Below are 91,812 nucleotides of genomic sequence, written 5' to 3' on the forward strand. Positions count from 1 at the left end.
GGGGGGGCTGAAAAGGTTTTGAACCCACCCTTATGGGGGCCAAGACCCCCAATGGGCCCCCCCCCTCCGAAGGCCACAACAAACCCAGTGACCGGGCCCCCGGGGGGGGACCCCGCCCCGGCGCGTGAGTGCCCTCGTGCCCTTACTTCTTGCGGGCGGTCGCCTTCTTGGCGGTGGTCTTGCGCGCCGTCGACTTCTTGGCGGGCGCGGTCTTCTTGGCGGTGGCCTTCTTGGTGGCCGGCGCGGTCTTCTTGGCGGTGGCCTTCTTGGCGGGAGCGGCCTTCTTGGCCGTCGCCTTCTTGGCCGTGGCCGCCTTCTTCGCCGTCGCCGTCGCCTTCTTGGCCGTCGCCTTCTTGGCCGTGGCCGCCTTCTTCGCCGTCGCCGTCGTCTTCTTGGCGGTGGCCTTCTTGGCGGGAGTGGCCTTCTTCGCCGCCGCCTTCTTGGCCGTGGCCTTCTTGGCCGCCGCCTTCTTGACGGTCGCCGAAGCGCTGCCGCCCGAAAGGCTGCCCTTGGGCGCCTTCTTGACCGCGACGTCGTTCTTCGGGAGCTTCTTCGAGCCGCTCACCAGGTCCTTGAAGCCCTGTCCTGCGCGGAAGCGCGGAACCGAGGTCTTCTTGACCCGAACGCGCTCCCCGGTCTGCGGGTTGCGGGCGTAACGGGCCGGACGGTCAACCTTCTCGAACGATCCGAAACCGGTGACCGAAACGCGGTCTCCGCTGACCACGGCACGGACGACTGCGTCCAGAACCGCGTCCACGGCGTCGGCGGCCTGCTGACGGCCACCCACCTTGTCGGCAATCGCTTCTACGAGCTGCGCCTTGTTCACGTCTTCCCCTTCGGAGACCTCGCCCGAGCGTATTCGCCAGGCTTTTTCGCACGTTAGGCAGATATATACCGCAAATCAAACACGAAACGGGCTAATCACCCTTGTGCCGCAACGAACTCAGCTGTCCATGAGTTCCTCGAAGGCCCGTTTGAGCCTTGTGGCTCAGGTGTCTTCGGGGAATCGACCCTCTTCAGCTTGCTCGAGGGACGCCATCAATAGCTCCAGACGCCTTGCCGCATCGGCGAGATCGTGTTTGGCCGCAGCCGTAATGACCAGCAGCTTCCGGGTCAGCGCCATCCGTACGCCCTCCGGGACTTGCAGTGCACGCACTCTTGAGTGCGCTTCCTTCAGTTGGTCCGCAACAAGCCCGTAGAGCTCGAGTTGGCTGTCACGTTCCATGCACCGATTGTGCCATCTGGGGCGAGTTGTCGCCTCCGCAGGGGGTAACTACCCACATCCGGCGCCCTCCTGAGGGTACCCGGTCGGAGCGAGTGCAAGGGGATTTCAAGCCTCTTATGCCGTCTGAATCAAGGGAGTTGAGACCACCCGTTCAGGCCATCGCGCAGCCGGAATGGGGCAGACACAGATGTACCCCCAACCGTCCACGATTGGGGGTACACCAGGGTGTTGCGGGGGTGTCAGACCTGCACCGTCCGCGGCTTGTACGAGGGGCGCGTCGACTCGTAGGCGGCGATGTCCGGCTCGTTCTGGAGCGTGATGCTGATGTCGTCCAGACCGTTCAGGAGACGCCAGCGGGCGTTCTCGTCGAGCTCGAAGTCGGCGGTGACGCCCTCGGCCCGAACCTGGCGATCCTGCAGGTCAACGGTGATTTCGGCCTGCGGGTCGGCCTCCGTGAGCGCCCAGAGCGCGTCCACGACCTTCTGGTCGAGCACGACGGTCAGCAGACCGTTCTTCAGCGAGTTGCCGCGGAAGATGTCGGCGAAGCGCGAGGAGATGACGGTCTTGAAGCCGAAGTTCTGCAGCGCCCAGACGGCGTGCTCGCGCGAGGAGCCCGTACCGAAGTCGGGTCCCGCGACCAGAACCGTGGCGCCCTGGCGCTCGGGTTTGTTCAGAACGAACTCGCCGTCCTTGCGCCAGGCCTCGAAGAGCCCGTCCTCAAATCCGTCCCGGGTGACCTTCTTCAGCCAGTGGGCGGGGATGATCTGGTCGGTGTCGACGTTGCTGCGGCGCAGCGGGACGGCCCGGCCGGTGTGCGTGGTGAATGCTTCCATGGCTCTCAGACTCCGGCGGTGACGGGGGCGTCAGGGGCATCGGTCAGGTCGGCGGGCGAGGCCAGATGGCCCGTCACCGCGGTGGCGGCGGCGACCTGGGGCGACACCAGATGGGTGCGGCCGCCCTTGCCCTGCCTGCCCTCGAAGTTGCGGTTGGACGTCGACGCGCAGCGCTCGCCGGGCGCCAGTTGGTCGGGGTTCATGCCCAGACACATCGAGCAGCCCGCGTGCCGCCATTCGGCGCCCGCGGCGGTGAAGACCTTGTCCAGGCCCTCCTCGATGGCCCGCAGGGCGACCCGGACCGAACCGGGAACGACCAGCATCCGTACGCCGTCGGCGACTTTGCGGCCCTCGACGATGGCGGCGGCCGCGCGCAGGTCCTCGATACGGCCGTTGGTGCAGGAGCCTACGAAGACGGTGTCGACCTTGATGTCGCGCAGCGCCTGTCCTGCGGTCAACCCCATGTATTCCAGGGCCTTTTCGGCGGCGTACCGCTCCGAGGCGTCTTCGTACGAAGCAGGGTCGGGGACCCGCTCCGAGAGCGGCGCGCCCTGGCCCGGGTTGGTGCCCCAGGTGACGAACGGCGCGAGCTTGGTGGCGTCGATGTAGACCTCGGCGTCGAAGACCGCGTCCTCGTCCGTCTTCAGGGTCTTCCAGTACGCGACCGCCGCGTCCCACTCCTCGCCCTTCGGGGCGTGGTCGCGGCCCTCGATGTAGTCGAAGGTGGTCGCGTCGGGGGCGATCATGCCCGCGCGGGCACCGGCCTCGATCGACATGTTGCAGATGGTCATGCGGGCTTCCATCGAGAGCTTCTCGATGGCGGAGCCGCGGTACTCCAGGACATAGCCCTGGCCGCCGCCGGTGCCGATCTTGGCGATGATGGCGAGGATCAGGTCCTTGGCCGTGACGGTGTCGGGCAGTTCGCCGTCGACCGTGATGGCCATGGTCTTCGGGGGTGCCATCGGCAGCGTCTGCGTGGCCAGGACGTGCTCGACCTGGGAGGTGCCGATGCCGAACGCCAGCGCGCCGAAGGCGCCGTGCGTGGAGGTGTGGGAGTCGCCGCAGACCACGGTCGTGCCGGGCTGGGTCAGTCCCAGCTGGGGCCCCACCACGTGGACGACGCCCTGCTCGACGTCGCCGAGCGAGTGCAGCCGCACGCCGAACTCGGCGCAGTTCTTGCGCAGCGTCTCCAACTGCGCCCGCGAGACCGGGTCGGCGATGGGCTTGTCGATGTCGAGGGTCGGGGTGTTGTGATCCTCGGTGGCGATGGTGAGGTCGAGGCGCCGCACAGGCCGGCCGGCCTGCCTGAGGCCGTCGAAGGCCTGCGGGCTGGTCACCTCGTGCAGCAGGTGCAGATCGATGAAGAGAAGGTCGGGCTCGCCTTCGGCGCGCCGGACGACGTGGTCGTCCCAGACCTTCTCCGCGAGTGTCCTACCCATCGCTTTCCCTCCGACCGGCTGTGTTGGCGCCGGCCCAACTAGAGAATTTTTCGTCCACGCCCGTACCCCTCGTACCGTGCGTGGACCGCTATCCGTTGGTCCGCGGATCGCACGTACAGGGTGACGTGTTCCATGGGAAATTGAACTTGCGTTTCACAGAGTGAGACGCGAGTATCGACGCATGGACAACTCTAGCGGCGTCGGCGTTCTCGACAAGGCGGCTCTCGTCTTGAGCGCCCTGGAGTCCGGCCCGGCCACCCTCGCGGGTCTGGTCGCGGCCACCGGACTCGCACGACCCACGGCACACCGTCTCGCCGTGGCACTGGAACACCACCGGATGGTGGCGCGCGACATGCAGGGCCGTTTCATTCTCGGCCCCCGGCTCTCGGAACTCGCGGCGGCGGCCGGCGAGGACCGTCTGCTCGCCACGGCGGGCCCGGTCCTCACGCACGTGCGTGACGTGACGGGCGAGAGCGCGCAGCTCTACCGCCGCCAGGGCGACATGCGCATCTGCGTCGCCGCGGCCGAGCGCCTCTCGGGCCTGCGGGACACGGTCCCCGTCGGCTCGACGCTGACGATGAAAGCGGGCTCGTCCGCGCAGATCCTGATGGCCTGGGAGGAGCCGGAGCGCCTGCACCGCGGCCTCCAGGGCGCCCGCTTCACGGCCACGGCCCTTTCGGGCGTACGCCGCCGGGGCTGGGCCCAGTCGATCGGCGAGCGGGAGCCCGGCGTCGCGTCCGTCTCCGCCCCCGTGCGCGGCCCCTCGAACCGCGTGGTCGCCGCCGTCTCCGTCTCCGGACCGATCGAGCGTCTGACCCGCCACCCGGGCCGCATGCACGCCCAGGCGGTCATCGACGCCGCCGGACGCCTGTCCGAGGCCCTGCGCCGCACGGGCTGAACAGGCCGGACCCGCACCACTCGCAGTCAGCACACAGAACGCCCGAGGGGCCGCCTCAACGCCGCGGCGCCCCCTCGGGCGTTCTCGTTTCTCGGATGCGCCTCTCCTGTACGCCTCTCGGATGCGCTTCTCGCGTGCGCCCTCAGGCCACCTTGAGACGGTCCGCGGCCCGCTCGCCCCGCCGCCCGACGGGCACCACACCGACGGCCTTCCCCAGGCCGAACTCCGGCATGTTCACGTACACCTGCTCATGGGCACCGGCCGGTACGACGTACGTCTCGTGCCAGAAACCGACCTTCCCCTTGCCCTCCCGCATCCGCCGGTTGAAGGCGGCCCAGGCGGACCGGTGCTCCTTGTCCTGTGCGGACGCGTAGGCGGTCAGCTTCTCCGACGACTCCCAGTACTGAACGATGTACAGCAGCCGCGTGCCGCCGCGCAGCAGCTGATAGCCCAGCATGCCGCTCTCCCGGTCCTTGGACAGCTCCTTGAGCATGGGCGGCATCGCCCGGAAGACGGGCCACCAGCTGCGCACGGCCCGGAAGTTGTTGATGTGCATCCCGATGGTGAAGACGGTCACGCCGCCCTGCGCGTCGGCGGTCATCCGCCCTTCGATCGGCTTGCTGCTCACGATGGTTCCCCCTCCAGGAGAGCGTTGGATAGTGTTGCTATCCATGATTGGATAGTGCCACTCCCCAAGCGGATGCGCAAGAGGGAACCAGCAAGAGAGAGCAAGAGGGAGAGCGAGCCGATGAGACTGGCGGAGCTCAGCACGCGCAGCGGGGTCTCGACGGCCACGATCAAGTACTACCTGCGCGAGGGCCTGCTCCCGCCGGGCCGCCGCGTGAGCGCGACCCAGGCCGAGTACGACGAGAAGCACCTGCGGCGACTGCGCCTCGTCCGCGCGCTCATCCAGGTGGGCCGGGTGCCGATCGCCTCCGCGAGGGAGGTGCTCACCGCCCTGGAGGACGACTCCCTGGACCACAGCTCCCGCCTGGGCACGGCCGTCTGGGCACTCCCCCACGGCCCCGAGCCCGTCGAGGACGACCCGGCGACGGTGACGGCACGGCACACGGTCGACGCCCTGCTCGAACGGCTCGACTGGCGGTACGGACAGGGCTACGGGCCCGAGTCACCGGCGTACGGAATGCTCGTGACCGCGGTCGCGACGCTCGCCCGGCTCGGATACCCCTGCGGCGTAGACGACTTGACGCCCTACGCGCGCTCGGCGGGTCAACTGGCCGTAGCCGACCTGGACTTGGTGGAGCGCTTCGATTCGCCCGACGAACAGCTCGAAGCGGCGGTCGCGCTCACCGTCCTCTACGAGCCGGTCCTGCTGAGCCTGCGCAGGCTCGCCCAGGCCGAGGAATCCAACAGCCGCTACAGGCAGCAGGATTGACCGGAGAGCGGCACGGGCGAGGGAACGACGAAGGGGCCCTCCCTTACGGGAAGGCCCCTTCTCGATCGCGTACCCCCGACCGGATTCGAACCGGCGCTACCGCCTTGAGAGGGCGGCGTGCTAGGCCGCTACACAACGGGGGCTAGCTGTCCTGCTGTACTGCGCTGGGCTACCAGGACTCGAACCTAGAACAACGGAACCAGAAACCGTCGTGTTGCCAATTACACCATAGCCCACTGTGGTCTAGACCAGCTAGACCCTGCGTACCCCCGACCGGATTCGAACCGGCGCTACCGCCTTGAGAGGGCGGCGTGCTAGGCCGCTACACAACGGGGGCCCTAGCGATCCTGCATCGGTAGCAGTGGGTGCGACCCTGACTGCTTCCATGGGAAGGATCTGTACCCCCGACCGGATTCGAACCGGCGCTACCGCCTTGAGAGGGCGGCGTGCTAGGCCGCTACACAACGGGGGCGTTGCAGATAAGCTCTGCGAGCTGGCCTACCAGGACTCGAACCTAGACTAACGGAACCAGAAACCGTCGTGCTGCCAATTACACCATAGGCCATCGATACGCAACCCCGTGCAGGAGTTTTGCTTCGACTTACGTCTCCCTGTCCGGACCTTTCGGCCTTCTCGGGCGGCGCAGGAAGAACATTACCCGAAGGTGGACGGCGCTCCAAAACGGGTATCGGCGCGGAGCAGCGCCGGCAGCTCCGCGAGACGCGTGATGCGGTGCACGCCCGACGGGCCTTCCTGGGACGCGCTGTTGCGGTCGAGCCAGATCCCGAGAAGACCCGCGTCCCGGGCGCCTCGCGCGTCGATCTCCGGCTGGTCCCCCACGTAGGCGACTTCCTCGGGAGCCAGGTCCATCGCCGTGCACACCGCGAGGAAGGCCTCCGCCGCGGGCTTGGAGACGCCGAGTTCGGCGGCGCACAGGACGGACTCGAAGCGGTCGCGCACACCGAGGACGCGCAGTTTGTGGTCCTGGACGATCAGGGCGGAGTTGGACAGGACCGCGTGACGGTAATCACCGGCGAGGGAGTCCAGGACGGGGATGGTGTCGGGGAAGAGCTTCCACGCGGATTCGTAGTGGACGAGATAACGCTCGAACCAGGCGTCCGCCTCCTGATCGGTCAGGACGGCGTCCAGAAACTCGCGTACCCGGTCACGGCGCTGCGCCTCGAACGCGATCCCTCCGGCGCTGAAGCGCGCCCAGTGGCGCTCGGTGACCTCTTTCCACAGCACGAGGGCACGCTCGGCGGTCTCGTACCGCTCGATGAGGCCTTCGGCGGTGAGGTGGGCGTGCATACCGGCGGTGTCGGCGTGCGCGTAATCGAAGATCGTGTCGTCTACGTCCCAGACCACGGCTTTGATCGGCATGGCTTCGACGGTAGTCGCAGCCGCCGCTCCCGGCTGGGGGTTCCGGGTTGTCCCCGAAGAACGCAGCGCGAAGGGCCCGGGAGCCGTCGTGGCTTCCGGGCCCTTCGTTCTCTTTTGTACGTGCGCGCCTACGCGGCCAGCTTCGCCAGGGTCGCGTCGATGCGGGCCAGCGACTTCTCCTTGCCCAGGATCTCCAGGGACTCGAAGAGGGGCAGGCCGACCGTGCGGCCCGTGACGGCCACGCGGACCGGGGCCTGGGCCTTGCCGAGCTTCAGGCCGTGCTCCTCGCCGGCGGCCAGGACGGCCTCCTTGAGGGACTCGGGGGACGTCCAGTCGGCGGCGTCGAGCTTGGCGCGGGCCGTCGTCAGGAGCGCGGCCGGGTCGCCCTTGCCCATGGCCTTCGCCCAGGACGCCTCGTCCTCGACGGGCTCGTCCAGGAAGAGGAAGTCCACGTTCTCCGTGATCTCGGAGAGGACCTTGATGCGGGTCTGCGCGTGGGGGGCGATGGCCTCCCAGGCCGCCTGGTCGAAGGCCTCGGGGGCCCAGTTGGCGTGCGGGGCCTTCAGCCAGGGCTCGCAGGCCGCCGCGAACGCCTTCACGTCCAGCATGCGGATGTGGTCGGCGTTGATCGCCTCGGCCTTCTTCAGGTCGAAGCGGGCCGGGTTGGCGTTCACGTCCGCGAGGTCGAACTTGGCGACCATGTCGGGCATCGAGAAGACGTCCTGGTCCGCGGAGAACGACCAGCCCAGGAGGGACAGGTAGTTGAGGAGGCCCTCGGGGAGGAAGCCGCGCTCGCGGTAGAGGTTCAGGGACGCCTGCGGGTCGCGCTTGGAGAGCTTCTTGTTGCCCTCGCCCATGACGTACGGGAGGTGGCCGAAGGCCGGGGTCTCCTTGGCGATGCCCAGGTCCGTCAGCGCCTTGTAGAGCGCGATCTGGCGCGGGGTCGAGGAGAGCAGGTCCTCGCCGCGCAGGACGTGGGTGATCTCCATCAGGGCGTCGTCGACCGGGTTCACCAGGGTGTAGAGCGGTGCTCCGTTGGCGCGGACGATGCCGTAGTCCGGGAGGTTCTCCGGCTGGACGGTGATCTCGCCGCGGACCAGGTCCGTGAACGTGATCGCCTCGTCGGGCATGCGGAAACGGACGATGGGCTTGCGGCCCTCCGTCTCGTACGCGGCACGCTGCTCGGTGGTCAGGTCGCGGCAGTGGCCGTCGTAGCCGGACGCCTTGCCCGCGGCGCGGGCGGCCTCGCGGCGGGCGTCCAGCTCCTCCGTGGAGCAGTAGCAGTAGTACGCGCGGCCGGCGTCCAGGAGCTTGGCGGCGACATCCTGGTAGATGTCCATGCGCTGCGACTGGCGGTACGGCGCGTGCGGGCCGCCGACCTCGGGGCCCTCGTCCCAGTCGAAGCCCAGCCAGCGCATCGCTTCGAGCAGCTGCTCGTAGGACTCCTCCGAGTCGCGAGCCGCGTCGGTGTCCTCGATGCGGAAGACCAGGGAGCCCTCGTTGTGCCGGGCGTAGGCCCAGTTGAAGAGCGCGGTGCGGACCAGACCCACGTGGGGGTTGCCGGTCGGCGAGGGACAGAAACGTACGCGTACGGGAGTCGCGTTAGCCACGCTTGATCACCTTGTTGGTGAGAGTGCCGATGCCTTCGATGGTGACGGCGACCTCGTCGCCGACGTTGAGGGGGCCGACCCCTGCCGGGGTGCCCGTGAGGATGACGTCGCCCGGGAGCAGCGTCATGGCCTCGGAGATGTGCACGATCAGGTCCTCGATGGAGCGGACCATGTCGGTCGTACGCCCCAGCTGGCGCTGTTCGCCGTTGACCGTGCACTGGATGGTGAGGTCGGAGGGGTCGAGGTCGGTCTCCACCCAGGGGCCGAGCGGGCAGGAGCTGTCGAAGCCCTTGGCCCTGGCCCACTGCTTCTCGCGCTGCTGCACGTCACGCGCGGTGACGTCGTTGGCGCAGGTGTAGCCGAGGATGACGTCACGGGCGCGCTCGCGCGGGACCTCGCGGCACATACGGCCGATGACCACGGCGAGCTCGGCCTCGTAGTGCACCTCCTGCGAGAAGGAGGGGTACGCGATGGAGTCGCCGGGGCCGATCACCGAGGTGGACGGCTTGAAGAAGGCGACGGGGATGTCGGGGACCTCGTTGCCGAGTTCCTTCGCGTGATCCGCGTAGTTGCGGCCGATGCCCACGACCTTGTTGGGGAGCACCGGAGGCAGCAGCCTGACCTTGCTCAGCGGGACCTTCGTGCCGGAGAGCTCGAAGTCCGCGAACGGGATGCCCTTGATGATGTCGAGGACGAGCCCGTCGGTCGTTCCGGGGGGACTTTCGCCCTCGACCGCGCCGAAGGCGACGTTGCCGTCGATGGAGAACCTGGCGATGCGCACGTGAGCGTTGGCCCCTTGCTGGTGTGGGGTGGAGTCTGACGCTCCAGGCTAACGCGGCAAGGGGGTCCGGCCTCTCGTATTAGCCCGCGAGCGGGAGCTGCGGCTCCGGCGCGTCCATCAGGACCGTGCGCTTGGGGTTGGCCGTCTGCGTCGGCAGTTCGGTGGAGTGCTCCGGCTGCTCGGCGGCCGGGGCGACCTCCTGCGCGTCCGTGAGGTGGGCGAGGGTGGTGCGGCGGGGGTTGGCTATGTTGCGGAACATCGCCGACTTCACAGTCTTCATCTGCTGTTCGAGCCTTGTCAGTTGTGGCGTCGTGTGGCGGACGCGGGTTGTCGGATGTGCCATCCCTGTAAAGCGTCAGGCTAAACATCCAATTCCCGCCCAAAGCCAGGATGAGACCTTGATCTTGATGTGAGTTTCCTCACGAGCGAGCGGGCAAATGGGTCAATTCAGGCTCGTGAAGGGCTTGTTGGAATCGGACATTGCGCCACTGAAGCAATCATTCCGCTCCCGATCATGAACACTGGGACACCCCTGGTCCACGGGTTTCCTGGGCCCAATCGACCATTTTGCCCCGTTCACTTTCTACGTCTCGTGACACGCCCCTCACGCCGGGTCACGGAAGTCCCGGCGCGACACACGGGCCTTGTTGGAGATCCTGCACTGTGCTGGAATTCCCGGGACCGCCGCGGGATCGAACCGGCGCGCAGGGGCGCAACGCAGCGCCGAGTGGCGGCGGGGAAGGGGAGCAGCGCCGGTCACTCACGACCACCATGGGGCGTTACGCGCCCCACGACGCCGACACCGTCCCGCCGTTTGTGCGGAGGGACGCCTGGTCCAGAGGTTGCGACGCTAGTGCAGGGACGTTTCAAGAGGGATGGCAGCGGCGCTGCGGCGGAGCCGGAGCGCGGCGGGACCGATCGCGGCTCCTCGGCCCAGCACGCCCAGAACCCCGGGCAGGCACCGTCCGGCGACAGCGGACTCGGCGCCGCGCGCGGCACGAGCGGCGGCACGAGCCTGCCCACGGCCGCTCCGACACCGGGCGGCTCGACGGGCACGGTCAAGTCGCCCACCGGCCCCGGCTCGCGAATAGCCCTGCGCAACTGGCGCATCTCCACCCGCCTCGTCTCGCTGCTCGCGCTCCCCGTGATCACCGCGACCTCTCTCGGCGCTCTTCGTATCAATGAGTCGATGGACGAGATCCAGCAGCTCAACAACATGAAGATGCTGACCGACATGACCAAGCGGGCCACCGAGCTGGCCTCCGCGCTCCAGGAGGAGCGCGACCGCTCGGCAGGTCCCCTCGCGCACGGCGCGAAGTCGTCGGACTACGTGGTCAAGGGCTCCCGGCAGAAGACCGACCGCGCGTACAACCGTTTCCTCCAGGAGACGCAGGAGCTCGACAACACCGACAGCAACAAGGGTCTCCTCGGCGTCCGGGCGAACACGGTCGAGATCACCCAGCAGCTCCAGAAGATCAACGACGTACGCAAGAACGCCTACAGCGACGCGAACTCGACGTCGCAGACGGTCGACGCCTACAGCCAGCTCATCGAGCAGCTGCTGAGCCTGTCCTCGGACATGGCGCAGGCGACGAGCAACCCGGACATGATCCAGCGCACCCGCGCCCTGACGGCCTTCTCCTCCGCCAAGGAGTACGCCTCGGTGCAGCGCGCCGTGATCGCCGCCTCGCTTCCCGCGGGCGACAGCACGTTCGGCAAGATCTCCGAGACCGACCGGCGCTACGGCTGGGCCGCGCTCGACAAGGAGAACTCCGAACTGGATGCCTTCAAGGGCATCTACGCGGGCAACCCCGACGAGCTGACCAAGCCCATCGACGGCGGCAACTCCTCCATCAAGGGCGCCGACTCCTACGCCAAGCGTGTGCTTGAGCAGGAGGGCGGCATCAAGCTCCAGGACAAGCGCTCGTACAAGGACTGGGTCGACAACGACACCACCAAGATCGACGCGATGTCCAAGATCGAGCTCACGCTGCTCAACGAGATGGAGCAGAAGGCCCGCGAGCTGCGCAACGAGTCCGAGCAGGCCGCCATCCTCAACGGTGCGCTGATCCTGCTCGTCCTCGGTGTCTCGCTCGTCGGCGCCTTCGTCGTGGCCCGGTCCATGATCCGCTCGCTGCGGCGCCTCCAGGACACCGCGACCAAGGTCGCCCAGGACCGGCTGCCCGAGCTCGTCAAGCAGCTCTCCGAGGCCGACCCGCAGGACGTCGACACCTCCGTCGAGTCCGTCGGTGTGCACTCCAGGGACGAGATCGGCCAGGTGGCCGCGGCCTTCGACGACGTGCACCGCGAGGCCGTCCGCCTCGCCGCCGAGCAGGCGCTCCTGCGAGGCAACGTCAACGCGATGTTCACCAACCTCTCGCGCCGTTCGCAGGGCCTCATCCAGCGCCAGCTCTCGCTCATCTCCGAGCTGGAGTCGCGCGAGGCCGACCCGGACCAGCTCTCCTCGCTCTTCAAGCTCGACCACCTCGCGACCCGCATGCGCCGTAACGGCGAGAACCTCCTCGTGCTCGCCGGTGAGGAGCCCGGCCGCCGCTGGACCCGGCCCGTCCCGCTCGTCGACGTGCTGCGTGCCGCCGCGTCCGAGGTGGAGCAGTACGAGCGCATCGAGCTCTCCGCGGTCCCCACGACCGAGGTCGCCGGACGCGTGGTCAACGACCTCGTGCACCTGCTCGCCGAGCTCCTGGAGAACGCGACCTCGTTCTCCTCGCCGCAGACCAAGGTCAAGGTCACCGGTCACGCGCTGCCCGACGGGCGAGTGCTGATCGAGATCCACGACACGGGCATCGGCCTCTCCCCCGAGGACCTCGCCGCGATCAACGAGCGGCTCGCGTCGCCGCCCACCGTGGACGTCTCGGTCTCGCGCCGCATGGGTCTGTTCGTGGTCGGCCGTCTGTCGCAGCGCCACGGCATCCGCATCCAGCTCCGTCCGTCGGACTCCGGCGGCACGACCGCGCTGGTCATGCTGCCCGTCGATGTCGCCCAGGGCGGCAAGAACGCGCCGAACAAGCCCGGTGCGCCCCTCCCCGGCCAGAGCGGTGGCCCCGTCGCCGCGCAGGCCTCCGCCGGTGCCGCCGCCGCGCGTCGTGGAGTCGGCGCAGGAAGCGGTGCGCCCGGCTCGGCTCCCGCGGGTGCCGCGGGCCGGCTCGGTGCGGGTCCGCCGCGTGGTCAGGTCGCGGGAACGGGGCCGCGGGCCGCGCTGCCCTCGCGTGACGCGGGGCCGCGGGCCGGTTCGCCGTCCGCTCCGGCGAATCCTTCCGGCCAGCTGCCTCCCCGGCAGGGGGCGCCCGGTCTCGGCTCCGGCACCACGGGCTCTTCCGGCGGGAGCCTCTTCGAGGGCGGGCAGGGCAGTGGCCGCGGTCAGGGTTCCGCGCCGCAGCCTCCCGTACCCCAGCAGCGTACGAATCCGGTGAACCCCGCCGGGCCCATGAACCCCGCCGCGCCCATGAACTCCTCCGCGAACGACGGCGGGGACCAGGGGCGCAGGCCGCAGCTGCCGCCGCGCGGTGGCCCGCGTGCCGAGCTTCCCGGGGGCAACCCGCAGCCGCGCGTGCCCAGTTGGAGCGACGAGAACGCGCAGCCGCAGATCTCGCGCGAGCCGTTCGACACCCCGCGCGGGCACGAGGAGCCGGAGTCCACCGGACAGTTCCCGCACCCCGTGGCGGGCGCGGGCGCGCAGGGCCCCGGCTCGACCGCCGAGTTCCCGCGGCCGGACTTCAACGGGCCTCCGCCCGGTACGGGTTCGCCGCAGAACGCCGATCACGGTCAGCAGGGCGGTCAGGGACAGAGCCAGAGTCAGGGCCAGAACCAGGATCAGGGGCAGAACCAGGGCCAGGGTCGAGGTCACGGCCAGCAGGGCACCGGGCAGTACGTCCGCCCGGACGTCTTCGGTGGTCAGAGCGGCTCCTCCGGCTCGGGCACCGGGCAGTTCCAGCGTCCCGGCACCAGCGCCCCCGGCTACAACGGCGAGGCACCTCGGCGCGGTCAGGGCCCCGGTCAGGGCCAGGGCCAGGGTCAGGGCCCCGGTGTTCAGCAGGGGCAGGGCGGCCCGCTCGGCATCCCGCCGGTGCCGCAACAGCCCTCGCAGCAGCAGCCGCACCAACCCCAGCAGCCCTCGCAGTCGGAGGGCCTGCCGCCCGCCGGTCCCGGCGACGGCAGCACCCCGCTGTTCGACACGCTGGAGACCAACTGGTTCCAGCAGCAGCAACAGCAGCAGCCCCAGCAAGGGCACCAGGGCTCGCAGGGCGACGACCGCTCCCCCGAGCAGCAGCAGCCGCAGCAACCCCTGCGTCCGCAGCGCCCGCAGCCCTCGTCGCCCCTCCCGTCACGGCCGCAGGGACAGCAGCCCCAGAACCCGGGCATGCCCCAGCGCCCGGTCTCAGCACCCGCCCCCGCGTCCAACGGCAACGGCGGCGGCAACATCAACAACGTCACGAACGGCAGCGCCGCCTCGTGGCGCACCTCGCCCAACGACGAGCTGGGCCGCCAGGCCGAGCGCGTCCGGCAGCCGTCCGCCGGTGGTGTCACCACGTCCGGCCTGCCGCGCCGCGTCCCACGAGCCAACCTCGTCGCGGGCACCGCGCAGCAGCAGCAGGAAAGCACAGGTCCGCAGGTCTCGCGTGCGCCCGATGACGTGCGCGGCCGGCTGACGAATCTCCGTCGGGGCATCCAGCAGGGTCGCCAGGCCGGTACGGGCCAGACCGGCAGCTTCCCCACTCACCAGCAGGAGCGTTAGTTGAGTCCGAGTCAGGCGGCACAGAATCTGAACTGGCTGATCACGAACTTCGTGGACAACACCCCTGGGGTGTCCCACACGGTCGTGGTCTCCGCCGACGGCCTCCTTCTGGCGATGTCCGAGGGATTCCCGCGTGACCGCGCCGATCAGCTGGCGGCGGTCGCGTCGGGTCTGACCTCGCTCACCGCCGGGGCCTCCCGGATCTTCGAGGGCGGCGCCGTCACCCAGACCGTCGTGGAGATGGAGCGGGGGTTCCTCTTCCTCATGTCTGTCTCCGACGGTTCCTCCCTGGCCGTGCTCGCGCACCCGGAGTGCGACATCGGCCTCGTCGGATACGAGATGGCGTTGCTCGTCGACCGCGCGGGCGCCGTCCTCACCCCGGACCTCCGCGCCGAACTGCAGGGCAGCCTGTTGCACTGAATTTCTTCATCGGCCGCCCCACCGACCGAACGTACTGACCACCGTCCGGCCAACCTGGTGCCCCCCACCGGCTCTATCAGACGGCACGCAGATCACCTGCTGTCCCGCCCGGAGGATCCATGACCCCGCCCAACGCCTCTCACGATCCGTACGGCTCTCACGCGTCGTACGGGATTGAAGGCGACCAGCCGCTGGTGCGTCCTTACGCGATGACCGGCGGCCGGACAAGGCCCCGCTACCAGCTCGCGATAGAGGCGCTGGTGAGCACGACGGCCGACCCGGCGCAGCTGATGGGGCTGCTCCCCGAGCACCAGCGCATCTGCCACCTGTGCCGTGAGGTCAAGTCGGTGGCCGAGGTGTCGGCCCTGCTCTCCATGCCGCTCGGCGTGGCCCGGATTCTCGTGGCCGACCTGGCAGAGGCCGGGCTCGTCGCCATTCACCAGCCCGGCGGCGACGAGAACGCCGGCGGTCAGCCTGACGTGACACTGCTCGAAAGGGTGCTCAGTGGACTTCGCAAGCTCTAGCAGCGGAGCGCCGGCTCGCTCCACCACCTCCGCGAAAATCGTGGTGGCGGGCGGCTTCGGCGTGGGCAAGACCACGTTCGTGGGCGCGGTCTCCGAGATCAACCCGCTGCGCACCGAGGCCGTCATGACGTCCGCGTCCGCGGGCATCGACGACCTCACCCACACCGGGGACAAGACCACCACCACGGTGGCCATGGACTTCGGCCGCATCACCCTGGACCAGGACCTGATCCTGTACCTCTTCGGTACGCCCGGTCAGGACCGCTTCTGGTTCATGTGGGACGACCTCGTACGCGGCGCGATCGGCGCCGTCGTGCTCGTGGACACCCGCCGTCTCGCCGACTGCTTCCCGGCCGTCGACTACTTCGAGAACAGCGGCCTGCCTTTCGTCATCGCCCTCAACGGCTTCGACGGCCACCAGCCGTACACCCCCGATGAGGTCCGCGAGGCGCTGCAGATCGGCCCCAACACCCCGATCATCACCACCGATGCCCGACACCGTGCGGACGCAAAGAGCGGCCTGATCACGCTGGTCGAGCACGCACTTATGGCACGACTCAAGTAGACGAGGGCGTACGGAAGTTGCCGTAGATTCAACAGAGCGGCCTGTGTCCTTGGACACGGGTGGCCGCTCTGTTCATAACGTTTCGACAGAGAATTCACCGGGCGCCACCACGCGTCGCGGTCATTCAGTGTCGCTACGCGCACGAGAGCCCCGCCTTTTGGCGGGGCTCGCTCTATTTGACCGTTTTATCTGAGGCTTACACCACTCTTCACTTGCGCTTCCCACTGTTTGGTAGAGGACCGCCTGACGTGCTGGAATGCGTCGAACTGCCCAGTAGCACGGGCCTTGGAGACGACAGCGGGACCGGTGCAGGTTCCCGCCGCCGAGAGGTTGTTGGTCGAGTGAGGCGAAGCAAGACGAGCCCCGCACCGCCGCATACGCGGGACACGCGGGGCAACTTCACCCCGCCGCCGCGCACAGCGGCGTCCCCCGCCGATGTGCAGGGCATGGAGACGCCGGCTCCCACCGGCGGAAGACTGTCCCCGCGCAACTGGCGCGTGCCGACCCGCCTGAACGCGATCCTCCTCATACCCGTGCTCGTCGGTCTCGTCATGGGCGGCTTCCAGGTCAAGGGCTCGATCGACACCTGGAGCGAGGCCCAGGACGCCGAGGCCACGGCCCGCCTCGTACAGGCCTCTCTGAACTACGGCAACCGCCTCATCGAGGAGCGCGACCTCTCCGCCGCCCCGCTGCTGCGCGGCAAGAAGAACGACCCCGTCGTCGTGAAGGCCCGCAAGGCCACCGACGAGGCCGGGGACAAGTTCGACGCCGCCGCCAAGAACATGCCCAAGAAGGAAGGCCTCGAGCGCCGCCTCAAGGGCTTCCACAAGGTGGAGCCGGGGTTGCAGTCCCTGCGCCAGGCCGCCTACACCTCCAAGCTCTCCGGCGCGCAGACCGAAGAGGGCTACGTCGCCATCCAGCACCCCCTGATGGAGTTCGCCAACGAACTCGGTCTCGGCACCGGCAACATCACCAGCTACGGCCGCACCGTCTACGCGATCTCGCTGACCAAGGCCGCGCTCTCCCTCCAGCGCTCCCTCGGTACGCACCTCCTGGTCGAGCCCGGTCCCACCTCCACGAGCCTCGCCAAGCAGCGCGTGGCGCTCTCCTCGTACGCCTACCTCGAAGGCATCGCCATCGAGGAGTACACGGGCGGCGGCACCCCCGCGGACGTCGCCAAGCTGGAGGCCGCGAAGAAGCAGCTGACGGCCGACGGCGAGAAGCAGGCCAAGCAGGCCGCTGCCGCCGCGAAGGCCAAGGGCGAGACGTTCGTCCCGCCGCCGTCGTCCGAGGCGATGGTCGCGGCCATGACCCAGCTGGAGTCCACGCAGCCCAGCGCCCGGGTCGCCCTCGCCGGCAAGGGCATCACCCCCGAGGCCTGGTGGGCCACCACCAGCGCCAGGTTCGACGCGTACCGCACCATCGAGTCCGACCTGGCCGACAAGGCCGTGGCAGAGGCCTCGGACATCGCGGCCGACGCCCAGCGCACCGCCTACATCAACGGCGCCATCGTCGTGATCGCACTGCTCGCCGCCTTCATCCTGGCCGGGCTCATGGCCCGCCAGATGAGCCGCTCGATGCGCCAGCTGCGTACGGCCGCCTTCAGCATCGCCGAGCAGCGTCTGCCGATGCTGGTCGACCAGCTCTCGCGCACCGACCCCGGCCGCGTCGACACTCGCGTACAGCCCATCCCGATCAACTCCACGGACGAGATCGGCGAGGTCGCCCGCGCCTTCGACCAGGTGCACCGCGAGGCCGTCAGGCTCGCCGCCGAGCAGGCCCTGCTCCGCGGCAACATCAACGCGATCTTCACCAACCTCTCGCAGCGCAACCAGTCCCTGATCGAGGGCCAGCTGACCCTCATCACCGACCTGGAGAACAACGAGGCCGACCCGGACCAGCTGGAGAGCCTCTTCCGCCTGGACCACCTGGCGACCCGTATGCGACGCAACGGCGAGAACCTCCTGGTCCTCTCCGGCGAGGAGCCGGGACGCCGCTGGGACCAGCCGGTCCCGCTGGTCGACGTGCTGCGCGCCGCGTCGTCCGAGGTGGAGCAGTACGAGCGCATCGAGCTTTCGGGCGTCCCGGAGGCCGAGATCCACGGCCTGGCCGTGACCGACCTCGTGCACCTGCTCGCCGAGCTCCTGGAGAACGCCACCACGTTCTCCTCGCCGCAGACCAAGGTCCGCGTCACCGCGACCCGTCTTCCCGACGGCCGCATCATGGTCGAGATCCACGACAAGGGCATCGGCCTCACCGCCGAGGACTTCGCGGACATCAACCACAAGCTGGCCAACCCGCCGACGGTGGACGCCGCGATCTCCCAGCGCATGGGCCTGTTCGTGGTCGGCCGCCTCTCCGACCGGCACGGCATCCGCGTCCAGCTGCGCCCCTCGGGCGAGCAGGCCGGTACGACCTCGCTCGTCATGCTCCCCGACGGGATCACGCACGGCGGCAGCGGCGAGAACCACCTGTCCGACTCCGATTTCACCGTCTCCTCGATCATGCTGGAGCAGCAGACCCCGGATCAGGCGGCGTTCAACCACCCGCCGATACGTACGGCGGCCGAGCTGGGCTTCGACGACAGCCGCTACAACGGCGACGCGGTCGACTCCCAGGATCTCGACCCGGTGGGCCGCTCGCTGATGCGCGAGGAGCGGCGTGCCGCTCTGGAGGCGCAGGCGCAGGGCTTCGAACAGCAGGGCTTCGAGCAGCAGCAGGGTGGCTACGACCCCTCGTACGGGCAGCAGGTCCCGGTGTACGACGAGTACAACCAGGGTCAGCCCGTACAGCAGGCGTACGACGACCCGTACTACCCGGGGCGGGACAGCTACCAGGACGCGCCCTATGCGGAAGCGGGTCAGGACGACAACACCGCTCGTACGGGTGCTGTATCCGAGCCGTTCGTGGCCTATCCGGACCGCTCTCACCAGGACGACTGGCCGACGCGTGGCGGATTCGACGACAGCTCGGGTGCGTATCAGGCCGAGTACTCTCCGGAATCGGAACCTGACTCGGCGGCCCCCGCGAACGGTGCCGAACGCGTAGGCTTCGAGCGTCCCGGACCGGCCCCGTCCGCGGTCCACGACACCACCGCTGCGGGTCTTCCGCGCCGCGGCGCCACCGGTGCGATCAGCAACGGCAGCGTCCCGGCACCGGCCGACACCGCGGACGGCGACAACGACAGCAGCTGGCGTACGTCGTCCAACGACGACCGCTGGCAGCGCGCCGAGTCGCTGAAGGAGCCCAAGGCGGGTGGGATCACCCCGTCCGGTCTCCCGAAGCGGGTACCCAAGGCCAATCTGGTCGAGGGCACGGCGGAGCAGACCCCACAGGGCGGCCCTCAGGTCTCCCGCGACCCCGAGGACGTTCGGGGTCGGCTGAGCAACCTGCGCCGCGGCGTCCAGCGGGGACGCAGCGCAGGCAGTGACACCACGAATGGCCAGGACACCGGTAATCACCGCGGTGGGCCTGACAGCACCTACAACCAGGAGCGTTAGTGTGAGCCCGATGAGCCAGGCGGCGCAGAATCTGAACTGGTTGATCACTAACTTCGTGGACAACACCCCTGGGGTGTCCCACACGGTGGTGGTCTCCGCCGACGGACTCCTTCTGGCGATGTCCGAAGGCTTCCCCCGCGACAGGGCCGACCAGCTCGCGGCTGTCGCGTCCGGTCTGACCTCCCTCACCGCCGGGGCCTCCCGGATCTTCGAGGGCGGTTCCGTGACCCAGACCGTTGTGGAGATGGAGCGAGGATTTCTCTTCCTCATGTCCATTTCTGACGGCTCCTCGCTCGCCGTCCTCGCACACCCGGATGCGGACATCGGTCTCATTGGGTACGAGATGGCACTTCTTGTCGACCGCGCCGGCACCGTACTCACGCCCGACCTGCGTGCGGAGCTGCAGGGGAGCCTTCTCAACTAGTAGACCTACGGTGCGTTTTCGCGCTCCGTGGCCGTAAGGTTTCGGAACGCGGCTCCAGGATGATGGTGCCCGGCACAGTCGGAGGAGGAGTACGTGGCAGGTTCAGGAACACCCCCGGACGGTTCGTCATCGGCCAGCTGGTCGCCTGGTCACGGCCAGGGTCAGGGGCCGCACGACGGGGCGCCGAACCGTTACAACTTCCCCTCCACACCCAGCCAGCACCGCAGGCCTTACCAGCAACCGCAGCAGCCGGGCCCCCGCCAGAGCCCGTACGAGCAGCCTCACACCCCCAGGATCCAGCCAGTGCAACCACAGCGACGCGCCCCTGAACCGGCGCCCGCGGGAGCTGCGAGCAATCCCCTGGTGCGTCCGTACGCCATGACGGGTGGCCGCACCAGGCCCCGCTACCAGCTCGCCATCGAGGCGCTGGTGCACACCACAGCACAACCGCATCAGTTGCAGGGCCAGTTGCCCGAGCATCAGCGGATCTGCAATCTGTGCCGAGAGATCAAGTCAGTCGCTGAGATCTCGGCACTTCTCTCCATTCCCCTCGGCGTCGCCCGAATCCTCGTAGCCGACCTGGCGGAGGCCGGACTTGTCGCCATTCACCAGCCCGGCGGCGACGAGACCGCCGGCGGCCAGCCAGACGTGACACTGCTCGAAAGGGTGCTCAGTGGACTTCGCAAGCTCTAGCGGCGGAGCAACAGCCCGCTCCACCACATCCGCGAAAATCGTGGTGGCGGGCGGCTTCGGCGTGGGCAAGACCACGTTCGTCGGGGCGGTCTCTGAGATCAACCCGCTGCGCACCGAGGCCGTCATGACGTCCGCGTCCGCGGGCATCGACGACCTCACCCACACCGGGGACAAGACCACCACCACGGTGGCCATGGACTTCGGCCGCATCACCCTGGACCAGGACCTGATCCTGTACCTCTTCGGTACGCCGGGACAGGACCGCTTCTGGTTCATGTGGGACGACCTCGTACGCGGCGCGATCGGCGCGGTGGTCCTGGTCGACACGAGGAGGCTCGCCGACTGCTTCCCCGCCGTCGACTACTTCGAGAACTCGGGCCTGCCCTTCGTCATCGCCCTCAACGGCTTCGACGGCCACCAGCCGTACACGCCGGACGAGGTCCGCGAGGCGCTGCAGATCGGCCCGGACACTCCGATCATCACGACGGACGCCCGACACCGTGCGGACGCAAAGAGCGGGTTGATCACGCTCGTGGAGCATGCGCTCATGGCGCGACTTCGGTAACAGACCCGTACACGTCCTACAGTTCGCCCCCGCCGGCATGAGCCGGCGGGGGCGAACTGCTGTGGAGAAATCTCCGGGCGGCCGTCGCCCTGCGTTGCCGGTCGTCGCCTTGTGTTGCACCTTTGGCCAAAACACATACCTGCCGCTGTGATGTTTTCGATGGCACCCTCGCTGGAGGGAGAGGCAGGTTCGCCACCACTCCTGCCTTTCTTCTGTCCTCTGCCGGATCGAGCAGGAAGCGGAGCCCTCACATGAGCCTGTCCCACTCAGGCCGGAGCGCCTACTTGACCGGCGCCCTGACCGCACGGCGGGCGCGGGCGGCACTGGCCGGGCAGGAGAGCCGCTCCGGCGCCCTCCCGGTGGACGACCACCTGGGAGCCACGGTAGCGGCGGCACAGCAGGGGGACGAGGACGCCTTCCGGATGCTCTACCGGTCCTTGCACCCTCAACTGCTCATGTACGCCCAGGGATTGGTGGGTTCGGCGCTCGCGGCAGGCGTCGAGAGCCGGGGGTGGGAGTACATCGCCCGAAATCTGGCCAAGTTCCAGGGGGACGGCGCCGACTTCCGCGGCTGGTGCGCTCTGGTGGTCCGCACCGGAGCCCTGGAACATCCGTGCCGCCAGGACCGGCGACGGCCCGACGACGACGAGGCCGCGCGGCCCGCGGAGCGGACCCTCTCACTCATCGCGCGGCTGCCGCGGGAGCAGGCCGAGGCACTGCTCCTTCTCGTCGTGGTGAGACTCGACCTCCGGCAGGCGGCCGCCGTACTCGGCAGACGGGCGAGAACCGTCCGGACCGCCGCGCACCGGGGCCTGCGCGGACTGGCGATGCTGCTCGGGGGCCCCGCCGTCCCTGAGGTCGCTATCCGGTCAACCGGACCGCAGAGCACCTCCTCCGCAGCGGTACGACAGACACAGACGCGAGAACGGCCAGCAGGAACCAGGAGAGACCACAGAAGAGAGGAAGGTCATGCCGGTATACAGACGAAGACGCCGGCCGACGCATCGCGTCCGGCCGACGTCTGCCCCCCCACCACCGGCCTCGTCAGCCGAACCCGGGCACCTTGAGCTCCGCCCAGACCATCTTGCCGCCGACCGTCGGCTCGACCCCGACGTCGGCCGACAGAGCCGCGACGAGGAACAGCCCACGCCCACTGACCTCGAACAGGTCCGGGACGTCGGTAGGCACCACCGGAAACTCGGTGGAGGTGTCCGTCACCTCCAGGCGCACACCCTCAGCGCCCGTACGACGGATGGCGAACTGGAACGACGAGCACGTGCAGTGCCGCACATTGCTGCACAGCTCGGTGGCCACGAAGGCGCAGTCGTCGACCAGCACCTCCAGGCCCCAATTGCGCAGGCAGGCGCCGACGATCCGACGTATCTGCTCCAGGCAGTGCGGGTCGTACTCCATGCGGACCTCGCAGGATCTGCTGATCACTACGAGTTCTTCCGCGGACATGTTCGGCATTGCCCCTCCGGCACCGCTATAGGTGTCAACTCAACCGAGAAAAAAGGACGTTGGGCACGCATCATGTCGAGGCATCTATCACCTAGGCAAGTATTACGTACCAGCCACATCCTTCAAGACGGGTGCGGCAGATGACAGTTGTCTGGCCGGAAGGCGCGGGACATCATGTGCCCATGCCGCAAAGTGACATGCCCACCATGCGCAGCCGCCGCCTCGGCGCCGAGCTGCGACGACTCCGGTCGGACGCCGGCCTGAAGGTCCAGGACGCGGCCGACGCACTGGAGTGTGGGCAGCCAAAGATCAGCCAGATCGAGACAGGCAAACGAGGCATCCGGCAACTCGACCTCACCACCCTGCTCAGCCTGTACGGGGTGAAGGACGATCAGCAGCGGTCGAACCTGAAGCGGCTCGCCAGGGACATCCACAAGGTCGACTGGTGGTCCGGTCAAGGTCCCCTGCTCAGCGGCGACCTGCGCGACTACCTCACGCTGGAAGCCGACTCCTCACTCATCCGCTCCTACGAGCCGATGGTGCTGCCGGGCCTGCTGCAAACAGAGGCTTACATGCGGGAGATATTCGCCGCGGGGGCCGAAGCGGATCGCATCGAAACCCTTGTGAAGACGCGTATGAGACGCAAGGATCTGCTCCACGGGAACAGTGATTTCCGGCTGCGCGTCATCATCGATGCCCCGGCACTTCACCGCATTCCTGGTCCCACTGAATTGATCCATCAACAATTTCAGCACCTGATCGAAGTGGGAAATCAGGCCAATGTCACTGTTCAGATCCTCCCTCTGAACATCACATTGCCGCTCGCGCAGTACGCTCCGTACACAGTCTTCACCCTGCACGGAGAACTCCCCATAGAGGTGACCTGGCTGGAACACATGACCGGGGGAACATTGCTGGAGCAGCGTCCTGACGTCCAGGTTTACACCAAAGCCTGGGACGATCTGACGGCCGCCGCCCTCTCTCCCGCCGAGTCTCGCCAGTACATCCTTGACCACATGAAAGGAGAAAGCGGGTCGTGATGTCTCGTACATCTACGGCCAGTCCCGCGTTCACAGATACAGAAGAAGAATCAGTGATAGCGAACTGGCACAAGAGCACCTACAGTGGCGCCTCGAACGGCTGCATCGAGCATACGAAGCTTTCGGCCGATCAGCGGGCGATTCGTGACACGAAGAATCGGGAGTTCGGAACACTCGTCTTCGACTCCACCGCGTGGCACGCATTCATCACTGGAATCAACTCCGGGATGCTGCAGATATGAGCACGAACACCGCAAGCGGCACACGCGCCACACAGCGGGAAAAGGCGCTGCTCTACACGCTCGACATCTCTCGCGCCCAGTGGACCAGCACTCCGGGGAGCCCCGTCGAGGGCCCTGTGGAGATCGCCGAGCTGGGGAACGGCGCGGTGGCCCTGCGCAACCCCGCGGACCCCCGCGGCCTCGTCCTGCGCTTCACCGCGGAGGAGTGGTACGCGTTCAAACTCGGGGTGCTTGACGGAGAGTTCGACTGACCTGGCGGGCAGACGCCGAAGGACCCCGCACCAGGGCGGGGTCCTTCGGGATGCCGTTCGGCCTTGCCGGCTGCCTCAGGGCGCCGGTCAGCCCTGCCAGCTGTGCGGGGCACGGAAGCCGGGCGAGCGCTCAAGGCGGCGCCAGCCGGCCTTGTCGCGGCCCCGGCGGGGCGTGGGTGCCTGGGCGGTGGCGGCGGCGCGGGCCAGCAGGATCGCGGTGATGGCGGCGACCTCTTCGGGCTCGGCGTGGCCCTTCTCGACGCGAATGTCGGGGGTAGTCATGTGCAGCGTTCTCCTTGTGGGCTACTGCAGGAATTAACTGCGTGGTTACTGCGCAATTACTGCGGAGGGTTGCCGTGCTTGCGCGACGGCAGATCTGCGTGCTTGTTGCGGAGCATCGCGAGGGAGCTGATCAGCACCTCACGCGTGGCGGCGGGGTCGATCACGTCGTCGACCAGGCCTCGCTCGGCGGCGTAGTAGGGGTGCATCAGCTCGGCCTTGTACTCCTTGACCATCTTCTGACGCATGGCCTCGGGGTCCTCGGCGGCCGCGATCTGGCGCCGGAAGATGACGTTGGCGGCACCCTCGGCGCCCATCACCGCGATCTCGTTCGTGGGCCAGGCATAGGTGAGGTCGGCGCCGATGGACTGGCTGTCCATGACGATGTACGCACCTCCGTACGCCTTGCGCAGGATCAGCGAGATGCGCGGCACCGTGGCGTTGCAGTAGGCGTAGAGCAGTTTGGCGCCGTGCCTGATGATCCCGCCGTGCTCCTGGTCCACGCCCGGCAGGAAGCCGGGCACGTCGAGCAGCGTCACGATCGGGATATTGAAAGCGTCGCACATCTGGACAAAGCGGGCAGCCTTCTCGGAGGCCTCGATGTCCAGGACCCCGGCAAGGGACTGCGGCTGGTTGGCGACGATGCCCACCACCTTGCCGTCCAGACGGGCCAGGGCGCAGATGATGTTGCGGGCCCAGCGCTCGTGGACCTCGAGGTAGTCGCCGTCGTCGACGAGCTCCTCGATGACCTTGGTCATGTCGTACGGACGGTTGCCGTCCGCGGGGACCAAGTCGAGCAGGACGTCCGAGCGGCGGTCCGCCGGGTCGTCCGACTCGTGGGTGGGCGGGTTCTCGCGGTTGTTCGAGGGGAGCATCGCGATGAGGTAGCGGACCTCGGCGAGGCAGGTCTCCTCGTCGTCGTACGCGAAGTGGCAGACGCCCGACGTCTCGGCGTGCACGTCGGCGCCGCCCAGACCGTTCTGGGTGATCTCCTCGCCGGTCACCGCACGCACCACGTCGGGTCCGGTGATGAACATCTGCGAGGTCTCGCGGACCATGAACACGAAGTCCGTCAGGGCGGGCGAGTAGGCGGCGCCGCCCGCGCACGGGCCCAGCATGACGCTGATCTGCGGGATGACGCCGGAAGCCTTGGTATTGCGCTGGAAGATGCCGCCGTACCCGGCGAGCGCGGAGACGCCCTCCTGGATACGGGCGCCGGCGCCGTCGTTCAGCGACACCAGCGGCGCACCGGCCGCGATGGCCATGTCCATGATCTTGTGGATCTTCGTGGCGTGCGCCTCGCCGAGCGCGCCGCCGAAGATGCGGAAGTCGTGGGCGTAGACGAAGACCGTGCGCCCCTCGACCGTGCCCCAGCCGGTGATGACACCGTCGGTGTAGGGCTTCTTGGCCTCAAGGCCGAACCCGGTCGCCCGGTGCCGGCGCAGCTGCTCGACCTCCTGGAACGAACCCGCGTCCAGGAGCAGCTCGATCCGCTCGCGGGCGGTCAGCTTGCCCTTGGCGTGCTGGGCCTTCGTCGCCTTCTCGCTCGGGCCGCGCAGGGCCTCGGCACGAATCGCGTGCAGCTCGGCCACGCGCCCACGCGCGTCGGTGGGCTCGCCCTCGGGAGAAGCGGTGTCGTCCAAAACGGTCATGTAGTGACCATACGAAGTGGGCCTACAGAAACGGACCGTCGACTATGAACAGTCTCCGGCCCGTTTTCCTGGCACCCCTGAACAGAAGGTCACGTCAGTGCGCCCGAAGTGACTGCTCAGAGCCCTGTTCGCCTGTAGGGATTCCACAAAAGCCGACGTGAGATCCACCTCACACCGACCCACTCGGCGAGGGCGCGTCGCAGATAAGTCCCGCGCCAGGCATGCCCGGAGCCAGCGGCCCCAAGGCTCGAACCCTCGGCCCCTCGGGACTTTTTTGCAAGCGACCAAGACCAGGTCCACGGCGGGCCGGAATCCGTGGGCACGGGAGTCGAGGGGCGGCGGGCTCACAGAACGGGCGCTATTGTCGAATCCGGTGTGTGATCAATCGAACACGCTACGCATTAGGTTGAATGTTGAACTGAATGGCGCTAGGGTCAATCTCGTTGAACATTCAACAGACGTAACCCCGTAGCTCGCAGCTCTCAGCTCGCCCTCAAGGAGCAGTCATGGGTCTCTTCGGCCGCAAGAACGAAACCGCCACGTCCTCCGCCACGTCCCCCGAAACCGCCGCCACGGCGTCCACTCCGGTCAACCCGGACCTGGCCGCCCTGACCGGCGAGTACGCGATCGACCCCGCGCACACGTCGATCGGCTTCGTCGCACGCCACGCCATGGTCACCAACGTCAAGGGCTCCTTCACCGACGTCACCGGCACGCTGCACCTGGACGGCACCGACCCGTCCGCGTCGACGGCTTCCATCGACGTGAAGATGGAGAGCATCGACACCGGCAGCGCGGACCGTGACGGTCACCTGAAGAGCGCGGACTTCTTCAAGATCGACGAGTTCCCGGAGATGACGTTCCGGTCCACGAAGGCGGAGGCGCTGGGTGGCGACGACTACCGCATCACCGGTGACCTGACGATCCTCGACACCACCAAGCCGCTCTCCATCGACCTCGAGTTCAACGGCGCGGCCACGGACCCCTTCGGGAACGAGCGGGTCGGCTTCGAGGGCAAGGCGGAGATCCTCCGCTCCGAGTGGGGCCTCACGTGGAACGCCGCGCTTGAGACGGGCGGAGTGCTTGTCTCCGACAAGATCAAGCTGAGCTTCGACATCTCCGCGATCAAGTCTGGCTCCTGAGGTTGGCTGGCCCCTGCGGTTGGCTGGCCCCTGCGGTTGGCTGGCTCCTGAGCCTCGGGCGTTCTGTGCCGCTGCTTCGCGGCGGATGCTTTCCGCCCGCCCACCCGATTGCCCCGCATGCAGGGCGGGGCGGACGGTGGCTTGGCTGTCGGCGCGGGTGCGGGGGGGCAGCGTCGTGTGGGCTTCATGCCCTATCGCAGCAACTGGCCCAACACCTCCACCAGTTGCTCCCTCACCGTCGCGTCCGTGATGATGCCGTTCTCACCCACCGTCTCCCGGACCACCGGGATCCGGACACAGGCCTCCTCCACTACGGCCGCCCCCGTGTAACCGAGCACCGCCCGCAAAGTGGCCGCCGCGCCCTCTCCTCGCCCCGATGCCGCCGCGTTCACCCAGGCGACGGGCTTGTCCGAGATCTCCGTGCCGCCGACCGTCCAGTCGAGCAGGTTCTTGAACGAGCCGGGCAGGGTTCCCGCGTACTCCGGCGTGCAGACCAGGATCGCCGCCGCTTCGTCGATCGCCGCACGCAGCTCCGCCACCGACGGCGGCAGGGGGTCCGTGTCGTCGTCGGGGTTGAAGTGGGGCAGCGTCGCGAGGCCTTCGTAGCGCAGGGTGCGTACGTTCGAGGGGGCCACGTCTTGCGCGGTGCGCAGCACGGCCTCGTTGGAGGAACCGGCGCGCAGGCTTCCGGACAGCAGCAGGAGCATGGAGGACATCCGCCGAACGTACCGCCTCTCCCCTACCCGTCCGGCCCTCCGGCGCCTCCTATCGGCACCGCCTATACGGCTCGGGCCGTGAGCTCGCTGGGAGGAGCGGCGGCTCGCCGTCTACGGGGGCTACGCTCCCGCCTGTCGCAGTGCGCCCGGCCGGACATCGCTGCCGAGCGCCGGGCAGAGACACCTTGCCCTAGAGTGCGGTCCAGCTTCTAGCCTCGCGCTCATGACCACACGACAAGAGCAACAGCGCGGGATTGACAGCGGGTTCGGGGCGGCGAGCACAGCGGACGACGTACTCGACGGGATCGATCTCTCGGGCAAGGTGGCGCTGGTCACCGGCGGCTACTCGGGTCTCGGCCTGGAGATCACCCGGGCGCTCGCCCGGGCTGGCGCGCACGTCATCGTCCCCGCGCGCAGGCCGGGCGCGGCGGAGGAAGCGCTGCGGGGCACGGCCCGCGTAGAGGTGCAGGCGCTGGATCTGGCGGACCAGGACAGCGTCAGGCGCTTCGCGGACCGCTTCCTCGCGACGACGCACCGCACCCTCGACATCCTCATCAACAACGCGGGCGTCATGGCCTGCCCCGAGAGCCGCGTCGGCCCTGACGGCGCCTGGGAGTCCCACTTCGCGATCAACCACCTGGGCCACTTCGCCCTGGTAAACCGCCTCTACCCGGCGCTGAGTCCGGGCACCGCGCGCGTGGTCTCCGTGGCCTCGTCCGGGCATTTCCTCTCCGACATCCGCTGGGCGGACCCGCACTTCCAGCAGGGCTACGACCGCTGGCTCGCCTACGCCCAGTCCAAGACGGCGAACGCGCTCTTCGCCGTCCACCTCGACTCCCTGAGCACGGCCGAAACCGGCGTACGCGCCTTCTCCGTACATCCGGGCAGCATCCTGACGCCCCTCCAGCGCCACATCCCCCGCGAGGAGCAAGTCGCGCAGGGCTGGATGTCCGCCGACGGCACCCCGGCACGAGGCTTCAAGACCCCCGCGCAGGGGGCGGCCACCGCGGTCTGGGCGGCGACGTCACCGCTTCTCGCCACTCATGGCGGCGCGTACTGCCAGAACTGCGACATCGCCGAGCCCGCCACGACGGAGGACATGCTGATCGGCGGTGTCAAACCCTGGGCGACGGACCCGGAGGCCGCGGCCCGCCTCTGGCAACTCTCCGCGGACCTCACGGGGTTGGGCGGCCTGGGATCATGAGGGCATGACCCGGACCCGGACCCGGACCGGACCCGGACCCGCCATGAGTGGATCACCGTCGCCGCGTACGAGAACATCTCCGGCGCCCTGCCGCCGCTTGCCGCTTGCCGCTCTCCGCGCTTGACCGCGTGAGCGGGGCATCGACTGGGGGCGCGGCTAGGAAACGGTCGTGGAGTCGGCGTGGTCCAGGATCGCTTCCGCGAGCGGGGCCTGCACCGCCGGGGGCAGTGCGTGGCCCATGCCCGCGATCTCCACCACCCGCGCGCCGCCGCCGATGACCTGTGCCAGGTGGTACGGATGCGGGGGCGGGAACACCGGCTCGGCCGAGGCGGAGACGACGAGTGTGGGGACCTTCGAGTCGGCCAGTTCGTCGGTGCGGAGCATGTGGGAGTCGTCGGCTCGGCCGTGGGCCGTCGAGGCGACGTGGGTACCGGTGTGCTCGATGATCCGGCGCTCCAGATCGCGGAAGTACGGTGCCCCGAAGGGGAGTTGGCCGCCGTTCAGGACGCGCCAGTGCTCCACCCGGCGGTCCAGTTCGGCCTCCAGGCCCTTGTCCTCGAACGGGCGCGACCACATCTCCAGGACTTCCGGAGCGATGCCGGGGAGTTCGCCGACCGGGACTTCGGTTCCGTCCGGGGCCGCGTACGGGGTCTCGCTGAGCGCGCACGTGCCGATCAGCGTGGCGCTGAGGACGCACTCGGGGCGGTCGGCCAGGACCAGCTGGGTCAGCATGCCGCCCAGTGACATGCCCACCAGATGCGCCCGCTCGACACCGAGGCCGTCCAGGACCGCCACGGCGTCCCGCGCCAAGTCGGTGATGGGGTAAGGGTGTTGATCGAAGGTGGAGGTGGAGCGGCCCGTGTCCCGGTGGTCGTAGCGGATGACCTGGTACCGGGCGGCAAGCGCGTCGACGAAGGCGTCGGGCCAGCCGAGGCCCGAAGCCTGGGCGCCCATGACCAGCAGCAGCGCGGGGCCCTCCGGCGCGCCGCGCCGCTCCGTCCACAGGCGGATGCCGGGGGCGACTTCTACGTACTCCTGCTGTCGCGACTGTTGCCGCACGAGCGACCTCCCGAGTCAACTGAACATTGCGAGACGATACGTAGCGTCTCGCAATCTCTCCGTCCCGTCAACCGTTGCCCCGCCCCCTCCTCTCTCTAGAACCCGCCGCCACCGAAGTCGCCGCCACCCCCGAAGTCCCCACCGCCACCGAAACCGCCGCCGAAGTCCCCGGGGTCGAAGTCCGACCCCGAGTAGTCCCCGCCGTCGTACCCGGACCCGCCACCGAAGTCCCCGTACCCGGAGCCGTAGTCCGCGCCGTACGCCGGGCTCGCCATCATTCCGCCCAGCATCGTGCCGACCAGGAGGCCCGGCAGGATGCCGCCGCCGAAGTAGCCGCCCGCCCAAGGGCCGTACGCCGGGCCCGCCTCCCAGTACGGGCGGCGCTCCCCCGACTCCGTGGCCACCGTGCGCGCCAGTGGTTCCTCGCCGTCGGCCAGGCGTGTCGCGTCCGCCTGGCAGACCGGGACCGTGCGCTCGGCCCCGGACGGCGGCGCCCACTGCGCGTCCTTCACCGACGGGCCGTGTCGCGGGTCGAAGAAGCAGGGAGCGCGGCGCTCCGGCAGGGGGCGGCCCTCCCGGCGTGCGGCGAGGAGGGCGAGCGAGAAGCGGCCGTCCTCAAGGGACTGGGTGACTCCCCGTACGTCCTCGGGGCGCTCCGCGGCCGCCATGAACGACTTCGCCTTCTCGTACGAGTCGAGCGCCCGTTCGTAGTCGGCGCGCATCGCGTCGTCCGCGCCCGCCTCTGCGGGGTGGAAGTCGAGGCGGTCCAGCTCCTCGCCGTACGCCGTGATGTCCTCGTCCACCACGACCCGCAGCTTCTCCAGCGCCGCCCGCTGCTCGTCGGCCCGCCGCCGCCGGTTCCGCCGGACCACCGCGTACGTCGCCCCGGCACCCGCCACGAGCACCGCACCGACACCGATCAGGCTGCCCACGTTGACGCCGTCGTCAGAACCGGAACCGCCGCCCCACGAGTCGGGCGCCGAGCCGCGGGCGTCCTTCACCGCCTGGTCGACGAAGGCGTTCAGCTGGGCCTTGGTGTCGGCCTCGTCCCCGTACGTCGTGACGAGGTTGGAGACGGCGTCGCTGCTCAGCACCTGCTGATCGGCCTTCGCGTCGAAGGCGTCACCGAGCCGGATCCCGTACACGCCCGTCACACCGGTCTCGGTGCGCAGCTTCTTGAAGAGGGCCTTCTTCGGGAAGTCCGCGGGCAGCACCGCCACGAAGACCGGCTTGTCGGCGTCCTTGATCTTCTGCGCGAGGGCGTTCGCCTCGGCCCCGGACAGCTGGTCCGACACGGCCGGGTCCACGTACACCGGGCTCTTCTCCCAGGCGTCGGCCACGGCCGGGACGCTCGCGGCCGATACGGCGGCCGCAGCTCCGGGCGCCGCCGTGAACGACACGGCGCCCAGAGCCACGAGAAGCCCGGACAGCGCGACAGTGAATCGCTTGGTCCCATTCCTCATACATCGAAGCTAACCCAGTCGGGCGTCCGACGGCGGCCCCGGGCCGACCCGGTTTCGCCCGGTTTCCTACTCCACGGGCTCGACGCCCGCCCGCAGCAGGCCGAACGTGTACGCGTCCTCCAGGGCCTGCCACGACGCCGCGATCACGTTCTCCGCCACACCCACCGTCGACCATTCCCCGTCACCGTCACTGGTGGAGATCAGCACCCGGGTCGTGGACGACGTGCCGTGCTTGCCCTCCAGGATGCGGACCTTGTAGTCGACGAGCTCCATCTTGGCGAGCTGGGGGTACATGCGCTCAAGGCCGACCCGGAGCGAGCGGTCGAGGGCGTTGACCGGGCCGTTGCCCTCCGCCGTGGCGACGATGCGCTCGCCCTTGGCCCACAGTTTCACCGTCGCCTCATTGGCGTGCGTGCCGTCGGGGCGGTCCTCCACGATGGCCCGCCAGGACTCGACGCGGAAGTAACGCCGGGCCCGGCCCTCGGCCTCCTCGCGGAGCAGCAGCTCGAAGGACGCGTCGGCGGCCTCGTACGTGTAGCCGCCCAGCTCGCGCTCCTTGACCCGCTCCACGACCCGCCCCACGAGCGCCCGGTCGTCGCCCAGGTCGATCCCGAGCTCCTTGCCCTTGAGCTCGATGGAGGCGCGCCCCGCCATGTCGGAGACCAGCATCCGGATGCGGTTGCCCACCAGGTCCGGGTCGATGTGCTGGTAGAGATCCGGGTCGACCTTGATCGCGGAGGCGTGCAGGCCCGCCTTGTGGGCGAAGGCCGAGACGCCTACGTAGGGCTGGTGCGTGGAGGGGGTGAGGTTGACGACCTCGGCGATGGCGTGCGAGACGCGGGTCATCTCGCTCAGCGAGCCCTCGGGCAGGACCCGCATGCCGTACTTGAGCTCAAGGGCGCCGACCACGGGGAAGAGGTTGGCGTTGCCGACCCGCTCGCCGTAGCCGTTGGCGGTGCACTGCACGTGGGTGGCGCCGGCGTCGACGGCCGCGAGGGTGTTGGCGACCGCGCACCCGGTGTCGTCCTGCGCGTGGATGCCCAGACGCGCGCCGGTGTCGGCGAGCACGGTGCCCACGATCGCCTGGACCTGGGCGGGGAGCATGCCGCCGTTGGTGTCGCACAGGACGACGACGTCGGCGCCCGCCTCGGAGGCCGTGCGGACGACGGACTTCGCGTACGCGGCGTTGGCGCGGTAGCCGTCGAAGAAGTGCTCGCAGTCGACGAAGACCCGACGCCCCTGGTCCACGAGGTAGGAGACGGTGTCCCGCACCATCTCCAGGTTCTCCTCCAGGGTCGTGCGCAGAGCGAGCTCGACGTGTCGGTCATGGGACTTGGCGACGAGCGTGATGACCGGGGCGCCGGACTCCAGCAGGGCGTTGACCTGCGGGTCCGTGGCCGCCGAGCCACCCGCGCGGCGCGTGGCGCCGAAGGCCACGAGCTGGGCGCGCCGGAAGGTGATCTCTTGCTGAGCGCGGGCGAAGAACTCGGTGTCGCGGGGGTTGGCGCCCGGCCAGCCGCCCTCGATGAAGCCCACGCCGAAGTCGTCCAGGTGCCGGGCGATGGTCAGCTTGTCCGCGACGGTCAGGTTGATTCCCTCGCGCTGCGCGCCGTCGCGCAGCGTGGTGTCAAAGACGTGGAACGTATCGTCGGGTGTGCTGGTTTCCGTCATGCTGATCTGGCTCCTGTGTCGGATCTCGGTCTACCGGAATGACCGGCTCCACCGCCTCAATGATCCCTCGCGCTCCGCGTCCGGCTGATGTTGGGCCAGGAAACGAAAAAACCCCTCGTGGGTACGAGAGGTTTGCGCGCGGGTCTGGAGACGACGGTGTCCGCCCGTACATGGTGGTACGAGACGGTCACTGCGGACCGGCGCGCCTGCTGCCAATAATCATGGCGAACGAGAGCACGCTGACACCCTGCCACAGCCCGGACACGCCGCGCTGCCCCGTCTCACGATGCGGGCGACGCATCCCACGCGCCGCCCGCATGACGTGCCGCCCGCATGACGTGCCGTGCCATGCCGTGCCGTGCCGTTCGGACTCAGCGCAGGTGACGCACGAAGACGTCCCTCACCTCATTGGTGTCGCCGGACACCAGATTCGTGGCGTCCGACGAGAACGCGACGGTCCTGGCGTCCGCGCTGAGCGCGTAGTGGGACAGGCTGGAGTCGGCATCGCCGCCGCCCTGCGGCACGTCCACGCGCTGGTTCTTTCCGGTGCGCAGATCGCGTACGTAGAGGGAGCCGTGGCCGGGATCGCCGGCGACGAGACCGGAGGCGTTTGAGCTGAACACGACGCGGCGGCCGTCCGGCGTGATCCGGGCCTCGGTCGAATCGCCGTCCGGCTGGCCGCCGTCGGCGTCGTACACGATCCGCTCGATGGCGTCGGTGCGCAGGTCGATGCGGAAGACGTCGTACTTCTCGTTGGTGTCCCCCGGGACCAGATCGCCCGACCGTGCGGAGAAGACGCCGTACCGCCCGTCCTTGCTCAGCGAGTCGACACCGACCTCGCGGTCGGCGCCCGACGGCGTGAGGTCGAGCCGCCTGCCCTGGCCCGCCTTCATGTCGTAGAGGTAGGTGCGGCCGTCGAGACCGGGACGCTGCTGGCCGATCGAGTAGCCGATGTGGCTGCCGTCGGCGCTCACGGTGAACTGCCCGATGAAGTACGAGGAGCTGGCGGGCCCCGTGACGATCTCGCTGATCCTCTTGGTGGTCCCCTTCTGGCGGTCGCGGACGTACACGCCGGTGTTCATCCCGTCGACGTAGTCGCCGTTCTCCTTGAGCTGCGAGACGAACGTGACGTACCGGCCGTCCGCGCTCGTCCGCGCGGGTGTCGCGCTCTCTCCGGTCACGGGCTTGTCCGCGTCCGAGAGGCTGACGAGCTCGGTCCGCTTCTTCTTGAGGTCCCGCAGGTAGATGCCGCTGTAGTAATGGCCGTCCGCGTCGTACGAGACGGCGGCGAACGTCACGTAGCGGCCGTCGGCGCTGATGGTCGACCGCTGACCCACGAAGTCGGTGAACTCGGCGCCGGAGTCCTGCACGCTGACCCGCTCGACCGTGCCGCGCCGCAGGTCACGGACGTACACATCGGGCCAGGTGTCGGTGTCGCCCGGCACGAGGTTCTTCGCCTCCGTCGAGAAGACCACGTACCTGCCGTCGGCGCTGACGTCCGGCAGCTCCGACGCCCCGTCGGCCTGTGTCCCGTCGGCGGCGACGCTGACCCGTTCGGTGCCGGGCTCGGCGTCGGGTGCCGCTGACGCGGCGGGCAGGGTGGCGGCCGTGACTGCGGCGACGAGCGCGGCGGCGGCCAGGGTGGCGCGGAGCTTGGTGCTGTTCTTGGTTCCGGGCGTGGTGCTGCGCATGGTCAAGTCCCCCGTGGTGCCGTGGTGTTGAGTGCGTGCAATGTCTGTGATGCGCGGGATGCGCTGACGGTTCCACGGGATGCTCTTACGGTTCCAGGGGACACACAATCCGCCGGAACGCGTACGACCTAGACGGGGGTGACGCGGTCCTGGGAGCCGGAGGCGAGCGCTCCGTCCAGGAACTCCCTTACGTGCGCGAGGATCTGGTCGCGGCTCGTGCCGCGCAGGCCGATCGCCACGTGGATGGAGAACCCGTCGAGCAGCGCCCGGAGCCGCGCCGCGAACCGGTCGGGGTCCAGGGCCCCGAACTCGCCCCGCGAGACGCCCTCGGCGAGCAGCGCCACCAGGTCGCGGTGCCAGGCGCTCTCGATGGCGACCTGCCGGTCGCGCTCGTCCTCGTCGGCGTTCAGGGAGCGGTTCCAGACTTCCAGCCAGAGCGTCCAGTGGGGGTCGCCCGGGGCGTCGGGGACGTACAGATCGACGTACGCGTCGAGCCGCTCGCGTGCCGTGCCCCGCCGTGCGAGCAGCCTGCCGCGCTCGGCGCCGAGAGCGGACTCGCTCCATTCCAGGGTGCGCAGGAGCAGCTCGTCCTTGGTGCGGAAGTAGTAGAGGAGGTGGCCGCTGCTCATGCCGACCTCGCGGCCGAGCGCGGCCATGGTCAGCTTCTCCAGGCCACGCTCGGCGATCATCTCCATGGCAGCGGCAAGGACGTCCTCGCGCGGTGGGGCGTTCTTCCGCGCGCGGGCCTGACCTGCCATGTCGTTCTCCTTGATCACACCTTCGGCTGCTGCTGGGTGATGCAGTGGATGCCACCGCCCCCGGCGAAGATCGTACGGGCGTCGACGAGCGTCACCGTACGGTCGGGGAAGAGGCCACGGAAGATGCCGGCCGCGATCTCGTCGTGGGTGTCGCCGAAGGCGCACAGGACGACGCCGCCGTTGCAGAGGTAATGGTTGATGTAGGAGTAGTCGACCCAGCCGTCGTCGTCCTTCAGGACGGTCGGGGCGGGCACCTCGACGATCCGCAGGGTGCGGCCGCGCGCGTCCGTCTGTCCGGTGAGGGCGGCGACGACCTCCTTGCTGACCTCGTGGTCGGGGTGGTCGGGATTCCGCTGGGAGTGGACGAGGACCACGCCGGGCGCGGCGAAGGCGGCGACGATGTCGACGTGGCCGAGGGTGCCGAAGCCGTGGCCGGGGTAGTCGGCGGTGAGGCCGCGCGGCAGCCAGATCGCCTTGGTGGTGCCGAGGCGGGCGTGGATCTCCGCCTCGACCTGCTCCTTGGTCCAGTCGGGGTTGCGCTCGGGGCCGAGCTGCACCGTCTCGGTGAGCAGGACGGTGCCCTCGCCGTCGACGTGGATGCCGCCGCCTTCGTTCACGAGCGGCGAGGTGTACGTCCGGGCTCCGGCGAGGTCGGCGACGTATGCGCCGACCTTCGCGTCGTGGTCCCAGCGGGCCCACTCCTGGGCACCCCAGCCGTTGAACGTCCAGTCGACGGCGGCCAGTCGGCCCTTGCCGCCGGTGAGGAAGGTCGGCCCGATGTCCCGCATCCAGGCGTCGTCGAGCTCACGCTCCACCACCTCGATGTCCGGGCCGAGGAGCTCGGTGGCGTACGCGGCCTGTGCGGGTCCGCAGACCACGGTGACCGGCTCGAAGCGGCGTACGGCGCGGGCGACGTTCGCCCAGGCGAGGCGGGACTCGTCCAGGCCCGAGGGGTCGTCGAAGGTCGGGTTGGGGCACGGCCACGCCATCCAGGTGCGCTCGTGCGGGGCCCACTCGGCGGGCATGCGGAAGCCGTCGGCAGCAGCGCTCATGACGTACACCCTTAAAGGAAGTAGAGGCGGTTGAGGGAGACCGATTCGGCGGGCTCGGAGCGGACCGGGTCACCGTCGAGCGTGACGAGACCGGAGCGCTGGTCGACGTCGATGGAGCCGGTACGCGAATTGAGGCGCAGGTCGGCGGGCCCGATGCCCCGGGTGCCCCGCACGGCGACCCTGCGCCGCCGGGTCGGCATCGTGTCGTTGCCCTGGTCGACGGCGGCCTGTGCGACGAAGGCCACCGAGATGTCGGCGGGCGTCGCGCCGTACGACCCGAACTGCGGCCCGAGGACGAGCGGCTCGCACGTGTCGGTCGCGGCGTTCGGATCACCCACGACCCCGTACGCGGGGAAGCCGGACTTCAGCACCAACTGCGGCTTGGCGCCGAAGAATTCGGGCCGCCAGAGCACGACGTCGGCCATCTTGCCGACCTCGATGGAGCCGACCTCGTGGGCGAGGCCGTGGGCGATGGCGGGGTTGATGGTCAGCTTGGCCATGTAGCGCAGGACGCGCGCGTTGTCGTCGCCGTCGCCGTCGCCGTCCATGGGGCCGAGCTCGGCCTTCATCTTCCCGGCCATGGCGAAGGTCCTGCGTACGGTCTCTCCCGCGCGCCCCATGCCCTGCGCGTCCGACGAGGTGATCCCGATGGCGCCCAGGTCGTGCAGCACGTCCTCGGCGCCCATGGTCCCGGCGCGGATGCGGTCGCGGGCCATGGCGGCGTCGCCCGGCAGGTCGGTCTTCAGGTCGTGGACGGAGACGATCATCCCGTAGTGCTCGGCGACCGCGTCACGTCCGAAGGGCAGTGTGGGGTTGGTGGAGGAGCCGATCACATTCGGCACGCCCGCCATCTTCAGGACGTTCGGTACGTGTCCGCCGCCGCAGCCCTCGATGTGGAAGGCGTGGATGGTCCGCCCTTCCAACACCTTCAGCGTGTCCTCGACGGACAGGCACTCGTTCAATCCATCGCTGTGCAGGGCGACTTGGACGTCATGCTCCTCGGCGACCCGCAGCGCGGTGTCCAACGCGCGCGTATGGGCGCCCATGTCCTCGTGCACCTTGAAGCCCGACGCGCCGCCCTCGGCGAGGGCCTCGATCAGCGGGGCGTCGTGCGAGGACGAACCCCGGCCCAGGAAGCCGATGTTGACCGGCCAGGCGTCGAAGGCGTTGAACGCGTGCCGCAGCGCCCACGGGGAGTTGACGCCGACACCCCACACGGGGCCGAATTCCTGGCCGATGATCGTGGTGACGCCGGAGGCGAGCGAGGCCTCCATGATGCGCGGCGAGAGCAGATGGACGTGGGTGTCCACGGCTCCGGCGGTGGCGATGAGCCCCTCCCCCGACACGATGGACGTGCCGGTGCCGACCACGACGTCGACCCCGTCGAGGGTGTCGGGGTTGCCCGCCCGCCCGATGGCGTGGATACGGCCTTCCCGGATACCGATCGACACCTTGCGGATGCCCTGCACGGCGTCGATCACCAGCACATTGCTGATCACGACGTCACAGGTCTCGCGGACGGCGGCGGCCTTCAGATGCAGTCCGTCACGGGCCGTCTTGCCGAACCCGGCGAGGAACTCCTCGCCGTACTTCTGCGCGTCGGACTCCACCCGGACGGTCAGGCCCGAGTCGCCGAGCCGGACGCGGTCGCCCGCGCGGGGTCCGTGTGTGGCCGCGTACGCGTACGGATCGATGCTCATCGGCCGACTCCTCCCTCTGCTCCGTCTGCTCCGTCTGCTCCTTGGCCAGCTGTTCGGTCTGCTCCTTGCCCAGCTGTTCGGTCGGCTCCCAGATAGCCGCAGGCCACGGCCCTGCGCAGGGCCTCTTCCTTGGCGCCGGGCGCGTCGAGCGCGCCGTCCACCAGACCGGCGAAGCCGATCGCGACGCGCTCACCGCCGATCGGCACGAGCCCGACCTCGACGCTCTCGCCGGGGCCGAAGCGGACGGAGGACCCTGCGGGCACCGCGAGCCGCATGCCGTAGGCGGCGAAGCGGTCGAAGTCGAGCCGGGGGTTGGCCTCGAAGAGGTGGAAGTGCGAGGTCACGGAGACGGGGACGGTAGCGGTGTTGTGCACGGTGAGCGTCGCGACGGGCGCGAGCTCCGTGTGCGGCGGCCCGGGGAGCAGCGCTCCCGGGGCCGCACCGCCGAGCCCCACCCCGTCCCCCGCTCCGATCGGCTGTGAGACGACCGCGAGCCGGGACCCGTCGTCGAAGACGGCCTCCACATGCACCTCGGTCACCACGTCCGCCACACCCGGCAGGACGTCGTCGGGGCCCAGGACCGAGCGGGCCCGCTCGATCGCCTCGGCGAGCCTGGCCCCGTCGCGGGCCGCCTCGCACACCGTGTCCGCGATCAGCGCGGTCGCCTCGGGGACGTTGAGTCTGAGGCCGCGCGCCTTGCGGGCCCTGGCCAGCTCGGCCGCCCCGAAGAGCAGCAGCCGGTCGCGTTCCGTGGGGGTAAGCCGCACGCCACCACACCTCCATCATTTGAATGCCACTCTAACCACGAGATCAACCCAGCGGAAACATTGACGTACGAGCATGCCTCAGGTCACATTGAGCGGCACTCAAACAATCGGACGGCGGCCTGTGTGCGCAGGCGGCCACGATCGAGCGTCAGGGGCACCCTCATGCCGATAGAACAGCGCGGAGTCGACACCATCCCGGACGGGGAACGCACCAGCGGCCCCCGCGATCTCATCTCGATCCTGCTCGGCTCCAACCTCTGCCTCGGGGTGATCGTCTTCGGCTGGCTGCCGGTGTCGTTCGGCCTCGGCTGGTGGGCGTCGATCACCTCGGTGGTGGCGGGCACGGTGCTCGGCACGGCCCTCACCGCACCTCTCGCCCTGGTCTCGCTCCGCACGGGCACGAACCTCTCCACCTCCTCCGGCGCGCAGTTCGGCGTCCGGGGCCGTCTGGTCGGCTCGATCGTCGGCCTCCTGCTCTCCCTCGGCTACACCGCGCTGACCGTCTGGATCGGCGGTGACGTGATGGTGGGCGTCCTGCACCGTCTGATCGGGCTCCCGGCGGGCGGCCTCTCGTACGGGATCGTGTACGCGCTTCTCGCCGCCGCGACGGTGACGGGCGCGGTGTACGGATACCGGGTCCTGCTGCGCCTCTCGCGCGTCCTCGCGGTCGGCATGACGGCGCTGCTGATCCTCGGGGTGGTGGCGTACGCCCCCGACTTCACGACGTCGTCGCTCCCTCAGGCAGGCGGCTACCTCCTGGGCTCGTTCTGGCCGACGTGGCTCCTCGCCCTGGTGGCGGCGGGTCTGAGCGGCCCCATCGCGTTCATCACGCTCCTGGGCGACTACACGCGTTACGTCTCGCCCACCCGGCACAGCTCGCGCACGGTCCTTCGGGCGTCATGGATCGGCCTGCTGGCCGGGCTCCTGGTCCCCCAGCTCTTCGGTACGTTCACGGCGTACGCGGCGGGGGCGGCGCTCGACTACGCGGGCCCGCTGGTCTCGGCGTCCCCCATCTGGTACTTGATCCCGCTCCTGCTCGCCGCGTCGGCGGGCTCGGTGGGCAACGCGGGCCTGATGCTGTACTCGATGGGCCTCGACCTGGACGCGATCCTGCCGCGGGCGTCGCGGGCCCGGGCGACGTACACGGTGGCGGTGGTCGCCACGGGGTGCGTGTTCGTGGGCCACTACGCGTGGGAGGCCCAGGACGCGATGACGTCCTTCGTGCTGCTCCTGACGGCGATCGGCACCCCCTGGGCGGTGATCACCCTGGTCGGCTTCGCGCGCTGCGGGGGCGTCTACGACGCAGAGGCGCTCCAGGTCTTCAACCGCCGTTCCAGGGGCGGGGTCTACTGGTACCGCGCGGGCTGGAACATCCCGGCGACGGTGAGCTGGGCCCTTGGCGCGGTGGTCGGCCTGGCCGCGGTCTCCCTCCCCTCCTACGAGGGCCCGCTGCTCTCCCTCACCGGCGGGGTGGACTGCAGTTTCCTGCTGTCGGGCGTGGTGGGCGGGCTGACGTACGTGATCCTGGAGCGAAGGCAGGCGCCCGAACCCGCGGCGGTCAGCGTGCCGACGCCGTGATCAGCTCGTGCAGATAGCGCTTGACGATGACACCGCCGTACGTGCCTTCGATCAACGCCCGTACGCACCCGAGCAGTCCGTCCCGCGTCGGGTCATCGAGGGCGCGGTGCCCCGAGTAGGTGCGCAGGACGTCGATGTACTGATCGGCGGTGTAAGTGATGTCCCGCACGAAGCGCCGCACGGTGACCGGCCCAAGGCCGTCCGCGCGGTCCAGCTCCCCCGTGTCGCTGTGGACGGTGCTCTCCGCGGGCAGCCGCAGGCCCGGCTCGGTGGCGTCGGGGTCCCACCGCTCGTAGCACCCTTGGACGTCGACCCAGAACTCCGCACTGCCACCCGCGACATGCTCGGTGGTGACGACCGCGAGCGTCCCGCCGGGCCGCAGAGCCGCCCTCATCCTGGGCACCCGCACGGCGGGGTCGAGCCAGTGGAAGGCGGTCGCACAGACGACCAGGTCGTACGGTTTTGGGGGCAACGCCCACGCTTCGAACTCGGCCACTTCCACGTGGGCCCGGGGATACGGAGCGAGGTTGCGGCGGGCCACGGCGGCGAGGGCGGGGCCCAGCTCTACGCCGGTGAGGGTGCTGCCGGTCGCTGCGAGCGGCACGGTCAACTGCCCGGTACCGGGAGCGATCTCAAGCACCCGGCTGCCACGGCCCAGGCCCGCCTGCCCGACCAACTCCTCGACCAACTCGGACGGATACCGGGGCCGGGCCCGCTCATACAGCTCGGCGTCCCCGTCAAAGATCCCACGCAGCATCCCCCCACTGTCCCACCGCGGGTCTCTCCATGCGGGCCTCTCCCAGCCACCCACCCGACACACCCCGCGTCGCGGACGGCGGGCGGGCGGGCACGTACAGCCCGGGGTGGGGACAGCGCGAAGGCCGGGCCCGGAAGGTCACTTCCGGGTCCGGCCCTCACTCACGTACGCGGCTAAGCCCTCAGCCGAGATCATGCATCCAGCCGTGCCGGTCCTTCGCCGTGCCGCGCTGCACGTCGAGCAGCGCCTCGCGCAGCTTCATCGTGACCGGGCCCGGCTCGCCGCCGCTCTGGGTCCATTCGCCCGAACGGCACTTGACCGTACCCACGGGAGTGATCACGGCCGCCGTGCCGCACGCGAAGACCTCCGTCAGCGTGCCGTCGGCCGTGTCCGCCTGCCACTGGTCGATCGAGACCCGCGACTCCTCCGAGGAGTAACCCAGGTCGCGGGCGACCGTGAGCAGCGAGTCACGGGTGATTCCGGCGAGCAGCGAGCCCGTCAAGGTCGGCGTCACGATCTTGTCCCCGTACACGAAGTACAGGTTCATCCCGCCGAGCTCCTCGACCCACTTGTGCTCCACGGCGTCCAGGTAGGCCACCTGGTCGCAGCCCTTCTCCGCGGCCTCGGCCTGCGCGAGCAGGGACGCCGCGTAGTTGCCGCCGGTCTTGGCGTCGCCCACGCCACCGGGGACGGCCCGCACGCGGTCCTCCGACAGCCAGATCGAGACGGGCTTGACGCCACCGGGGAAGTACGCGCCCGCGGGCGAGGCGATGACGATGAAGAGGTACTCGTTGGCCGGCTTCACACCGAGACCGACCTCACTCGCGATCATGAACGGACGCAGGTAGAGCGACTCCTCGCCACCGTGCTCCGGCACCCACGCCTTGTCCGCCTTCACCAGCGCGTCGCACGCCTCGATGAACGTCTCGACCGGCAGCTCCGGCATCGCGAGTCGCCGCGCCGACCGCTGGAAGCGCTCCGCGTTGGCCTCGGGGCGGAAGGAGGCGACCGAGCCGTCGGGGCGGCGGTAGGCCTTGAGGCCCTCGAAGATCTCCTGCGCGTAGTGCAGGACGTTGGTCGCCGGGTCGAGCGAGAGCGGGCCGTACGGCGTGAGCTGACCGTCGTGCCAGCCCCGGCCCTCGGTCCACTTGATCGTCACCATGTGATCGGTGAAGTGGCGACCGAACCCGGGATTGGCCAGGATCGCCTCGCGCTCCGCCCTGGACAGCGGGCTCGAGGTGGGCTTGAGCTCGATCGTGGTTGTCGGCGTCGGCGTCGTCGTCATGAGTACTAGTCCTTCACGGTGTGATGGTGACGGACCGCGCTCACGCCCGTACGTCTCGTACTAGGACGTCCGAGTAACCCTGCATTCCGCGGTCCCACGTTCGATTATCGCTCGCGTGGCTCCGAGGACGAAACAGCGTGAATGCGGCCCAGGGGTCGATGGTGGCACCCGGAGCCGCATACGAGAAGCCGCCGGGTCGTGAACCGGACCCGGCGGCTGCTGTGATTTCAGTGAGCTACCGGGTCAGCCCGCTACTCGTACGGCGAGCGCGTCGCCGATCGCTTCGGTGCTGCGGACCGTGTCGCCGCGCTCCGAGAGGTCGGCGGAGACGGCGGCCTCGATGCGCCCCGCCTCGTCCTCGTGACCGAGGTGACGCAGGAGCAGCGCGACGGACAGGACGGTGGCCGACGGGTCGGCCTTGCCCTGGCCCGCGATGTCCGGCGCCGAGCCGTGCACGGGCTCGAACATGGACGGGAACTCGCGGCTCGGGTTGATGTTCCCGGAGGCCGCGACGCCGATGCCGCCGGAGACGGCCGCGGCGAGGTCGGTGATGATGTCGCCGAAGAGGTTGTCGGTGACGATCACGTCGAACCGCGCGGGGTCGGTGACGAGGAAGATCGTCGCCGCGTCCACGTGGAGGTAGTCGGTGGTGACGTCGGGGAACTCCTTCGCCACCTTGTTGAACACGTTCGTCCAGAGGTGACCGGCGTACGCGAGGACGTTGTTCTTGTGGACCAGCGTCAGCTTCTTGCGCGGGCGGGCCTGGGCGCGGGCGAAGGCGTCACGGACCACGCGCTCCACACCGAAGGCGGTGTTGACGGAGACCTCGGTGGCGATCTCGTGCGGGGTGCCCTGGCGGATGGTGCCGCCGTTGCCCGTGTAGGGGCCTTCGGTTCCTTCGCGTACGACGATGAAGTCGATCTCGGGCTGGCCCTTGAGGGGGGTCGAGACACCCGGGAGCAGCTTCGAGGGCCGCAGGTTGACGTGGTGGTCGAAGAGGAAGCGGAGCTTCAGCAGGAAGCCGCGCTCCAGGACGCCGGACGGGACCGAGGGGTCGCCGATCGCGCCGAGGAGGATCGCGTCGTGCTGCTTGAGGGCATCGACGTCGGCGTCGGTGAGGGTCTCACCGGAGGCGTGGTAGCGCTTGGCGCCGAAGTCGAACTCCTTGGTCTCCAGCTTCACATCCTGCGGGAGGACGGCGTTGAGGACCTTGAGCCCCTGGGCCACGACTTCCGGGCCGATTCCATCACCGGGGATCACTGCGAGATTGAGGATGCGAGAGCTTGCCGACATGCGAGAAGCGTACGCCTCGTCCCACGGGATGACACACGCAGTCCGACATGCGGACACTCCTGGTCACGCCGCCGACCACGCCGTTGGCGACGCCGTTGGCGACGCCGCGCGCAGGCAACCGCATGGACACCCGGTCTTCACCCTCAGGCCTGGTGGGAGTTGGGGGCCACTGGGAAGTTCCCTTTCATGGACACCCCCGATGTCGGCATACCGGAGCGGCTCGCGGCCGCGATGAGCATGCCGGAGCAGCACGCGTACCTGCGCAAGAAGCTCTCGCGCCGCAAGGTCCTCGCCAGTTCGTTCGCCACCGCGGGCACGGTCGGCGGCATCGGCCTGCTCGCCGGAAGTTCGGGGAGCGCGCACGGCGGGGGCGTGTCGGCGTCGGGCCCGCTCGCCGCGCCGTCCGCGCCGTCCGGGCCCGTCAAGGTCGACGGCAGACTCGTGGCGCCCTTCGCCCGGCATCTCGCCTTCGGGGCCGACCCGAAGACGCAGATGCGGGTCTCCTGGCAGGTGCCGCTCGCGGTCAAGTCCCCTTATCTGCGCGTGGGGTCGAAGCCCTGGGAGCTGAGCCGGAAGATCGAGGCCGAGGTCCGTGATCTGCACACGCCGTCCCTGTCGAAGAAACTGCCCGCCGTCGAGCAGTACTACCTGCACGCCGCGCTCGACGGACTCAGCCCCGGCACGACGTACTACTACGGCGTCGGCCACGAGGGCTTCGACCCGGCGTCGCCCGAGCGCCTCGCGACGATCGGCTCCTTCCGCACGGCACCGGCGCAGGCGCAGAACTTCGTCTTCACGGCCTTCGGCGATCAGGGCGTGAGCTATCACGCGCTCGCCAACGACCAGTTGATCCTGGGCCAGAACCCGTCCTTCCACCTGCACGCGGGCGACATCTGTTACGCCGACACCACCGGGCACGGCGAGGAGTCCGACACGTACGACGCGCGCGTGTGGGACACCTTCCTCGCGCAGACGGAGTCGGTGGCGAAGTCGGTCCCGTGGATGGTGACGACCGGCAACCACGACATGGAGGCGTGGTACTCGCCCAACGGCTACGGCGGCCAGTCCGCCCGCTGGTCACTCCCCGAGAGCGGCTTCGACCCGAAGAACGCGCCCGGCGTCTACTCCTTCACGTACGGCAACGTCGGCGTCGTCGCGCTCGACGCGAACGACGTCTCGTACGAGATCCCCGCCAACAAGGGCTACACGGACGGCAGACAGACCGCCTGGCTGGACAAGCGCCTGGGCGAGCTGCGGGCCGACGGCACGATCGACTTCATCGTCGTCTTCTTCCACCACTGCATGTACTCGACGGCGAGGCACGCCTCGGACGGCGGGGTGCGCGACGCGTGGCTCCAGCTGTTCACCAAGCACCAGGTGGACCTGGTCGTCAACGGCCACAACCACGTCTACGAACGGACCGACGCCGTCAAGGGCGGCGAGGTCGGCAAGCCCGTGCCGGTCGGCGCGTCGACCGATCCGACGCGCGACGGCATCGTGTACGTCACCGCGGGCGGCGCGGGCAAGGACCTCTACGACTTCCCGGCGGGCGTGCGCGACAGCTACGAGGGAAACGTCGACGACCGCGACGCGATCGAGTCGTTCCACTGGACGAAGTCGCGCCGGCCCGAACCGGACACGGTGGAGTGGTCACGGGTGCGGTACACCGGCTTCTCGTTCCTCGCGGTGGAGGTGACGGCCGGCGCGAACCCGAAGCTGACGGTCACCGCGCTCGCGGAGAGCGGAGAACGCGTGGACCACTTCGACGTGGTGCGCGGAAAGTAGGGAGAAGCCCGGACAGAAGCAGGGACGTGGAAGCGCGGGCGGGTCAGTGACCCGTCTCGCCGCCGTTGTCCCTGCGGTCGAGGGCTCGCTGCAGGGCCGCGGCGGCGTTCCTGCGCTCGGAATCGCTGGTACGGGGGGCGTGGCGGACTCGGCGTGCGGTCGTCTCGGCCATGGGAGATCCACTCCTTGGAAGAAGGAAGTTTTCGAGACGCCGGAGGGGCGGGGAGCCAAGGAGCGACAGGGGTTGCCTGCGTGGAGCTCCGGCTCACGACCGCCATTCGCTTGGTCGAGCGAGACGTTCGGCTTCTACAAAGCTAAGCGAGGACGGAGCGTCTGTCTCCACAATTACTCGGACTTCCTACTATCTGAGACGACCTTCACTCTCCGTCACCCTCCGTCGTCCTTCTGGCAGCTCTGAGCTATCGGTGACGCGGGCGGGGGGGATGTGGGCGCGGACAGCGACGGTGGAGACCTGCCTCCGGAATGGGAGCGCGGGCATGATCGCCGCGCGACGGGAGCCGCGGAGGCGCTAGGCCTCTAGAAGACGTCCCCGTCGCGCCAGTCGATGAGGAGTTCGTGCACCGGGTCGAGGTGGGCGCCCCAGAGGAGCGGGGGCTCCTCGTCGGGCATGTGGACCACGCCGGTCGGGCCGAGTGTGCCGACCGCGCCCTTCCACTCCTGCCAGCCGCGCGCGAGGTAGAGCCGCTGACCCTCGTCCGACGCCGAGAGGGCGCCGAGCGCGTACGCCCGGTCGATCACCCGCTCCAGAGCGCCCATCACCCGCCCGCCCAGCCCCTGTCGCTGCCGGTCCGGACGGACGGCGACCGCTTCGACGTAACCAGTGCGCAGTGAACGGCCGTGGTGCAGGATCCGGCGCTGGACCACGGAGCCGTGCGCGAGGAGCAGGCCGGAGTCGTCGTGCACGAGGGCGTGCACGCCGCCGAGGCCGTGGTCCCAGTCCTGGTCGCTGAAGTCCCCGTCGAACGCCTCGTCCATCAACGCGCGGGCGGCGCCGAGTTCGGCGGGGTCGAGATCGCAGGTATGGGCCGTGCGCAACGTGGTCACCCATCCACCGTACTCAGGCGATATCTGAATACGCACCCCGATATGCCGCCCGCTCGACGGCGGCCTTCGGGGTCCTCGCACACCGGCCGCGACGGTTCCACGGGCTGTATCTGGCCCTGCCGGGCGTCGGATTCACGACCGGGCCCTCATTGATCGTGACGGGACGGAGCCGACCGGGGCACACTCGTGAACATGGCTGACGAGACCGCAGAACGACCCTGGACCCCCATCCACGGCGAGCCCTACCGCTCCGTCCCCTACCGCCCCGAGCGCATGCCCGCGACCGAATCCCTCGTGCACGCCGCCGAGTTGAGGTCGCGGATGCAGGAGCGGCGGACCGTACGGCAGTTCGCGCCGGACCCGGTGCCCCCGCAGGTCGTGCGGGACGCCATCGCGTGCGCGGCGACGGCGCCGTCCGGCGCGCACCAGCAACCGTGGACGTTCGTCCTCGTCCAGGACCCGGAGATACGCCGCCTGATCCGCGAGGCCGCCGAGCACGAGGAGCAGATCTCGTACGACGGCCGTCTCGGCGAGGAGTGGCTCGCGGCGCTGCGCCCCCTCGGCACGGACGAGGTGAAGCCGCATCTGACGGACGCGCCCGCGCTCGTCGTGGTCTTCCAGCAGCGCTACTGGCTCGGCGACGACGGCGCCAAGCACAAGCACTACTACGTCGACGAGTCGGTCGGCATAGCCGTGGGGATGCTGCTGTCCGCGCTGCACCTGTCGGGCCTCGCCGCGCTGATCCACACCCCGAGCCCGATGCGGTTCCTGTCGCAGGTGCTCGGCCGCCCGGAGAACGAGAAGGCGTTCGCGGTGATCCCCGTGGGCTATCCGGCGCCGGACTGCCAGGTCCCCGATCTCGTACGGAAATCGCTGGATCAGGTCCTGGTGGAGGTCTGAGCGCCCACCAGCGCACGCTCCATGAAGGGGTAGTCGGTGTACCCCTCGGCCCCGTGGGTGTAGAGGTGCGCCGCGTCGATCTCCTGGAGAGGCGCGCCCGCGGCGAACCGCTCCGGCAGGTCGGGATTGGAGATGAACGCCCGCCCGTACGACACGAGGTCCGCCAGGCCTTCGGCCAGCACCGCCTCGCCCGCGTCGCGCGTGGTCGGGTCGCCGTTCTCGCCGACGTTGCCGATGAGGGTGCCGTGCCAGTGGGGGCGCAGGTCGGTGAGGGCGGGGTAGCTGTCGTTGTCGGTGAGGTGGAGGTAGGCGAGACCGAGGCCGTCGATCTCGTCGAGCAGCGCGCGGTAGACGGGGCCGGGGTCGGCCTCCGCCATGCCGAACTGCGGGTTGCCCGGCGAGAGGCGCAGGCCCAGGCGCTCGGCTCCGATGGCGTCGGCGACGGCGCGCACGACCTCGACGGCGAAGCGGATGCGGTCGGCGATCGAGTTCCGGCCGTACTCGTCGTCGCGGAAGTTGGTGTTGTCGGCGAGGAACTGGTGGATCAAGTAGCTGTTGGCGCCGTGGAGTTCGACGCCGTCGAAGCCCGCGGCGATGGCATTGCGGGCGGCGGTGACGTGATCGCGCACGGCGGTGTGGATCTCGTCGCGGGTCATCGCGCGCGGGACGACCGGATCGGCCTTCCCGCCGCCGCTCACATGGACACGGCCAGGGACGAGCACCGCGGACGGCCCCGCGGGAAGGTCGCCGTCGATCCGGGCCAGCGGGTGGCCCTTGCGGCCACCGTGCATGAGCTGGGCGTAGATCCTGCCGCCCGCCCCGTGCACCGCCTCGGTCACCGCACGCCAGCCGGCGATGTGGGCGGGGGTCTCCAGACCCGGGATCCGCCAGTCGCTCTGGCCGCTGCTCGCGGGCCAGATGCCCTCGGTGACGATGAGGCCCGCGCTCGCGCGCTGGGCGTAGTGGTCGGCGACGACGGGCAGCGGGGTGCCGTCCTCAGCCGCCCGGTGGCGGGACATGGGCGCCATCACGATGCGGTTGGGGAGGTGGCCGATGGGGCCCCCGGAATACGGTGCGAGAAGCGAAATGTTCGTCATGCCGAGAAGGTAGAAGCTGACACTGGTGTCAGATTCAAGTGCGGAGGCACTTCAAGTGCGGAGGTACGCGTGACATGAGGATCGGCGAGCTGGCGAAGCGTACCGCTGTGAGCGAGCGGTCCCTGCGCTACTACGAGAAGCAGGGCCTGCTGCACGCGGAGCGCACACCGGGCGGCCACCGCGACTACACGGAGGCGGCGATCGACCGCGTCGTCCACATCCAGGAGCTGTTCGCGGCGGGCCTGTGCAGCGCGAAGATCGTGGAGCTGCTCCCGTGCATGCGGGACCAGGACGGCGGCCCCTCGAAGACCGCCACACCTTGGCTGGTGGAGGAGTTGTCGGTGGAGCGGGCCAGGATCGACGGCATGGTGGAGGAGCTGCTGCGGGCGCGGGATGTGCTGGACGAGGTGATCTCGGCGGCGTCGCAGGAAAGCTAGGTCGCAGGAGAGCTGGGTCGCAGGAGAGCTGGTCCGTCAGGATCCGGACGCGGGGTGATCGAGCGGGCGGGCGGGAGAGGCTTGTTCGCCCGGCCGAAGCCGCTTCGCCCGGTCAAGACCGCAGGGGAAAAGACACCGCCTCCGACCGGGGTGGGGCCCAGGCCGGAGGCGGGGTACGGGGAGGCTCGGAAGCCAGGGGAAATCAGCCCATGTGCGGGTACGAGTACTCCGTGGGCGAGACCAGCGTCTCCTTGATGGCGCGGGTCAGCGTCCAACGCTGCAGGTTCTGCGGCGCGCCGGCCTTGTCGTTCGTGCCCGAGGCACGGCCGCCGCCGAAGGGCTGCTGGCCGACGACAGCGCCGGTCGACTTGTCGTTGATGTAGAAGTTGCCCGCCGCGTAACGGAGCTTCTCCATCGTGTACGCCGCAGCGGCACGGTCGCCCGCGATGACCGACCCGGTCAGCGCGTAGTCCGACGCCGACTCCATCTGGGTCAGCATCTCCTCGTACTTGTCGTCCTCGTAGACGTGGATCGCGAGGAACGGACCGAAGTACTCGGTGGTGAAGACCTCGTTGGCCGGGTCCGAGCACTCGACGACGGTCGGACGGACGAAGTAGCCGACCGAGTCGTCGTACGTGCCGCCCGCGACGATCGTGCAGGAGTCGTCCGACTTGGCGCGGTCGATCGCCGCCTTGTTCTTGGCGAACGCGCGCTCGTCGATGACGGCGCCGATGAAGTTCGACAGATCGGTGACGTCACCCATCTTGATGCCGTCGACCTCGGCCGCGAACTCCTCCTTGAAGCCGGAGTTCCAGATCGAGGCGGGGACGTACGCACGCGACGAGGCGCTGCACTTCTGGCCCTGGTACTCGAAGGAGCCACGGGTCAGGGCCGTCTTGAGGACGGCGCGGTCGGCGCTCGGGTGCGCGACGACGAAGTCCTTGCCGCCCGTCTCGCCGACGAGGCGCGGGTACGTGCGGTAGTTCGCGATGTTCTCGCCGACCGTCTTCCACAGGTGCTGGAAGGTCGGGGTCGAGCCGGTGAAGTGGATGCCCGCCAGGTCGCGGTGGGTCAGGGCCACCTCGGAGACGGCGATGCCGTCGCCGGTCACCAGGTTGATGACGCCCTTGGGCAGGCCCGCCTCCTCCAGGAGCTGCATGAGCAGCACGGCGGCGTGCGTCTGCGTCGGGGACGGCTTCCACACGACCACGTTGCCCATCAGGGCGGGGGCGGTGGGGAGGTTGCCCGCGATCGCGGTGAAGTTGAAGGGGGTGATCGCGTAGACGAAGCCTTCGAGCGGGCGGTGGTCCAGGCGGTTCCAGACGCCGGTCGAGTTCGCCGGGGGCTGCTCGGCGAGCAGGTCACGGGCGTACTTGACGTTGAAGCGCCAGAAGTCGACGAGCTCACAGGGAGTGTCGATCTCGGCCTGCTGGGCGGTCTTCGACTGGCCGAGCATCGTGGACGCGGCGAGCGTCTCGCGCCACGTCGTGGAGAGCAGCTCGGCGGCGCGCAGGATGATCGCGGCGCGGTCGTCGAAGGACATCGCGCGCCACGCCGGGGCGGCGGCGAGCGCGGCGTCGATCGCGTCCTGGGCGTCCTGCGAGGTGGCGCCGCGGCCGTTGCCGATGACGGCCTGGTGGTTGTGCGGCTGCACGACCTTGAAGGGCTCACCGCCACCGAGGCGCTTGACGCCGCCGATGGTCATCGGCAGCTCGATGGGGTTCTCGGAGAGCTCCTTGAGCTTCGTCTCGAGGCGGGCGCGCTCCGGGGAACCGGGTGCGTAGCCGTGCACCGGCTCGTTGACCGGCGCGGGGACCTGGGTGACGGCGTCCATGAGTTCCGTATCTCCTTGGAGGGGGGTCGGGGGAAAGGGAGCTCAGCCCTTGGTGAGGATGGAGCGGGCGAAGAAGAGCAGGTTGGCCGGCTTCTCCGCGAGGCGGCGCATGAAGTATCCGTACCAGTCGGTGCCGTAGGCGGTGTACACGCGCATCCGGTGGCCCTCGGCCGCGAGCCGCAGGTGCTCGTCGCTGCGAATGCCGTACAGCATCTGGAACTCGTACTCGTCCAGTTTGCGCCCGGCGCGCCGTCCGAGCTCCTGTGCGATGGAGATCAGGCGCGGGTCGTGGGACCCGATCATCGGGTACCCGGAACCCTCCATCAGGATGCGCATGATGCGCACGTACGCCTTGTCGATCTCCGCCTTGTCCTGGTACGCGACCTCGGCGGGCTCCTTGTAGGCGCCCTTCACGATGCGTACGCGGCTGCCCGCGGCGGCCAGGCGGCGGGCGTCGTCCTCGGTGCGGAAGAGGTAGGACTGGATGACGCAGCCGGTCTGCGGGAAGTCCTTCCGCAGCTCCTCGTGGATGGCGAACATCGAGTCGAGGGTGGTGTGGTCCTCGGCGTCCAGGGTGACCGTGGTGCCGATCGCGGCGGCGGCGATGACGACCGGGCGGACGTTGGCGAGGGCCAGCTCGTGGCCGCCCTCAAGGGCCTGACCGAACATGGACAGCTTCACGGACATCTCGGCCTTGGTGCCAAGACCCAGGTCCTTGAGGCGCTCGACGAGCTCCAGGTAGGCGTCGCGCGCGGCGGCGGCCTGCTCGGGCGTGGTGATGTCCTCGCCGACGACGTCGAGGGTGACCTCGAGGCCCTTGTCGGCGGCGTCCGTGATGATCGGCACGACCTGGTCCACGCTCTCACCGGCGATGAAGCGGCTCACGACCTGCTTGGTGCCCGGGGCCGCCGATACGAAACGGCGCATCTGGTCGCTGCGCGACGCGGCGAGGATCACGGGACCCAGCACGGGCACCTCCACGGAGAGTAGATAGGGGGCCGTACCTGGATATGCGTAACAAGCCGGTACGGCACGGAGAACCACCGTGAAACTTAAGGATCCCTCCGATCCGGGGCCATCGACAGCTGTCACGCATCCGTGCCCTGGATCTCAGACATCTGTCTGAAGGTGGGGCGGAACTACGCCAGAATGGACAGTGTGAAAGGTGATTACCAGGAACTGGTCGACGAGATCTCAGCCCTGCTCGGTGCTCCCGCGACACTGGAGAACCGCGATTTCGAGCTGATCGCGTTCGGCGCGCACGACAGCGGCGGCGACACCGATTTCGACGCGACGGCACTCGACCCGGTGCGCACGCGCTCGATCCTCACGCGCCGCTCGACGGCCGGGGTCCGCACCTGGTTCGAGAGCTTCGGCATCACCCGGGCGACGGCCCCGATCCGCATTCCGCCCACTCCGGAGGCGGGCGTCCACCGCGGCCGGATCTGCCTTCCCGTACGGCATCGGGGGTTCGCCCTGGGGTACGTATGGCTGCTCGACGACGACCCGGGTCCCACGGACGCCCAGCTGACCGCCGCCATGGAGGTCGCCGCCCGCATCGGCGCGCTGCTCGCCGACGAGGCGCAGGCAGGGGCCGACCTGACCCGGGAGTTCCGCGCGGTCCTGACCGCCGAGCGGGGCTGGCAGCGGGACATGGCCGTGGCCGATCTGCGCACGGCGCTCGGCTCGCGCGGCGAGGGCCTGCACGCGGTGGTCTGTGTCGCCCCCTGGCCTTCCGCGGACCCGGAGTCAGCCCCTTCGGTCCGTACGGTGCAGGGGGCGACCGCCCTGTGCACGGTGCCCTGGGGCACGGCGGGCCAGAGTCTCGCGGTGCTCGTCCGGGTGCGCTCGGCGGACGTGCTCACGCCCGCGGTGTCGGCGGCCACGCGGCTCCTGGAGTCGACCGCGTCCGCGGCGGCGGGGATCGCGAGCGCCCGGCACGGCCTGGATGAGCTCGGCGCCGCCTGGTGGGAGGCGTCCACGGCGGCCCGCGCGGCCCGCGCCGAACCGCGCTTCGCCCCCGTGGCCCAATGGTCGGACGTGGGCCCCTACCGCCTGCTCACCTCCCTGCCCGCCGAGGCCGCCCAGGACCCGGTGGCCCGCGCACTCCTCTCCCCCGCCCATCGCGAACTCGCCCGCACCGCGGAGGTGTTCCTCGACTGCGCGGGCCAAGCGGGCCGCACGGCGGCGGAGTTGGGCATCCACCGCCAGACGCTCTACTACCGCCTCTCGCGCGTGGAGCAGCTCACGGGCCTCGACCTCGACGACGGCGAGGACCGGCTGCTGCTACACATGGTCCTGAAGTCGTCACGACTGTAAAAGCACGGCTACAGGCGGACCTTGACGTGCTCATGGCCCGGTAACCTCTCCCCTTGATCACTCACGTTGATCACACACGCACTCACAGGGGAGACCGAACACCCGATGAAACTCAAGTTGCTGGCACCCGCCGTCGTCACTGCCGCCCTCGTCGGCACCGCCCTCACCGGCGGCGTCGCCGTGGCCCAGACGCCCTCCGCGCCGCTCGCCGCCGCAGCGGCCCCCAACTGTGGCAACGGCCTCACGAACGTGCCGGCCAAGGAGAGCGTGAAGATTCGCTCGACGCCGAAGGTGAAGGGCACGGCCCTCGGCCTGTGGAACAAGGGGCAGAAGGGCTTCATCTGCAACGACGGAAAGTCGATCAAGGGCGAGAAGTACACGCTCTGCGGCAAGACGAGCACCGAGTGGCTCTACGGCGTCACGAACAGCACGAACGTGAAGGGCTATGTCCCCAGGGCCTGCATGGACTGGTGACCAAGCACCTGACGTAACGGCATGACCATGGTGGTGCGGTCGGCGCGAGCCGGTCCGCACCACTCCCGTTTCACCCGCCGGAGATCCGCGCCATCACCCGCTTCATGCCCTCGGCGAGCTGCTCGGCGCCGGTCGCCGACTCCTCGTCGAACAGCCACTGCACCATCAGGCCGTTGAGCAGCGTCGTATAGAAGCGCCCCTCGGTCTCCACGACGTCATCGGTCAGGTCGTCCTCCGCGATCCCGGTGAACATCGCGGCGAGTCCGCGCCGCCCCTCCACCTGTGCCTTGGCGAGCAGATCGCGGACGCCCGCGAGCCGCTCCCCCTGCGTGACGACCTCCAGGCTCAGCATCCAGATCGCCCGTGACTCGGGGATCGAGCGGATGACGTTCGCCCAGGTATCCCGGAATCTCTCCAGGCCGCCGCTGTCCGGGGCGCCCGCCACGCCGACCGCGCCCTCGAAGCCCTCGCCCATGGGCTCGATGAGCGCCACGTACGCCGCTACGAGCAGGGCGTCCTTCGAGCCGTAGTGGTAGCCGATGGACGCCAGGTTGGTCCCGGACTCCTTCACGATGTCGCGCGCCGTCGTACGCACGAACCCCTTCTCCAACAGGCAGTGCTTGGCGCCTTCGAGCAGATCCTCACGGTGTCCCATGCGGGCCAGCGTACTCCCGATCCATACGCGCGTCCCAGACCATCGTCTTATACGCTCGTACTAGACAAGTGTTTAATACGCTCGTACAGTCTCCGTCATGACGAACTCGACGCACCAACAGGCGAATTCGGCGGTCCCCGAGCGCGCGGGCCGCAAGGAGTGGACCGCGCTCGCCGTCCTGATGCTGCCGCTGCTCCTGGTCTCGATGGACGTCTCGGTCCTCTACTTCGCGGTCCCCGCGATCAGCGCCGACCTGGAGCCGAGCGGCACCCAGCAACTGTGGATCTTCGACATCTACGCGTTCGTGCTCGCAGGGCTGCTGATGACGATGGGCTCGCTCGGCGACCGCATCGGCCGCCGCAAGCTGCTCATGATCGGCGCCCTCGCTTTCGGCGCGGCCTCCCTGACCGCCGCCTACGCGGGCAGCGCCGAGCTCCTCATCGCGGCCCGCGCGGTCCTCGGCATCGGCGGCGCGACCCTGATGCCGTCCACGATGGCCCTCGTCCGCACGATGTTCCGCGACGCCGGGCAGCGCGCGAAGGCCATCGGCATCTGGTCCGGCGTGATGGTCGCCGGTATCGCGCTCGGCTCGGTGATGAGCGGCGTTCTCGTCGAGCACTTCTGGTGGGGCTCGGTCTTCCTGGTCAACCTGCCCGCGATGGTGCTGCTCCTGATCCTCGCCCCGGTCCTCATCCCGGAGTCCAAGGACCCGGAGCCGGGCCGTTTCGACCTGCTGAGCGTGCCGCTGTCCATGGCCGCCGTGCTGCCCGTCGTCTACGGGCTCAAGGAGATCGCCGCTGAGGGCCTCGAACCCGTGTACGTCGCCTCGCTCACCGTCGGACTCGTCTTCGCCGCCCTCTTCGTCCACCGCCAGCGCACCACCCGGTCCCCGCTGATCTCCCCGGCCCTCTTCCGTGGCCGCGGGTTCGCCCCCGCCGTCCTCCTGAACCTCATCTGCTCGCTCGCGATGATGGGTTCGGCGTACTTCACCACGCAGTACCTGCAGTCCGTCCTCGGCAAGAGCGCCATGGAAGCCGCCCTGTGGGCGCTGCTCCCCTCCGTCCTCATCGGTTTCGCCGCACCGGTCGCCACGGCCCTGGTGCAGCGGGGGATGAACCGCGCCTACGTCGTCTCGTCCGGCTTCGCCGTCTCGGCGAGCGGGTACGGCCTGCTGGCCCTGACCGGCACGGACTCGATGTGGACGGTGCTCGCCGGCGCCGGGCTCCTCGCCTGCGGCGCCGTGGTCATCGGCTCGCAACTCACCGACCTGGCACTCGGCTCGGCCCCCGCGGAGAAGGCGGGCTCCGCGTCCTCGCTCCTGGAGACCGGCCAGGAGTTCGGCGGCGCCCTCGGCATGGCACTGCTCGGCTCCATCGGCAACGCGGTCTACCGGAACGAGATCCCGGACTCGGCCCCGGCCGAGGCCCACGAGACGCTCGGCGGCGCCCTCGCGGTGGCCCGGCACCTGCCGGACAAGGCGGCCTCAGCGCTGACGGACGCGGCCCGCGACGCCTTCACCAGCGGCATGCACGTCGCGGCCCTCACGGGGGCGGCGGTGCTGCTGGTCGCGGCGGCGGTGGCGGTGACGCTGCGCCGGATCACGCCGGTGGAGGCCCCCACGGAGCCGGAGCCCGCGAAGGTACTCGCTTGACAGCGCTTGGCACCGCACGACAAACGCCGGACGGGCTGGATCTCTCCAGCCCGTCCGGCGTTTGCGGACGAACTCGGCGGAGCCGGCGTTGACCGGCAGCCGAGACGCGGGGCGACTAGTCCGTCAGGTCCACCGCACGCGCGGACTCCGCGCCGATCTCCGCGGCCAGCTCGTTGAGCACCGACTGCGGCACCGAGTCGTCCACGGTGAGAACGGCGAGCGCCTCGCCGCCGACGTCGGCGCGGGCGACCTGCATACCGCCGATGTTGATGCCGCCCTCACCGAGGACACGGCCGACGGTGCCGACGACACCGGGACGGTCCGCGTAGCGAAGGACGACCATGTGCTCGGCGAGCGCCAGGTCCACGTCGTACTCACCGATGGCGACGATCTTCTGCAGGTGCTTGGGTCCGGCCAGCGTGCCGGAGACCGAGATCTCCTCGCCGCCGGTCAGCGTGCCGCGCACCGTGACCACGTTGCGGTGGTCCGGGGACTCCGAGCTCGTGGTGAGGCGGACCTCGACGCCACGCTCCTGGGCGAAGAGTGGCGCGTTCACGTAGGACACGGTCTCGTCGACGACGTCCTCGAACACGCCCTTCAGCGCGGAGAGTTCGAGCACCTTCACATCGTGCTGGGTGATCTCGCCGTACACCTCGACGTCGAGCCGCGCGGCGACCTCTCCCGCGAGCGCGGTGAAGATCCGGCCGAGCTTCTCGGCGAGCGGCAGACCGGGACGCACGTCCTCGGCGATGACGCCGCCCTGGACGTTCACGGCGTCCGGGACGAGCTCGCCCGCGAGGGCAAGGCGCACCGACTTGGCGACGGCGATACCGGCCTTCTCCTGCGCCTCGTCCGTCGAGGCGCCGAGGTGCGGGGTGCAGACGACCTGGTCGAACTGGAAGAGCGGGGAGTCCGTGCAGGGCTCCTTCGCGTACACGTCCAGACCGGCGCCCGCGACGCGGCCTTCCTTCAACGCGGAGTACAGCGCCTCCTCGTCGACGATCCCGCCGCGCGCGGCGTTCACGATGCGGACGGCGGGCTTGACCTTGTGCAGGGCGTCGTCGCCGATCAGACCGACCGTCTCCGGGGTCTTGGGCAGGTGCACGGTGATGAAGTCCGAGACCTCGAGCAGCTCGTCGAGCGTGAGGACCTTGACGCCCATCTGCGCGGCGCGCGCGGGCTGTACGTACGGGTCGTAGGCGACGACCTTCATGCCGAAGGCGCTCATGCGCTGGGCGACGAGCGCACCGATGCGGCCGAGGCCCACGACACCGAGGGTCTTCTCGGCGAGCTCGACGCCCGTGTACTTGGAGCGCTTCCACTCGCCGGCCTTCAGGGCCTGGCTGCCCTGGGGGATGTTGCGGGCGGTGGCGATGAGCAGGCCACAGGCGAGCTCGGCCGCGGTGACGATGTTCGAGGTGGGTGCGTTCACCACCATGACGCCGGCCTTGGTGGCGGCGGACACGTCCACGTTGTCCAGGCCCACGCCCGCGCGGGCGACGACCTTCAGCTTCTTGGCGGCCGCGATGGCCTCGGCGTCGACCTTGGTCGCGGAGCGGACCAGGATCGCGTCGACGTCGGCGATGGCGGGCAGCAGCTCGGCGCGGTCCGCGCCGTTGCACTGACGGATCTCGAAGTCCGGGCCCAAGGCGTCGACAGTCGCGGGCGACAGCTCTTCAGCGATGAGTACGACCGGTTTGGCGGTGGCAGCAGTGCTCACGTGAGTCCTCACAAGTCCAATGCGGACGGCCGTCCCGACGGCCGCATGCGGTGGAGGGGAGCGGCACCGGGAAGGGGTCGGTGCGTTCCCGTGTCGTCCGGTGCGGCGAGAGTGCGTGCCGGGCGGCTCGGGGGCGTGCCTGCCCCTATTCGGTGACGCTTAAGCCGCGTGGAAGACGCACGACGCTGTGGGCCTGACGCGAATGTTGAAAGCAGTCTAGTGGCGTACTGACGAGTGTCTTACGCCTCGGTGGAAGGATCACCCTTCCGTGGCTGGACCAGGTGGACAAAGGGGCCGGGACTGCGGTCCCGGCCCCTTCGCCTCAAGGCTTACGCCTCGTCGTTCACCCACGACATGAGCTTGCGCAGCTCCTTGCCGGTGGTCTCCAGGAGGTGGTTCTCGTCCTGGGTCTTGTACTCGTTGTACTTCTTCAGACCGCCGTGGTACTCGTCCATCCACTGCTTGGCGAAGGTGCCGTCCTGGATCTCGGTCAGGACCTTCTTCATCTCGGCCTTGGTGGCGTCCGTGATGATGCGCGGGCCCGTGACGTAGTCGCCCCACTCGGCGGTCTCGGAGATCGACCAGCGCATCTTCTCCAGGCCGCCCTCGTACATGAGGTCCACGATGAGCTTCAGCTCGTGGAGGCACTCGAAGTACGCGATCTCCGGCTGGTAGCCGGCCTCGGTCAGCGTCTCGAAGCCCGCCTTGACCAGCGCCGCGGTACCACCGCAGAGCACGGCCTGCTCGCCGAACAGGTCGGTCTCGGTCTCCTCGGTGAAGGTCGTCTTGATGACGCCCGCACGCGTGCCGCCGATGCCCTTGGCGTACGAGAGGGCGAGCGCGAAGCCCTTGCCGGTCGCGTCCTGCTCGACGGCCGCGATGCACGGAACGCCGCGGCCCTCCTCGTACTGGCGGCGGACCAGGTGGCCCGGGCCCTTGGGGGCGACCATGCAGACGTCGACGCCCTCGGGGGCCTTGATGAAGCCGAAGCGGATGTTCAGGCCGTGGCCGAAGAACAGCGCGTCGCCGTCCTTGAGGTTGTCCTTGATGGACTCCTCGTAGACCTGCGCCTGGATCGGGTCCGGGACCAGGATCATGATGACGTCGGCCTCGGCGGAGGCCTCGGCGGGCGTCACCACGCGCAGGCCCTGCTCCTCGGCCTTGGCCTTGGACTTGGAGCCCTCGTGCAGACCGACGCGGACGTCGACACCCGAGTCACGGAGCGACAGCGCGTGGGCGTGGCCCTGGCTGCCGTATCCGATGACCGCGACCTTGCGGCCCTGGATGATGGACAGGTCGGCGTCGTCGTCGTAGAACAGCTCGGCCACTGGGAATCTCCTATGTGTGCTGGTGTTGCGACCCACCGTACGGCGGGTGGGGGGAAGAAAGTTTTCAGGTCTCGCCATACGGGCGGGCCCGGCGGCTCGTTCGGCTGTTTCAGGCCGAGCGGTCGAGCGCCCGCAGGCTGCGGTCCGTGATGGAGCGGGAGCCGCGGCCGATCGCGATGGTGCCGGACTGGACGAGCTCCTTGATGCCGAAGGGTTCCAGCATCTTGAGCATGGCCTCCAGCTTGTCGCTGGAGCCCGTGGCCTCGATGGTGACCGCCTCGGGCGAGACGTCCACGGTCTTGGCGCGGAACAACTGGACGATCTCGACGATCTGCGAGCGCGTCTCGTTGTCGGCGCGGACCTTGGCGAGGACCAGCTCGCGGGCCACGGCGCCGGCCGGCTCCAGTTCGACGATCTTCAGGACATTGACGAGCTTGTTGAGCTGCTTGGTGACCTGTTCGAGCGGCAGGTCCTCGACGTTCACGACGATGGTGATGCGTGAGATGTCGGGGTGCTCGGTGACGCCCACGGCCAGGGAGTCGATGTTGAAGCCGCGGCGTGAGAACAGGGCGGTGATCCGGGCGAGGACACCGGGCTTGTTCTCGACCAGGACGGAGAGCGTGTGCTTGGTGGACATGACTCGTGGTCTCTCTTTCGCTCTCGCCTAGTCGTCTTCGTTGTCGCCGAAGTCGGGGCGGACCCCGCGGGCGGCCATGACTTCGTCGTTCGAGGTGCCCGCGGCGACCATCGGCCAGACCTGGGCGTCCTCGTGGACGATGAAGTCGACCACGACGGGGCGGTCGTTGATGGCGTTGGCCTCGGCGATGACCTTGTCGAGGTCCTCGGGCCGCTCGCAGCGCAGCGCCACGCAGCCCATGGCCTCCGACAGCTTCACGAAGTCCGGGACGCGGGTGCCCTTGTTGGGGCCGATGTCCTCGGGACCGCTGTGCAGCACGGTGTTGGAGTATCGCTGGTTGTAGAAGAGCGTCTGCCACTGGCGGACCATGCCGAGGGCGCCGTTGTTGATGATGGCGACCTTGATCGGGATGTTGTTCAGGGCGCAGGTGGTCAGTTCCTGATTGGTCATCTGGAAGCAGCCGTCGCCGTCGATCGCCCAGACGGTGCGGTCGGGCTGACCGGCCTTGGCGCCCATCGCGGCCGGGACCGCGTACCCCATCGTTCCCGCGCCGCCGGAGTTGAGCCAGGTGGCGGGCTTCTCGTACTCGATGAAGTGGGCGGCCCACATCTGGTGCTGGCCGACGCCCGCGGCGAAGATCGTGTCGTCCGGGGCGAGCTGGCCGACCCGCTCGATGACCTGCTGCGGGGAGAGCGAACCGTCCTCGGGCTGGTCGTAGCCCAGCGGGTAGGTGTCGCGCCAGCGGTTGAGGTCCTTCCACCAAGCGGTGTAGTCACCCTTCTGGCCCGCGGTGTGCTCGGCCTGGACCGCCTGGATCAGGTCGGCGATGACCTCGCGGGCGTCTCCGACGATCGGCACGTCGGCGGCGCGGTTCTTGCCGATCTCGGCCGGGTCGATGTCGGCGTGGACGATCTTCGCGAAGGGCGCGAAGCTGTCCAGCTTGCCGGTGACGCGGTCGTCGAAGCGGGCTCCGAGGGCGACGATCAGGTCGGCCTTCTGCAGCGCGGTGACGGCGGTGACCGCTCCGTGCATGCCCGGCATTCCCACGTGCAGCTCGTGGCTGTCGGGGAATGCGCCGAGCGCCATCAGTGTGGTGGTGACGGGCGCTCCGGTGAGTTCCGCGAGGACCTTCAGCTCGGCGGTGGCCTGGGCCTTCAGGACGCCGCCGCCGACGTAGAGGACGGGTCGCCTGGCGGCGGTGATCAGCTTGGCGGCCTCGCGGATCTGCTTGGCGTGCGGCTTGGTCACCGGGCGGTAGCCGGGCAGGTCCTGGGTGGGCGGCCACTGGAAGGTGGTCTGCGCCTGGAGGGCGTCCTTGGCGATGTCGACGAGGACCGGCCCCGGACGGCCCGTGGAGGCGATGTGGAACGCCTCCGCGATCGTCGCCGGGATGTCCTCGGCCTTGGTGACGAGGAAGTTGTGCTTGGTGATCGGCATCGTGATGCCGACGATGTCCGCCTCCTGGAAGGCGTCCGTGCCGATGGCCTTGGAGGCCACCTGGCCGGTGATCGCGACCATGGGCACGGAGTCCATGTGGGCGTCGGCGATCGGCGTGACGAGGTTGGTGGCACCAGGGCCGCTCGTCGCCATGCACACCCCGACCTTGCCGGTGGCCTGCGCGTAACCGGTGGCCGCGTGTCCCGCGCCCTGCTCGTGACGGACCAGGACGTGACGGACGCGGGTGGAATCCATCATCGGGTCGTACGCCGGAAGAATGGCACCGCCGGGAATGCCGAATACCGTGTCGGCCCCGACTTCCTCGAGAGAACGAATGAGGGACTGCGCGCCCGTGACGTGCTCGACGGGTGCGGACTGCTGTCCTGAGGATCGGGGCCGCGGCTGCGGATGGTGGGCCCCGGTGGCCTGCTCGGTCATCGGCATTCTCTTCTCGAAGCTGAGGGTTTTTGCGGGGTGTTTGCAGGGTTTTGGCAGTGCCGGTGCAACAAAAAACCCCTCGTGCCAGGTGGCAAGCGAGGGGAGCGCGTCGGAGCGGTCGCGGGATTCCGGTATTCGGACCGGTGATTCCCAGCTTCAGCCGACGCGCTTTCCAAGTACGAGAATTCGGGTGCGCATGGCATTGACCCTCTCTCCAGCGCACAGCGCCTGTCAAGTAGGTGGGACGGGGGTCTCATTATGTGAGCGGATGAAGGATTCGACACCTCCTCCGAATCCGACCTGGGGGGCGCCCGCCAGGACGGGCTCCGCAGGGCCGTAAGGAACCGGGTACTGCCCGAGCGAGAGCGCGCGGCGCAGTCGGTACTCGTCGAGCGGCCCGGAGAACGCCATGCCCTGCCCGTGCGTACAGCCCATCGCGCGCAGGGCGACGACCTGCTCCGGGAGGTCGACGCCGTCGGCCACGGAGCGCAGGCCCAGATCGCCGGCGATGCGCAGCAGACCGGCGGTGATCTTGTGAAGCCGCGCGGACTCGACGACGCCCTCGACGAGACTGCGGTCCAGTTTCAGTACGTCGACGGGGAGCCGCCGCAGTGCGGTGATGGCGGCATAGCCACTGCCGAACCCGTCCAGGGCGATGCGCACACCGAGCCTGCGCAGGGAGGTCAGACGGCGCTCCAGATCGTCGAGGGGGACGCGGGGTTCACTGTCGGCCAGCTCGATGATGAGCGCCCCTGAGGGCAGCCCGTACCGGGTGAGGAGGGCCTCGATGGAGCTCAGCGGCATGGAGCGGTCCAGGAGGCGCCGCGCGCTGATGCGGACGGCGACGGGCGTCGCGTGCCCCGTGCGTCCCCGTTCGGCGGCCTGCTGGACGGCTTCCTCCAGCATCCAGCGGCCCAGCTCCGCGGTGCGGACGCTCTCCTGGGAGTCCGATGTGTCGGCCACGCGCAGGAACTCGGCGGGCGTGAAGAGGATGCCCTGTGCCGAGCGCCAGCGCGCCTGGGCGGCGACGGAGGTGATGCGCCCGTCGTCCAGGGAGACCACCGGCTGGTGGAGCAGCGCGAACTGGCCATCGTGCAGGGCGGTGCGCAGCCGTGTCGCCAGCTCCGCCTTGCGCACGACGTCGGCCTGCATCTGGGGGGCGTACAGCTCGACGCGGCCCTTGCCCGCGGCCTTGGCGCGGTACATCGCGAGGTCGGCGTTGCGCAGCAACTCGCCCGCCCCGAGGCCTGGTTCGGCGAAGGCCACGCCGATGGACGCCGCCACACGCACGTCGTTGCCGCCGATCGCGTAGGGCTGGGAGAGGGCGATTCTGAGACGGTCCGCGAGTTCGTAGATGTGCTGCTCGCGTGCGGCCTGGTCGCGGGTGCCGTCGCCCACGATCAGCGCGGCGAACTCGTCGCCGCCGAGCCGGGCCGCGCAGTCCCCGGACCTGACGGCGTCCTGAAGGCGGCGGGCCGCCTGGATCAGGAGTTCGTCCCCCGCTTGATGGCCGATGGTGTCGTTGACCGCCTTGAAGCCGTCGAGGTCGATGAAGAGCACGGCCGTGCCCCGGTCGGTGACTCTGCGGCCGGTGAGCGCCTGGCCGACCCGGCGCGTGAACAGGGCGCGGTTGGGCAGGTCGGTGAGCGGGTCGTGCTCGGCGTTGTGCTGCAGCTGCGCCTGGAGGCGGACCCGTTCGGTGACGTCGCGGCTGTTGAAGATGAGGCCGCCCTGGTGGCGGTTGACCGTGGACTCCACGTTCAGCCAGTCGCCGTCACCGGACTTGAAGCGGCACTCGATGCGGGTCGTGGGCTCTTCCACGGGGTTCGCGGTGAGGAATCTGCGGACTTCGTGGACCACTCTGCCGAGGTCCTCGGGGTGCATGAGCGAGGCCAGTTCGGAGCCCATGAGGTCCTCGGCCTCGCGGCCGTAGACCCCGGAGGCGGCCGGGCTGACGTAGCGGAGTATGCCGTTCGGGGCGGCGATCATGATCACGTCGCTCGAACCCTGGACCAGGGAGCGGAAGTGGTTCTCCTTCTGGGCCAGTTCCTGGGTGAGGGTGATGTTGTCCAGGAGCATGATGCCCTGGCGCACCACCAGGGCGAGCACGACCGTGCCCGCGGTGAAGAGCACGACTTCGTCGACGCTGCGGCCGCTGAGCACGTTGTAGAGAATCCCCAACGTGCAGACGGCAGCGGCGAGATACGGCGTGAGCGCGGCAAGGGATCCGGCGATCGGCCGGGTGGCGGCGGGCCGCACTCCCTTGGGGGCGTCGCTCTCCACGCGCGCGTGCTGCGCGTCATCCGCGTGCTTGGGCCAGGGCACCGCCCAGGGCGCGTACGCCAGGAGCAGTGATCCCGCGAACCAGCCCGCGTCCAGCATCTGCCCCGAGCGGTAACTGGCGTGCAGCAGGGGCGAGGTGAACATCGCGTCGCACATGACGGTCAGCGCGAGGGCGCCGATCGCGGTGTTCACCGCCGTGCGGTTGGCGGAGGCCCGTCTGAAGTGCAGCGCGAGGACCATGCTGACCAACGCGATGTCGAGCAGCGGGTAGGCGAGCGAGAGCGCGGCGTGCGCGACGCTCTGGCCCACGAACTGTGCCGTGTGCGCGAGGGCCAGGCTCCAGGAGAGCGTGAGCAGCGAGCCGCCGATGAGCCAGGCGTCGAGGGCCAGACAGACCCAACCGGCTCTCGTCACCGGGCGCTTGGCAAGCACGAGCAGGCCGATGATGGCGGGCGGCGCGAAGCAGAGGAAGAACAGGTCGGCGAGGCCGGGACTGGGCACCGGCTGCTCGAGCACGACCTCGTACCAGCCCCATACGCCGTTGCCCAGGGCCGCCATCGCGGAGGAGAGCGCGAACAGCAGCCATGCGGGTCGAAAGCGGCTTCGACGGGTGCGCGAGTAGCGGAAGCAGGAGACCGCGGCGGTCGCCGCCGCGATGCTCAGGCCGAAGTCGCCCATGATCAGGGCGGCTCGGGGCGATCCCCAGCCGAGCGCCGCCCCGGCGGCATACCCGCCGCAGACCACGAAGAGCGCGATCTGCGAGACCAGGCTCGCGCCGCCGGAGGCGGGGCGCCGGGCCAGCGGGGAACCGGGCGGCATCGATGCCGTCAGACCTCCGCCGCCGTCCAGGGCGGTGGCGGGTGTCGGGCGGGTGCTCACCGGGCCGCCCTGGTCCGTACCGCCTTTGTATCCCTCCGCTTCCCGTGATCTATCGACTCCGGGATCTCGCGTGCGCAACCGTCGCTCAGCCGACTGCGAGCCGGTGCGTGTGAGAGTCGCCGTCGGCAGCTCCGCCGCGTCGGTTCGTTCGCCCATTGGCCATACATCGCCCGTCGCCCCCCTCGCGTCTGATGCCTTGCCTCGTCCCCGGCGCCGAACGGTCCACGGCGCAGCCCCTGTCGGGACGATACACCAGTCTCGTCACTCAGGGACATAGGTTCTGTACGCTCCGTAACGGCAAGCGGTGTCGTAAACACACGGCGCACGCACGCGGGTGCGGAGCGTGCTCGAACGCTCCCTGGGCGACTGCGGCTTCGTGCGCTATTGGGTCGTCAGGACCACGTTCGCGAGGGGTTCCCCGGCGACGTGACGGGTCAGTTGGGCGGCGAGCAGGCGCTTCGCACGCGGCAGGAAGGCGGAGGTCGATCCGCCCACGTGCGGGCTGATGAGCACTCCAGGAGCCTGCCACAGGGGATGACCTGCGGGCAGCGGTTCCGGATCGGTGACGTCCAGGGCGGCGGTGATCCGGCCGCTCTCCAGTTCGGCCAGGAGCGCCTTGGTCTCGACGACGGGGCCGCGCGCGACGTTCACCAGCAGGGCGCCGTCCTTCATGCGGGCCAGGAAGTCGGCGTTGACCAGGCCACGGGAGGTGTCGGTGAGGGGCGTGGAGAGGATGACCACATCGGCTTCGGGCAGCAGCGCCGGCAGTTCGGCGAGCGGGTGCACGGGGCCGCGCTCCGTGGCACGGGCGGAGCGCGCGACGCGCGCCACCCGCGCGCACTCGAAGGGGGCGAGCCGGTCCTCGATGGCGGAACCGATCGATCCGTAGCCCACGATCAGGACGGACTTGTCGGCGAGCGCCGGATAGAACCCGGACCGCCACTCCTCCCGCCGCTGCCCTTCCACGAATCGGGGGATGCCGCGCAGGGAGGCGAGGGTCAGGGCGAGCGCGAGCTCGGCGGTGCTGGCCTCGTGCACTCCCTTGGCGTTGCACAACTGGACGCCGGGCGCGAGGAACTTGAGCCCGGACTGCACGTGGTCGATGCCCGCGGTGAGCGTCTGTACGGCGCGCACCGATGTCATCCCGGGCAGTGGCCGTACGGAGGTCTCCGCACCCTTCAGATAGGGCACCACGTAGAACGCGCAGTCGGCGGGGTCCGCCGGGAAGTCCGGGCCGCCGTCCCAGAAGCGGTAGTTGATCCCGGCATCGGCTGCTCCGGGCAGGCCTTCGATCTCGTCAGCGGCAAAGGGGAGCCATACGTCTGTCGTCATGGTCAGGAGGCTAATGCGCACAGGCCGCACGCCGCGTGAGGGGAGGCAGCGGTTACGTTGGGGGCTGCTCGGACATGAAGTGGGGGGCACGGCCAGGTGGACCGCAGGACGATCGGCGCGGCAGCGCTCGAGGTGGGTGCGGTCGGGCTCGGCTGCATGCCGATGAACTGGGCGTACACCGGATCGCGGCAGCGGGGCGAGGAGTCGCTGCGCACCGTGCACGCCGCCCTCGACCAGGGCTCGACCCTCCTCGACACGGCGGACATGTACGGGCCGTTCACCAATGAGCTCCTGGTGGGGCGGGCGCTCAAGGAGCGGCGCGGCGAGGCGTTCGTGTCCACCAAGTGCGGGCTCCTGGTGGGCGAGCAGCACATCGTCGCCAACGGCCGCCCCGGCTATGTGAAGCGGGCCTGCGACGCATCGCTGCGACGGCTGCAGACCGAGACGATCGACCTCTATCAGCTGCACCGCGCCGATCCCGAGGTGCCCGTCGAGGAGACCTGGGGCGCGATGGCCGAACTGGTCGCCGCGGGGAAGGTGCGGGCCCTGGGTCTCTGCGCGGTGGGGGCGCGTGCCTCGCGGCGCGAGGGCAGGGGGCTGCACGAGGGAACGATCCGGCAGCTTGAGCGGGTCCAGCAGGTCTTCCCGGTCAGCGCGGTGGAGGCCGAGCTCTCGGTGTGGTCGCGAGAGGCGCTTGTGACGCTCCTTCCGTGGTGCGCGGCGCGAGGGGTCGGCTTTCTGGCGGCGATGCCGCTGGGGAACGGGTTCCTCACGGGGACGCTGACGCCCGGGCAGGGCTTCGAGCCGGATGACGTACGGGCCCGGCATCCCCGTTTCACCGCCGAGATGATGGCGGCCAACCAGCCCCTTGTGGTGGGCCTACGCCGGGTGGCCGAGCGGCACGGGGCAACCCCGGCGCAGGTGGCGCTGGCGTGGGTGCTCGCGCAGGGCGGCGACGTGGTGCCGATCCCCGGGGCCAAGCGGGAGCGCTGGGCGGTGCAGAACGCGGGGGCGGCGTCGGTGCGGCTCACCGGGACGGACCTCGCGGAGATCGCGGCGCTGCCCTCGGCGATGGGCTCGTGGGACTGATGTCCACGTGTCGGTGAAGCGGGGTCGGGAACCTCTGGGGACCGAGCGGTGTATGAACTGTAGAAGCGCTGCGTCGAAGGGAACCTGATCGTGCAACGACCTGCTGTCACGGCCGCATTGGCCGCCGCCCTTGTGCTCACGGCCGGTTGCTCGTCCGGGGGCGGGGGCACGCCGGACAACGGCAAGAGCGCGGAGTCGAGCCCCGCGACGGACGCGACCTCCACGGGCAAGGCGCCCGCCGGTGAAGCCCCGCCGGAAAAGGGGTCGGCGAAGGTCACCAAGACCCTCACCGAGAACCTGAAGTCGCCCTGGGGTCTGGCGCCGCTCCCCGGCGGGGACCTGCTGGTGTCCTCACGCGACGAGGGGACCATCACCCGCGTCGACGGAGAGACGGGCAAGAAGACGGTCCTCGGCTCGGTCCCCGGCGCCTCCCCCGCCGGTGAGGGCGGCCTGATGGGCCTGGCGCTCTCCCCCTCGTACGCATCGGACCACATGGTCTACGCGTACTTCACCACCGAGTCGGACAACCGCATCGCCCGCATGCTGTACGACGAGAAGAAGCCCTCAGGACAGCAGCTCGGCGCACCCGACACGGTCTTCAAGGGCATCCCCAAGGGCGGGGTCCACAACGGCGGCCGGATCGCCTTCGGCCCGGACAAGATGCTGTACGCGGGCACGGGCGAGACGGGCGACACGGGTCTGGCCCAGGACAAGAAGTCGCTAGGCGGCAAGATCCTGCGCCTGACCCCGGACGGCGACCCCGCCCCGGGCAACCCCTTCGACGACTCCCCCGTCTATTCGTACGGCCACCGCAATGTGCAGGGCCTGGCCTGGGACGAGGACAAGCAGCTCTGGGCGGCGGAATTCGGCCAGGACACCTGGGACGAACTGAACGAGATCAAGGCCGGCGACAACTACGGCTGGCCGGAGGTCGAGGGCAAGGGCGACGAGGAGGGCTTCCACGATCCGGTGGCCCAGTGGAAGACCTCGGAGGCCTCCCCCAGCGGCATCGCCTACGCCGAGGGCTCGGTCTGGATGGCGGGCCTGCGCGGCGAGCGCCTGTGGCGCATTCCGGTCCGGGGCGTGGGCGGCAGCGTGGAGCCCCAGTCCTTCCTGAAGGGCGAGTACGGCCGCCTGCGCACGGTCGTCGCGGCGGGCGGAGACAAGCTGTGGCTGGTCACGAACGAGACGGACTCCCGGGGCACCCCTGAGAAGGGGGACGACAAGATCCTTGAGGTGACCGTGAAGTGACGTGAAGTGGCGTGACGCAGCGCGGACGGCTACTTCTCGGACGAGGGCCCGGAGTCCGTTTCGGGCCCGGGGCCCGCGTCAGTCGGCTCGGGTTCCGTCTTCGCCTGCTGCGGCACCCTCACCACCACCTTGCCGGACGTGAGGTCTATCGGGCCGCGGCCGGGGTCGCCGTCGGCCACGTCGACCCGGCTCAGCTCAAGCCGCTTCTGCTCGTCGTCCGTGTGTTTGCGGCCGGGCTGAAAAAGCTCGATCAGGTTGAACACTGCGCCTCCTGGCGGCCGAGTTCCTCCTTACCAGCGTAAGCGAGCGCCCGCGGAACCCATCGGGGCCGGGAAGGCGCAGGTCAGCCGGTGGGCTGTGCGCTCTGCGCGCTCTGCGCGCTCTCTGGGGTCCGTGCGGTCGCTGGGCTCTCCGCGGGGAAAAGGCGCAGGCGGTGGGCCAGGGCCGCCGCCTCGCCCCGCCCCGCCACCCCCAGCTTGGCGAGGATGTTGGAGACGTGGACGCTCGCCGTCTTGGGAGAGATGAAGAGCTCCTCGGCGATCTGGCGGTTGCTGCGGCCCGCGGCGACACGGCGCAGCACGTCCCGCTCCCTGCTGGTGAGGCCGAGCGCCTCGGCGGGGTCGACCGGGGCGAGGTGGGCCCGCGCGGTGGCACGGTCGCCGTCGTGCCCGTTCAGCGTGAGGCGGGCGCGCTGGGCGAGCCCCGAGACGGAATCGGCGAGGGGCCGGGCCCCCAGGCGCTCGGCGGCCTCGCGGGCTCGGCGCAGCAGACCGGCGGCGCGCTCACGATCGGCTTCGGCGCCCGCGCCCGCAGAGGTGGCGAGGAGGGACTCGGCGAGGCGCAGGCGGGTGCGGGCGAGGTCGTAGGGGCGGTCGAGGGGTTCGAACGCGGCGACCGCGGCGGACCAGTCGGCGGGGGTGTCGCGGTCCTCGGCGCGCAGCAGCTCGGCGCGTACCCACTTCTCGTGGGCGCCCCAGACCGGCATGGGTGAGGGCAGTTTCTTGGCGGCTCGGCGAATGCTCCCGATGGCCTCGGTCCGGCCGGGTTCGGCGGCGGGCAGGCCGCGCGTATCGGCCTCCGAGGTGGCGGCGGCGAGCAGCAGGGGCCAGGTGTAGCGCTGGGTGCCGGGCGCGAAGCCCGTGGCCAGGGCCTGTTCGAGCTCGGTGCGCGCCGCGGCGACACCGGCCGCGCGGTCGGGGTCGGCGGCCGCGATACCGATGGCGGCGGTGACCATGGGCAGGGAGTACTGCGGCATGAGGCCGTGCAGCCCGTACTGGTCGCGGGCCAAGGTCAGTTGGGCGGCGGCTTCGGGCACGTCGCCGCGGCCGAGGGAGACGACAGCGAGGTGCAGGGCCGCCCCGGCCCGTGGTTTGACACCGAGCGCGCCGCGGCGGGCCGCCTCGCTGGCGTCGACCGCCTCGTCCCAACGTCCCAGCGAGATCAGGGTCTCCGCCTTGTTGTTCTGGACCCAGCTCTCGGTGTCCGTGAGTCCGTACTTCCGGCAGAGCGCGAGCCCCTGGTCGCTGACCTCCAGGGATTCGAGAGAGCGGCCCGCGCCTTCGAGCACGGACGGCAGGTTGACATGGATGTGCGGGATCCGGGAGACGAGGCCGGGGGGCGCCACGCACCGGTCCCTGACCGCGTACATCTCCGCAAGGCCGTGCTCGACGTCGCCCGCGTCGACCAGGAGGCCGCCGAGGATGAGCCGGGCGTTGAGCTCGATCTCCTCGGCCTTGACCATCCGGGCGTACTCGACGGCACGTTGGGCCGCCGCCAGGGTCTCCGCCCCGGGGTTGTGGAGCATGCCCCAGGAGGCGACGTTGGTGAGGACCTCGGCGTGCACCTCGGACGGCGGGAGCCCGCGGACCAGTTCCTGCGCGGTGGCGATCTCCGCCCAGCCGTCACCGCGGGCGAGCGTCGAGGTGAGCCGGGAGCGCTGGATCCAGAACCAGGCGGCGCGCAGAGGGTCCCCCCTGCTCGAACCGTGTGGAGAGCTTGGGGAAGGGTCCTGCTCGTCCTCCAGGATCCGCAGCGCACGCTTGGTGATCTTCAGGGCGCGCTCGCGCTCACCGCAGAGGCGACCGGCGACGGCGGCCTCCGCCATGAGGTCGAGGTAGCGCAGCGGGGTGGTCTCGGGGTCGCAGCCACAGGGCGGGTAGACCTCGGCGTAGTCGAGGGGCCGCAGTTCAAGGCGCACGTCCTCGGGGGCGCCGTCCCACAGCTCCATCGCCCGTTCGAGGAGGCGCAGTTGCTCGGAGTACGCATAGCGGCGGCGGGCTTCGACGGAGGCCCGCAGGACGGCGGGGAGCGCCTTAGCGGCGTCGTGCGCGTGGTACCAGTAGCTGGCGAGGCGGGCGGCACGCTGGTCGTCGGCGACGAGTGAGGGGTCGGCCTCGAGAGCCGTGGCGAAACGGCGGCTGATCCGGGAGCGTTCGCCGGGCAGCAGGTCGTCGCCGACGGCCTCGCGCACCAGGGAGTGCCGGAAGCGGTAGCCGTCGCCGTCGGGCGACGGCAGAAGTATGTTGGCGCCGACAGCGGCCCGCAGCGCCTCGATCAGGTCGTCCTCGGCGAGCCCGGCGACCGCGGCGAGCAGCGGATACTCCACGGTCGAGCCGCCCTCGGCGACGATCCTGGCCACCCGCTGGGTGTCCTCGGGCAGCCCCTCGACGCGTACGAGGAGGAGATCGCGCAGGGAGTCCGTGAGGCTCGCGCAGCTGCCGCCGTGCGAGGCGACCGCGAGCTCCTCGACGAAGAAGGCGTTGCCGTCCGAGCGGTCGAAGATGTCGTCCACCAGGGACTGCGCGGGCTCGGCGCTGAGGATCCCGGCCATCTGGCGGGCGACCTCGCCCTTGCTGAAGCGGGCCAGTTCGATGCGCCGCACCGTACGCAGGCGGTCGAGCTCGGCGAGGAGCGGGCGCAGCGGGTGGCGGCGGTGGATGTCGTCGGCGCGGTAGGTGGCGACGACGACGAGATGTCCGCTGCGCAGGGTGCGGAAGAGGTAGGCGAGGAGGTGGCGGGTGGAGGCGTCGGCCCAGTGCAGGTCCTCCAGGGCGATGACCACCGTGCGCTCCGCGGCGAGGCGCTCCAGGAGGCGGACGGTCAGCTCGAAGAGGCGGGCCATGCCTTCCTCGTCGTGCTGGGCGTCGGTGCCCCGCAGGCGCTGCGGGGCCTCGCCCAGTTCGGGCAGGAGCCGGGCGAGTTCACCCTCCTGGTCGGCAGCGGCGGCGTCCACCTCGCCGGGGAGCTGGCGGCGCAGGGAGCGCAGGGCGCTGGAGAAGGGGGCGAAGGGAAGGCCGTCAGCGCCGATCTCGACGCAGCCGCCGAGCGCGACGACGGCGCCTTCGGCGCGGGCCGCCGCGGTGAACTCCTCGATGAGGCGGGTCTTGCCGACGCCCGCCTCGCCGCCGAGGAGCAACGCCTGCGGCCCGCCCGTGCCGGGAGTGGTCCCCTTGGCGCGGGCGAGCGCGTCGTTCAGAACGCCCAGCTCATCGGCGCGGCCGACGAACACGGGGCTTACGGATCTGGTCTCCACAGCCGTGAGCATCGCACAGGGTGCGATGCTCACGGCAGCGGATATTTCGAGGGCTTCAGCAGGCGCTCCGGTGGGCGCTTCGGTGGGCGCTTCAGCCAGCGCTCCGGGGGGCGCCTCCGCCTGCATCAGACGGCCCGGCTGAAGCTGATCCTCCGCTGGGCCCTGCTCACCCGCCCCTCGGTGTCGTGGCGGGCCGAACGGCGCTCGGCGCGGGCCGACTTGGCCTCACGGGCCTCGCGCAGGAGGCGGCGGCGGTCGGCCTCGCGAGCGAGGTCGGCGGCGCGCAGCTGGTGCATTTCGTACTCGAACATGAGAACTCCCTGGCTACTGACGTGGGTTTCGGCTTCGCGGTCCGTGATCCGCTGTTCGCGGATCCCGTCTTGCGATGCCTCTACTTTCGTCTGCCAGGGAGGGTCGGCACATCGGGAGAGTGCCGCATCTTGAGGGGGTGGGGGGCCTTAGGAGGGTGGGCCGGGGCCTTAGGCCTTACCTCCGCGCCTAAGGACCCCCGCTACCTCACGTGCCATTGACCACGTGCCATTGACCACGCGGCATTGACCACATGCCATTAACTCGTCGACGGCAGCCCGTAGATCAGGTCCGAGTACTTGGCGATGGCAAGGAGCAGGCCGATGACGCCGAGGACGACACCCGCCCAGGCCACCGACTTGATCCACGGCGCCTGTACCTGGTCGGGGGCGCCGAACGCGGGCCTGACCAGGACGACGAACCCGACGACCAGCGCGACGAGCGCGAAGGATCCGGCGATCAGCGCCGTGACCTGCCAGGAGTCGCCGTACAGCGCCTGGATCTGGTCGGCGACGCTCGCCGACTGCTTGGTCTCGAGCTGCCCGACGATGTTCGAGCGCGCCGCGGCGACGGTGCCGAGCCAGCCACCGGAGAGGCCGATCACACCGAGGGCGGCGGAGACGACGGCCGCGGCGCCCTGGAACACGCCGCTGGACTTGGCCGGAGCGACCTCTTCGACGACGACGAGGTCGTCGGCGTCGTCATCGGTGTCGTCGGCGCCGTCGACCTCGTCGGCCTTGGCGGCATCCTTCGACACGGCGTCCGTGGTGGTGTCGTCCACGGCGTCCGCGGCCTCCGCGTCTGCGGGCTTTGCGGGCTTCGCGGCCGCCTCGGCCGCAGTCTCGTCCTCTGTCTTAGTTCCCATGCTCCGCACCGTACGGACGGAGTCTGAGAGGTTTCTTAACGAGCTGCCCCACCACCGGCACAGCCCCCGGCATCCGCCGCCTCACGCGCCTTACGCCACTGTGGCGCGAGCACCGACCACACCTCCATGTCGTGCCGCACCCCCTGCCAGGGGAAGCTCTCCCGCAGCACTCCGTCCCTGGTCATCCCGAGCCGCTCGGCCACCGCGACACTGCGGTCGTTCGCCGAGGAGACCATCCACTCCACGCGGTGCATGCCGCGCTCATCGACCGCCCAGTCGATGAGGACCCGGCTCGCCCTGGTGATCAGGCCGTGCCCGGCGGCGGAAGGCTCGAGCCAGACTCCGAGCTCGCAGCACTCCGTGGCCGTGTCGAAGATCCGGAAGAAGATTCCGCCGACGAGTGTGTCGTTCAGCCAGATGCCGTAGAGGTGCCCCGTGTCGGCGGCCTTCCTGTCGGCGTACACCTGGAGGCGCTCCCGAGCCGAATTCAGGTCGGTCACCAGCGTGGTCAGGGGCACCCACGGTCCCGTGTAGTCGCGCGCCCGCTCGATGTGCGCGAGGAACTCCTGTGCCTGCCACGGCTCGATGGGCCGCAGCTCAGCGCCCTCGCCCAGCGATATCGCGAACATCCCGCTCCTTCGTCCCGTCCGGTGTCACGGGGATCCTCGCACCAGGGACGGTTTTGCTCGAACGACTTTCCGGCGGCTCGATGCTGATGCGCGGCAGCAGGCGGTCGAGGCCGCGCGGCAGCCACCAGTTGGCGCCGCCCAGCATGTGCATCAGGGCCGGCACCAGCAACGTACGCAGGACGAACGCGTCGAGTGCGACGGCCGCAGCGAGACCGATGCCGAACATCGCGATGACCCGGTCGCCGCTCAGGACGAAGGCGAGGAAGACCGAAATCATGATCACGGCCGCGGAGTTGATCACGCGGCTCGTCTCGGCGAGGCCGACCCGCACGGCCCGCCGGTTGTCGCCGGTCTCCAGCCACTCCTCGTACATCCGGCTGACCAGGAAGACCTGGTAGTCCATGGAGAGTCCGAAGAGGACGGACACCATGATCACGGGCAGGAAGGGTTCGATCGGCCCTGCCGAGCCGAGGCCGAGCAGCTCGCTCCCCCAGCCCCACTGGAAGATCGCGACCACGACCCCGAAGGCGGACGCCACCGCCGCCACGTTCATCGCGGCGGCCTTCAGGGGGATGCCGATGGACCGGAAGGCGAGAAGCAGCAGGGCGCAGCCGAGGCCGATGATCACGCCCACGAAGAGCGGCAGCTTGCCGACGATGATCTCCGCGAAGTCGTCGTAGCTCGCCGTGACGCCGCCGACCCGCAGGTCGAGCGCGGTGTCGGCCTCGGCCCTCGGGAGCACGTCGTCGCGCAGCCGGTCGACGAGCTCGCTGGTCCGCTGCGACTGGGGGGACGAGTCCGGTACGACGGTGACGTAGGCGGCCGTGCCGTTCGCGTCGTACGTGACGGGGCTGACGGAGGCGACGCCCTTGGTCGACTCCAGTGTGGGGACGAGGTTGGTGAGGGCGAGCCGGTCGCCCGCTCCCCCGACGTCGGTGACGAGCGTGAGCGGGCCGTTCACGCCGGGGCCGAAGCCGTCCGCGAGCAGGTCGTAGGCCTGCCGGGTGGTGGCCGACGCCGGATTGTTGCCCTGGTCGGACGTGCCCAGGTGCAGGGAGAGCGTGGGCAGGGCGAGCAGTGCCATCACGGCGACGGCGACGCCGCCGAGCAGCTTGGGGTGGCGCTCGACGAAGGCGGACCAGCGGGCGGCGAGCCCGGTGGGCATCTCCGGGGCCGGGCCGTGCTCGGCGAGGGCGCGCCGTTCGCGGCGGCTGAGCGCGCGCGGGCCGATCCAGGACAGGAGCGCGGGGAGCAGGGTCACCGACGCGGCGACCGTGAGGAGCACGGTCAGTGAGCCCGCGATCGCGACGCCGTTCAGGAAGCTGAGCCGCAGGATGAGCATGCCGAGCAGGGCGATGCACACGGTGGCGCCCGCGAAGACGACCGCGCGTCCGGTGGTGGCGACGGCGCGTTCCGCGGCGACGGCCACCGCCAGGCCCTGCTTGAGGCCCTTGCGGTGTCTGGTCACGATGAAGAGCGCGTAGTCGATGCCGACGCCGAGCCCGATCAGAGTGCCCAGCATCGGGGCGAAGTCCGCGACGGTCATGAAGTGGCCGAGCAGCACGATGCCCGCGTACGCCGTGCCGACCGACACGAGGGCCGTGGCGATGGGCAGTACGGACGCGGCGAGCGAGCCGAAGGCGAGGAAGAGCACGACGGCGGCGACGGCGACCCCGACGATCTCGGCGGTCTGCGCGCTCTTGGACTCGGTGAGGCCGACGGCGCTGCCGCCCAGCTCGACGTCCAGGCTGTCCGACGCCGCGGCCTTGGCGGTGTCGACGAGCGCCTGCGCGTCCGCCTTGTCGATGGCGTCGGCCTGCTCGTGGAAGGTGACGGTCGCGTACGCGATGCGCGCGTCGGCACTGATCTGTGCGGCGCCGCGCTCGGTGTACGGACTGCTGACGGAGGCCACCGCGGGCATGCCCTCGATGGTGTCGAGGGCGCTGGTCATCGTCTGTTCGACGTCGGCCGCGCGCACCGTCGTCCCCGCCTCGGTCCGCCAGACGACGGTGTTGCTGTCGCCGCCGAGGCCTTCGAAGCCCTCGTCCAGGAGCTGGGTCGCACGGCCGGACTCGGTGCCCGGCACCTCGTAGTCGTTCGAGTACGCGGATCCGGTGACGGCGGCGGCACTCGCGGCGCCGCCGAGGGCGAGGAGCCAGAGCAGTACGGCCAGGAGGCGGCGCTTCACACACCACCGAGCGAGTGCTGCCACCGACTTGCTCCCTGTACTGGTTCGTGGATCTTTATCGGGAACAGTCTTGAATGAGATGAACAGCCCGCAAAGAACGTTTGAGAGGCGACTTGGGCGCCAGAGGTACTTTGACAGCACGCGGAGATCGTTGGTCCCGTTCGTGGCTTTCCTCACAAGTTCACAAAAGGGTGTGCGAGGCCCCATCGGGACCTCGCACACCCTCAGAACCGGGGATTCAGCCCGACACGCTCGCGCGTCCGTTCTCTATGTGCCCCATCAGACGGCGCCGGAAAGCAGGTTCGCCCGCCGCCGTCGCCTGAATGTCGTACCAGCCGTGCTCGTCGTCCGTGTGCCAGGCGATCGTGCGGCTGCTGCCCGCCTTGACGCGGACGACCCGCGTCCGCCTCCTGACGTCGTCCTCGTCCACATAGCCGACCGGCTCGACGGTGAAGACGAGCTCCTTGCGGCCCCGGTTGGCCAGCGTCACATGAAGCTCGCGACGGGTGATCGCGGAGGCGAGCTGCGCGTTGCCGTCCTTGCCGCCCGCGAACTCGCGCCGGAAGCCGTTCGGCCCCGTGATCGTGAAGGCGTACGCGTCCTTGGGCACCGGGACGGTCCAGGAGCCCTCGCGCACGACGTCCTTGTGCTGCGGGACCTTGAACTCGTCGGCGTACGGATAGAGCGCGAAGTGCGCGCTGGAGCGGCCGCCGTTGCGCAGCCGCACCGAGAGAGCGCCCGTCTCGCCCGGCTTCACGTACGCGTCGGGCTGGTAGGGCAGCGGGCGGGCGCGGCGCGTGCCGGGCTCCTGGACCGGCATGGACTGCTTCAGGGGCGGCTGCGGGGACCAGCGGCCGCTGAACGCCGGGATGGCGCCGGGCTTTTCGACCTCGGGCTGCCGGTGGCCGCGCTTGAAGTCGAAGGCGCCGGTGAGGTCGCCGGTGACCTTGCGGCGCCAGGCGCTGATGTTGGGTTCCCGCACGCCGGTCCACTTCTCCAGGAAGCGCACGACGGAGGTGTGGTCGAAGACTTCGGATGTGACGTAGCCGCCGACGGTCCAGGGCGAGACGACGAGCATGGGGACGCGCACACCGAGGCCGGTCGGCCTGCCCTCCCAGCGCTCCTCCTGCTCCTCGGCGCTCTCGCCGCCGGGGACGGGCGGCGGGACGTGGTCGAAGAAGCCGTCGTTCTCGTCGTAGTTGATGAAGACGGCGGTGCGGCGCCAGACCTCGGGGTGCGAGGCGAGGGCGTCGAGGACCTTGTAGACGATGGTCGCGCTGTGGATCGGCGAGGAGACGCTGGGGTGCTCGGAGTCCTGGGCGGACGGCACCAGATAGCTGACCTTGGCCAGTTGGCCGCCCGCGACGTCCTTGGCGAACTCCTCCGCGAGCTTGCCGGTGGGCACGCGGCGCAGGGCGCGCTCGAAGAGCGACTTCTCCGCCTTGGTGAGGGTGGCGACGCCCTCCTCCAGGGTGGCGAGCAGCTTCTCGCGCTCGGCGTCGTCCTTGGCGTCGCGGACCTTGGCGTAGAAGGCCTCCATGTAGGTCAGGCCGGTCTTGGCGAGGACCTTGCGGGCGATGGCCTTGAAGGTGGTGAAGAACTCGATCTGGTTGTCGGTGAAGTTCTCCCACTCCGTGTACGTCCGCCAGCTCACGCCCGCCTTCTCCAGGCGCTCGGCGTACGTCCCCCAGTCGTATCCGGGGTGTGTCCCCTCGTCGTACGCGTCGTTTCCGACGGCACGCTTGCCGTTCGCCTCGTAGCCCGTCTTGCCGCTCCACAGGTGGTTGCGGTTGGGGCTCGTGGAGGTGTGGATGGACGAGTGGTAGGCGTCGCAGACGGTGAAGGTGTCGGCGAGTTCGTAGTGCAGCGGGATGTCCTCGCGCGTGTAGTACGCCATGGTCGCGGCGGTCTTGGCGGTGATCCAGCCGTCCGACCAGCCGTCGTGCCAGGCCTTGGCGCCGCCGCTCCAGGAGTGGTCGAGGGCGCCGATGTACTGCAGGTCCTTCTTCTGCGCCGCCGCGGCCTCGCGGACGGGGAAGGGCAGGACGGTGCTCAGCACGCCCGGCTGCTCGAACACGGACTTCCCACTCGGGAGCCGGAGGGCGTTGCGGTCACCGAAGCCGCGTACGCCGCGCAGGGCTCCGAAGTAGTGGTCGAAGGACCTGTTCTCCTGCATCAGGATGACGACGTGCTCGATCGAGTCGAGCCCGCCGCCGCCGGGTTTGGGCCGGTCCCGGTCCTGTGCCAGTGCCTGCTGCAGTGACGGCGGCAGGAACGATCCGACGGCGGCGGCGCCCAGTGCGCCTCCGCCAACTGCCATCAGCCGCCTGCGAGATATCTCCGGGGACACGTACGACCTCCAGTCGACGGCCAATGGTTCTCTGCTGATCCATTAGCCTGCTCCGCCGGGACGGTAGTGAAGTCTGGTTTCCCTGTGAAGACTTGGGGACGAAGTCGGCGTGAACGGACGCGCCCGAGTGCGTACGTCCGCACTCGGTCAGCCGACCAGACCTGGTCAGCCGGTGAGATCTGGTCAGCCGATCAGCAGCCCCGCCCAGAGCGCGACGGTCGACGCCGCGAGGATGAGGGGCACGGTCAGCACGCCGAGCACGGTGAAGGTGCGCAGCTCGGCGTCCGTGCCGTGGTCGTGCAGGATGCGGCGCCACAGGAGGGTGGCGAGCGAGCCGACGTACGTCAGGTTCGGGCCGATGTTGACGCCGATGAGCGCGGCGAGGACAGGGCCGGGGCCCGCGGGGGCGACGGCGGGCAGCAGGGCGAGGATCGCGGGCAGGTTGTTGATGAGGTTGGCCAGTACGGCGGCGAGGCCCGCGATCGCGAGCAGAGCGGGCAGTGAGGTGCCGTCCGGCAGGATCCACTCGATCCCGGAGCCGAGGCCGTTGTCGACGACCGCCTTGACGACGATGCCGAGCGCGAGCACGAACAGGCAGAACAGCGGGCTCGCGGAGCGGACGATCGCGGTGGCGGTCGTACGTTTCCGAAGCAGCGCACGTCCCGCGAGCACCGCCGCTCCCGCGAGGGCGGCCCACAGGGGTTCGAGGCCCACGAACGAGGTCACGACGAACCCGCCGAGCGTGAGCCCGAGGACGACCAGCGTGAACACCGGCACGGGGGTCGGCTCGGTCTCCTCGGACTCCAGGGCGCCCGCGGCCAGATCGCTCGCGAAGTACCGCCGGAACGCCACGTACTCGATGCCGATGGCAACCAGCCACGGCAACGCCATGAGCAGGGCGAACCGCGTGAAGGTGAGCCCGCTGGCGGTGAGGGCGAGGAGGTTGGTGAGGTTGGAGACGGGCAGCAGGAGCGACGCCGAGTTGGCCAGGTGGGCGGTGGCGTAGACGTGCGGGCGCGGCCTGGCTCCGACGCGGGCGGCGGTGGCGAAGACGACCGGGGTGAGCAGAACGACGGTGGCGTCCAGGCTCAGCACCGCGGTGATCACCGCGGCGACGCCGAAGACCCCGCCGAGCAGCGCCTTGGTCCGCCCGCCGCAGAGCCGGGCGACGAGATCCCCGGCGGCCGCGAAAAGCCCGTCGTCCGCGCAGAGCTGAGCGAGCACGAGCACGGCGGCGAGGAACCCCACCACCGGCAGCAGGCTCTCGACCTGCGCGAGCGCGTCCCGCGGCGAGACGGCACCGAGCACCACGACAAGCCCGGCGGCGGGCAGCGCGGCGGCGGCCTCGGGCCACTGCCGGGGCCGTATGACGGCGAACGCGAGCACGGCGAGCAGCAGGCCGACGGAGAGGATCTCGGCAGTGACGGTGTTCAGGGGGACGCTCCGTGGCCCGAGTGGGGCGGGGGTTCGACGGGACGGATGCTGACAGCGTAAGGCGGCGCTCCACCGGCCCGGTCGCACGGGGACGGCGCCACCCCGGCCGGTCCGCCGACCGGTCCGGATACAGAGGCGAGCCGACGGCCTGCCTGTCCACCGGCCGTCGGCGGACGGCGCCTTCAGGGACGAGCCCCGCCGCCGCACGGCCTTCGCCGGGGTGCCCGCCCGCCCCTCATGGGCGCGGGCCCAAGAGGCGTTTCAGGCCGACGCACGCGTAGGCCGACGCACGCGTGGGGCGGCGCCCCCGAGGGTGCGCCGCCCCACATCACGTACGAGATCTCGTACGGGCAAGAGGACTCAGCCCTCTACGCCCAGCTTCTCCAGGATCAGTTCCTTGACGCGGGCCGCGTCGGCCTGGCCCCGGGTCGCCTTCATGACCGCGCCGACCAGTGCGCCGGCCGCCGCGACCTTGCCGCTGCGGATCTTGTCGGCGATGGCGGGGTTGCCCGCGATCGCCTCGTCCACCGCGGTCGTCAGCGCGCCCTCGTCCGAGACGACCTTCAGGCCGCGCTTCTCGACGACCTCGTCCGGCGTGCCTTCACCAGCCAGGACGCCCTCGAAGACCTGGCGCGCCAGCTTGTCGTTCAGGTCGCCCTTGGCGACGAGCTCGGCGACCCTGGCGACCTGCACCGGGGTGACCGGGAGCTCGTCGAGCGCCTTGCCCGTCTCGTTGGCGTTGCGGGCCATCTCGCCCATCCACCACTTGCGCGCGGCGGCCGAGTCGGCGCCCGCCTCGATGGTGGCGACGATCGGGTCGACCGCACCCGCGTTCAGGATCGACTGCATGTCGTGCTCCGAGACACCCCACTCCTCACGGAGTCGGTTGCGGCGCACGCGCGGCATCTCGGGGAGACCTGCACGCAGCTCCTCGACCCACGTACGGGCCGGGGCCACCGGGACGAGGTCGGGCTCCGGGAAGTACCGGTAGTCCTCGGCGTTGTCCTTGATGCGGCCCGACGTCGTGGAGCCGTCCTCCTCGTGGAAGTGACGGGTCTCCTGGATGATCGTGCCGCCGTCGTTCAGGACGGCCGCGTGACGCTGGATCTCGAAGCGCGCCGCACGCTCCACGGAACGGAGCGAGTTGACGTTCTTCGTCTCCGAACGCGTACCGAACTCCTCACGCCCGTGCGGGCGCAGCGAGAGGTTCACGTCGCAGCGCATCTGGCCCTTGTCCATCCGGGCCTCGGACACGTCGAGCGCCTTGATGACCTCGCGCAGCTCGGCCACGTACGCCTTGGCGACCTCGGGAGCCCGCTCGCCCGCGCCCTCGATCGGCTTGGTGACGATCTCGATGAGCGGGATACCGGCGCGGTTGTAGTCCAGGAGCGAGTGCGAGGCGCCGTGGATACGGCCCGTCGCGCCACCCACGTGCGTGGACTTGCCGGTGTCCTCCTCCATGTGGGCGCGCTCGATCTCCACGCGGAAGACCTCGCCGTCCTCCAGCTGGACGTCCAGATAGCCGTTGAAGGCGATCGGCTCGTCGTACTGAGAGGTCTGGAAGTTCTTCGGCATGTCCGGATAGAAGTAGTTCTTCCGGGCGAAGCGGCACCACTCGGCGATCTCGCAGTTCAGCGCGAGACCGATCTTGATGGCGGACTCGACGCCGATCTCGTTGACCACCGGCAGCGCGCCGGGCAGTCCGAGACAGGTCGGGCAGGTCTGGCTGTTGGCGTCCTGCTTGAGCTCGGTGGAGCAGCCGCAGAACATCTTGGTCTTGGTGCCCAGCTCGACATGGACCTCAAGGCCCATGACGGGGTCGTACGTCGCGAGGGCATCCTCGTACGACACCAGGTCAGTCGTGGCAGTCACGGTGAAACTTTCCCTCTCAACCCAGCAGGACGTCGTCGTCGCCGAGCTTCTTCAGCTCGCGATAGAGCAGAGCAAGGCCGGTGACGATGGCGGCGGCGGAGACAGCGGCGTCGACGAGCCGGAGCGTGTCGTGGTCCTTGCGGGCCGTGCGGGCCTGCTTGACGACGGAGATCGCGCCGAAGGCGGTCGAGGCGATCGACAGGTACGCGCCGGGCTTGGACTTCTTGAAGCCCTTGGCCTTGGCAGTCATGGGACTCACAGTGACGGTGCCTCCTCAAGCAGCGGGTGACCCCACCTTTCCACGAAGGCGGCCTCTACGGCAGCGCCGACCTTGTAAAGGCGGTCGTCCTTCATGGCCGGGGCGATGATCTGCAGCCCGACGGGCAGGCCGTCCTCCGGCGCGAGGCCGCAGGGCAGCGACATGGCGGCATTGCCCGCCATGTTCGACGGAATGGTGCACACGTCCGCGAGGTACATCGCCATCGGGTCGTCGGCGCGCTCGCCGATCGGGAAGGCGGTGGTCGGCGTCGCGGGCGAGACAACCACGTCCACCTGCTCGAAGGCCTTCTCGAAGTCCTTCGTGATCAGGGTGCGGACCTTCTGGGCGCTTCCGTAGTACGCGTCGTAGTAGCCGGAGCTGAGTGCGTACGTGCCCAGGATGATGCGGCGCTTGACCTCGTCGCCGAAGCCGGCCTCGCGGGTCAGCGCGGTGACGTCCTCGGCGGACTTCGTGCCGTCGTCGCCGACGCGCAGGCCGTAGCGCATGGCGTCGAAGCGCGCGAGGTTCGAGGAGCACTCGGAGGGCGCGATCAGGTAGTACGCGGAGAGCGCCAGGTCGAAGGACGGGCAGTCCAGCTCGACGATCTCGGCGCCGAGCTCCTTGAGCAGGGCCACCGACTCCTGGAAGCGCTGGACGACACCGGCCTGGTAGCCCTCGCCCGCGAACTGCTTGACGACACCGACGCGCATGCCCTGTACGGAGCCGTTGCGGGCCGCCTCGACGACCGCGGGGACCGGGGCGTCGATGGACGTCGAGTCGAGCTCGTCGTGTCCTGCGATGACCTCGTGCAGGAGCGCGGCGTCCAGGACCGTGCGGGCGCAGGGGCCGCCCTGGTCGAGCGATGACGAGAACGCCACCATGCCGTAGCGCGAGACGCCGCCGTACGTCGGCTTGACGCCGACCGTGCCGGTGACGGCCGCGGGCTGGCGGATGGAGCCGCCGGTGTCGGTGCCGATGGCGAGGGGGGCCTCGTACGAGGCGATGGCGGCGCTGGAGCCGCCGCCCGAGCCGCCGGGGATGCGGGTGAGGTCCCACGGGTTGCCGGTGGGGCCGTACGCGCTGTTCTCGGTGGAGGACCCCATGGCGAACTCGTCCATGTTGGTCTTGCCGAGGATGACGACGTCGGCTTCCTTCAGCTTGCGCGTGACGGTCGCGTCGTACGGCGGGATCCAGCCTTCGAGGATCTTGGAACCGACCGTGGTCGGGACGCCCTCGGTGGTGAAGATGTCCTTGAGCGCGAGGGGTACGCCGGCCAGCGGGCCGAGCTTCTCGCCCTTCGCGCGCTTGGCGTCGACGGCGCGGGCCTGCGCGAGGGCGCCCTCGCGGTCGACGTGCAGGAAGGCGTGCACCTTCTCGTCGACGGCCTCGATACGGGCGAGGTGGGCCTCGGTGACCTCGACGGCCGTGAGCTCGCCGGAGGCGACCTTGGCGGCGATGTCCGCGGCGGTGAGCCTGATGATGTCGATCTTGCTGTCCGTCATGGTGGGTTAGTCCTCCCCCAGGATCTGCGGCACCTTGAAACGCTGCTGCTCTTGTGCCGGGGCTCCGGAGAGCGCCTGCTCGGGGGTGAGCGACGGACGGACCTCGTCCGCGCGCATGACGTTCGTCAGCGGCAGCGGGTGGGAGGTCGGCGGTACGTCTTGGTCGGCGACCTCGGAGACGCGGGCGACCGCGCCGATGATGTCGTCGAGCTGTCCGGCGAAGTGGTCGAGCTCTTCTGCCTTCAGCTCCAGACGTGCAAGGCGGGCGAGGTGGGCGACCTCCTCGCGCGTAATGCCAGGCATGCGGCGATCCTCTGGGGGTGAGTGTGTGGTGTGTGGCCCCAATCCTATGGGGCCACACCCCGTGCACGTGAAACGGATTCCCCCCGGGGGCCTCCACGCCGGTCCCGGTGGGGCCCGAGGGCCCCGCCCGATTCCCCGCGGCTGCTTCCTCGCAGCTACCTCGCGGCTACTTCCTCGCGGCTACTTGGCCACGTCCGCCCGCGCCTCCGCCGCCGCCTGCTCCTCCGCCGCGATGTCCACCGGCCTGCGCCAGCCGCGCGAGCCCCGCGCCCGCAGCCAGGCGGTGGTCTCGTCCGGCGGCATCGCCGCGGCGACGAGCCACCCCTGGACCGCGTCGCAGCCCAGATCGCGCAACCGCTCCCACGTCTCGTCGTCCTCGACGCCCTCGGCCACGACGAGCAGCCCCAGGGAGTGCGCGAGGTCGACCGTGCAGCGGACGATCTCCGCGTCTTCGTTGTCCACCGCGAGCCGCGCCACGAAGGAACGGTCGATCTTCAGCTCGCTCACCGGCAGCCGCCGCAGATGGACCAGGGACGAGTACCCCGTACCGAAGTCGTCGAGAGACATCTTGACGCCGTGCCCGGTCAGGCCCGCCAGGGTGTCGGCGGCCCGCTGCGGGTCCTCCAGAAGCACGTGTTCCGTTATCTCCAGCTGCAGCGCCCCCGGCGGGACCCCGTGCCGTGCGAGACGTGCCGCGACGGCGCCCGCGAAGCCGGGGGTGTGGACGTCGCGCGGCGACACGTTCACCGCGACGGGGACCTTGAGCCCCATCGCCTGCCACTTCGCCACCTGGCCGAGGGCGGTCTCCAGGACGTACTCCGTCAGGTGCGGCATGAGCCCGGACGACTCGGCTATGGCGATGAACTCGTCCGGCGGAACCTTCCCGCGCTCGGGGTGCACCCACCGCACCAGCGCCTCGAGCCCCGCGACGCGGCCGTCGAACTGGACCTTCGGCTGGTAGTGGAGCTCGACGTCACCCGCGTCGAGCGCGCGGCGCAGATCGCCCAACAGGCCCAGGCGGTCGGGGGTGTTGGAGTCGCGCTTGGACTCGTACACCTCGACGCCCGTGCGGTCCCGCTTGGCCTGGTACATCGCGACGTCCGCGCGTCGCAGCAGGCCTTCCGCGTCCATCGCGTGGTCGGGGAAGACGGCGAGCCCCGCGCTGGCCTCCAGGACGAGCGACAGGCCGTCGAGGTCCAGGGGCGAACCGAGGGCGGCGACAAGGGACCGTGCCACCCGGGTGGCCGACGTCGTGGAGTCGGTGACCGGCAGCAGGACGGCGAACTCGTCGCCGCCGAGCCGGGCGGCCTCCGCGCCGCGCGGCAGGGCGAGCCTCAGCCGGTCGGCGATCTGCAGGAGGAGACGGTCGCCGGCGAGATGGCCGAGGGTGTCGTTCACCGAACGGAAGCGGTCCATGTCGATCAGCATCAGGGCGGAGCGCGCCCCGATCCGCTCGGCATCGTCCAGAGCCGTCCAGGTCCGCTCGAGGAGCCACTGCCGGTTGGGCAGGCCGGTGAGCGGGTCCTGCAGCTGTTCCTCGGCCCTGGCCCGTGCGATCCACAGCGTCGAGTCGAGCGCGACGAGGGGAATCGCGAAGAGCGGGAGCATGATGGGCGTCGAGGCCGCGACCACGCAGATCAGCGGTGCGATGCCGAGCAGCGCGACGCCGACGAGGCCCTGCCTGACCAGGGCGGTACGGGTGACCGTGGGCAGGGCGCCGGTGCGCGGCGCGTGGACGTACCAGAGCAGGACCCGGGTGACGACGAGATAGCCGAGGGCGGCGAGCGCCACCTCGGGCAACGAGTACAGGTCCCACGTCTCGGGCAGCCAGGGCGACTGCGCCGATGGCGCCGTGCCGAACGCGGCCATGGCGAGCGCGCCCGCGCCGATGCCGAGGATGTCGACGGCGCCGTGCAGGATGCCCTGTCGCCAGCGGTGGCGGCGCGCGATGCCGACCAGGACGACGACGGTGAGGCTGACCATTCCGGCGGGCACCCAGCCGTACAGCAGGAGGACGGCGACGGTGAGCGCGCCGCCCGAACCGGTGCCGCCCCACCAGCGGTCGCGGCCGAGCGCGACGAGGTGGCCGACGATGAGGCCGGTGAGAATGGCGAGGGACCAGCCGACCGTGCCGGAGGGGAACAGCGCGTCGCGTCCGGTGAGCGCGTGGAAGAAGCCCGTGCCGAGCACCACGGCGGCCAGCGCCACGACAGTAATCGGAAGCACTGGCCAAGGGTCACGCTCGGCGGACGCGTCGTCCGCGTCGTGCGCCTCGGAGCCGCGCCAGAGCGTCCTGCGCCGCCCGTCGGTGCCGCTCTGGGCGGAACGGGGTCCTGCCGCGTCCCTGCCGCCCGATGTCTCGCCCACGCCGAGCTCCTGCGTGCCGTACCCGCCGACGGTGCTCCATGCGCGCTCGCGTCGCTCAACTGCGGTGCTCGGGGCGGGTCGGCTGCTCTCGGCTTCGTGCGCCTCGCGTGCCTCCCGTGCCGCTCTGCGTCCGCTGAGCCAGGCGCCCGGTCCGCGCCGCAAGCGCGCGCGCAGCCGGGAGTCCGGTGCGGCGCTCTCGGTCGGTTCCATTCCCGTCCCTCTCACAGCCGGCAGTGCCCACGCCACGCGGACTCGGTCCAGAAGTCAGCCGCGTCTGGAACTCCTCCCCCGTGCTCCCGATGAGCAGGGGATACCCCAATCGCAGCGGGGCACGGCAGGCGCACATCTCAACAGTAGGCCGCAGAAGGCTTCTACGGGCAGCGGTCCACAACGGTTGCCCGAATGCGACCCGGCCACCCGTATGCATCTGGTATGCGCTGAACGGGTGGCCTTCAACCGCTACTCCTCGGTCGGAAGCGCAACTTCCGTCGCCGCGTCCGGTCCTTTTTCCAGCAGGACGGCGAAACCTTCCTCGTTCAGAACCGGAACCTTCAACTGCATGGCCTTGTCATATTTAGATCCAGGGTTGTCACCCACAACGACGAAAGCTGTCTTTTTCGAAACGGAACCGGTCACCTTTGCGCCCCGGCTCTGCAACGCATCTTTTGCGCCATCCCTCGTGTGGTGCTCGAGCGTTCCGGTCACCACGACCGTGAGGCCTTCGAGCGGTCGCGGCCCCTCGTCCTCTCCCCCGCCCTCTTCCTCCATGCGGACACCGGCCGCACGCCACTTGCGCAGGATCTCCCGGTGCCACTCCTCCTCGAACCACTGCTTCAGGGAGGCGGCGATGGTCGGGCCCACGCCCTCGACGGCGGCCAGCTCCTCCTCCGTGGCCTGTTCGATCCGCTCGACCGACCGGAATTCGCGGGCGAGCGCCTCCGCGGCGACCGGGCCCACGTGCCGGATGGAGAGGCCCGTGATGATCCGCGCGAGCGGGCGCTCCTTGGCCGCCGCGATGTTCTCCAGCATGGAGACGGCGTTCTTCTTCGCCTCGCCCTGCTGGTTGGCGAAGACCGTGGCGATCTTCTCCTCACCCGTCTTCGGGTCCCGCTTGGGCAGACCGCTGTCCTGATCCAGTACGTACGCCTTGATCGGCAGGAGCCGGTCGATGGTGAGGTCGAAGATGTCGCCCTCGTCGAGAATCGGCGGCTCGGACGGCTCCAGGGGCTTGGTGAGCGCGGCCGCGGCGACGTAGCCGAAGTTCTCGATGTCCAGGCTCTTGCGGCCCGCGAGATAGAAGAGACGCTCGCGCAGCTGGGCGGGGCAGGACCGGGCGTTGGGGCACCGGAGGTCGATGTCGGCCTCCTTCATCGCCCGCAGCGCCGTCCCGCACTCGGGGCACTCGGCGGGCATCACGAACTCCCGCTCGGTGCCGTCCCGCAGGTCGACGACGGGGCCGAGGATCTCCGGGATGACGTCGCCCGCCTTGCGCAGGACGACCGTGTCCCCGATGAAGACGCCCTTCTTCTTCACCACGTCCTGGTTGTGCAGGGTGGCGAACTCGACCTCGGATCCCGCGACGGTCACGGGCTCCACCTGGGCGTACGGCGTGACGCGGCCGGTGCGGCCGACGCCCACGCGGATGTTGACCAGCTTGGTGTTGACCTCCTCGGGGGCGTACTTCCAGGCGATCGCCCAGCGCGGGGCGCGCGAGGTCGAGCCGAGGCGGCCCTGGAGCGGGATCTCGTCCAGCTTCACGACGACGCCGTCGATCTCGTGCTCCACGGAGTGGCGGTTCTCGCCGAAGTACGTGATGAACTCCCGCACTCCGTCGAGCCCTTGGACCACCTTGTTGTGCTGGGCGGTGGGCAGGCCCCAGTCGTGCAGGAGCTCATAGGCGTGGCTGAGGCAGTCGATGTCGAAGCCCTCGCGGGCACCGATGCCGTGCACCACCATGTGCAGCGGGCGCGTGGCGGTGACGCGCGGGTCCTTCTGGCGCAGTGAACCCGCCGCCGCGTTGCGCGGGTTGGCGAAGGGCTTGTCGCCCGCCTCCACCAGACGGGCGTTCAGCTCCTCGAACTTCTCCATCGGGAAGAAGACCTCGCCACGGATCTCGACGAGGGCGGGGATCTTGTCGCCCTTGAGGCGGTCCGGGATGTCCGAGATGGTGCGGACGTTCGGAGTGATGTCCTCGCCGGTGCGGCCGTCTCCGCGGGTGGCCGCGCGGGTGAGCTTGCCGTCCTCGTACGTGAGGTTCACGGCGAGGCCGTCGACCTTCAGTTCGCACAGGAAGTGGTGGTCGCTGGTGCCGACCTCCTTGCCGACGCGGTCGGCCCAGGCGGCGAGCTCCTCGTCGTCGAAGGCGTTGTCCAGGGAGAGCATGCGCTCGCGGTGCTGGACCGAGGTGAACTCGGTCTCGTACGCCCCGGAGACCTTCTGGGTGGGCGAATCGGGCGTACGAAGCTCCGAATACTGCTCTTCCAGGGCTTCGAGCGAGCGAAGGAGCTTGTCGAACTCGGCGTCGCTGACGACCGGTTGGTCGTTCACGTAGTACCGGAAGCGGTGCTCCTCGATCTGTTCGGCCAGCTGGGCATGCTGATCCCGTGCCTCGGCGGGCACAGAGCCTTGCTGTTCGACAGCCACCGTTACGTCCTCCCGTTACGTCATACCCAATTACTCAGGGTTGTCCGCGAGTGATCTCGCCGCCCGGGCGCAGTGGGCGAGCACCGCGCGGGCGTACGCCGGAGAAGCCCCCGCGAGCCCGCACGACGGAGTGACCACGACCGACTCCGCGAGAGAACCCGGATTCAGCCCCAGCCTGCGCCACAACGTCCTGACACCCATGACGCTACCGGCAGGGTCTGACAATGGGCCGTCCACGCCGGGCGCGACACCGGCGAAGAGCTTCGTGCCGCCCTCGACTGCCTCACCGATCACCTCGTCGTCACGCTCGGTGAGCAGCGAGAAGTCGAACGAGACGGCATCCGCCCCGGCCCGGCGCAGCAGCGCGAACGGCACGTCCGGCGCGCAGGAGTGCACGACGGCAGGCCCGTCCCCGTGCACGCCGATGACCTCGCGCAAGGTGCTCTCCACGAGCTGGCGGTCCACGGCGCGGTGGGTGCGGTACTCGCTCGCGGTCTTGATCTGCCCGCGCAGCACACCGACGAGCGAGGGCTCGTCGAGCTGCAGCACGATCTGGCCACCGGGGATCCGGCGGCGTACGTCCGCGAGGTGGGCGCGCAGGCCTTCCGCGAGCGATCCTGCCAGGTCACGGCAGGCGCCCGGGTCGGAGAGCGCGGCCTCGCCGTTGCGCAGCTCCAGGGCTGCGGCGAGGGTCCACGGCCCGACGGCCTGCACCTTGACCGGCCCTTCGTACCCCTGGGTGAACTCCTCCAGGGCGTCGAGGTCCTCGCCGAGCCAGGCCTTCGCGCGGCGCGTGTCCCGTCCGGGCCGGTCGCCGATCCGCCAGCCGCTGGGCTCCACGCGCGCGTAGAGCTCGACGAGCATTCCGGCGGTCCGCCCGATCATGTCGGCGCCTGGCCCCCGCGCGGGCAGCTCCGCCAGATACGGGAAATCCTCGAAACTGCCGGTGACGGTCTTCGCGGCCTCACGGGCGTCGCCGCCCGGCATGGACCCGATGCCGGTGGCCGGGCCCCAACGATGCGCGCTCACTGGCCGGGCCGCACCGTCAGGTCGTTGACCTCGGCGTCGCGCGGCAGGTCGACGGCCATCAGGATCGCCGTGGCGACCGACTCCGGGTCGATGAAGCGGGCGGGGTCGTACTCCTTGCCCTCCTGCTGATGCACTTTGGCCTGCATGGCGCTCGCCGTGCGCCCCGGGTAGACGGAGGTGACACGGACGCCGTTCGCGTGCTCCTCGCCCCGCAGGGAGTCGGCCAGGGCCTTGAGACCGTGCTTGGAGGCGGCGTAGGCGGACCACTCGGGGCTGGCGCTCAGGCCCGCGCCCGAGTTGACGAAGACCACGTGGCCCTGGGCGGCGCGGAGTTGGGGCAGGAAGTGGCGGGTCAGCTCGGCGGGGGCGATGAGGTTGACGTTGAGCTGGTGGCGCCAGGACTTGGGGGTGAGGTCACCGACGCGCCCCAGGTCCACGACGCCCGCGATGTGGAGCAGGGAGTCGACACGGTCGGGCAGCGACTGGTGGCCGAACGCCCAGGAGAGCTTGTCGGGGTCGGAGAGGTCGCCCACGAGCGTGTCCGCCCCGGGGAATTGCGCGGCCAGTTCCTTCGCGCGGCCCGCGTCCCGTGCGTGCAGGACGAGGGAGTCGCCGCGTGCGTGGAGACGGCGGGCGACGGCCGCGCCGATGCCGGAGCCGGCCCCGGTGATCACATGTGTTGCCATGCGTCCATCGTCGCACCCCGGCAGACGCAGGTCAGCGCATGGTCACTGGGTGCCCAAGGCCTCCTCCAGGTAGGCGAGCGCGCCGACCGCCTCTTCGGCGAAGAAGACGAGACCGGTCAGCGGCACCGGCAGGAAGCCCTCGTCCTCCATGCGCTGGAACTGCTCCTTCAACCCGTCGTAGAAGCCCGCCGAGTTGAGCAGGACCACCGGCTTGGTGTGCTTGCCGTGCTTCTTCAGTTCAAGGATCTCGGTGGCCTCGTCCAACGTGCCCGTACCACCAACCATGATCACGACGGCATCGGCCTTCTCCAGGAGCAGCGCCTTGCGCTCGGCGAGGTCACGCGCGATCACCATCTCGTCGGGCGCGGAGACGACCCGGGCCCGGTCGGCGAGAAAGTCCACCGACACCCCGACAAGCCCCCCACCCGCCTCCTGCACCCCATCCGCGACGACCTTCATCAGCCCACTCTCCGAACCACCCCACACCAGGGTGTGACCGCCCTTGCCGAGCAGCTCGGCGAATTCGCGCGCGGGGCGGGTGTAGCGGTCGGGGAGATCGGCGGCGGAGAGGAAGACACAGATGTTCATGGCTTCACCGTACGATCCGGCAGAGACTGGGTGGACCGCAGCCGCTCACAGGCAGCCGCCCATAGGCAGCCGCTCACAGAAGGAGACCACGGTGACCGCAGGACACAAGATCACCATCGAGCAGGGCACCGACCTCGTACGGGTGGTGCGGGAAGGCGGCCAGACCGTGGCCGAAAGCCGCCGCCCACTGCTGCTGCGCGAGACGGGCTGCCCGGTCCGCTACTACCTCCCCCCGCAGGACGTACGCACCGACCTCCTGACCCCGTCGGACACGACCACGTACTGCCCGTTCAAGGGAACGGCGTCGTACTGGTCGCTGCCGGGCTCCACCGACGTGGTGTGGGCGTACCCCGAGCCGAAGCCGGACGTGGCCGAGATCAAGGACCACTTCTGCTTCTACGAGGTGAACGTCAGCGAGCCGGGGCGGTAGCCACGGCTGGCTGGCCCGGCGATTGCAGGAAAGTCCCGGGGGGGGGGGGGGGGGGGGGGGGGGGGGGGGGGGGGGGGGGGGGGGGGGAGGGGGGAGGGAAGCAGGGGGCAGGTCGGCGGGGGGCGTGGAGCTGCGGTGCCGGTGTGTG

The 91,812-nt window shown here is 69.7% G+C and carries 79 protein-coding genes and 5 tRNA genes; 26 read left to right on the top strand and 58 right to left on the bottom strand.

The genetic code is table 11. The features are described 5' to 3' along the window. Positions 1–142: 142 nt before the first annotated feature. From ACZ5CR_RS11020 to leuC, 4 genes are all read right to left on the bottom strand, one after another. Positions 143–826: an HU family DNA-binding protein gene (locus ACZ5CR_RS11020; RefSeq protein WP_468855921.1), complete on the bottom strand. Its 684-nt coding sequence runs from the start codon at positions 824–826 to the stop codon at positions 143–145. A gap of 162 nt (positions 827–988) precedes the next feature. After that, the gene (locus ACZ5CR_RS11025) at positions 989–1,225 is read right to left on the bottom strand and encodes an SCO5555 family protein (protein WP_468855923.1); all 237 of its coding nucleotides are present in this window, start codon (positions 1,223–1,225) and stop codon (positions 989–991) included. Between the two features lie 239 nt (positions 1,226–1,464). Next, positions 1,465–2,058, bottom strand: a complete 594-nt coding sequence (leuD, locus tag ACZ5CR_RS11030; RefSeq protein ID WP_468855926.1) for a 3-isopropylmalate dehydratase small subunit — start codon at positions 2,056–2,058, stop codon at positions 1,465–1,467. Positions 2,059–2,063: 5 nt separating this feature from the next. Next, the gene (leuC, locus tag ACZ5CR_RS11035; RefSeq protein WP_468855929.1) at positions 2,064–3,497 is read right to left on the bottom strand and encodes a 3-isopropylmalate dehydratase large subunit; all 1,434 of its coding nucleotides are present in this window, start codon (positions 3,495–3,497) and stop codon (positions 2,064–2,066) included. 181 nt (positions 3,498–3,678) lie between these two features. On the opposite strand from leuC, the gene ndgR reads away from it, so the two are divergent. After that, on the top strand, positions 3,679–4,395 hold the full coding sequence (gene ndgR, locus ACZ5CR_RS11040; RefSeq protein ID WP_383280905.1) for an IclR family transcriptional regulator NdgR: 717 nt from the start codon (positions 3,679–3,681) through the stop codon (positions 4,393–4,395). Between the two features lie 142 nt (positions 4,396–4,537). Here ndgR and ACZ5CR_RS11045 read toward each other — a convergent pair whose 3' ends face one another. After that, a complete protein-coding gene (locus ACZ5CR_RS11045) occupies positions 4,538–4,996 on the bottom strand; it encodes a DUF4188 domain-containing protein (RefSeq protein ID WP_468856194.1) in 459 nt (152 codons plus the stop codon). Between the two features lie 147 nt (positions 4,997–5,143). Here ACZ5CR_RS11045 and ACZ5CR_RS11050 point away from each other — a divergent pair, with 147 nt between their 5' ends. After that, complete coding sequence (locus ACZ5CR_RS11050; protein ID WP_468855931.1) at positions 5,144–5,791, top strand: MerR family transcriptional regulator; 648 nt, start codon at positions 5,144–5,146, stop codon at positions 5,789–5,791. Positions 5,792–5,861: 70 nt separating this feature from the next. Here ACZ5CR_RS11050 and ACZ5CR_RS11055 read toward each other — a convergent pair. The 9 genes from ACZ5CR_RS11055 to ACZ5CR_RS11095 form a co-directional block, all read right to left on the bottom strand. Continuing rightward, positions 5,862–5,934, bottom strand: a tRNA-Glu gene (locus ACZ5CR_RS11055). 21 nt (positions 5,935–5,955) lie between these two features. After that, a tRNA-Gln gene (locus ACZ5CR_RS11060) sits at positions 5,956–6,027 on the bottom strand. 28 nt (positions 6,028–6,055) lie between these two features. After that, positions 6,056–6,128: transfer RNA gene (locus ACZ5CR_RS11065), tRNA-Glu, on the bottom strand. 62 nt (positions 6,129–6,190) lie between these two features. After that, a tRNA-Glu gene (locus tag ACZ5CR_RS11070) sits at positions 6,191–6,263 on the bottom strand. A gap of 21 nt (positions 6,264–6,284) precedes the next feature. Beyond that, a tRNA-Gln gene (locus ACZ5CR_RS11075) sits at positions 6,285–6,356 on the bottom strand. An 89-nt stretch (positions 6,357–6,445) separates the two neighbouring features. After that, positions 6,446–7,171 (bottom strand): HAD family hydrolase, encoded by a 726-nt coding sequence (locus tag ACZ5CR_RS11080; RefSeq protein ID WP_468855933.1) that lies wholly within the window; start codon positions 7,169–7,171, stop codon positions 6,446–6,448. Between the two features lie 128 nt (positions 7,172–7,299). Then, positions 7,300–8,781, bottom strand: a complete 1,482-nt coding sequence (gene gltX / locus ACZ5CR_RS11085) for a glutamate--tRNA ligase (protein WP_468855935.1) — start codon at positions 8,779–8,781, stop codon at positions 7,300–7,302. Next, complete coding sequence (locus ACZ5CR_RS11090) at positions 8,774–9,562, bottom strand: fumarylacetoacetate hydrolase family protein (protein ID WP_468855937.1); 789 nt, start codon at positions 9,560–9,562, stop codon at positions 8,774–8,776. Before ACZ5CR_RS11090 ends, gltX begins: the two co-directional genes overlap by 8 nt. A gap of 79 nt (positions 9,563–9,641) precedes the next feature. Further along, the gene (locus tag ACZ5CR_RS11095; RefSeq protein WP_468856195.1) at positions 9,642–9,842 is read right to left on the bottom strand and encodes a hypothetical protein; all 201 of its coding nucleotides are present in this window, start codon (positions 9,840–9,842) and stop codon (positions 9,642–9,644) included. 573 nt (positions 9,843–10,415) lie between these two features. On the opposite strand from ACZ5CR_RS11095, the gene ACZ5CR_RS11100 reads away from it, so the two are divergent. From ACZ5CR_RS11100 to ACZ5CR_RS11140, 9 genes are all read left to right on the top strand, one after another. Beyond that, entirely contained in the window at positions 10,416–14,315 is a 3,900-nt protein-coding gene (locus ACZ5CR_RS11100) for a sensor histidine kinase (protein ID WP_468855939.1), read from the top strand. Continuing rightward, the gene (locus ACZ5CR_RS11105; RefSeq protein ID WP_098244998.1) at positions 14,316–14,735 is read left to right on the top strand and encodes a roadblock/LC7 domain-containing protein; all 420 of its coding nucleotides are present in this window, start codon (positions 14,316–14,318) and stop codon (positions 14,733–14,735) included. 119 nt (positions 14,736–14,854) lie between these two features. Then, complete coding sequence (locus tag ACZ5CR_RS11110) at positions 14,855–15,259, top strand: DUF742 domain-containing protein (RefSeq protein ID WP_190084712.1); 405 nt, start codon at positions 14,855–14,857, stop codon at positions 15,257–15,259. Next, complete coding sequence (locus ACZ5CR_RS11115) at positions 15,240–15,824, top strand: GTP-binding protein (protein ID WP_190084711.1); 585 nt, start codon at positions 15,240–15,242, stop codon at positions 15,822–15,824. The genes ACZ5CR_RS11110 and ACZ5CR_RS11115 overlap by 20 nt, the downstream gene beginning before the upstream one ends. A gap of 341 nt (positions 15,825–16,165) precedes the next feature. Continuing rightward, positions 16,166–19,324 carry a sensor histidine kinase gene (locus tag ACZ5CR_RS11120; protein ID WP_468855941.1) on the top strand — a complete coding sequence of 1,053 codons (3,159 nt, stop codon included), beginning with the start codon at positions 16,166–16,168 and terminating at the stop codon, positions 19,322–19,324. 10 nt (positions 19,325–19,334) lie between these two features. Then, complete coding sequence (locus ACZ5CR_RS11125; RefSeq protein WP_135330751.1) at positions 19,335–19,748, top strand: roadblock/LC7 domain-containing protein; 414 nt, start codon at positions 19,335–19,337, stop codon at positions 19,746–19,748. Between the two features lie 93 nt (positions 19,749–19,841). Then, positions 19,842–20,441 (top strand): DUF742 domain-containing protein, encoded by a 600-nt coding sequence (locus ACZ5CR_RS11130; RefSeq protein ID WP_468855943.1) that lies wholly within the window; start codon positions 19,842–19,844, stop codon positions 20,439–20,441. Further along, positions 20,422–21,006, top strand: coding sequence for a GTP-binding protein (locus ACZ5CR_RS11135; protein WP_190084708.1), 585 nt, complete (start codon positions 20,422–20,424; stop codon positions 21,004–21,006). The genes ACZ5CR_RS11130 and ACZ5CR_RS11135 overlap by 20 nt, the downstream gene beginning before the upstream one ends. A 251-nt stretch (positions 21,007–21,257) precedes the next feature. Next, complete coding sequence (locus ACZ5CR_RS11140; protein WP_468855944.1) at positions 21,258–22,073, top strand: RNA polymerase sigma factor; 816 nt, start codon at positions 21,258–21,260, stop codon at positions 22,071–22,073. Here ACZ5CR_RS11140 and ACZ5CR_RS11145 read toward each other — a convergent pair. Beyond that, positions 22,051–22,467, bottom strand: coding sequence for an ATP-binding protein (locus ACZ5CR_RS11145; RefSeq protein ID WP_468855946.1), 417 nt, complete (start codon positions 22,465–22,467; stop codon positions 22,051–22,053). The genes ACZ5CR_RS11140 and ACZ5CR_RS11145 overlap by 23 nt on opposite strands. Before the next feature lie 182 nt (positions 22,468–22,649). Here ACZ5CR_RS11145 and ACZ5CR_RS11150 point away from each other — a divergent pair, with 182 nt between their 5' ends. Genes ACZ5CR_RS11150 through ACZ5CR_RS11160 form a run of 3 tightly spaced genes read left to right on the top strand, consistent with a single transcriptional unit; the run spans position 22,650 to position 24,000 of the window. After that, on the top strand, positions 22,650–23,507 hold the full coding sequence (locus ACZ5CR_RS11150) for a helix-turn-helix domain-containing protein (RefSeq protein ID WP_468855949.1): 858 nt from the start codon (positions 22,650–22,652) through the stop codon (positions 23,505–23,507). Beyond that, positions 23,507–23,749: a DUF397 domain-containing protein gene (locus ACZ5CR_RS11155; RefSeq protein ID WP_468856198.1), complete on the top strand. Its 243-nt coding sequence runs from the start codon at positions 23,507–23,509 to the stop codon at positions 23,747–23,749. Before ACZ5CR_RS11150 ends, ACZ5CR_RS11155 begins: the two co-directional genes overlap by 1 nt. Further along, positions 23,746–24,000 carry a DUF397 domain-containing protein gene (locus ACZ5CR_RS11160; RefSeq protein ID WP_468855951.1) on the top strand — a complete coding sequence of 85 codons (255 nt, stop codon included), beginning with the start codon at positions 23,746–23,748 and terminating at the stop codon, positions 23,998–24,000. The genes ACZ5CR_RS11155 and ACZ5CR_RS11160 overlap by 4 nt, the downstream gene beginning before the upstream one ends. 87 nt (positions 24,001–24,087) lie before the next feature. On the opposite strand, the gene ACZ5CR_RS11165 is transcribed toward ACZ5CR_RS11160, so the two are convergent. Beyond that, entirely contained in the window at positions 24,088–24,282 is a 195-nt protein-coding gene (locus ACZ5CR_RS11165) for an acyl-CoA carboxylase subunit epsilon (RefSeq protein ID WP_383283745.1), read from the bottom strand. A gap of 56 nt (positions 24,283–24,338) precedes the next feature. Then, on the bottom strand, positions 24,339–25,931 hold the full coding sequence (locus ACZ5CR_RS11170; protein ID WP_383283742.1) for an acyl-CoA carboxylase subunit beta: 1,593 nt from the start codon (positions 25,929–25,931) through the stop codon (positions 24,339–24,341). A gap of 506 nt (positions 25,932–26,437) precedes the next feature. Here ACZ5CR_RS11170 and ACZ5CR_RS11175 point away from each other — a divergent pair. Next, complete coding sequence (locus ACZ5CR_RS11175) at positions 26,438–27,073, top strand: YceI family protein (RefSeq protein WP_468855954.1); 636 nt, start codon at positions 26,438–26,440, stop codon at positions 27,071–27,073. A gap of 191 nt (positions 27,074–27,264) precedes the next feature. Here the strand turns inward: ACZ5CR_RS11175 and ACZ5CR_RS11180 are convergent, their stop codons facing one another. Further along, a complete protein-coding gene (locus ACZ5CR_RS11180; RefSeq protein WP_468855956.1) occupies positions 27,265–27,789 on the bottom strand; it encodes an NADPH-dependent FMN reductase in 525 nt (174 codons plus the stop codon). Positions 27,790–28,012: 223 nt separating this feature from the next. On the opposite strand from ACZ5CR_RS11180, the gene ACZ5CR_RS11185 reads away from it, so the two are divergent. Continuing rightward, positions 28,013–28,993: an SDR family NAD(P)-dependent oxidoreductase gene (locus tag ACZ5CR_RS11185; RefSeq protein ID WP_468855959.1), complete on the top strand. Its 981-nt coding sequence runs from the start codon at positions 28,013–28,015 to the stop codon at positions 28,991–28,993. A 156-nt stretch (positions 28,994–29,149) separates the two neighbouring features. Here ACZ5CR_RS11185 and ACZ5CR_RS11190 read toward each other — a convergent pair whose 3' ends face one another. The 8 genes from ACZ5CR_RS11190 to ureA all read right to left on the bottom strand — a co-directional run bounded on the left by ACZ5CR_RS11190 (position 29,150) and on the right by ureA (position 39,154). After that, positions 29,150–30,052: an alpha/beta fold hydrolase gene (locus ACZ5CR_RS11190; protein WP_468855962.1), complete on the bottom strand. Its 903-nt coding sequence runs from the start codon at positions 30,050–30,052 to the stop codon at positions 29,150–29,152. Between the two features lie 95 nt (positions 30,053–30,147). Further along, the gene (locus ACZ5CR_RS11195; protein ID WP_468855963.1) at positions 30,148–31,515 is read right to left on the bottom strand and encodes a hypothetical protein; all 1,368 of its coding nucleotides are present in this window, start codon (positions 31,513–31,515) and stop codon (positions 30,148–30,150) included. A gap of 66 nt (positions 31,516–31,581) precedes the next feature. Then, positions 31,582–33,186: a citramalate synthase gene (cimA, locus tag ACZ5CR_RS11200; protein WP_468855965.1), complete on the bottom strand. Its 1,605-nt coding sequence runs from the start codon at positions 33,184–33,186 to the stop codon at positions 31,582–31,584. A 371-nt stretch (positions 33,187–33,557) separates the two neighbouring features. Then, positions 33,558–34,877: a hypothetical protein gene (locus ACZ5CR_RS11205; protein WP_468855967.1), complete on the bottom strand. Its 1,320-nt coding sequence runs from the start codon at positions 34,875–34,877 to the stop codon at positions 33,558–33,560. A 128-nt stretch (positions 34,878–35,005) separates the two neighbouring features. Then, positions 35,006–35,635 (bottom strand): TetR/AcrR family transcriptional regulator, encoded by a 630-nt coding sequence (locus tag ACZ5CR_RS11210; protein WP_468855970.1) that lies wholly within the window; start codon positions 35,633–35,635, stop codon positions 35,006–35,008. 14 nt (positions 35,636–35,649) lie between these two features. Then, the gene (locus ACZ5CR_RS11215) at positions 35,650–36,687 is read right to left on the bottom strand and encodes an agmatine deiminase family protein (RefSeq protein ID WP_468855973.1); all 1,038 of its coding nucleotides are present in this window, start codon (positions 36,685–36,687) and stop codon (positions 35,650–35,652) included. An 11-nt stretch (positions 36,688–36,698) separates the two neighbouring features. After that, the gene (locus ACZ5CR_RS11220) at positions 36,699–38,387 is read right to left on the bottom strand and encodes an urease subunit alpha (protein WP_468855975.1); all 1,689 of its coding nucleotides are present in this window, start codon (positions 38,385–38,387) and stop codon (positions 36,699–36,701) included. Next, on the bottom strand, positions 38,384–39,154 hold the full coding sequence (gene ureA / locus ACZ5CR_RS11225; RefSeq protein ID WP_468855977.1) for an urease subunit gamma: 771 nt from the start codon (positions 39,152–39,154) through the stop codon (positions 38,384–38,386). Before ureA ends, ACZ5CR_RS11220 begins: the two co-directional genes overlap by 4 nt. Positions 39,155–39,316: 162 nt before the next feature. On the opposite strand from ureA, the gene ACZ5CR_RS11230 reads away from it, so the two are divergent. After that, a complete protein-coding gene (locus ACZ5CR_RS11230) occupies positions 39,317–40,732 on the top strand; it encodes a cytosine permease (RefSeq protein ID WP_468855980.1) in 1,416 nt (471 codons plus the stop codon). Here the strand turns inward: ACZ5CR_RS11230 and ACZ5CR_RS11235 are convergent. From ACZ5CR_RS11235 to ACZ5CR_RS11245, 3 genes are all read right to left on the bottom strand, one after another. Then, complete coding sequence (locus ACZ5CR_RS11235) at positions 40,713–41,489, bottom strand: class I SAM-dependent methyltransferase (RefSeq protein ID WP_468855981.1); 777 nt, start codon at positions 41,487–41,489, stop codon at positions 40,713–40,715. The two genes, ACZ5CR_RS11230 and ACZ5CR_RS11235, sit on opposite strands and share 20 nt — an antisense overlap. A gap of 181 nt (positions 41,490–41,670) precedes the next feature. Further along, positions 41,671–42,774 (bottom strand): branched-chain amino acid aminotransferase, encoded by a 1,104-nt coding sequence (locus ACZ5CR_RS11240; RefSeq protein ID WP_468855983.1) that lies wholly within the window; start codon positions 42,772–42,774, stop codon positions 41,671–41,673. Between the two features lie 243 nt (positions 42,775–43,017). Continuing rightward, the gene (locus ACZ5CR_RS11245; RefSeq protein WP_468855986.1) at positions 43,018–44,067 is read right to left on the bottom strand and encodes a 3-isopropylmalate dehydrogenase; all 1,050 of its coding nucleotides are present in this window, start codon (positions 44,065–44,067) and stop codon (positions 43,018–43,020) included. Between the two features lie 186 nt (positions 44,068–44,253). Between ACZ5CR_RS11245 and ACZ5CR_RS11250 the strand changes: the two genes are divergently transcribed. Continuing rightward, positions 44,254–45,852 (top strand): purple acid phosphatase family protein, encoded by a 1,599-nt coding sequence (locus ACZ5CR_RS11250; protein WP_468855989.1) that lies wholly within the window; start codon positions 44,254–44,256, stop codon positions 45,850–45,852. A 43-nt stretch (positions 45,853–45,895) separates the two neighbouring features. On the opposite strand, the gene ACZ5CR_RS11255 is transcribed toward ACZ5CR_RS11250, so the two are convergent. Next, positions 45,896–46,024 (bottom strand): hypothetical protein, encoded by a 129-nt coding sequence (locus tag ACZ5CR_RS11255; RefSeq protein ID WP_468855992.1) that lies wholly within the window; start codon positions 46,022–46,024, stop codon positions 45,896–45,898. Positions 46,025–46,389: 365 nt separating this feature from the next. After that, positions 46,390–46,959 (bottom strand): GNAT family N-acetyltransferase, encoded by a 570-nt coding sequence (locus tag ACZ5CR_RS11260; protein ID WP_468856201.1) that lies wholly within the window; start codon positions 46,957–46,959, stop codon positions 46,390–46,392. 150 nt (positions 46,960–47,109) lie between these two features. On the opposite strand from ACZ5CR_RS11260, the gene ACZ5CR_RS11265 reads away from it, so the two are divergent. After that, positions 47,110–47,817, top strand: coding sequence for a nitroreductase family protein (locus ACZ5CR_RS11265; RefSeq protein ID WP_468855993.1), 708 nt, complete (start codon positions 47,110–47,112; stop codon positions 47,815–47,817). Here ACZ5CR_RS11265 and ACZ5CR_RS11270 read toward each other — a convergent pair. Beyond that, entirely contained in the window at positions 47,796–48,914 is a 1,119-nt protein-coding gene (locus ACZ5CR_RS11270) for an alkene reductase (RefSeq protein WP_468855995.1), read from the bottom strand. The two genes, ACZ5CR_RS11265 and ACZ5CR_RS11270, sit on opposite strands and share 22 nt — an antisense overlap. A 74-nt stretch (positions 48,915–48,988) precedes the next feature. Between ACZ5CR_RS11270 and ACZ5CR_RS11275 the strand changes: the two genes are divergently transcribed. Beyond that, positions 48,989–49,351: a MerR family transcriptional regulator gene (locus ACZ5CR_RS11275; RefSeq protein WP_468855997.1), complete on the top strand. Its 363-nt coding sequence runs from the start codon at positions 48,989–48,991 to the stop codon at positions 49,349–49,351. Between the two features lie 202 nt (positions 49,352–49,553). Here ACZ5CR_RS11275 and pruA read toward each other — a convergent pair whose 3' ends face one another. Together pruA and ACZ5CR_RS11285 are read right to left on the bottom strand one after the other, a co-directional pair. After that, positions 49,554–51,185 (bottom strand): L-glutamate gamma-semialdehyde dehydrogenase, encoded by a 1,632-nt coding sequence (pruA, locus tag ACZ5CR_RS11280; RefSeq protein ID WP_468855999.1) that lies wholly within the window; start codon positions 51,183–51,185, stop codon positions 49,554–49,556. A 42-nt stretch (positions 51,186–51,227) separates the two neighbouring features. Beyond that, positions 51,228–52,154 (bottom strand): proline dehydrogenase family protein, encoded by a 927-nt coding sequence (locus ACZ5CR_RS11285; protein ID WP_389909158.1) that lies wholly within the window; start codon positions 52,152–52,154, stop codon positions 51,228–51,230. Positions 52,155–52,334: 180 nt separating this feature from the next. Here ACZ5CR_RS11285 and ACZ5CR_RS11290 point away from each other — a divergent pair, with 180 nt between their 5' ends. After that, positions 52,335–53,504: a PucR family transcriptional regulator gene (locus ACZ5CR_RS11290; RefSeq protein ID WP_468856002.1), complete on the top strand. Its 1,170-nt coding sequence runs from the start codon at positions 52,335–52,337 to the stop codon at positions 53,502–53,504. A gap of 105 nt (positions 53,505–53,609) precedes the next feature. Further along, positions 53,610–53,978 (top strand): hypothetical protein, encoded by a 369-nt coding sequence (locus ACZ5CR_RS11295; protein WP_468856004.1) that lies wholly within the window; start codon positions 53,610–53,612, stop codon positions 53,976–53,978. A gap of 70 nt (positions 53,979–54,048) precedes the next feature. Here ACZ5CR_RS11295 and ACZ5CR_RS11300 read toward each other — a convergent pair whose 3' ends face one another. After that, entirely contained in the window at positions 54,049–54,633 is a 585-nt protein-coding gene (locus ACZ5CR_RS11300; protein ID WP_468856006.1) for a TetR/AcrR family transcriptional regulator, read from the bottom strand. 97 nt (positions 54,634–54,730) lie between these two features. Here ACZ5CR_RS11300 and ACZ5CR_RS11305 point away from each other — a divergent pair, with 97 nt between their 5' ends. Further along, the gene (locus ACZ5CR_RS11305) at positions 54,731–56,284 is read left to right on the top strand and encodes an MFS transporter (RefSeq protein ID WP_468856008.1); all 1,554 of its coding nucleotides are present in this window, start codon (positions 54,731–54,733) and stop codon (positions 56,282–56,284) included. A 115-nt stretch (positions 56,285–56,399) separates the two neighbouring features. On the opposite strand, the gene serA is transcribed toward ACZ5CR_RS11305, so the two are convergent. From serA to ACZ5CR_RS11335, 6 genes are all read right to left on the bottom strand, one after another. Then, entirely contained in the window at positions 56,400–58,004 is a 1,605-nt protein-coding gene (serA, locus tag ACZ5CR_RS11310) for a phosphoglycerate dehydrogenase (protein WP_468856011.1), read from the bottom strand. A gap of 329 nt (positions 58,005–58,333) precedes the next feature. Further along, positions 58,334–59,332, bottom strand: coding sequence for a ketol-acid reductoisomerase (ilvC, locus tag ACZ5CR_RS11315; RefSeq protein ID WP_468856013.1), 999 nt, complete (start codon positions 59,330–59,332; stop codon positions 58,334–58,336). Between the two features lie 109 nt (positions 59,333–59,441). After that, on the bottom strand, positions 59,442–59,969 hold the full coding sequence (gene ilvN, locus ACZ5CR_RS11320; protein ID WP_160507374.1) for an acetolactate synthase small subunit: 528 nt from the start codon (positions 59,967–59,969) through the stop codon (positions 59,442–59,444). Between the two features lie 27 nt (positions 59,970–59,996). Then, positions 59,997–61,844, bottom strand: coding sequence for an acetolactate synthase large subunit (locus ACZ5CR_RS11325; protein ID WP_468856016.1), 1,848 nt, complete (start codon positions 61,842–61,844; stop codon positions 59,997–59,999). Between the two features lie 231 nt (positions 61,845–62,075). Next, entirely contained in the window at positions 62,076–64,946 is a 2,871-nt protein-coding gene (locus ACZ5CR_RS11330) for a putative bifunctional diguanylate cyclase/phosphodiesterase (RefSeq protein WP_468856204.1), read from the bottom strand. 441 nt (positions 64,947–65,387) lie between these two features. Continuing rightward, a complete protein-coding gene (locus ACZ5CR_RS11335) occupies positions 65,388–66,338 on the bottom strand; it encodes a 2-hydroxyacid dehydrogenase (RefSeq protein WP_468856017.1) in 951 nt (316 codons plus the stop codon). Positions 66,339–66,434: 96 nt separating this feature from the next. On the opposite strand from ACZ5CR_RS11335, the gene ACZ5CR_RS11340 reads away from it, so the two are divergent. After that, positions 66,435–67,427: an aldo/keto reductase gene (locus ACZ5CR_RS11340; RefSeq protein WP_468856018.1), complete on the top strand. Its 993-nt coding sequence runs from the start codon at positions 66,435–66,437 to the stop codon at positions 67,425–67,427. An 84-nt stretch (positions 67,428–67,511) separates the two neighbouring features. Then, positions 67,512–68,678, top strand: a complete 1,167-nt coding sequence (locus ACZ5CR_RS11345; protein WP_468856207.1) for a PQQ-dependent sugar dehydrogenase — start codon at positions 67,512–67,514, stop codon at positions 68,676–68,678. 29 nt (positions 68,679–68,707) lie between these two features. On the opposite strand, the gene ACZ5CR_RS11350 is transcribed toward ACZ5CR_RS11345, so the two are convergent. The 17 genes from ACZ5CR_RS11350 to ACZ5CR_RS11430 form a co-directional block, all read right to left on the bottom strand. Next, positions 68,708–68,941, bottom strand: a complete 234-nt coding sequence (locus ACZ5CR_RS11350) for a DUF6191 domain-containing protein (protein ID WP_468856021.1) — start codon at positions 68,939–68,941, stop codon at positions 68,708–68,710. 80 nt (positions 68,942–69,021) lie between these two features. Then, entirely contained in the window at positions 69,022–72,222 is a 3,201-nt protein-coding gene (locus tag ACZ5CR_RS11355; protein ID WP_468856208.1) for a helix-turn-helix transcriptional regulator, read from the bottom strand. Between the two features lie 113 nt (positions 72,223–72,335). After that, positions 72,336–72,521, bottom strand: coding sequence for a hypothetical protein (locus tag ACZ5CR_RS11360; RefSeq protein ID WP_468856023.1), 186 nt, complete (start codon positions 72,519–72,521; stop codon positions 72,336–72,338). A gap of 257 nt (positions 72,522–72,778) precedes the next feature. Continuing rightward, entirely contained in the window at positions 72,779–73,384 is a 606-nt protein-coding gene (locus tag ACZ5CR_RS11365) for a hypothetical protein (RefSeq protein WP_468856025.1), read from the bottom strand. 35 nt (positions 73,385–73,419) lie between these two features. After that, entirely contained in the window at positions 73,420–74,013 is a 594-nt protein-coding gene (locus tag ACZ5CR_RS11370) for a GNAT family N-acetyltransferase (protein WP_468856027.1), read from the bottom strand. Further along, positions 73,982–76,225 (bottom strand): MMPL family transporter, encoded by a 2,244-nt coding sequence (locus ACZ5CR_RS11375; protein WP_468856030.1) that lies wholly within the window; start codon positions 76,223–76,225, stop codon positions 73,982–73,984. Before ACZ5CR_RS11375 ends, ACZ5CR_RS11370 begins: the two co-directional genes overlap by 32 nt. A gap of 214 nt (positions 76,226–76,439) precedes the next feature. Beyond that, positions 76,440–78,551: a phosphocholine-specific phospholipase C gene (locus ACZ5CR_RS11380; RefSeq protein WP_468856033.1), complete on the bottom strand. Its 2,112-nt coding sequence runs from the start codon at positions 78,549–78,551 to the stop codon at positions 76,440–76,442. A 183-nt stretch (positions 78,552–78,734) separates the two neighbouring features. Next, on the bottom strand, positions 78,735–79,985 hold the full coding sequence (locus tag ACZ5CR_RS11385) for an SLC13 family permease (RefSeq protein WP_468856211.1): 1,251 nt from the start codon (positions 79,983–79,985) through the stop codon (positions 78,735–78,737). Positions 79,986–80,345: 360 nt separating this feature from the next. Further along, a complete protein-coding gene (gene gatB / locus ACZ5CR_RS11390; RefSeq protein WP_468856036.1) occupies positions 80,346–81,857 on the bottom strand; it encodes an Asp-tRNA(Asn)/Glu-tRNA(Gln) amidotransferase subunit GatB in 1,512 nt (503 codons plus the stop codon). Between the two features lie 16 nt (positions 81,858–81,873). Further along, on the bottom strand, positions 81,874–82,107 hold the full coding sequence (locus tag ACZ5CR_RS11395) for a hypothetical protein (protein WP_468856038.1): 234 nt from the start codon (positions 82,105–82,107) through the stop codon (positions 81,874–81,876). 5 nt (positions 82,108–82,112) lie between these two features. Then, on the bottom strand, positions 82,113–83,618 hold the full coding sequence (gene gatA / locus ACZ5CR_RS11400; RefSeq protein WP_468856041.1) for an Asp-tRNA(Asn)/Glu-tRNA(Gln) amidotransferase subunit GatA: 1,506 nt from the start codon (positions 83,616–83,618) through the stop codon (positions 82,113–82,115). Between the two features lie 6 nt (positions 83,619–83,624). After that, complete coding sequence (gene gatC / locus ACZ5CR_RS11405; protein WP_010984178.1) at positions 83,625–83,921, bottom strand: Asp-tRNA(Asn)/Glu-tRNA(Gln) amidotransferase subunit GatC; 297 nt, start codon at positions 83,919–83,921, stop codon at positions 83,625–83,627. 180 nt (positions 83,922–84,101) lie between these two features. Next, positions 84,102–86,288 carry a putative bifunctional diguanylate cyclase/phosphodiesterase gene (locus ACZ5CR_RS11410; protein WP_468856213.1) on the bottom strand — a complete coding sequence of 729 codons (2,187 nt, stop codon included), beginning with the start codon at positions 86,286–86,288 and terminating at the stop codon, positions 84,102–84,104. 459 nt (positions 86,289–86,747) lie between these two features. Next, a complete protein-coding gene (gene ligA / locus ACZ5CR_RS11415) occupies positions 86,748–88,931 on the bottom strand; it encodes an NAD-dependent DNA ligase LigA (protein ID WP_468856043.1) in 2,184 nt (727 codons plus the stop codon). A 30-nt stretch (positions 88,932–88,961) separates the two neighbouring features. After that, positions 88,962–89,960: a methionine synthase gene (locus tag ACZ5CR_RS11420; RefSeq protein WP_468856046.1), complete on the bottom strand. Its 999-nt coding sequence runs from the start codon at positions 89,958–89,960 to the stop codon at positions 88,962–88,964. Beyond that, positions 89,957–90,646, bottom strand: coding sequence for an SDR family oxidoreductase (locus tag ACZ5CR_RS11425; RefSeq protein ID WP_468856049.1), 690 nt, complete (start codon positions 90,644–90,646; stop codon positions 89,957–89,959). The genes ACZ5CR_RS11420 and ACZ5CR_RS11425 overlap by 4 nt, the downstream gene beginning before the upstream one ends. Before the next feature lie 42 nt (positions 90,647–90,688). Further along, positions 90,689–91,234, bottom strand: coding sequence for an LOG family protein (locus ACZ5CR_RS11430; RefSeq protein ID WP_468856050.1), 546 nt, complete (start codon positions 91,232–91,234; stop codon positions 90,689–90,691). Positions 91,235–91,325: 91 nt separating this feature from the next. Between ACZ5CR_RS11430 and ACZ5CR_RS11435 the strand changes: the two genes are divergently transcribed. Then, entirely contained in the window at positions 91,326–91,664 is a 339-nt protein-coding gene (locus tag ACZ5CR_RS11435; RefSeq protein ID WP_468856053.1) for a DUF427 domain-containing protein, read from the top strand. Positions 91,665–91,812 lie beyond the last annotated feature (148 nt).

This window comes from Streptomyces sp. NPDC031274 (genome assembly GCF_055570235.1).

Bases quoted from the DNA above. Each gene is read 5' to 3' on its own strand.
- ACZ5CR_RS11025 (WP_468855923.1), bottom strand. From the start codon at position 1,225: ATGGAACGTGACAGCCAACTCGAGCTCTACGGGCTTGTTGCGGACCAA.
- leuD (WP_468855926.1), bottom strand. From the start codon at position 2,058: ATGGAAGCATTCACCACGCACACCGGCCGGGCCGTCCCGCTGCGCCGC.
- leuC (WP_468855929.1), bottom strand. From the start codon at position 3,497: ATGGGTAGGACACTCGCGGAGAAGGTCTGGGACGACCACGTCGTCCGG.
- ndgR (WP_383280905.1), top strand. From the start codon at position 3,679: ATGGACAACTCTAGCGGCGTCGGCGTTCTCGACAAGGCGGCTCTCGTC.
- ACZ5CR_RS11045 (WP_468856194.1), bottom strand. From the start codon at position 4,996: ATGACCGCCGACGCGCAGGGCGGCGTGACCGTCTTCACCATCGGGATG.
- ACZ5CR_RS11050 (WP_468855931.1), top strand. From the start codon at position 5,144: ATGAGACTGGCGGAGCTCAGCACGCGCAGCGGGGTCTCGACGGCCACG.
- ACZ5CR_RS11080 (WP_468855933.1), bottom strand. From the start codon at position 7,171: ATGCCGATCAAAGCCGTGGTCTGGGACGTAGACGACACGATCTTCGAT.
- ACZ5CR_RS11095 (WP_468856195.1), bottom strand. From the start codon at position 9,842: ATGAAGACTGTGAAGTCGGCGATGTTCCGCAACATAGCCAACCCCCGC.
- ACZ5CR_RS11110 (WP_190084712.1), top strand. From the start codon at position 14,855: ATGACCCCGCCCAACGCCTCTCACGATCCGTACGGCTCTCACGCGTCG.
- ACZ5CR_RS11125 (WP_135330751.1), top strand. From the start codon at position 19,335: ATGAGCCAGGCGGCGCAGAATCTGAACTGGTTGATCACTAACTTCGTG.
- ACZ5CR_RS11140 (WP_468855944.1), top strand. From the start codon at position 21,258: ATGAGCCTGTCCCACTCAGGCCGGAGCGCCTACTTGACCGGCGCCCTG.
- ACZ5CR_RS11145 (WP_468855946.1), bottom strand. From the start codon at position 22,467: ATGTCCGCGGAAGAACTCGTAGTGATCAGCAGATCCTGCGAGGTCCGC.
- ACZ5CR_RS11150 (WP_468855949.1), top strand. From the start codon at position 22,650: ATGCCGCAAAGTGACATGCCCACCATGCGCAGCCGCCGCCTCGGCGCC.
- ACZ5CR_RS11155 (WP_468856198.1), top strand. From the start codon at position 23,507: ATGTCTCGTACATCTACGGCCAGTCCCGCGTTCACAGATACAGAAGAA.
- ACZ5CR_RS11160 (WP_468855951.1), top strand. From the start codon at position 23,746: ATGAGCACGAACACCGCAAGCGGCACACGCGCCACACAGCGGGAAAAG.
- ACZ5CR_RS11165 (WP_383283745.1), bottom strand. From the start codon at position 24,282: ATGACTACCCCCGACATTCGCGTCGAGAAGGGCCACGCCGAGCCCGAA.
- ACZ5CR_RS11170 (WP_383283742.1), bottom strand. From the start codon at position 25,931: ATGACCGTTTTGGACGACACCGCTTCTCCCGAGGGCGAGCCCACCGAC.
- ACZ5CR_RS11175 (WP_468855954.1), top strand. From the start codon at position 26,438: ATGGGTCTCTTCGGCCGCAAGAACGAAACCGCCACGTCCTCCGCCACG.
- ACZ5CR_RS11180 (WP_468855956.1), bottom strand. From the start codon at position 27,789: ATGTCCTCCATGCTCCTGCTGCTGTCCGGAAGCCTGCGCGCCGGTTCC.
- ACZ5CR_RS11185 (WP_468855959.1), top strand. From the start codon at position 28,013: ATGACCACACGACAAGAGCAACAGCGCGGGATTGACAGCGGGTTCGGG.
- ACZ5CR_RS11195 (WP_468855963.1), bottom strand. From the start codon at position 31,515: ATGAGGAATGGGACCAAGCGATTCACTGTCGCGCTGTCCGGGCTTCTC.
- cimA (WP_468855965.1), bottom strand. From the start codon at position 33,186: ATGACGGAAACCAGCACACCCGACGATACGTTCCACGTCTTTGACACC.
- ACZ5CR_RS11205 (WP_468855967.1), bottom strand. From the start codon at position 34,877: ATGCGCAGCACCACGCCCGGAACCAAGAACAGCACCAAGCTCCGCGCC.
- ACZ5CR_RS11210 (WP_468855970.1), bottom strand. From the start codon at position 35,635: ATGGCAGGTCAGGCCCGCGCGCGGAAGAACGCCCCACCGCGCGAGGAC.
- ACZ5CR_RS11215 (WP_468855973.1), bottom strand. From the start codon at position 36,687: ATGAGCGCTGCTGCCGACGGCTTCCGCATGCCCGCCGAGTGGGCCCCG.
- ACZ5CR_RS11220 (WP_468855975.1), bottom strand. From the start codon at position 38,387: ATGAGCATCGATCCGTACGCGTACGCGGCCACACACGGACCCCGCGCG.
- ACZ5CR_RS11230 (WP_468855980.1), top strand. From the start codon at position 39,317: ATGCCGATAGAACAGCGCGGAGTCGACACCATCCCGGACGGGGAACGC.
- ACZ5CR_RS11235 (WP_468855981.1), bottom strand. From the start codon at position 41,489: ATGCTGCGTGGGATCTTTGACGGGGACGCCGAGCTGTATGAGCGGGCC.
- ACZ5CR_RS11240 (WP_468855983.1), bottom strand. From the start codon at position 42,774: ATGACGACGACGCCGACGCCGACAACCACGATCGAGCTCAAGCCCACC.
- ACZ5CR_RS11245 (WP_468855986.1), bottom strand. From the start codon at position 44,067: ATGTCGGCAAGCTCTCGCATCCTCAATCTCGCAGTGATCCCCGGTGAT.
- ACZ5CR_RS11250 (WP_468855989.1), top strand. From the start codon at position 44,254: ATGGACACCCCCGATGTCGGCATACCGGAGCGGCTCGCGGCCGCGATG.
- ACZ5CR_RS11255 (WP_468855992.1), bottom strand. From the start codon at position 46,024: ATGGCCGAGACGACCGCACGCCGAGTCCGCCACGCCCCCCGTACCAGC.
- ACZ5CR_RS11265 (WP_468855993.1), top strand. From the start codon at position 47,110: ATGGCTGACGAGACCGCAGAACGACCCTGGACCCCCATCCACGGCGAG.
- ACZ5CR_RS11270 (WP_468855995.1), bottom strand. From the start codon at position 48,914: ATGACGAACATTTCGCTTCTCGCACCGTATTCCGGGGGCCCCATCGGC.
- ACZ5CR_RS11275 (WP_468855997.1), top strand. From the start codon at position 48,989: ATGAGGATCGGCGAGCTGGCGAAGCGTACCGCTGTGAGCGAGCGGTCC.
- pruA (WP_468855999.1), bottom strand. From the start codon at position 51,185: ATGGACGCCGTCACCCAGGTCCCCGCGCCGGTCAACGAGCCGGTGCAC.
- ACZ5CR_RS11290 (WP_468856002.1), top strand. From the start codon at position 52,335: ATGGACAGTGTGAAAGGTGATTACCAGGAACTGGTCGACGAGATCTCA.
- ACZ5CR_RS11295 (WP_468856004.1), top strand. From the start codon at position 53,610: ATGAAACTCAAGTTGCTGGCACCCGCCGTCGTCACTGCCGCCCTCGTC.
- ACZ5CR_RS11300 (WP_468856006.1), bottom strand. From the start codon at position 54,633: ATGGGACACCGTGAGGATCTGCTCGAAGGCGCCAAGCACTGCCTGTTG.
- ACZ5CR_RS11305 (WP_468856008.1), top strand. From the start codon at position 54,731: ATGACGAACTCGACGCACCAACAGGCGAATTCGGCGGTCCCCGAGCGC.
- ilvN (WP_160507374.1), bottom strand. From the start codon at position 59,969: ATGTCCACCAAGCACACGCTCTCCGTCCTGGTCGAGAACAAGCCCGGT.
- ACZ5CR_RS11325 (WP_468856016.1), bottom strand. From the start codon at position 61,844: ATGACCGAGCAGGCCACCGGGGCCCACCATCCGCAGCCGCGGCCCCGA.
- ACZ5CR_RS11330 (WP_468856204.1), bottom strand. From the start codon at position 64,946: ATGCCGCCCGGTTCCCCGCTGGCCCGGCGCCCCGCCTCCGGCGGCGCG.
- ACZ5CR_RS11335 (WP_468856017.1), bottom strand. From the start codon at position 66,338: ATGACGACAGACGTATGGCTCCCCTTTGCCGCTGACGAGATCGAAGGC.
- ACZ5CR_RS11355 (WP_468856208.1), bottom strand. From the start codon at position 72,222: ATGCTCACGGCTGTGGAGACCAGATCCGTAAGCCCCGTGTTCGTCGGC.
- ACZ5CR_RS11360 (WP_468856023.1), bottom strand. From the start codon at position 72,521: ATGTTCGAGTACGAAATGCACCAGCTGCGCGCCGCCGACCTCGCTCGC.
- ACZ5CR_RS11365 (WP_468856025.1), bottom strand. From the start codon at position 73,384: ATGGGAACTAAGACAGAGGACGAGACTGCGGCCGAGGCGGCCGCGAAG.
- ACZ5CR_RS11370 (WP_468856027.1), bottom strand. From the start codon at position 74,013: ATGTTCGCGATATCGCTGGGCGAGGGCGCTGAGCTGCGGCCCATCGAG.
- ACZ5CR_RS11395 (WP_468856038.1), bottom strand. From the start codon at position 82,107: ATGACTGCCAAGGCCAAGGGCTTCAAGAAGTCCAAGCCCGGCGCGTAC.
- gatA (WP_468856041.1), bottom strand. From the start codon at position 83,618: ATGACGGACAGCAAGATCGACATCATCAGGCTCACCGCCGCGGACATC.
- gatC (WP_010984178.1), bottom strand. From the start codon at position 83,921: ATGCCTGGCATTACGCGCGAGGAGGTCGCCCACCTCGCCCGCCTTGCA.
- ACZ5CR_RS11425 (WP_468856049.1), bottom strand. From the start codon at position 90,646: ATGGCAACACATGTGATCACCGGGGCCGGCTCCGGCATCGGCGCGGCC.
- ACZ5CR_RS11430 (WP_468856050.1), bottom strand. From the start codon at position 91,234: ATGAACATCTGTGTCTTCCTCTCCGCCGCCGATCTCCCCGACCGCTAC.